The organism is Gordonia sp. CPCC 205333 (assembly GCF_048537885.1).
Lineage (GTDB): Bacteria > Actinomycetota > Actinomycetes > Mycobacteriales > Mycobacteriaceae > Gordonia.
In genome coordinates this window covers 460,088-575,430 of record NZ_JBCLVI010000003.1, presented here as the reverse complement: position 1 = coordinate 575,430, position 115,343 = coordinate 460,088, and the positions used below count along the sequence as shown (strand labels likewise).

104 protein-coding genes and 1 riboswitch (2 of these 105 running past the window's edge) are annotated in these 115,343 nt (G+C 63.2%); of the genes, 28 read left to right on the top strand and 76 right to left on the bottom strand.

What is annotated here, in order from left to right:
- Window positions 1-247 carry the start of an ABC-F family ATP-binding cassette domain-containing protein gene (locus tag AAFP29_RS12920; RefSeq protein ID WP_419217758.1) on the bottom strand. It extends 1,382 nt beyond the left edge of the window, so only the first 247 of its 1,629 coding nucleotides appear in the window; it begins with the start codon at window positions 245-247; its stop codon lies off the left edge, out of view.
- 65 nt (window positions 248-312) lie between these two features.
- On the opposite strand from AAFP29_RS12920, the gene AAFP29_RS12915 reads away from it, so the two are divergent.
- The 4 genes from AAFP29_RS12915 to AAFP29_RS12900 are packed head-to-tail and all read left to right on the top strand — an operon-like array spanning window position 313 to window position 4,242.
- Window positions 313-1,494: a lycopene cyclase family protein gene (locus AAFP29_RS12915; protein WP_419217757.1), complete on the top strand. Its 1,182-nt coding sequence runs from the start codon at window positions 313-315 to the stop codon at window positions 1,492-1,494.
- Window positions 1,495-1,515: 21 nt separating this feature from the next.
- Entirely contained in the window at window positions 1,516-3,033 is a 1,518-nt protein-coding gene (locus AAFP29_RS12910) for a tetratricopeptide repeat protein (RefSeq protein WP_419217756.1), read from the top strand.
- Between the two features lie 39 nt (window positions 3,034-3,072).
- On the top strand, window positions 3,073-3,624 hold the full coding sequence (locus AAFP29_RS12905) for a hypothetical protein (protein ID WP_419217755.1): 552 nt from the start codon (window positions 3,073-3,075) through the stop codon (window positions 3,622-3,624).
- Window positions 3,625-3,684: 60 nt separating this feature from the next.
- A complete protein-coding gene (locus AAFP29_RS12900) occupies window positions 3,685-4,242 on the top strand; it encodes a hypothetical protein (RefSeq protein ID WP_419217754.1) in 558 nt (185 codons plus the stop codon).
- A 16-nt stretch (window positions 4,243-4,258) separates the two neighbouring features.
- Here the strand turns inward: AAFP29_RS12900 and AAFP29_RS12895 are convergent, their stop codons facing one another.
- Window positions 4,259-5,212 carry an NAD(P)/FAD-dependent oxidoreductase gene (locus AAFP29_RS12895; RefSeq protein ID WP_419217753.1) on the bottom strand — a complete coding sequence of 318 codons (954 nt, stop codon included), beginning with the start codon at window positions 5,210-5,212 and terminating at the stop codon, window positions 4,259-4,261.
- Window positions 5,213-5,260: 48 nt separating this feature from the next.
- Between AAFP29_RS12895 and AAFP29_RS12890 the strand changes: the two genes are divergently transcribed.
- Entirely contained in the window at window positions 5,261-5,854 is a 594-nt protein-coding gene (locus AAFP29_RS12890; RefSeq protein WP_419217752.1) for a helix-turn-helix domain-containing protein, read from the top strand.
- Here the strand turns inward: AAFP29_RS12890 and trxA are convergent.
- The 8 genes from trxA to AAFP29_RS12850 all read right to left on the bottom strand — a co-directional run bounded on the left by trxA (window position 5,851) and on the right by AAFP29_RS12850 (window position 12,858).
- The gene (trxA, locus tag AAFP29_RS12885) at window positions 5,851-6,216 is read right to left on the bottom strand and encodes a thioredoxin (protein WP_419217751.1); all 366 of its coding nucleotides are present in this window, start codon (window positions 6,214-6,216) and stop codon (window positions 5,851-5,853) included. The genes AAFP29_RS12890 and trxA overlap by 4 nt on opposite strands.
- 36 nt (window positions 6,217-6,252) lie before the next feature.
- Window positions 6,253-6,696, bottom strand: coding sequence for a metal-sulfur cluster assembly factor (locus AAFP29_RS12880; protein WP_419217750.1), 444 nt, complete (start codon window positions 6,694-6,696; stop codon window positions 6,253-6,255).
- Window positions 6,693-7,163 (bottom strand): Fe-S cluster assembly sulfur transfer protein SufU, encoded by a 471-nt coding sequence (gene sufU, locus AAFP29_RS12875; protein WP_419217749.1) that lies wholly within the window; start codon window positions 7,161-7,163, stop codon window positions 6,693-6,695. The genes AAFP29_RS12880 and sufU overlap by 4 nt, the downstream gene beginning before the upstream one ends.
- Before the next feature lie 3 nt (window positions 7,164-7,166).
- The gene (locus AAFP29_RS12870) at window positions 7,167-8,444 is read right to left on the bottom strand and encodes a SufS family cysteine desulfurase (RefSeq protein WP_419217748.1); all 1,278 of its coding nucleotides are present in this window, start codon (window positions 8,442-8,444) and stop codon (window positions 7,167-7,169) included.
- 25 nt (window positions 8,445-8,469) lie between these two features.
- Window positions 8,470-9,243: a Fe-S cluster assembly ATPase SufC gene (sufC, locus tag AAFP29_RS12865; RefSeq protein WP_419217747.1), complete on the bottom strand. Its 774-nt coding sequence runs from the start codon at window positions 9,241-9,243 to the stop codon at window positions 8,470-8,472.
- A 115-nt stretch (window positions 9,244-9,358) separates the two neighbouring features.
- Window positions 9,359-10,477 carry a Fe-S cluster assembly protein SufD gene (gene sufD / locus AAFP29_RS12860; RefSeq protein ID WP_419218095.1) on the bottom strand — a complete coding sequence of 373 codons (1,119 nt, stop codon included), beginning with the start codon at window positions 10,475-10,477 and terminating at the stop codon, window positions 9,359-9,361.
- 144 nt (window positions 10,478-10,621) lie between these two features.
- On the bottom strand, window positions 10,622-12,079 hold the full coding sequence (gene sufB / locus AAFP29_RS12855; RefSeq protein WP_419217746.1) for a Fe-S cluster assembly protein SufB: 1,458 nt from the start codon (window positions 12,077-12,079) through the stop codon (window positions 10,622-10,624).
- 74 nt (window positions 12,080-12,153) lie between these two features.
- Entirely contained in the window at window positions 12,154-12,858 is a 705-nt protein-coding gene (locus AAFP29_RS12850; RefSeq protein ID WP_419218094.1) for a helix-turn-helix transcriptional regulator, read from the bottom strand.
- A 129-nt stretch (window positions 12,859-12,987) separates the two neighbouring features.
- On the opposite strand from AAFP29_RS12850, the gene mptB reads away from it, so the two are divergent.
- From mptB to AAFP29_RS12835, 3 genes are read left to right on the top strand one after another with little or no spacing between them, the layout of a single operon-like run.
- Window positions 12,988-14,778 (top strand): polyprenol phosphomannose-dependent alpha 1,6 mannosyltransferase MptB, encoded by a 1,791-nt coding sequence (gene mptB, locus AAFP29_RS12845; RefSeq protein WP_419217745.1) that lies wholly within the window; start codon window positions 12,988-12,990, stop codon window positions 14,776-14,778.
- Window positions 14,779-14,832: 54 nt separating this feature from the next.
- Window positions 14,833-15,786, top strand: coding sequence for an ABC transporter ATP-binding protein (locus AAFP29_RS12840; protein WP_419218093.1), 954 nt, complete (start codon window positions 14,833-14,835; stop codon window positions 15,784-15,786).
- Complete coding sequence (locus tag AAFP29_RS12835) at window positions 15,783-16,565, top strand: ABC transporter permease (RefSeq protein WP_419217744.1); 783 nt, start codon at window positions 15,783-15,785, stop codon at window positions 16,563-16,565. The genes AAFP29_RS12840 and AAFP29_RS12835 overlap by 4 nt, the downstream gene beginning before the upstream one ends.
- 12 nt (window positions 16,566-16,577) lie before the next feature.
- On the opposite strand, the gene AAFP29_RS12830 is transcribed toward AAFP29_RS12835, so the two are convergent.
- Both AAFP29_RS12830 and AAFP29_RS12825 read right to left on the bottom strand, forming a co-directional pair.
- Window positions 16,578-17,573 carry a COX15/CtaA family protein gene (locus AAFP29_RS12830; RefSeq protein WP_419217743.1) on the bottom strand — a complete coding sequence of 332 codons (996 nt, stop codon included), beginning with the start codon at window positions 17,571-17,573 and terminating at the stop codon, window positions 16,578-16,580.
- A 32-nt stretch (window positions 17,574-17,605) separates the two neighbouring features.
- Window positions 17,606-17,986, bottom strand: coding sequence for a hypothetical protein (locus AAFP29_RS12825; protein WP_419217742.1), 381 nt, complete (start codon window positions 17,984-17,986; stop codon window positions 17,606-17,608).
- A 70-nt stretch (window positions 17,987-18,056) separates the two neighbouring features.
- Between AAFP29_RS12825 and AAFP29_RS12820 the strand changes: the two genes are divergently transcribed.
- The gene (locus tag AAFP29_RS12820; RefSeq protein WP_419217741.1) at window positions 18,057-19,022 is read left to right on the top strand and encodes a quinone oxidoreductase family protein; all 966 of its coding nucleotides are present in this window, start codon (window positions 18,057-18,059) and stop codon (window positions 19,020-19,022) included.
- Window positions 19,023-19,069: 47 nt separating this feature from the next.
- Here the strand turns inward: AAFP29_RS12820 and AAFP29_RS12815 are convergent, their stop codons facing one another.
- The gene (locus AAFP29_RS12815; protein WP_419217740.1) at window positions 19,070-20,047 is read right to left on the bottom strand and encodes a heme o synthase; all 978 of its coding nucleotides are present in this window, start codon (window positions 20,045-20,047) and stop codon (window positions 19,070-19,072) included.
- A gap of 170 nt (window positions 20,048-20,217) precedes the next feature.
- Here AAFP29_RS12815 and tkt point away from each other — a divergent pair, with 170 nt between their 5' ends.
- Genes tkt through pgl form a run of 5 tightly spaced genes read left to right on the top strand, consistent with a single transcriptional unit; the run spans window position 20,218 to window position 26,660 of the window.
- Window positions 20,218-22,293, top strand: coding sequence for a transketolase (tkt, locus tag AAFP29_RS12810; protein WP_419217739.1), 2,076 nt, complete (start codon window positions 20,218-20,220; stop codon window positions 22,291-22,293).
- A 57-nt stretch (window positions 22,294-22,350) separates the two neighbouring features.
- Complete coding sequence (gene tal / locus AAFP29_RS12805; RefSeq protein ID WP_419217738.1) at window positions 22,351-23,469, top strand: transaldolase; 1,119 nt, start codon at window positions 22,351-22,353, stop codon at window positions 23,467-23,469.
- A gap of 6 nt (window positions 23,470-23,475) precedes the next feature.
- Window positions 23,476-25,017: a glucose-6-phosphate dehydrogenase gene (gene zwf / locus AAFP29_RS12800; RefSeq protein ID WP_419217737.1), complete on the top strand. Its 1,542-nt coding sequence runs from the start codon at window positions 23,476-23,478 to the stop codon at window positions 25,015-25,017.
- Window positions 25,014-25,919 (top strand): glucose-6-phosphate dehydrogenase assembly protein OpcA, encoded by a 906-nt coding sequence (locus AAFP29_RS12795; RefSeq protein ID WP_419217736.1) that lies wholly within the window; start codon window positions 25,014-25,016, stop codon window positions 25,917-25,919. Before zwf ends, AAFP29_RS12795 begins: the two co-directional genes overlap by 4 nt.
- Before the next feature lie 6 nt (window positions 25,920-25,925).
- Window positions 25,926-26,660, top strand: a complete 735-nt coding sequence (gene pgl, locus AAFP29_RS12790; protein ID WP_419217735.1) for a 6-phosphogluconolactonase — start codon at window positions 25,926-25,928, stop codon at window positions 26,658-26,660.
- 14 nt (window positions 26,661-26,674) lie between these two features.
- Here the strand turns inward: pgl and AAFP29_RS12785 are convergent, their stop codons facing one another.
- Together AAFP29_RS12785 and AAFP29_RS12780 are read right to left on the bottom strand one after the other, a co-directional pair.
- The gene (locus AAFP29_RS12785) at window positions 26,675-27,034 is read right to left on the bottom strand and encodes a TIGR03618 family F420-dependent PPOX class oxidoreductase (RefSeq protein WP_419217734.1); all 360 of its coding nucleotides are present in this window, start codon (window positions 27,032-27,034) and stop codon (window positions 26,675-26,677) included.
- Window positions 27,035-27,162: 128 nt separating this feature from the next.
- Window positions 27,163-28,413: a cytochrome P450 gene (locus AAFP29_RS12780; protein WP_419217733.1), complete on the bottom strand. Its 1,251-nt coding sequence runs from the start codon at window positions 28,411-28,413 to the stop codon at window positions 27,163-27,165.
- A gap of 91 nt (window positions 28,414-28,504) precedes the next feature.
- Here AAFP29_RS12780 and AAFP29_RS12775 point away from each other — a divergent pair, with 91 nt between their 5' ends.
- A complete protein-coding gene (locus tag AAFP29_RS12775; protein WP_419217732.1) occupies window positions 28,505-29,131 on the top strand; it encodes a TetR/AcrR family transcriptional regulator in 627 nt (208 codons plus the stop codon).
- A 104-nt stretch (window positions 29,132-29,235) separates the two neighbouring features.
- On the opposite strand, the gene ppc is transcribed toward AAFP29_RS12775, so the two are convergent.
- The 14 genes from ppc to AAFP29_RS12705 all read right to left on the bottom strand — a co-directional run bounded on the left by ppc (window position 29,236) and on the right by AAFP29_RS12705 (window position 45,647).
- Complete coding sequence (gene ppc / locus AAFP29_RS12770) at window positions 29,236-32,079, bottom strand: phosphoenolpyruvate carboxylase (protein ID WP_419217731.1); 2,844 nt, start codon at window positions 32,077-32,079, stop codon at window positions 29,236-29,238.
- A 160-nt stretch (window positions 32,080-32,239) separates the two neighbouring features.
- A complete protein-coding gene (gene secG / locus AAFP29_RS12765; protein ID WP_007317532.1) occupies window positions 32,240-32,473 on the bottom strand; it encodes a preprotein translocase subunit SecG in 234 nt (77 codons plus the stop codon).
- A gap of 87 nt (window positions 32,474-32,560) precedes the next feature.
- Complete coding sequence (gene tpiA, locus AAFP29_RS12760; protein WP_419217730.1) at window positions 32,561-33,346, bottom strand: triose-phosphate isomerase; 786 nt, start codon at window positions 33,344-33,346, stop codon at window positions 32,561-32,563.
- Between the two features lie 2 nt (window positions 33,347-33,348).
- On the bottom strand, window positions 33,349-34,560 hold the full coding sequence (locus AAFP29_RS12755; protein WP_419217729.1) for a phosphoglycerate kinase: 1,212 nt from the start codon (window positions 34,558-34,560) through the stop codon (window positions 33,349-33,351).
- 68 nt (window positions 34,561-34,628) lie between these two features.
- Window positions 34,629-35,648: a type I glyceraldehyde-3-phosphate dehydrogenase gene (gene gap, locus AAFP29_RS12750; protein WP_419217728.1), complete on the bottom strand. Its 1,020-nt coding sequence runs from the start codon at window positions 35,646-35,648 to the stop codon at window positions 34,629-34,631.
- A gap of 194 nt (window positions 35,649-35,842) precedes the next feature.
- Entirely contained in the window at window positions 35,843-36,823 is a 981-nt protein-coding gene (gene whiA / locus AAFP29_RS12745; protein WP_419218092.1) for a DNA-binding protein WhiA, read from the bottom strand.
- Window positions 36,824-37,103: 280 nt separating this feature from the next.
- The gene (locus AAFP29_RS12740) at window positions 37,104-38,096 is read right to left on the bottom strand and encodes a gluconeogenesis factor YvcK family protein (protein WP_419217727.1); all 993 of its coding nucleotides are present in this window, start codon (window positions 38,094-38,096) and stop codon (window positions 37,104-37,106) included.
- The gene (gene rapZ / locus AAFP29_RS12735; protein WP_419217726.1) at window positions 38,093-38,968 is read right to left on the bottom strand and encodes an RNase adapter RapZ; all 876 of its coding nucleotides are present in this window, start codon (window positions 38,966-38,968) and stop codon (window positions 38,093-38,095) included. The genes AAFP29_RS12740 and rapZ overlap by 4 nt, the downstream gene beginning before the upstream one ends.
- A complete protein-coding gene (gene uvrC / locus AAFP29_RS12730) occupies window positions 38,965-40,980 on the bottom strand; it encodes an excinuclease ABC subunit UvrC (protein ID WP_419217725.1) in 2,016 nt (671 codons plus the stop codon). The genes rapZ and uvrC overlap by 4 nt, the downstream gene beginning before the upstream one ends.
- Window positions 40,981-41,000: 20 nt before the next feature.
- Window positions 41,001-41,474, bottom strand: a complete 474-nt coding sequence (locus AAFP29_RS12725; protein ID WP_419217724.1) for a PH domain-containing protein — start codon at window positions 41,472-41,474, stop codon at window positions 41,001-41,003.
- Between the two features lie 14 nt (window positions 41,475-41,488).
- Window positions 41,489-41,965 carry a 6,7-dimethyl-8-ribityllumazine synthase gene (gene ribH, locus AAFP29_RS12720; RefSeq protein ID WP_419217723.1) on the bottom strand — a complete coding sequence of 159 codons (477 nt, stop codon included), beginning with the start codon at window positions 41,963-41,965 and terminating at the stop codon, window positions 41,489-41,491.
- Complete coding sequence (locus AAFP29_RS12715; protein ID WP_419217722.1) at window positions 41,962-43,278, bottom strand: bifunctional 3,4-dihydroxy-2-butanone-4-phosphate synthase/GTP cyclohydrolase II; 1,317 nt, start codon at window positions 43,276-43,278, stop codon at window positions 41,962-41,964. Before AAFP29_RS12715 ends, ribH begins: the two co-directional genes overlap by 4 nt.
- A gap of 5 nt (window positions 43,279-43,283) precedes the next feature.
- A complete protein-coding gene (locus tag AAFP29_RS12710) occupies window positions 43,284-44,042 on the bottom strand; it encodes a riboflavin synthase (RefSeq protein WP_419218091.1) in 759 nt (252 codons plus the stop codon).
- 63 nt (window positions 44,043-44,105) lie between these two features.
- A riboswitch (FMN riboswitch) is annotated at window positions 44,106-44,267 on the bottom strand.
- A gap of 210 nt (window positions 44,268-44,477) precedes the next feature.
- Complete coding sequence (locus AAFP29_RS12705) at window positions 44,478-45,647, bottom strand: thiolase family protein (RefSeq protein ID WP_419217721.1); 1,170 nt, start codon at window positions 45,645-45,647, stop codon at window positions 44,478-44,480.
- Between the two features lie 103 nt (window positions 45,648-45,750).
- Here AAFP29_RS12705 and AAFP29_RS12700 point away from each other — a divergent pair, with 103 nt between their 5' ends.
- On the top strand, window positions 45,751-46,188 hold the full coding sequence (locus AAFP29_RS12700) for a winged helix-turn-helix transcriptional regulator (RefSeq protein WP_419217720.1): 438 nt from the start codon (window positions 45,751-45,753) through the stop codon (window positions 46,186-46,188).
- A 70-nt stretch (window positions 46,189-46,258) separates the two neighbouring features.
- Here AAFP29_RS12700 and ribD read toward each other — a convergent pair whose 3' ends face one another.
- Together ribD and rpe are read right to left on the bottom strand one after the other, a co-directional pair.
- Window positions 46,259-47,293 carry a bifunctional diaminohydroxyphosphoribosylaminopyrimidine deaminase/5-amino-6-(5-phosphoribosylamino)uracil reductase RibD gene (gene ribD, locus AAFP29_RS12695; RefSeq protein ID WP_419217719.1) on the bottom strand — a complete coding sequence of 345 codons (1,035 nt, stop codon included), beginning with the start codon at window positions 47,291-47,293 and terminating at the stop codon, window positions 46,259-46,261.
- Window positions 47,283-47,984 carry a ribulose-phosphate 3-epimerase gene (gene rpe / locus AAFP29_RS12690; protein WP_419217718.1) on the bottom strand — a complete coding sequence of 234 codons (702 nt, stop codon included), beginning with the start codon at window positions 47,982-47,984 and terminating at the stop codon, window positions 47,283-47,285. The genes ribD and rpe overlap by 11 nt, the downstream gene beginning before the upstream one ends.
- A gap of 106 nt (window positions 47,985-48,090) precedes the next feature.
- Between rpe and AAFP29_RS12685 the strand changes: the two genes are divergently transcribed.
- Complete coding sequence (locus AAFP29_RS12685) at window positions 48,091-48,252, top strand: DUF5302 domain-containing protein (protein ID WP_419217717.1); 162 nt, start codon at window positions 48,091-48,093, stop codon at window positions 48,250-48,252.
- Window positions 48,253-48,318: 66 nt separating this feature from the next.
- On the opposite strand, the gene AAFP29_RS12680 is transcribed toward AAFP29_RS12685, so the two are convergent.
- The 9 genes from AAFP29_RS12680 to AAFP29_RS12640 form a co-directional block, all read right to left on the bottom strand.
- Window positions 48,319-49,746, bottom strand: coding sequence for an RsmB/NOP family class I SAM-dependent RNA methyltransferase (locus tag AAFP29_RS12680; RefSeq protein WP_419217716.1), 1,428 nt, complete (start codon window positions 49,744-49,746; stop codon window positions 48,319-48,321).
- A complete protein-coding gene (fmt, locus tag AAFP29_RS12675) occupies window positions 49,743-50,672 on the bottom strand; it encodes a methionyl-tRNA formyltransferase (RefSeq protein WP_419217715.1) in 930 nt (309 codons plus the stop codon). The genes AAFP29_RS12680 and fmt overlap by 4 nt, the downstream gene beginning before the upstream one ends.
- Before the next feature lie 2 nt (window positions 50,673-50,674).
- Entirely contained in the window at window positions 50,675-52,681 is a 2,007-nt protein-coding gene (locus AAFP29_RS12670; RefSeq protein ID WP_419217714.1) for a primosomal protein N', read from the bottom strand.
- A 108-nt stretch (window positions 52,682-52,789) separates the two neighbouring features.
- Window positions 52,790-54,001, bottom strand: a complete 1,212-nt coding sequence (gene metK, locus AAFP29_RS12665) for a methionine adenosyltransferase (protein ID WP_419217713.1) — start codon at window positions 53,999-54,001, stop codon at window positions 52,790-52,792.
- 117 nt (window positions 54,002-54,118) lie between these two features.
- A complete protein-coding gene (coaBC, locus tag AAFP29_RS12660) occupies window positions 54,119-55,396 on the bottom strand; it encodes a bifunctional phosphopantothenoylcysteine decarboxylase/phosphopantothenate--cysteine ligase CoaBC (protein ID WP_419217712.1) in 1,278 nt (425 codons plus the stop codon).
- 48 nt (window positions 55,397-55,444) lie between these two features.
- Window positions 55,445-55,744, bottom strand: coding sequence for a DNA-directed RNA polymerase subunit omega (gene rpoZ, locus AAFP29_RS12655; RefSeq protein WP_170192933.1), 300 nt, complete (start codon window positions 55,742-55,744; stop codon window positions 55,445-55,447).
- Between the two features lie 66 nt (window positions 55,745-55,810).
- Window positions 55,811-56,428 (bottom strand): guanylate kinase, encoded by a 618-nt coding sequence (gene gmk / locus AAFP29_RS12650; protein ID WP_419217711.1) that lies wholly within the window; start codon window positions 56,426-56,428, stop codon window positions 55,811-55,813.
- A 1-nt stretch (window position 56,429) separates the two neighbouring features.
- Complete coding sequence (gene mihF / locus AAFP29_RS12645; protein WP_007317555.1) at window positions 56,430-56,747, bottom strand: integration host factor, actinobacterial type; 318 nt, start codon at window positions 56,745-56,747, stop codon at window positions 56,430-56,432.
- Between the two features lie 326 nt (window positions 56,748-57,073).
- Window positions 57,074-57,991, bottom strand: coding sequence for a DMT family transporter (locus tag AAFP29_RS12640; protein WP_419217710.1), 918 nt, complete (start codon window positions 57,989-57,991; stop codon window positions 57,074-57,076).
- A gap of 112 nt (window positions 57,992-58,103) precedes the next feature.
- On the opposite strand from AAFP29_RS12640, the gene AAFP29_RS12635 reads away from it, so the two are divergent.
- Window positions 58,104-58,991, top strand: a complete 888-nt coding sequence (locus AAFP29_RS12635; protein ID WP_419217709.1) for a LysR family transcriptional regulator — start codon at window positions 58,104-58,106, stop codon at window positions 58,989-58,991.
- A 119-nt stretch (window positions 58,992-59,110) separates the two neighbouring features.
- Here AAFP29_RS12635 and pyrF read toward each other — a convergent pair whose 3' ends face one another.
- From pyrF to AAFP29_RS12585, 10 genes are all read right to left on the bottom strand, one after another.
- Window positions 59,111-59,941, bottom strand: coding sequence for an orotidine-5'-phosphate decarboxylase (pyrF, locus tag AAFP29_RS12630; RefSeq protein WP_419217708.1), 831 nt, complete (start codon window positions 59,939-59,941; stop codon window positions 59,111-59,113).
- A complete protein-coding gene (gene carB, locus AAFP29_RS12625; RefSeq protein ID WP_419217707.1) occupies window positions 59,938-63,279 on the bottom strand; it encodes a carbamoyl-phosphate synthase large subunit in 3,342 nt (1,113 codons plus the stop codon). The genes pyrF and carB overlap by 4 nt, the downstream gene beginning before the upstream one ends.
- Window positions 63,279-64,418 (bottom strand): glutamine-hydrolyzing carbamoyl-phosphate synthase small subunit, encoded by a 1,140-nt coding sequence (gene carA, locus AAFP29_RS12620; protein ID WP_419217706.1) that lies wholly within the window; start codon window positions 64,416-64,418, stop codon window positions 63,279-63,281. The genes carB and carA overlap by 1 nt, the downstream gene beginning before the upstream one ends.
- A complete protein-coding gene (locus tag AAFP29_RS12615; RefSeq protein WP_419217705.1) occupies window positions 64,415-64,993 on the bottom strand; it encodes a transporter in 579 nt (192 codons plus the stop codon). The genes carA and AAFP29_RS12615 overlap by 4 nt, the downstream gene beginning before the upstream one ends.
- Entirely contained in the window at window positions 64,990-66,315 is a 1,326-nt protein-coding gene (locus AAFP29_RS12610; RefSeq protein ID WP_419217704.1) for a dihydroorotase, read from the bottom strand. Before AAFP29_RS12610 ends, AAFP29_RS12615 begins: the two co-directional genes overlap by 4 nt.
- A gap of 25 nt (window positions 66,316-66,340) precedes the next feature.
- Window positions 66,341-67,273, bottom strand: coding sequence for an aspartate carbamoyltransferase catalytic subunit (locus tag AAFP29_RS12605; RefSeq protein WP_419217703.1), 933 nt, complete (start codon window positions 67,271-67,273; stop codon window positions 66,341-66,343).
- Entirely contained in the window at window positions 67,273-67,878 is a 606-nt protein-coding gene (gene pyrR / locus AAFP29_RS12600) for a bifunctional pyr operon transcriptional regulator/uracil phosphoribosyltransferase PyrR (protein WP_419217702.1), read from the bottom strand. Before pyrR ends, AAFP29_RS12605 begins: the two co-directional genes overlap by 1 nt.
- Before the next feature lie 61 nt (window positions 67,879-67,939).
- Window positions 67,940-68,398 carry a transcription antitermination factor NusB gene (gene nusB, locus AAFP29_RS12595; protein WP_419217701.1) on the bottom strand — a complete coding sequence of 153 codons (459 nt, stop codon included), beginning with the start codon at window positions 68,396-68,398 and terminating at the stop codon, window positions 67,940-67,942.
- A 13-nt stretch (window positions 68,399-68,411) separates the two neighbouring features.
- Window positions 68,412-68,975, bottom strand: coding sequence for an elongation factor P (gene efp / locus AAFP29_RS12590; protein WP_419217700.1), 564 nt, complete (start codon window positions 68,973-68,975; stop codon window positions 68,412-68,414).
- 88 nt (window positions 68,976-69,063) lie between these two features.
- Window positions 69,064-70,164, bottom strand: coding sequence for a M24 family metallopeptidase (locus tag AAFP29_RS12585; RefSeq protein ID WP_419217699.1), 1,101 nt, complete (start codon window positions 70,162-70,164; stop codon window positions 69,064-69,066).
- A 100-nt stretch (window positions 70,165-70,264) separates the two neighbouring features.
- On the opposite strand from AAFP29_RS12585, the gene AAFP29_RS12580 reads away from it, so the two are divergent.
- The 4 genes from AAFP29_RS12580 (at window position 70,265) to AAFP29_RS12565 (ending at window position 73,924) form a co-directional block, all read left to right on the top strand.
- Window positions 70,265-70,762 carry a B-4DMT family transporter gene (locus AAFP29_RS12580; protein WP_419217698.1) on the top strand — a complete coding sequence of 166 codons (498 nt, stop codon included), beginning with the start codon at window positions 70,265-70,267 and terminating at the stop codon, window positions 70,760-70,762.
- 192 nt (window positions 70,763-70,954) lie between these two features.
- The gene (locus AAFP29_RS12575; RefSeq protein WP_419217697.1) at window positions 70,955-72,148 is read left to right on the top strand and encodes a thiolase family protein; all 1,194 of its coding nucleotides are present in this window, start codon (window positions 70,955-70,957) and stop codon (window positions 72,146-72,148) included.
- Window positions 72,141-72,767 carry a TetR/AcrR family transcriptional regulator gene (locus AAFP29_RS12570; protein ID WP_419217696.1) on the top strand — a complete coding sequence of 209 codons (627 nt, stop codon included), beginning with the start codon at window positions 72,141-72,143 and terminating at the stop codon, window positions 72,765-72,767. The genes AAFP29_RS12575 and AAFP29_RS12570 overlap by 8 nt, the downstream gene beginning before the upstream one ends.
- 5 nt (window positions 72,768-72,772) lie before the next feature.
- Window positions 72,773-73,924 (top strand): acyl-CoA dehydrogenase family protein, encoded by a 1,152-nt coding sequence (locus AAFP29_RS12565; RefSeq protein WP_419217695.1) that lies wholly within the window; start codon window positions 72,773-72,775, stop codon window positions 73,922-73,924.
- 1 nt (window position 73,925) lies between these two features.
- Here AAFP29_RS12565 and AAFP29_RS12560 read toward each other — a convergent pair whose 3' ends face one another.
- Window positions 73,926-74,813: a LysR substrate-binding domain-containing protein gene (locus AAFP29_RS12560; protein WP_419217694.1), complete on the bottom strand. Its 888-nt coding sequence runs from the start codon at window positions 74,811-74,813 to the stop codon at window positions 73,926-73,928.
- 97 nt (window positions 74,814-74,910) lie between these two features.
- Between AAFP29_RS12560 and AAFP29_RS12555 the strand changes: the two genes are divergently transcribed.
- Genes AAFP29_RS12555 through fabG form a run of 3 tightly spaced genes read left to right on the top strand, consistent with a single transcriptional unit; the run spans window position 74,911 to window position 78,143 of the window.
- On the top strand, window positions 74,911-76,197 hold the full coding sequence (locus AAFP29_RS12555) for an acyl-CoA dehydrogenase family protein (protein WP_419217693.1): 1,287 nt from the start codon (window positions 74,911-74,913) through the stop codon (window positions 76,195-76,197).
- Window positions 76,194-77,408, top strand: a complete 1,215-nt coding sequence (locus AAFP29_RS12550; protein WP_419217692.1) for a CaiB/BaiF CoA transferase family protein — start codon at window positions 76,194-76,196, stop codon at window positions 77,406-77,408. The genes AAFP29_RS12555 and AAFP29_RS12550 overlap by 4 nt, the downstream gene beginning before the upstream one ends.
- A gap of 9 nt (window positions 77,409-77,417) precedes the next feature.
- Window positions 77,418-78,143, top strand: a complete 726-nt coding sequence (gene fabG, locus AAFP29_RS12545; protein WP_419217691.1) for a 3-oxoacyl-ACP reductase FabG — start codon at window positions 77,418-77,420, stop codon at window positions 78,141-78,143.
- A 75-nt stretch (window positions 78,144-78,218) separates the two neighbouring features.
- On the opposite strand, the gene aroB is transcribed toward fabG, so the two are convergent.
- From aroB to aspS, 14 genes are all read right to left on the bottom strand, one after another.
- Window positions 78,219-79,325: a 3-dehydroquinate synthase gene (gene aroB, locus AAFP29_RS12540; RefSeq protein WP_419217690.1), complete on the bottom strand. Its 1,107-nt coding sequence runs from the start codon at window positions 79,323-79,325 to the stop codon at window positions 78,219-78,221.
- A complete protein-coding gene (locus tag AAFP29_RS12535; protein WP_419217689.1) occupies window positions 79,322-79,858 on the bottom strand; it encodes a shikimate kinase in 537 nt (178 codons plus the stop codon). The genes aroB and AAFP29_RS12535 overlap by 4 nt, the downstream gene beginning before the upstream one ends.
- Complete coding sequence (gene aroC / locus AAFP29_RS12530) at window positions 79,855-81,063, bottom strand: chorismate synthase (protein ID WP_419217688.1); 1,209 nt, start codon at window positions 81,061-81,063, stop codon at window positions 79,855-79,857. The genes AAFP29_RS12535 and aroC overlap by 4 nt, the downstream gene beginning before the upstream one ends.
- Before the next feature lie 71 nt (window positions 81,064-81,134).
- Window positions 81,135-81,542 carry a prepilin peptidase gene (locus AAFP29_RS12525; RefSeq protein ID WP_419217687.1) on the bottom strand — a complete coding sequence of 136 codons (408 nt, stop codon included), beginning with the start codon at window positions 81,540-81,542 and terminating at the stop codon, window positions 81,135-81,137.
- An 89-nt stretch (window positions 81,543-81,631) separates the two neighbouring features.
- Window positions 81,632-82,489: a shikimate dehydrogenase gene (locus AAFP29_RS12520; protein ID WP_419217686.1), complete on the bottom strand. Its 858-nt coding sequence runs from the start codon at window positions 82,487-82,489 to the stop codon at window positions 81,632-81,634.
- On the bottom strand, window positions 82,453-84,183 hold the full coding sequence (gene mltG, locus AAFP29_RS12515) for an endolytic transglycosylase MltG (protein WP_419217685.1): 1,731 nt from the start codon (window positions 84,181-84,183) through the stop codon (window positions 82,453-82,455). The genes AAFP29_RS12520 and mltG overlap by 37 nt, the downstream gene beginning before the upstream one ends.
- Window positions 84,184-84,274: 91 nt before the next feature.
- The gene (gene ruvX / locus AAFP29_RS12510) at window positions 84,275-84,712 is read right to left on the bottom strand and encodes a Holliday junction resolvase RuvX (RefSeq protein ID WP_419217684.1); all 438 of its coding nucleotides are present in this window, start codon (window positions 84,710-84,712) and stop codon (window positions 84,275-84,277) included.
- A gap of 5 nt (window positions 84,713-84,717) precedes the next feature.
- Entirely contained in the window at window positions 84,718-87,417 is a 2,700-nt protein-coding gene (alaS, locus tag AAFP29_RS12505; protein ID WP_419217683.1) for an alanine--tRNA ligase, read from the bottom strand.
- Window positions 87,418-87,532: 115 nt separating this feature from the next.
- Window positions 87,533-88,894, bottom strand: a complete 1,362-nt coding sequence (locus AAFP29_RS12500; protein WP_419217682.1) for a replication-associated recombination protein A — start codon at window positions 88,892-88,894, stop codon at window positions 87,533-87,535.
- Window positions 88,895-88,915: 21 nt separating this feature from the next.
- The gene (locus AAFP29_RS12495) at window positions 88,916-90,100 is read right to left on the bottom strand and encodes a hypothetical protein (protein WP_419217681.1); all 1,185 of its coding nucleotides are present in this window, start codon (window positions 90,098-90,100) and stop codon (window positions 88,916-88,918) included.
- 81 nt (window positions 90,101-90,181) lie between these two features.
- Window positions 90,182-91,087, bottom strand: coding sequence for a transglutaminase family protein (locus AAFP29_RS12490; protein ID WP_419217680.1), 906 nt, complete (start codon window positions 91,085-91,087; stop codon window positions 90,182-90,184).
- Window positions 91,084-93,756, bottom strand: coding sequence for a circularly permuted type 2 ATP-grasp protein (locus AAFP29_RS12485; RefSeq protein WP_419218090.1), 2,673 nt, complete (start codon window positions 93,754-93,756; stop codon window positions 91,084-91,086). The genes AAFP29_RS12490 and AAFP29_RS12485 overlap by 4 nt, the downstream gene beginning before the upstream one ends.
- A gap of 2 nt (window positions 93,757-93,758) precedes the next feature.
- A complete protein-coding gene (locus tag AAFP29_RS12480; RefSeq protein WP_419217679.1) occupies window positions 93,759-97,181 on the bottom strand; it encodes a DUF2126 domain-containing protein in 3,423 nt (1,140 codons plus the stop codon).
- Window positions 97,182-97,341: 160 nt separating this feature from the next.
- Complete coding sequence (aspS, locus tag AAFP29_RS12475; RefSeq protein WP_419217678.1) at window positions 97,342-99,117, bottom strand: aspartate--tRNA ligase; 1,776 nt, start codon at window positions 99,115-99,117, stop codon at window positions 97,342-97,344.
- Between the two features lie 129 nt (window positions 99,118-99,246).
- Between aspS and AAFP29_RS12470 the strand changes: the two genes are divergently transcribed.
- A complete protein-coding gene (locus tag AAFP29_RS12470; protein WP_419217677.1) occupies window positions 99,247-100,122 on the top strand; it encodes a neutral zinc metallopeptidase in 876 nt (291 codons plus the stop codon).
- Window positions 100,123-101,757 carry a DUF885 domain-containing protein gene (locus AAFP29_RS12465; protein ID WP_419217676.1) on the top strand — a complete coding sequence of 545 codons (1,635 nt, stop codon included), beginning with the start codon at window positions 100,123-100,125 and terminating at the stop codon, window positions 101,755-101,757.
- A 126-nt stretch (window positions 101,758-101,883) separates the two neighbouring features.
- On the opposite strand, the gene hisS is transcribed toward AAFP29_RS12465, so the two are convergent.
- A complete protein-coding gene (hisS, locus tag AAFP29_RS12460; RefSeq protein WP_419217675.1) occupies window positions 101,884-103,152 on the bottom strand; it encodes a histidine--tRNA ligase in 1,269 nt (422 codons plus the stop codon).
- Window positions 103,149-103,862, bottom strand: a complete 714-nt coding sequence (locus tag AAFP29_RS12455; RefSeq protein WP_419217674.1) for an MBL fold metallo-hydrolase — start codon at window positions 103,860-103,862, stop codon at window positions 103,149-103,151. The genes hisS and AAFP29_RS12455 overlap by 4 nt, the downstream gene beginning before the upstream one ends.
- A gap of 242 nt (window positions 103,863-104,104) precedes the next feature.
- Between AAFP29_RS12455 and AAFP29_RS12450 the strand changes: the two genes are divergently transcribed.
- A complete protein-coding gene (locus tag AAFP29_RS12450; protein WP_419218089.1) occupies window positions 104,105-105,115 on the top strand; it encodes a peptidylprolyl isomerase in 1,011 nt (336 codons plus the stop codon).
- Between the two features lie 118 nt (window positions 105,116-105,233).
- On the opposite strand, the gene AAFP29_RS12445 is transcribed toward AAFP29_RS12450, so the two are convergent.
- The 9 genes from AAFP29_RS12445 to ruvC form a co-directional block, all read right to left on the bottom strand.
- On the bottom strand, window positions 105,234-107,597 hold the full coding sequence (locus AAFP29_RS12445; RefSeq protein ID WP_419217673.1) for a RelA/SpoT family protein: 2,364 nt from the start codon (window positions 107,595-107,597) through the stop codon (window positions 105,234-105,236).
- A 49-nt stretch (window positions 107,598-107,646) separates the two neighbouring features.
- Window positions 107,647-108,210: an adenine phosphoribosyltransferase gene (locus tag AAFP29_RS12440; RefSeq protein WP_419217672.1), complete on the bottom strand. Its 564-nt coding sequence runs from the start codon at window positions 108,208-108,210 to the stop codon at window positions 107,647-107,649.
- Window positions 108,207-109,916, bottom strand: coding sequence for an ABC transporter substrate-binding protein (locus AAFP29_RS12435; protein ID WP_419217671.1), 1,710 nt, complete (start codon window positions 109,914-109,916; stop codon window positions 108,207-108,209). The genes AAFP29_RS12440 and AAFP29_RS12435 overlap by 4 nt, the downstream gene beginning before the upstream one ends.
- An 11-nt stretch (window positions 109,917-109,927) precedes the next feature.
- Window positions 109,928-111,274 (bottom strand): protein translocase subunit SecF, encoded by a 1,347-nt coding sequence (gene secF / locus AAFP29_RS12430; protein ID WP_419217670.1) that lies wholly within the window; start codon window positions 111,272-111,274, stop codon window positions 109,928-109,930.
- Window positions 111,271-112,914, bottom strand: a complete 1,644-nt coding sequence (gene secD, locus AAFP29_RS12425) for a protein translocase subunit SecD (protein ID WP_419217669.1) — start codon at window positions 112,912-112,914, stop codon at window positions 111,271-111,273. The genes secF and secD overlap by 4 nt, the downstream gene beginning before the upstream one ends.
- A 119-nt stretch (window positions 112,915-113,033) precedes the next feature.
- Window positions 113,034-113,486, bottom strand: coding sequence for a preprotein translocase subunit YajC (gene yajC, locus AAFP29_RS12420; RefSeq protein WP_419217668.1), 453 nt, complete (start codon window positions 113,484-113,486; stop codon window positions 113,034-113,036).
- Between the two features lie 124 nt (window positions 113,487-113,610).
- Window positions 113,611-114,705 (bottom strand): Holliday junction branch migration DNA helicase RuvB, encoded by a 1,095-nt coding sequence (ruvB, locus tag AAFP29_RS12415; protein WP_419217667.1) that lies wholly within the window; start codon window positions 114,703-114,705, stop codon window positions 113,611-113,613.
- Complete coding sequence (gene ruvA / locus AAFP29_RS12410; protein WP_419217666.1) at window positions 114,705-115,310, bottom strand: Holliday junction branch migration protein RuvA; 606 nt, start codon at window positions 115,308-115,310, stop codon at window positions 114,705-114,707. Before ruvA ends, ruvB begins: the two co-directional genes overlap by 1 nt.
- A protein-coding gene (gene ruvC, locus AAFP29_RS12405) for a crossover junction endodeoxyribonuclease RuvC (RefSeq protein WP_419217665.1) crosses the window boundary here: on the bottom strand, window positions 115,307-115,343 show its 3' portion. Its footprint extends 542 nt past the window's final position; 37 of the gene's 579 nt are visible here — the last part of the coding sequence; the start codon falls outside the window, past its right edge — the gene reads right to left on this strand; it ends in the stop codon at window positions 115,307-115,309. Before ruvC ends, ruvA begins: the two co-directional genes overlap by 4 nt.

Here is a 115,343-nt window from a genome sequence, read left to right as displayed (position 1 = left end):
TGGCCAGCACCGAGAGGTCGCCCTCCTTCGGATCCTGTGGCAGATAACCCAGTTCGCCGTTGCGCAGAATGGTGCCCGCATAGGGCTCGGTCTCCCCTGCCAGGATGCGCAGGGTGGTTGTCTTTCCCGCGCCATTGCGGCCGACGAGACCGATCCGGTCGCCGGGGGCGATACGTAGCGCGGAACCGGGCGCCGACAGCAAGGTGCGGGCGCCCGCGCGCACTTCGAGGTCGGTCGCGGTAATCACGACGTTTCATCCTACCGGTGAACAGGGCGAATGGCCGATTCGTGCTGGCAGGTAGGCTAACGGCCATGCCTGCCGACCGCGATCTGCTCGTCGTCGGCGCCGGCCCCGCCGGGCGAGCATTGAGTTTCCGCGCTGCACAGGCCGGGCTGCGGGTGACACTCGTCGACCCAGATCCGGTTCGTCCGTGGCGAGCGACCTACGGTGCGTGGACTGACGAATTGCCACTATGGCTCACACCCGACTGTGTTGCGGCGAGCACCACCTCGGCAGTCGTGTACACGCCAGGCCGCCGGGTCATCGAGCGTGGTTACAGCGTTCTCGACACCGAAGCCCTTCAGCGCTTCTTGAGTACCGGCGTCACGGCGGTCGCTGCCGCTGCTGCCTCGGTCGGGCAGCACGCAGTCACGTTGACCACCGGCGAAACTCTCAGTGCGACAACCGTTGTCGACGCTCGGGGTACCACCGGCCAGCCGTCGTCGAATACCCCAAGGCAAACCGCCGTCGGCATTCGGCGGCACAGCCGATCACCTGAAATGGTGGTGATGGATTGGCGCCGACCGCCGGGCATGACCGTCGCCGAGACGTTCAGCTATCGGGTCGGGGTCGGTCCAACCGTCGAACTTGTTGAAGAGACCTGTCTGGCGGGCGCGCCACCGATCGAATTCCGGCGCCTCGGTGAGTTGTGCGCGGCTCGGATCGGCACGACGATACCCGATACCACCGGGTCCGATCTCGACGTCGAATTGGTCGACTTCGCTCTGCTCCCCGTGGCTCAGCCCCCGTGGCGGCAGTGGGGTAAGGATCCGTTGCGATTCGGCGCAGCAGGCGGCCTAATGCATCCAGCGACGGGCTATTCGCTGGCCGCGACACTGTCTGCCACGGACTTTGTCGTTGACGCGTTGCGCGTCGGCCGCGATCCGCGGGCTGCGCTGTGGCCGCGCGCCGCACGCCTGGTCTACGAATTGCGGGTGGCCGGGCTGGCTGCGTTGTTGGCGATGAAACCCGCCGAACTTACTCGGTTCTTCGACATCTTCTTTGGGTTGCCACTCTGCTCCCAACACGCGTATCTGTCCTCGCGCACCGACGTCGGCGGAGTCATCCGAGCGATGTGGCTGATATTCGTCGACCTGCGATGGCGCGAACGTCGGCACCTGGTACTGGGTTTCACCGCTGGGGTCGCCACGCGTACATTCGCACGAATGACCCGGTGCAGGCGTGAACCGCAATCGAGCACTACCACCGACTGACCTGCTGATAGCGTCATGCGCGTGTCGAAGGATCCCACCGAACTCCACGATCTGCTGGCGCATTCCGAACCGAAGCGCACCAACCGCACAACGGTGCGTGCGACCGCGTTCGGACGGTTACGCTACGACATTGTCGGCGACGAGCCGATCCGGGACGCCGGACTCACACCGGAAGCGACTGCGGCTGTCGACAAGGCGCGGCATCTGGCCGACGAAGGTCGGCTGGCCGATGCGATCACGCTACTGAACAAGATCGGTGAGACTGCGCCGGGGAATGTGGAAATCGCCCGCACACTCGGCGTCCTCCACGATATCGCCGGCGACACCCGTAACGCCCGCTATTGGTACCGGCAAGCGATCGCGCTCGACGGCGACTTACTCAGCGTCGTCGCACTCGGCTCATTATTCGGTCGGGCGGGTCAGACGGCGGATGCGCTGGCCCTGCACTCCTACGCCTGGGACTATCGCATCGGCACCGCCCCCGACGTCGACAAGCTGATTTGCGAAAGTTATCTCGCCTCGGTTGCGCGCACCTTTGACGCAGTTGGCCTACGGGACGCGGCCGATCTGTCAATCCTGAGTCACGGGACGGAGCCGGTCTTCTTGTACTACATGGCTTTCGGACATCTCCTGGAATCGCATACCGACGATGCGGGTCGGATCGTCAGTGCGGCTCTGGCCGAACTCGCACCTGATGACCGGCTGGCACAACCTTTTCTCGATCTCCGAGCGCGGATCAACGGATTAAGCACCGCGACGACAGGCGCAGGCGCCGAGGCGGGACCAGCGCCAACGACGCGCGAAGTCCATTTAGATGTCTCTGAGCTCAATGCCCTTGTTGCGCATCACCTTCCACCTCGGGGCGAATACGGGGTCGCGACCGTTCGGGCTGACTTCGGTGAATTGCGTTTCGATCTCTACGGACCGAAGGAGGTCTATGGGACATGGCCGGACCATTTCGACGCCATCTACGCGACAACGCAATCGGCCGAACGCGCCTTTTCCTACCAACTCCACGACGATGCAATCGAAATACTCACCGACTTGCTGCGCAGCTCGCCGGATTTCATGCCGGCACTGCGTCTGCTATCTGACTGCTATGTGGCACAAGGCAATTACGCCGAGGCCGAATACTGGATCAAGCAGTACATCGCCTACGCTCAGCGCCTTGAGGGCGTGTACGCGCTGAGTACGGTCCTTCGGCAGCTCGGCCGCCGCGACGATGCGCTGTGGCTCCTCGACTACCTATGGCATAGTCGCATCGAACTCGACTCCGACGTGGGTATTGGAGTGGCGCGTGATCTGTTGTGGATGCTGTCCGCCGAGCCGGAAAATGGCCGACTGATGGTATCGATCGGTGAACGCGCCGCTACCGAATACGGGCGTGACGCGTGGATCGACTTCTATCGCGGGCTGGGCTATCTATTCGTGCGTCGCATCGTCGAGGGGGTTGACACGCTACGAACGCTGCTCACGTACGTCGGCGCGAATGACGAGTTGCGACGTCGGGCAGAGACCTTGATCGCCGAGCATAGTTGAGACTAAAGGCCGCAGATCGTCGGTCGTAATATCCTTAAGGTGATATTCAACAACAGCGAACCCACGCCAGTCGGTGCACGGCCATTTCCAGTATTGATGCAGCCGGTAGCGGTGGCATTCCATCGCAATGAGCAGATTCGCGTGATGGGTGATGAAGCCGCACAACGGATTTGGCGACCAATGCGTATCGCCGTCGGCATCGCGGTGATTCCCAGTGCCGCACTGTGCGCATTGTGGACCTGGAGCGACGGATGGTCAGGTCTCGTATTCTGCTCGCCGCTCCTGCTCATTCTCACTGGCCTGATAGCGCTGACCCAATTCCGTTCATTCGCCTCCCACGCGTTGACTTGCGGACATAGCGGTCCTGATTTTTCCTTCGCCCTCGCGGTCGGCGACGCATTTATCGACGTGGCGATTCATGACGTCGCACTGGTTCGGCTGCCTTACGCTCAGATCAAGGAAGTCCGTTTACTGAGTTCGGTGATCTTGATACGCCGCACCTCCCAGGCACTCCAGCTCCTCCCCCGAACACTAGTTTCACCCGAGCTAATCAATCATTTACGCACTTCTGGAGTTGTCGTACGCGAATAGGATTCGCCGCAGCGTGCGATCTATCGGGAGGCGTACCCGACGGACTGTAGTATTACCAATATGACATTTAACATGGGGGAAGTGGCTCCGGCCGGCCAGCAGCCGTTTCCGGCGCTGACCGCACCGCAAGCGGTTGTTCATGCCACGCTCGCCGAGACGACCGCGATGGCGAAAGAGGCCGCGCGGCGGCACGCGCGCACGCCGCAGTATCTCATCCTGCCACTGCCGGTGGCGCTTCTGTTCTGGCTCGCCGTCGGACGCGAGGATGGAACAAGCGGCCTGGTCACGACGGTGGTCTTCGTCACGCTATTTTCCGGGTTCTGGTTACTTATCGCACCACGGTCGTTGGTTCCAACCTTTGTGACGGTGCTCGCTGGTGACGCCACTCGACCCGGATATGCATTCGCCGCCTCGTTCGATCAGACCTCGATGGATATCGCGACACACGAGATATCAATTGCCCGGGTGCCCTACCACTCGATCAAACATCTGCATGTCTTGAACAGCGTCGTCCTGGTGCGCGGCGATACCCGCGTGGTCTTTCTGTTTCCCCGTGCCCTGCTATCACCGGCAAGTATCGATTATCTTCGCGCCGCGGGCGTGCGCGTACACGCTTAGCCCACGCCGGGTCGTGTCACCGCACTGCGGCCAACTCCAGCGCAGTCGCCGCGTCTTCGGCAACCAGGTCCGCATTCACCGCGGCTCCGGCCATCACGCCAGCGCCCGACGACACCGACACCATCGCACTCAGATCGGCGATATTGCCCGCAGCCCACACCCCGTCGATCGGCGTTTTGCCCATCAACCCGGTCTCGACGAAATATCCCATCGGATGTTCGGTGACTTCACCTCCGAGCCATTCGTAGACCTGCGCCCTTGCCTCGAATTTCGGCCCGACGACGACTGCGTCAAGCGGATACTCGGCGCCGTCGGCCAGAACTACCGCTCGAACCTCGGTGCCCTCTCGATCAAGCCGCGATACCTCACCCTCAACTACCGGAATACCCAGCGCGGCAAGCTGTTTCAGTGACTCAACATCGGGTGTCGCGGTATGCGCGAACACCGTCACGTCGTCGCTGAGCTGGTTGAACAACAGCGCCTGGTGAGTTGCCATCGGCCCGGTCGCGAGAATGCCGATACACTGCCCCCGCACCTCGTATCCGTGGCAATACGGACAATGCAGCACCGTCTTCCCCCAGCATTGCGCGACGCCGTCGACTTCCGGCAGCACATCAACGAGGCCGGTCGCGAGGATCAGACGACGTGCGACGATTTCCCGACCCGACGCCGTCGCGATCGAGAAGCCGTCGGCTGCCCGTGTCGCCTCGCTCACGGCGTCATCGACGAATCTCACACCGTACGCGATGGCCTCGGCCCGGCCGGCGGCGACGAGTTCAACCGGCGAAATGCCTTCGCGGCCAAGCACATTATGCGCATGATCGGAGGGTGCGTTACGCGGCCTGCCCGCGTCGACCACCACGACCGACCGTAATGAGCGGCCTAGTGCGATAGCCGCACCGAGACCGGCGGATCCACCGCCGATCACCACGACGTCGACGTGATCTTTACTCAAGTTGTTGGAAGTCATATTCATTACCCTAGCGGTGTCATGCCCTAAGCGCATATAGTCTTGCGCATGAAGCAAGAATCACCGTTGGTCGACCTCGACGTCGTGGTGCGGCAACGCATTCGAAGTCTGCGACTAGCGCGGGGCTGGTCGCTCGACACTCTCGCCGCGCGTTGTTTCCTCAGCCCGTCCACACTGTCACGCCTGGAAACGGGCCATCGTCGGATGGCACTTGACCAACTAGTACCCATCGCACGCGCACTGGGCACGTCGATCGATCAACTGGTCGAACCCATTGATGACACTGATGTCGTGATCCGGCCTGAGCCGCAGCAATGGCCCGGACGTACGACGTGGATTCTGTCCCGCGACCGAGCGGTCAACGGAGTTACGGTAGCCAAGATGCGAATCGAACCAACGTTGCCCGATTCTGATCGCATGCGGGTACACCCTGGCCACGACTGGTTCACCGTGTTGTCGGGGACGTTGCGGTTACGACTGGGCGATCGCACCATCTTCGTGGAGAGCGGCGATGCCGCAGAATTCTCCACGATGATTCCGCATTGCCTCGCCGCCAACGACGTTACGACCGAAGTGCTGACCATCTTCGATCGTGAAGGCGAACGCGCACACTTACACACGCCCGCCGACGAGAACGACTAGCTCTCGTTGGCCGCCTCTTGATCGGCGACAGCCTTCTCGATATCCAATTCGACGACCTGCCCCACCAGCGATTCGAGGGCCTGCGGCGGCAACGCGCCAGCCTCGTTGAACACCAGGTAACCCTTCTTGAAAACCATCAAGGTGGGAATGGAGCGAATGTTGGCCGCTGCCGCGAGCTGCTGTTGCGCTTCGGTGTCGACCTTGCCGAAAACCAGATCGGGATACTTCTCCGAGACACGCTCGAAGACGGGACCGAACTGCTTGCACGGACCACACCATTCAGCCCAGAAATCAACGAGCACAATGTCGTTGTCCGCGACGGTCTGATCGAAGGCTTCACCGGTCAGTTCAATAGTTGCCATGGTGGGTCCAACGCATAGCGCACCCAATTTGTTTCGTTAGACCGTGAAGCCCAGAGCCCGGAGCTGTTCGCGGCCGTCGTCGGTGATCTTGTCCGGACCCCACGGTGGCAGCCACACCCAGTTGATCTCCATTTCGGTACACAAACCGCTCGAAACCAACGCCGCACGCGTCTGATCCTCGATCACGTCGGTCAGCGGGCAGGCAGCCGATGTCAGTGTCATGTCGATCTTCGCGACCGCGTCATCAGTCACGTCGATGCCGTACACGAGTCCCAGATCCACGACGTTGATACCCAACTCGGGGTCTACGACGTCGCGCATGGCCTCTTCGACATCATCGACCAGCGGCAACGATGTCGCGACCGGCGCGGGCGGCGTCGGGGCGGGCGCGGGCGCGGGCGCTTGCTCCGTCGGCGTCCCGGTCTGTTCCGTATCGGTCTGTTCGGTGACTGTCTGTTCGGTCAATGTCTCTTCACTCATGCCGATTCCTCATTCGCGTCCCGGTCCAGATGTACTGCTTGACTCAGTGCATCCTTGAATGCCATCCATCCCAGCAGTGCGCATTTCACGCGCGCCGGATACTTGCTCACACCGGCGAAGGCTACGCCGTCCCCGATGATCTCGTCATCACCCTCGTCGGCTCCCCGCGAGGTCAACATCGCATTGAACGAGTCAATGGTCGCCAGTGCCTCGCCAATCGGCAGCCCGACGATCTGATCGAACAGCACCGACGTCGACGCCTGCGATATCGAACACCCCTGCCCGTCATAGGAGATGTCAGCGACTGTCGAACTGTCATCGGACAGGGCAACACGCAGGGTCACCTCGTCGCCACAAGTCGGATTGACGTGGTGTACCTCGGTCGCGAACGGGTCACGTAAGCCCCGGCCATGCGGATGTTTGTAGTGATCGAGGATCACTTCCTGGTACATCTGCTCCATTCGCATGGCCTATGCCACCCCGAAGAATTTCTGCGCCTTGGTGATCGCCGCGGCCAGTGCGTCAACCTCTTCGAGCGTGTTGTACGCGGCGAACGAAGCACGCGCCGTCGCGGCCACACCGAACCGCCGGTGCAGCGGCCACGCGCAATGATGCCCCACCCGGATCGCGACGCCTTCGTCGTCGAGAATCTGCCCGAGATCGTGAGCATGAATACCGTCGACGAGGAAAGACACCGCGCCACCGCGGTTCTCGGCGGTCTCCGGCCCGACGATACGTAGACCGTCGATCATGGCGAGTTTCGACAAGGCGCGCTCAGTCAGCGAATGCTCATGTGCGGCAATCGCTTCCATTCCGTATCCGACCAAGTATTCGACCGCGGCACCCAAGCCGACGACCTGCGACGTCATCGGCACACCCGCCTCGAACCGCTGTGGCGGCGCGGCGTAGGTGGAGACCTCCATCGTCACGGTCTCAATCATCGAACCACCGGTGATGAACGGTGGAAGCTGATCGAGCAGTGTGGCCTTCCCATACAGAACGCCGACACCCGACGGTCCGAACATCTTGTGCCCGGAGAACGCCGCGAAGTCGACATCGAGTGCACCGAAATCTACCGCCATATGCGGCACCGACTGGCACGCGTCGAGCACCACGAGCGCACCGACCGAACGCGCACGTCGCACGAGTTCGGCGACATCGGCAACAGCTCCGGTGACATTCGACTGATGCGTGAACGACACGATTTTCACGGTGTCGTCCAACTCGAGCGAATCGAGATCGATACGCCCGTCGTCGGTAACGGAGTACCACTTGAGAGTTGCGCCCGTACGGCGGCAAAGTTCTTGCCACGGAACGAGATTCGCGTGATGTTCCAGCTCGGTGATGACGACGGTGTCGCCCGCGCCGAGCGCTTTGCCGCCAAAGATCGACGCACTACGCTCGTCGCCAAGCGTGTAGGTAACCAGATTCAGCGACTCCGTGGCGTTCTTGGTGAACGCGAGTTCGTTGGCCGTCGCACCGACGAACGCGGCTATCGCCTCACGTGCGTGTTCGTACGCGTCGGTCGCTTCCTCGGCGAGTTGATGCGCGCCCCGGTGCACCGCGGCGTTATGTGTGACAAGGAAGTCCCGCTCGGCATCGAGGACCTGAAGCGGTCGCTGCGATGTCGCGCCGGAGTCCAGGTACACCAGCGGTTTGTCGTCGCGCACTGTCCGCGACAAGATCGGAAAATCCTGCCGCAGACGTGCGACGTCGAGCGTCTGCGTTGTGTCGGTGGCGATGCTCATTGCGTGCCTCCCAGCGGTGGGTGAACTACTTAGCTGCCGCAGCGCTGGTGAAGCGCACGTAGCCGTTCTCTTCGAGCTCATCAGCCAATTCGGGACCTGCCGACTCGACGATCCGGCCGTTGACGAAGACGTGGACGAAATCGGGTTTGATGTAGCGCAGAATCCGGGTGTAGTGCGTGATCAGCAGCACGCCACCGTTCTCGCGGTCTTTATACCGGTTGACGCCCTCGGACACGACGCGCAGCGCGTCCACGTCGAGGCCGGAGTCCGTCTCGTCGAGAATCGCGATCCTGGGCTTGAGCAAGTCGAGCTGCAGGATCTCGTGGCGCTTCTTCTCACCACCGGAGAAACCCTCGTTCACGCTGCGCTCGGAGAACGACGGATCGATCTCCAGATCGGTCATCGCTTCCTTGGTCTCCTTGACCCAATGTCGAAGCTTCGGCGCTTCGCCACGAATCGCGGTCGCTGCGGTCCGCAAGAAGTTGCTCATCGACACGCCGGGAACCTCGACCGGATACTGCATGGCCAAAAACAGTCCGGCGCGAGCACGTTCATCGACCGACATCTCCAGGACGTCTTCGCCGTCCAGGGTGATGGTGCCACCGGTGACTTCGTATTTGGGGTGACCGGCGATGGCGTAGGACAGAGTGGACTTTCCCGAACCATTCGGTCCCATAATCGCGTGTGTCTCACCGGATTTCACGGTCAGATTCACACCCTTGAGGATATGGATCGGCTCGGCGTCGGCGTCGGTCTGCGCGACGTTGACGTGCAGGTCGCGGATTTCGAGTGTGGTCATGTGGTGGTGTCTTTCCTTGGGCTGTTAGGTTCTGGGATCTCGATACGACCTCGGCTAGCGCCTCGGTCTACACGATCAGCGGGTGGTGGACTCGGTAAGCGGGTGGCCCGACGCCTCAGGCGCCGGCCGACTCCAGTTCGGCTTCGATCGCCGCCGACAGGCGTTCACGCAGGTCGGGTACCGAGATCCGCGCGATGATTTCGGCAAAGAATCCGCGGACCACCAACCGTCGGGCCTGATCCTCCGGAATACCGCGGGCCTGCAGATAGAACAACTGCTCGTCATCGAATCGGCCGGTGGCACTCGCATGTCCGGCACCGACGATCTCACCGGTCTCGATCTCCAGATTCGGCACCGAATCGGCGCGCGCGCCGTCGGTCAACACCAGGTTGCGGTTGAGTTCGAAGGTGTCGGTGCCTTCCGCTTCCGGTCGGATCAGCACATCACCAATCCATACGGTGTGCGCTTCGCGAGCCCGATTGCTCGGATCCCCCTGCAGCGCACCCTTATACGTGACATGCGAACGACAGTTGGGCTGGCTGTGGTCGACCAGCAGACGCTGTTCCAGATGCTGACCGGCGTCGGCGAAGTACAGGCCAAGCAGTTCAGCGTCACCGCCGGGACCGTCGTAGTGGACAACTGGAGCCAAGCGAACCAGGTCGCCGCCCAGACTGACCGCGAAGTGACGGATCACCGCGTCGCGGTTGAGCAGCACATGATGGGCCGCGACGTGGACGGTGTCGTCGGCCCAATCGTGAATATTGACGACGGTCAGGTGCGCGGAATCACCGACGATGAACTCGATATTCTCGCCGTAGGTTCCGCTGCCCTTTTGGTCAATGACCACGACTGCCCGCGCGAATGCCTCCAGTCGAATCTGTAGATGACCGAAGGCCACCTCGTCCACACCCGGACCATCGATGGTGACGGTGATCGGATCGGCGACCTCAACCTCACGTCCGACGGTTATCACAGTCGCCGACGTGAATGACGAATACGACTGTGCGGCAACGCGATCGAACGGTGCACCCCCCTCGCCGAGTCGTTTGTCAGAGCGTTCTACGGTCTCGACGGTGACGCCGACGGAGACACCTTCGACGGTCACAGCGGCGTCGGCGGTGCGGACCGCGGAGCCATCGTGCAGTCCACGCAGGCGGCGAAACGGAGTGAACCTCCACGCCTCTTCGCGGGGACTCGGTACCTCGAACGCATTGACGTCGAAGGAGGTAAACATCTCCCCCTTATTCGTCACAACACCGGGATGGCCGGTTTCATTCGGCCCGCTCGCTACGCTCCCGGCGCCGGTGTCATTCGGCCCGCTCGCTGCGCTCCCGGCGCCGGTCTCAACGGCATTCGCTACATTCTCTGCGGCACTCATTTAGCCGACGGACCCTTCCATCTGGAGTTCGATCAGGCGGTTCAACTCGAGGGCGTACTCCATCGGCAATTCCTTCGCGATGGGTTCGACGAAGCCGCGCACGACCATCGCCATCGCCTCGTCCTCAGTCAATCCACGACTCATCAGATAAAAGAGCTGGTCGTCGGAAACCTTGGAAACCGTGGCCTCGTGACCCATGGTGACGTCGTCCTCGCGGATGTCGACGTACGGGTAGGTGTCACTGCGGCTGATCTGATCGACCAGCAACGCATCACACTTCACCGTCGAGCGACTGCCGTGTGCCCCGTGGTTGATCTTGATCAGACCCCGGTACGACGCACGGCCACCGCCACGGGCAACCGACTTGGAGATGATGTTGCTCGAAGTGTTCGGTGCCAGATGGACCATCTTCGATCCGGTGTCCTGATGCTGCCCCGGCCCGGCGAACGCCACCGAGAGCACCTCACCCTTGGCATGTTCACCGGTGAGCCAGACTGCGGGGTACTTCATCGTGACCTTGGAGCCGATATTGCCGTCAACCCATTCCATCGTCGCGCCGGCTTCTGCCTTGGCACGCTTGGTGACCAGGTTGTAGACGTTATTCGACCAGTTCTGGATGGTCGTGTAACGGCAGCGGCCACCTTTCTTGACGATGATCTCGACAACGGCCGAGTGCAAGGAGTCGGTCTTGTAGATCGGCGCGGTACATCCCTCGACGTAGTGCACGTAAGCACCCTCGTCGACGATGATCAGCGTCCGCTCGAACTGGCCCATGTTCTCGGTGTTGATGCGGAAATACGCCTGCAGCGGAATATCGACGTGGACGCCCGGCGGGACATAGATGAACGACCCGCCTGACCACACCGCGGTATTCAGCGCGGAGAATTTGTTGTCACCCGCCGGGATCACCGTGCCGAAATACTCCTGGAAGAGTTCCGGGTGCTCCTTGAGTGCGGTATCGGTGTCGAGGAAGATGACGCCCTGCTGCTCGAGGTCTTCGCGGATCGAGTGGTAGACGACCTCAGATTCGTACTGTGCCGCAACACCGGACACCAGACGCTGCTTCTCCGCTTCGGGGATGCCGAGTCGGTCATAGGTGTTCTTAATGTCAGCGGGCAGGTCATCCCAGGTGGCGGCCTGCTTTTCGCTCGACCGCACGAAATATTTGATGTTGTCGAAGTCGATGCCATCGAGATCGCCGCCCCAGCTCGGCATTGGCTTGCGATCGAAGATCTTCAATGCCTTGAGGCGCTGCTGCAGCATCCACTCCGGCTCGCTCTTCTTGGCCGAGATGTCCTCGACGACGGCGTCGGACAGGCCGCGCTGAGCGCTGGCACCCGCCTCGTCGGAGTCGGCCCAGCCGTAGCCGTAATTGCCCAGCGACGCGATGGTCTCTTCCTGGGTCAATTGCCCTGCATTGGGTGCCGCAGTGGGCACCGTGGGGTCGGTCACCGTCATGGCAATGCCTTTCTTTCTCGGTTTCGACGCGGGGGCTGTCGCGACGACGGACGAACTACTACTTGCTTTCGTGCTCAATCCACGTGATTCAACGGCACATTCGTTGTGCAGGCGCAGTCGCCGTTGGCGATGGTCGCCAACCGCTGTACATGTGTGCCGAGCAACTCGGTAAACACCGCGGTCTCCGCTTCACAGAGCGCCGGGAATTCCGCGGCGACATGAGCCACCGGACAATGGTGTTGACAGATCTGCACGCCGTTGCCGACGTGCCGGGTGTTGGTCGCGTATCCGGCGCCAGTGAGTGCCGAGGCGATCTTCTCGACGGTCGCCGACACGGCATCGGCCGATGCCGCGGGTTCGATATGTTCGGTGATCCGCTCAACACGATCCCGAGCGAACTTCTCGACGGCCGCTTCACCGGCCGCCTCCCGGAGCGCGCGCAATGCCGCGCCGGCCAGATCGTCGTACGCGTGTCGCAATTTGCCACGTCCGGCAGCTGTGAGTTGAAACCATTTCGCTGGTCGGCCTCGACCACGATGTCCGGCCGCGGCGCCATATTCGGCACTGGACGCTTCGACGTCGCCAGCCGAGGTAAGGGCATCGAGGTGCCGACGTACGCCGGCTGCACTAATACCCAGACGTTCGGCGATATCACTGGCCTTGAGCGGCCCGTCCTGCACCAGCAGTTTGATCACCGCATCGCGTGTCTGACCATCGGCTGAGCCGGGCAGCAGGTCATCGCCCGCTGCCTGAGCACGCTCAGTCGAATAGTCGCTCACGCTTTTCACAACACCAGTGTGACGTAAATACTTCCCCACTGCCAAGCAAGGGTCGCCTAAGGTCTGCTCTGACACCCGGTGGGCCGCGCGACGCACCCGTGGGCGACGCGAGTAGATACAGTCATCGTCGTGCCCAATGCCCTACTGGACTACCTCGGATTGACGTCGGCATCGAGTCGCCGTGTGCCGAAACCGGCCCGCGATGCCGATCAGCCGGGCGATTACGGCGTTGCCATGGCCCGTATGCACGACGATGAGCCCGAGGTCGGACCGCTCAACGCGGCCGAGACCCGACGCCTGCACCGCATCAAACTCTTCGGCGCCACTGGCTCGATTCTGCTGTTGATCGGCTCATTGGGTTCGGGCGCCATCCCGGTCCTCCAGAATCCGGTGGCTGGCATGCGGGTGTTGTCGCTGCCGTCGCGGATGTGGAGCACCGCGCTCACACTGTCGATCGGCGGCACGATCATGCTGGTTGTCGCCTGGCTGCTGCTGGGCCGCTTCGCGGTTGGGCGCTTCAGCGTCGAGGTCTATCAAGGTCGTAGCCCGGCCCGACGGATGACCCGCAGGCAGGCCGACCGGACGCTGATGCTGTGGATCGTCCCGATCGCCATCGCGCCGCCGCTGCTGTCGAAGGATATCTACTCGTACCTCGCGCAATCTGCGATCGCTTACCGGGGGATGGATCCGTATGTGGTTAGCCCGATCCGCGGCCTTGGCGTCGACCACATCCTGACTCGCTCGGTGCCGAATCTGTGGCGCGACACTCCCGCGCCGTACGGGCCGTTCTTCCTCTGGATCGGTGAGCAGATCACCCGGGTCACCGGCGATAACATCACCGCCGCTATCTTCCTGCATCGAATACTGGCGCTTGTCGGTGTGGCGCTCATTGTGTGGGCACTCCCCCGCCTGGCCCGACGCTGCGGGGTATCTTCGGTCGCCGCATTGTGGCTCGGCGCGATGAACCCGCTACTGCTCCTTCACCTCGTTGGCGGCATCCACAACGAGGCTCTGATGCTCGGTCTGATGCTGGTCGGATTGGAGTTCTGTTTCCGCGGCATCGACTCGGCCAGGGATCTACTCCGCCGTGACGATGTCGGCTGGACGCGGTTCACGCCGAGCTCAGCCGGTTGGATCTTCATCCTCGGCGTAGCCGTCATCTCGACGTCCGCGATGGTCAAGGCGACGTCGATCCTCGCGTTGGCCTTCGTGGGCGTAGCGCTCGCAAGACGTTGGGGTGCAACTCTTCCGGCGCTGCGCCATGCTCCACGCTCACAATGGTGGGCACGATCCAAACAGTCGGTCTACGCGCTCGCCGCAGCCGCCGCGGCGACCGGCACCGTCCTGATCGTGGTGGTCGTCGGCATCTGCATGGGCACCGGTCTGGGCTTCGGCTGGACCAAGACGCTCAGTACCGGCGACGTCGTGCGGTCGTGGATGTCGATGCCGACACTGCTGTCGGTGACGTCGGGCCGGTTCGGCATCGGATTGGGCCTCGGCGACCAGACACAGGCAATCCTCGACGTCGTGCGGCCCATCGCTCAGGTCATCGCGGGTCTGTTCGTCATCCGATGGATGCTGGCGACGCTCGCGGGGCGACTGCACCCAGTTGGTGCCCTGGGAATCGCGATGGCGACGGTTGTGCTCCTCTCGCCATTTGCCCAGGCGTGGTACCTGCTGTGGGCTGTCGTGCCACTGGCCGCGTGGGCTACCGGACGTTGGTTCCGCCTCGTCGCCATCGCGATCTCCGCGATCATGGCGATCGCAGTCATGCCGACGAGTTCGAATACCAGTGGCGTGGTGCTCGCCCAGGGCGTCCTGGCCGGCGTGATCATGGTTGCCGTGCTCACCGCCCTGTTCTTCGAGGAACTTCCGTGGCAGCGACGCCGTCGTGAGCGACGGGCCGACGCGTCCGCGTGAGGCAGTTAACATCGACGCCGACCGGCGTACGGCGCGGGCGCGCCACGACATAGGCTGATCGTCGTGCCCGTGGACATCGACGACCCGAAACCAGCGGCAGTACGTGTACGCGGGCTACGGAAAAGCTTCGGGGCGCGGACTGCGGTAGACGGCCTGGATCTGGATCTGCCATCGGGCAGCGTTCTAGCCCTCCTCGGACCGAATGGGGCGGGTAAGACCACCACCGTCGAGATCTGCGAAGGCTTTACCCGGCCAGATGGCGGCCACGTCGAAGTCCTCGGACTCGACCCAACCGATCACAACGACCAATTGCGCAGTCGCATCGGCGTGATGTTGCAGGGCGGCGGCGCTTACCCCGGCTCGCGGGCGGGTGAAATGTTGCGGCTCTGCGCGGCATATTCGGCTGACCCGCTCGACGTCGACTGGCTGCTGTCGGAATTGGGCCTGACCGATGTCGCGCGAACCCCCTATCGACGACTATCCGGAGGGCAGCAGCAACGCCTCGCCCTCGCGTGTGCGATCGTCGGACGCCCCGAACTCGTCTTCCTCGACGAGCCGACTGCGGGACTCGATGCCCACGCCCGAATTCTGGTGTGGGAGTTGATTTCCCGGCTCCGCGACGACGGGGTGTCGGTACTGCTGACCACACATCTGATGGACGAGGCCGAGGAATTGGCCGACCAGATCGTCATCATCGACTCCGGGCGGGTCGTCGCTGCGGGGACACCCGAAGAGTTGACGTCGCGCGGCGCCGACGGTGAATTGCGTTTCTCCGCCACCGGCGACGTCGATGTCGAATCCCTCGCGGCCACGCTGCCCGCCGGATATCGGGTGACTGGATCGAGCCCGGGTGCCTATGTCGTCGTCGGAGATGTGACGCCGTCGGTAATCGCGGCGATCACCGCGTGGTGCGCCGAGCACAATGTTCTGATTTCCGAACTGCGAGTCGACACTCGCAGCCTTGAGGACGTCTTCCTCTCGTTGACCGGCCGAGAGGTTCGCTCATGAATCGTTTTGCGCCAGGAGTTTTCGCTCCTCGCCCGCAGGCCGCGTCGCTGCCGAAGATGCTCGCGGCCCAGTCCCGGCTGGAATTCATCTTGCTGCTGCGCAATGGTGAACAGTTACTCCTGACCATGTTCATCCCGATCACGCTGCTGATCGGGCTATGCCTGCTGCCACTCGACACCAGCCTTGGCTCGGACCAAGCGGCGCGCGCCACTACCTTCGTGCCGGCGATCATGACGGTGGCCGTGATGTCGACGGCATTCACCGGGCAGGCCATCGCGGTTGGCTTCGACCGGCGCTATGGGGCGCTCAAACGACTTGGAGCGACGCCAATTCCGCGGTGGGGCATTATCGCGGGCAAGTCGATCGCGGTGACCGCCGTGGTGATCCTGCAGTCTCTCATCGTCGGTCTGATCGGCGTGGTCTTCGGATGGCGGCCGGAACCAGTAGGGCTCGCCCTTGGCGCGATCGTCATCGCCATCGGCACTGCCGCGTTCGCAGCACTCGGGCTGCTCCTGGGCGGCACGCTCAAGGCCGAGGTCGTGCTGGCGCTGGCGAATCTGATCTGGTTCGTGCTGCTGGGTATTGGAAGTCTTGTGGTGCTGTCGTCGTCGATCCCCGACTGGGTTCACTGGGCGGCGCGCTGCTCACCGTCGGGCGCACTCACCGAGGCGTTGGGGCGGGCGGCAGCCGGATCCTTCGACGTCTTCGGCGTCGTTGTTCTATTGCTGTGGGCCGCTGTCGGTGGCCTGTTCGCGGTCCGCTGGTTCAAATTCCAGTAAGCGCTCCCGGCGCTAGTTCGCCTTCGCGGTCGTCAACTCGACGTCGCTGTCGACTTTCCGGGGCCCCATCACCTGATACAGGATCGCCGTCTCGGCGATGACCGAACACGCACCGGCCACGTGCAAAACGACTAGCAGGGCCGGCACGTTGGTGAAGTACTGAACGATGCCGATCAACGACTGCGCACCCGCAACCGCCAAGACAATCTTCACGCGGCGTCGTACGTTCGCGCTGGCATCGCCCCGCCAGACCTGTGCCGCAACGACGAAGAGCACCGCGAAATAGGTGGCAACCAGCAGCCCGTGGATCAACGACAACGCCGGAATACTCGCATGTAGCCGATCGATGGCCTCGGGGTGTGTTCGATCACCCGCGTGCGGACCGGCACCGGTCACCGTCACACCGGCCGCGAGCACCAACGCCATGACCGCACCGGATAACGCCACCAGTCGTCGAGTCGCGGGAGGTGCCTCGGCTCGCACCTCGCCGTCGTCATCCTCGGCGACCTTCACGTAGAGGGTCGCCGCGATCCAGACCATCGCGCACGAGACGAGCATGTGGGCGCCGACGACCCACCAACTCAATCCGGTGAGTACGGTGATGCCGCCAAGCACCCCTTGGAAGAATGTCGATGCCGGCATGATCCAGGCGTAGACGAGCACTTCTCGCCGTCGACGCGCTCGGGTCACCGCGAGAACGATTGCGGCCGAACAGGTTACGACGATCCACACGGCGATCTGCCGGTTGCCGAATTCAATCGCCTGATGCCACCAGGGCACTTCGTCGGACGCCAATGGAACAAGCGAATCGTCGAAACACTTGGGCCAGGTGGGGCAACCTAGACCGGAAGCTGTCACTCGCACGATCGAGCCGGTGACCGCGATCAGCGCTTGGCTGAGCAGGACAGCGAGCGCGATCCGACGTTGCGTCCGAACGGTCGGAAGCGGAAGGTAGTCGACCAACCGCAGGAAGCCGCGGTACACAACGTTCTGACTCACGCTGCTCATACTACGGCCCGTCGTAGTGTCTGTTTCAGGCCCTACAGGGACGCATGATTGCGGGCTTTGGGAAACCGGCGCTGTCGTGCGACCCAGCCTGCCATCTGCCGGTAGTGCGACGGCTTGACGGTCGTCGCCGACACCAATTCACGATCCCACTCGCCAACGCTCAAGCCATCGACGGCGTTGACGACTGCTTCCGCGGTCGCGACGTCGGGAACGACGCGGTCGCCGAGGATGCCGCCCGCCTTGCCGACGAGAGTGATTCGTACTCCTGCGGCGCCGATCGGCGCGATCACCGCGGTGGCTTCTCCGCCTTCTCGCGAAATGAACCGTCGGATCGTCGAGACAATGTCGCCGGGCGCTTCGACTGCGGTCGCTTCGGTCGCGGTCGCTTCGGTCGTCGTATCGTCATCGCTCATAGTGCAAAAGCATACTTCGTCAGCTTGCCCGCTCAATGAGGCCCGACTCCGAAGTGTAAAAATGTTAGCCATGCGGGCAATTCAGGTGATCGCGCACGGTGGACCAGAGGTACTCGAGTACGGCGAGGTGCCCGATCCCCGCCTCAGATCGACGGATCTGCTGGTTGAGACCACGTCAGTCGGCGTGAATTTCATCGACACGTACTTGCGTCGAGGGCACTACTCGTCGCAGCCGCCGTATATCCCCGGCTCCGAGGGCGCCGGGGTGATCAAGGCGGTTGGCACTGACGTGACGCATTTCTCGGTCGGCGATCGAGTGGCCTGGTGCGATGTCCCTGGCAGTTATGCCGAGTTGGTCGCGGTACCGGAAGCCCGGGCGGCTCGCGTACCAGCCGAAGTGTCTGACGAGATTGCCGGAACACTGTTGCTTCAAGCCCTTACCGCCCACTATCTGCTCGACGGCAGCGCATACCCCCAGGCCGGCGACACGATTCTCGTCCACGCCGGGGCAGGTGGCGTCGGGTTGATCCTGACTCAGCTCGCACATGCGAAACATCTACATGTCATCACGACGGTGTCGACCGACGAGAAGGCCGAGGTGTCAAAGGCTGCGGGTGCGACGCATGTACTGCGCTATGCGCCAGACCTTGGCGCGCACGTACGCAAACTCACCGACGGCAAAGGCGTACGAGTTACCTACGACGGCGTCGGGAAGGACACCTTCGACGCGAGCTTGTCGGCAACCGCGGTCCGCGGCACCGTCGTCGTATTCGGAGCGGCGAGCGGCGCGGTCCCACCCTTCGACTTGCAGCGACTCAACACATCCGGTTCTTTGTCGTTGACCCGCCCGACGCTTGCGCATTTCATCGCCGACCCCGACGAATTCCGTTGGCGTGCAGGCGAAGTATTCGATGCCGTGCGCAAGGGTAAGCTCGCGCCGCGCGTCGGGCAGACCTATCCGCTCGCCGAAGCGGCGCAGGCGCATTCCGACTTGGAGTCGCGGGCTACGACGGGGTCGATCGCGCTGATCCCGTAGGGGTATGTGGCCACGAATGAAATCGTGGCGTGCCGAGGGGCACCGGCTTAGAAGTAGCTGCCCACGGTCGGCAGATTCACGACGGCGTCAATGGCAAGTCCGCAGAACAGAATCGCCAGATATTCGTTGGATTGCAGGAACACCTTGAGTGGCGCGACCTCATGGCCACGTTTGGTGTCGCTGTACAGCTTATGGACTCGGTTGAGGAACCACAGTCCGGCCAATAGCGCGACGGTGCCGTAAATCCAGCTCGCTCCCCACACCAGAATCAGGGACGCGACAACGGTCGCCCAGGTGTAGAACACCATCTGGCGAGTCACCTGGATCTCGGTGGCAACCACTGGCAGCATCGGAACCCCGGCCGCTTTGTAGTCCTCCTTGTACCGCATCGCGAGTGCCCAGGTATGCGGCGGAGTCCAGAAGAAGATCACCGCGAACAGCACAAGTGGTTGCCAGCTGATATTGCCGGTCACCGCGGCCCAGCCGACCAATGTCGGCATACAGCCGGCCGCACCGCCCCACACGACATTCTGAGAGGTACGACGTTTGAGAATCAGTGTGTATACGCCGACATAGAAGGCGATCGTCACCATGACGAGCACTGCCGAGAGCAGATTCGCGGCCCACCACAGCACCGCGAATGACGCTGCAGCCAAAACGACGCCGAAGATCAAGGCGCTACGGGTGCTGACCGCATGCCGCGCGAGCGGCCGACGTTGGGTCCGGCGCATTTTCTGATCGATATCGGCGTCGGCGACCATATTGAGCGTGTTCGCGCTGCCCGCGCCAAGCCATCCGCCGACCAATGTCGCCGCGATCAGACCGATATGAACATGTCCGCGGTCGGCCTGAAGCATGACCGGAATCGTTGCCACCAGAAGCAGTTCGATAACCCGCGGCTTGGTGAGTGCGATGTAGGCGAGAATCGTGCTGCGGATACGCGAAGATCGCGAGCCCGCGGCGGCCGGGTCGGCGTCTGCGGGGACCGAGGAATCCCCGCTGGTTACGCGTTCCCCAAGTCTCACTACTTCTCCTCATCCGACGAACTACTACGAAGCATGGTAGACCGTGGCCCGCGAACAACCGTAATCGCGTGGGCGCGCTCACCGGTACTCCGCCACAGTGCGGTCGAGTACTTCCGACTAGGCTTGAACTTACCGCCAGGCTCACAACTCATCAGGAGAGAAGCACCATCGTGGTCGATTCCGCCGAGATCCGCACCCTCACCCAGTCTGCTCATCCGGCTGATTGGACTGATACCGACACACGCGCTGTCGATACGGCCCGTCTGCTCGCCGCCGACGCCGTCCAGAAATGCGGCAGCGGACACCCCGGCACCGCGATGAGCCTCGCTCCGCTGGCCTACACCCTGTTCCAGCGAACCCTGCGGCACGACCCAGCCGACCCGCACTGGGTTGGCCGCGACCGTTTCGTCTTGTCCTGTGGTCACTCCAGCCTCACTCTGTACGTTCAGCTGTACCTCGGCGGATTCGGTCTGGAACTCGACGACCTCAAAGCCCTGCGCACCTGGAACTCACTTACCCCCGGCCATCCCGAATTCCGACATACCAAAGGCGTTGAGATCACGACCGGGCCCCTTGGCCAGGGTCTTGCCTCGTCAGTAGGTATGGCAATGGCCGCCCGCTACGAGCGCGGACTTTTCGACCCCGATGCCGCACCTGGCTCGAGCCCCTTCGACCACTTCATCTATGTCGTCGCCTCCGACGGTGACATCGAAGAAGGCGTTACCTCCGAAGCGTCGTCGCTCGCGGGTACTCAGCAACTCGGCAACTTGATCGTGTTCTACGACGCCAATCAGATCTCCATCGAAGACAACACCGACATCGCGCTCTCCGAGGATGTCGGCAAGCGTTACGAGGCATACGGCTGGCACGTGCAGCATGTCGACGGCGGCGAGAACGTCACCGGAATCGAAGCCGCGATCGAAGCGGCCAAGGCTGTCACTGATCGCCCGTCGATCATTGTGTTGCGCACCATCATTGGATTCCCAGCGCCGAATAAGATGAACACCGGAGCCGCGCACGGCGCGGCCCTCGGCGACGACGAGGTCGCCGCGACCAAACAGATCCTGGGCTTCGACCCACAGCAGACCTTCGAGGTCGCCGACAATGTCATCGCCCATACCCGTGAGCTCATCGAACGCGGCGAGAAGGCGAAAGCGGCCTGGCAGGGCGACTTCGACGCGTGGGCATCGACGAACCCCGAAGGTAAATCCCTATTCGACCGTCTGCAGGCGCACGAGCTGCCCGACGGCTGGGCCGATGTCCTGCCGTCCTGGGAGCCGGACGAAAAGGGCGTCGCGACGCGCGCCGCGTCGGGCAAGGTGCTCGGTGCGCTCGGTCCGGTTCTGCCCGAATTGTGGGGCGGCTCAGCTGATCTCGCCGGATCGAATAACACCACGATCCCGGGTGCGAAATCCTTCGGACCGACGTCCATCAGTACGTCCACCTGGTCGGCCGAGCCCTACGGCCGCACCCTGCACTTCGGCGTTCGCGAGCATGCGATGGGTTCAATCCTGTCCGGGATCGTGCTGCACGGACCAACGCGGGCCTACGGCGGCACCTTCTTGCAGTTCGCCGACTACATGCGCCCCGCGGTCCGGTTGGCGTCGGTGATGGAGATCGACCCGATCTACGTCTGGACCCACGACTCCATCGGCCTGGGCGAGGACGGCCCGACACATCAGCCGGTCGAACACCTGGCCGCACTGCGCGCCATCCCCCACCTCGACGTTGTGCGTCCGGCCGACGCCAACGAGACCGCGTACGCCTGGCAGACACTGCTCGGTCGTCGACGCAACCCGGTCGGGTTAGCACTCACCCGCCAGAACGTACCTGTCTTGGAGGGCACATCCCTCGAGGGTGTCGCGGCCGGCGGTTATGTGCTGTCCGATGCCACAGGCGAGCCCGAGGTCGTGCTGATTGGCACCGGCTCGGAAGTGCAGCTTGCAGTCGAGGCGCAGAAGACGCTGGCGGACAAGGGAATTGCTGCCCGGGTGGTCTCGATGCCGTCAATCGAGTGGTTCGATGAGCAGACCCAGGACTACCGCGACCAGGTGTTGCCGCCAGCTATTCCGCGCGTTGCCGTCGAAGCGGGCATCGCGATGCCGTGGTACCGCATCGTGGCCGGCGGCGAGATCGTGTCACTTGAGCACTACGGCGCATCGGCCGATTACAAAGTTCTCTACAACGAGTTCGGTATTACCGCCGACGCTGTCGTGGCAGCCGCCACGCGCGCACTCGGCAATTAACTCGACATCGCACCTAAACCCACACAGGCACCACCCAAAGCCGAAGGGACCCCCGCAATGACACAGAATGACAAGCTCGCCGCGCTGTCGCAGGCCGGCGTATCGGTCTGGCTAGATGACCTCTCGCGTGACCTCATCGCCACCGGCCGTCTCGAAGAACTGATCAAAACCCGATCGGTTGTCGGAGTCACCACCAACCCGTCGATCTTCCAGGCCGCACTGTCCAACGGCGCGACCTACGCGGGACCGATCAGCGAACTCGCCCTGCGCGGGGCCGACGTCGACGCCGCCATTCGTGCGGTCACCACCGACGACGTCCGCGATGCCTGTGACGTCTTCACTCCGGTATTCGAAGAGACCGACGGCGTCGACGGTCGAGTGTCGATCGAAGTTGATCCGCGGCTGGCGAATGACACCGACGGCACGGTAGAGCAGGCCATCGAATTGTGGAAGCTCGTCGATCGCCCCAATCTGTTCATCAAGATCCCGGCAACCAAAGCCGGCCTGCCCGCTATCACCCGGGTGCTGGCCGAGGGCATCAGCGTGAACGTGACGCTGATCTTCTCCGTCGAGCGCTACATCGAGGTGATCGAGGCGTACCTGAACGGACTCGACGCCGCCTACCAAGCCGGGCAAGATCTCTCGAAGCTGCATTCGGTCGCGTCATTCTTCATCAGCCGTGTCGACACCGAGATCGACAAGCGACTCGATGCCATCGGTACGCCGGCCGCGTTCGAACTCAAGGGCAAGGCCGGCCTGGCCAATGCCCGCTTGGCATATGCCGCCTATCAGAAGGCGTTCGAGGTGGAGACCCGCTTCCCCGATCTCGCCGCGCACGGCGCACGTCCTCAGCGTCCGCTGTGGGCGTCGACCGGCACCAAGAACGCCGACTATCCCGACACTCTCTACGTGAGCGAACTGGTCGCGCCGCATACGGTTAACACCATGCCCGGCAAGACAATGGAGGCCTTCGCCGACCACGGCTGGGTCAACAATCTGTCGATCATTGGCACCGAGGCCGCATCGCGCGCCGAGTTCGACGCCATCGCTGCCGCCGGCGTCGACCCCGCCGACGTATTCACCGTCCTGGAGACCGAGGGTGTCGACAAGTTCGAACAGGCGTGGAACGAGCTGATCGCGGCTACCGACGAGCAGCTGGCCGCGGCCCGCGCCTGACCACATATGCCCGCGACCCGCAGCAGTACCCGAACCAATCCGCTGCGCGACCCACGCGACAAACGGCTCCCGCGTATCGCCGGACCGTGCAGCATGGTGATCTTCGGTGTCACCGGCGACCTCGCACGTCGCAAGTTGATGCCGGCCATCTATGACCTGGCCAACCGCGGTCTCCTGCCGCCCAGTTTCTCGCTGGTCGGATTCGCCCGGCGCGACTGGGCAACCGAGGATTTCAGCCAGATCGTGCACGACGCCGTAAAAGCTCACTCGCGCACGCCTTTTCGCGAGGAAGCCTGGCGCCAGTTGTCCGAAGGTTTTCGCTTCGTCCAGGGCACCTTTGACGACGACGATGCGTTCGACCGCCTCGCCCAGACTCTTGGTGAACTCGACGCTGAGCGCGGCACCGACGGAAACCACGGTTTTTATCTGTCGGTGCCACCAGACGCATTCCCGGTGGTCTGCGGGCAATTGAAACGGTCCGGCCTCGCCGCGCCCGACAACGGCCGCTGGCGCCGAGTGGTGATCGAGAAACCCTTCGGTCACGATCTGGAGTCGGCGCGTCAGCTCAATGCTGTGGTCAACAGTGTTTTCCCGGAGGAGTCGGTGTTCCGCATCGACCACTACCTGGGCAAAGAGACGGTGCAGAATATCCTGGCGCTGCGATTCGCCAACCAGCTCTTCGATCCGCTGTGGTCAGCGCATTACATTGACCATGTCCAGATCACGATGGCCGAGGATATCGGTCTCGGTGGTCGGGCCGGGTACTACGACGGTATCGGCGCCGCGCGCGACGTTATCCAGAATCACCTGCTGCAACTGCTCGCCCTGGTGGCGATGGAGGAGCCGGTGTCGTTCGAGCCGAGCCAATTGCAGGCCGAGAAGATAAAGGTCCTGTCGGCGACGCGCAATATCCTTCCGCTGGAAGAGAATTCGGCTCGCGGCCAGTACGGACCCGGATGGCAGGGCAGCGAGAAGGTGTGCGGCCTGCTCGACGAGGAAGGCTTCTCCGCCAACTCCACGACGGAGACCTTCGCGGCTATCGCTCTTGAGGTCGATACCCGGCGTTGGGCCGGCGTCCCGTTCTACCTTCGCACTGGAAAACGGTTGGGGCGGCGCGTCACAGAGATCGCGTTGGTGTTCAAACGCGCACCGCATCTCCCCTTCGATCAGACAATGACCGACGAGCTGGGCCAGAATGCGTTGGTGATCCGAGTACAGCCAGACGAAGGTGTCACGCTGCGCTTCGGTTCGAAGGTGCCGGGGTCGTCGATGGAAGTGCGCGACGTCAATATGGACTTCTCGTACGGCCAGGCCTTCACCGAGTCCTCACCCGAGGCGTATGAGCGCCTGATCCTCGACGTGTTACTCGGCGAGCCGTCGCTGTTCCCGGTCAATGACGAGGTCGAATTGTCTTGGGAGATACTGGATCCCGTACTCGACGGATGGGCGGCCGGGGGCCGGCCCGAGGAGTATGAGTCTGGGACGTGGGGCCCACACGGTGCCGACGCGATGATGGACCGCACTGGACGAGTTTGGCGGCGGCCATGATCAAGAAACTTCCCGATACCTCAACTACCGAGGTCTCCAAGACGCTGGTCAAGATGCGTGACACTGGCGGTGCGGTGACATTGGGTCGAGTGCTGACGCTGATCGTTAAGACGGAAAAAGGTGATGACCTCGAGGCCGCGATCGCGGCGGCCAATGACGCCAGCCGCGAACATCCCTGTCGCGTGATCGTCGTCGCCGCCGCCGACCGCAAAGGCGCGGCGCGGCTCGACGGCGAGATCCGAGTAGGTGGTGACGCCGGCGCATCAGAGGTCGTCGTACTGAATCTGTTCGGCGAGTTGGCCAATCACGCGCACGCGGTGGTGATCCCGTTCCTGCTACCTGACACGCCAGTAGTCACCTGGTGGCCGGGCACCGCGCCGGCAAATCCGGCGAAAGACCGCCTCGGCAGACTGAGCCAACGTCGAATCCTGGACGGCACCAATCGATTCGACTCGGCCGCAGTGCTGACCAAGCGAATCAAGTCGTACTCCCCCGGTGACACGGATATCGCCTGGGCTCAGATCACGCCGTGGCGCGCGATATTGGCCGCTGTGTTCGACCGGGAAGGGCTCACCGCGAAAAGTGCGCGCGTCAGTGCACCCGGACCTTCGGTTGGACTCGATCTACTCGGTGGGTGGGTCCAGGCAAGTCTCGACGTGCCCGTCGAGCGGGTTACCGGCGAACTGGTGATTTCGGTGGACTGCGAACAGGGGCCGGTGGCGCTGACCTCTGTCGGCAAGGACACGATTGTGACCACTCCCGGCCGGCCGCCAGGTCGGGTCCCGTGGCAGATCCGCACCGTCGGCGAATGTCTCGCCGAGGAATTGCGTCGACTCGACGCAGACGAGATCTACGAACTTGCCCTGCACGGGACTACCCGACTGATCCGAAACCAGAGGTGATCTGACTTGTCGACGCAACTCATCTACCCATCCAAATCTGAATTGGTCGATGCCGCGGCGGACCAGCTCATCGGCGCGATCAGCGATGCGATTACCGCGCGCGGGGTCGCGTTGATTGTGCTGACCGGCGGTAGCAACGGTGTCGCACTGCTTGAAACGTTGCGCGCGCGTAGCGGCGAGATCGACTGGTCGAAGATCGAGTTGTTCTTCGGCGATGATCGATTCGTGCCGGCTGACGACGCCGAACGCAACGTCGGGCAGGCGGCGTACGCATTGCTCAACCACATCGGCATCGACCCATCCCGTGTTCACGCGATGGCGCCGAGCGACGGGCAATTCGGCGACGACATCGACGCTGCGGCAGCCGCGTATGCGGCGGATATCGCGGGCATTACGCCCGGCGAGCCCTCCCCCCGTTTCGATATCCACTTGCTCGGAATGGGTGGCGAAGGCCATATCAATTCATTGTTCCCACATACTCCGGCAACCGCAGAGGACAGTAAAGCTGTTGTAGCGGTTAGTGATTCACCCAAGCCGCCGGCGCGTCGGATTACCCTGACGCTACCGGCCATCAACCGCTCACGACAGGTGTGGTTCCTGGTCGCCGGCGCTGACAAGGCGGACGCGGTCGCCGCGGGTGTCGGTGGTGCCAATCCTGCGGATTGGCCGTGCGCCGGTGCCCACGGGACCGAACAAACCGTGTGGTTCCTTGACGAGGACTCTGCGTCGAAGCTCGGTTAGCTAACTGAACCCGATCAGGTGTGCCGCACCCGAATCGGATTGAGGCTGACCACAACTCGATCCTCCGCTGCTTGGCTGGCCATAGACCCCAACGTCTGGCCGTAGGTAGCGATCAGCCTGCTCATGAAACTGCGCTCGGCGTCGTCGTCGACGATAGCGACGGTGGCGCGGACCTCGAGGGTGTGAAATGGATCGTCCGCCGCGATGGCGAAGAGCGTGGCCGTAGGTCGAGCGAGTAGGTTGTTGTACTTGACTCGGCCTTTCGCGAGTGACGTGCGCAGAACGCCGTCGTCGTCAAGCAGGACCCAGACGGCGGTCGTCTGAATGGTGCCGTCCTCGTTGAGCGTGCTCAACGCGACCGTTGACGAAGTCACGAGGTCATGATGGCTTTCCGGAATGGTTGTGTTGGCCATGTTCTGCTTTCGTCTGGTGCCCGGTAGGCATCGCTGAGGGTGTCGCTAGCAGAACGCCACAGTCGGTAGGACAAATTCCGGCGCGTCGGTCAGTCGTCCGACCCGCTCGCAATCAGGGTCAGATCGAGTGTTTCGAGGCGACGGATGAAAAGGCTCGGCACGTAGCTAGCCTGGTTGATCGTGGCGAACTCAGTCGTCGCATCGAGAAGCGCGGAAACCGCGCACTGCGCCTCCAGGCGCGCGAGGTGGGCACCGATACAGAAGTGAATACCACTACCGAAGCTATTGTGTGCCTTAGCATTCGGTCGATCCAGACTAAGTATGTCCGGTTGATCGAAAACGGTTGTGTCTCGGTTGGCCGATCCCCACAGGAGCATAAGCCGTGCCTGATCGGGCAGGTCAAACCCGGCGAGCTGAACTGGCTCGGTGGTTACCCGGAAATGTCCACGAAAGGGACTCTCCAACCGTAGGGCCTCCTCCACGAGCGCAGACACGCGCGTCGGGTCGGCGCGGACATCGCGCTGCAGATCCGCGTCGAGCCCGAGTATCCGAACCGCATTGCCGATCAGGCTTGTCGTCGATTCGGATCCGGCTGTCACCAACTGGATCAGAAATAGCACGCCCTGGTCTTCGGTGAGTTCATCGCGCGTGACCGCGGCTGCCACTGAGTCGATTATTGAAATACCGCCGCTACATCTGCTAAACCGTGCGATCAACTGGCCGCGCAGGTAGCCAGCGAACTCTACGATCCCGGCGGTGACTTCGCCCATCCGAGCGTCGTGCGTGGTCCCGGCTAGCAATTCGACGGCGTTGTCTGACCACGCCGCCAACCGATCGGAGTCTTCGGGCGGCAGTCCGAGTACTCCCGCGATCACGCGCACCGGAAGATGGGCCGCGACCGATTTCATCCAGTCCCCGCCGCCCGAAGAGACAAGGGCGGCCACTCTCGGCTCGATGAGCGAGTCGATCTCCGCTTTCATCTGGACGACGTTCCGTCGGTCAAAACGTTTGCGCACGAGGCCGCGGTGGGCGGCGTGCACCGGGGCGTCGGCGGTGGCGAGCACATCCGACCCGGCTGATCTCGCGGCGGCAAAACTCACACCAGTATCGCCACGCTGCAGGACACCGACAATGTTGCTGGAGAAGACTTCCGGCATGCCGACGGCGGCACGCACCGCCTGGTGGTCGACCACCAGATAGAGATCCTGTTCGAGCAGGTGATGTACCGGCGACTGCGCGCGCAACTCGGCCAGAACCGGGTACGGGTCATCCAGCGCGGTCGGCGAGAACAGTCGATCAGCCGAGACAACGGGCGGACATCGCAGCGCTGAAGCATTCATCCTGACTTCCTCTATCTCCGGTATAACGTGTTATACCTCGTAATGTAACACGTTCTAGCTCTGACGCTCAAAGCTGCTAGGGTCAAGCATCGTGAGCGATACGGCCACCAACCCCACTGCGACCAACTCCACTGCGACCAACCCCACTGCGGCAGACGCCGCGCGGCGTCGCGCCGATATCGTCGCCGCCGCCCGACGTCTGGCAATAGTCGGCGGATACGAAGGCGTGACGATCCGGTCGGTAGCCAACGAAGCGCGAACCACACCGGTGACCATCTACAGATACTTCGGATCCAAATCCGGCCTGCTCAGCGTATTGATGGTGGAGTGGGCCGACGCTACCGTTGCCCGATTGTCCGCCTCGGCGCAGTCCTCACCCACAATTGACGCGGCGTCAGCGGTCGCTGTCGGTTTCGCCAATATCGTCGAGTGGGCGGCGCTCGATCGAAATCTGCTTTCTGCCGGCTTGCGCGCACTCAATCCGATTACTTCTGCCGACTCCGCTGCCGGTCCCGATTCAGGAGTCAACGGATGGCTGCCGCTGTTCACGAAGCTCATCCAGGGCTGCCTCAACGATCCGGACTGGCGCGACGACCCGCGGGCGCTGACGATGGGCCACGTGCTCATCGCCTGCGTCAGCGATTTGGTGATGACCGGTGACACGCCGCGCGTTGCCGGGAATATCGCGTCGGCTGCGCTTCAGATATTCGGGGACTGAACGGCGAAACTGTCGCTGCAACAACTGGTTTCTGCGCTGACGGTCCTGTCGAGGGGAATACTCCCTCGCCGTCGCCCACACCGCAGACTCCAGCCCGTCGATCCCTACCCGCTGTTGCGCAACGCCGTCGCCAGGCCGTTCATCGTCAGCAGAATTCCTCGACGGACCTCACGTGACTCGTCGCCGTTGCGGTACCGCTTAAGCAACTCCACCTGCAGCAGATTCAGTGGCTCGAGATACGGGAATCGGTTATATACCGACCGCTTGAGAGCAGCGTTGTCTGAGAGCAGGTCATCACTGCCGGTGATTGCCGCGAGCATCCGCAAACTGCGCTCATGCTCTTCGACGATCTTGCCGAAGACCCGTTCACGCAGATCATCATCGGAGACCAATTGCGAATACCGTTGCGCTACACCAAGATCCGACTTGGCCATCACCTGCGCCATATTGGAGAGCACACTCGTGAAGAACGGCCAGGTGCGGTAATACCGCTGCAGTGTCGCCAGCCGTTCAGCATCGTCACCTATCCACGACTCGAACGCCGTTCCGGTGCCATACCAACCGGGCAACATTACCCGCGATTGGCTCCACGACAGTACCCACGGGATCGCACGCAGATCGGAAATTGCCTTCGTCTGTTTGCGCGACGCTGGCCGGCTGCCGATATTCAGCTCGCCGATCTCCGACAGCGGCGTCGACGACGTGAAGTACTCGACGAAACCCGGTGTGCGATGGACCAATTCGCTATAGGCCTCGCGCGCCCCTTCGGCCAGATCGTCGAGAATCGCATATGCGTCAGCGGATTCGTCGCCGAGACCTTCGGTGTCGAGCAACGACGACTCGATGGTGGCTGCCAGTAGCGTCTCCAGATTGCGGTGTGCGGTAACGGGTTCGGCATACTTCGCGGCGATGATTTCGCCCTGTTCGGTGATCCGCAGGGAACCTTGAACCGCTCCGGGCGGTTGGGCGAGGATCGCGTCGTAGCTGGGGCCACCACCACGCCCGACGGTGCCGCCGCGGCCGTGGAACAGTCGCAACCTGATCTGCGCCTTGCGCGCCGCTTCCACCAAATCCAGTTCTGCCCGGTACAGCGCCCAGTTGGCAGCGAGGTACCCACCGTCCTTGTTCGAGTCGGAGTAGCCGAGCATGACCTCTTGCAACCCACCTTGCGCATCGACCAGCGCTCGGTAGATCGGAATATCGAGCACGTTGAGTAGGGTCTGCGCCCCTTGCTGCAAGTCTTCGATGGTCTCGAACAGCGGAACCACGCGCACAGTACTGCGCGGGCTGCCGTCGTTGGGGTCGAAAATCCCGGCTTCCTTCAGCAGGATCAGAGCCTCGAGCATATCGCTCACCGATGTACACATGCTGATGATGTAGTTCGGGATCGCCTCTGCACCAAAGGTTTTGATCGCTTTCGCACCGGCCCGCACGATGTCCACTTCTTTGGCCGCCAGTTCGGACAATGTGGCGTCGGCGCTCAATAGTGGGCGGCGCGCCGAAAGCTCCGTCGACAGGATCGCGACTCGATCGGATTCGTCGAGCGAGGCGTAACCATCGTGGACCCCGGCCCACGCCAGCAATTCGGCCACGACTTCCTCGTGGACATCCGAATTCTGCCGCATATCGAGACCGGACAGGTTAAAACCGAAGGTGCGCACGCCTTCTCGAAGGCGCAGCAGCCTATCGTCAGCGATCGCATCGTCATTGTTGGCCCGCAACGCGCGGTCGATTACGTCAAGGTCCGAGCGCAGTTGCGATGCCTCACTGTAGGCGTCCTCCGACGACGCGGGCGCGTCGTCGGTGGTAAGAAATTCGCTCCCGAACATTGCCTCACCGGTCGCGGCCAGGCGTCCGCGGATTTTCGCGATCGCCGCACGGAACGGTTCGTCGCCGCCACCACCGCCCCCTGGCAGCGTCCATGACGACAAGACGGCGAGATCGTCGGTGACCGTTATCAGTCGCGCCGACATGCTCAATTCCTGTGCGAGCGAGAACAATTCGTCGAGGTGATGTCGGATCGCTGTCTGTGCCGCGCTCGTCGTCGCGAGTGTGACGATATCCGCGGTGACATACGGGTTGCCGTCGCGGTCACCGCCGATCCACGATCCCATACGCACCATCGGAGCGTCGGCGACACCTGAATTCGGATACTGCGCCAGCAAAGCGCGACGCACTTCGGTGTTGATCACCGGCACGACGTCGAAGAACGAGGCGTCGTAGTAACGAAGTCCCGACGCCACTTCATCGCTGATGGTCAGGCGTTCGAGACGTACCAGCGCGGTCTGCCACAGCGTGAGTATCTGCCGGCCGATCGCCTCGATCGCGGTGCGCTCTTCTGCCGGAGTCAACTCGGTGCGCCGACGCAGGCGCATGAGTTCGGTGATCCGGTTCTGCGCCTCGAAGACTGTGCGACGTCGGGTCTCGGTGGGGTGCGCGGTAATCACCGGCACCACCGTGGCGTGCGCGAGCTCCGAGCCGACTTGCTCGTCGGTAAGCCCGGCAGCCGCGAGCTTCGCGTAGGTTGCGGCAAGACTACTGGGCTGCGGATCGTCGTTTCCCCGTTCGTGGATGGCCCGTCGTCGCTCGCGGTGCTGATCCTCGCCCAGATTCGCCAACAGCGCGAACAAACTGAACGCGCGCGCTACCGGGAGTAGTTCAGTTGCCGGGCGGTCGTCGAACATCGCCGCGAGATCATCGCGATCGATCTCGGAACGTCGGATCGCGAAGGCCGCTTTGCGAGCCCCCTCGATGAGGTCGAAGATCGCGGCGCCTGAATGCTCTCGGACGACGTCGCCGAGCATTCCGCCAAGTAATCGAATGTCGTCGCGTAAGGGTTCGGTGAGGGCCCGGCCCGCGTCGTCGACGACGATGTGGTCGACGATCGACGTGGCGGGCCGCCACTGGTGAGATCCGGGTGTGGGAGCAGAAGTTCCGGGATCAGTCATCCCACCATTATCGCGTGCATCGGGAGTATCGGCATCCCGAGACAACCGGGAAAATCGTCTGATAAACCACTCGCCGAGGGCATATTGCCCTCGGCGAGTAACTATTCGGACGATTTTCTCGGCGGCGGGCGGCGCCTCGGCCGGGCCGGGCCGGACCGGGTCAGCTCAGGCGGATGTTCACGCCAACTGCGACGATGAGGATGAACCAGACCAGGCCGACGAAGATGGTCAGCCGATCCAAGTTGCGCTCGACGACACTCGAACCGGACAGACTGGACTGAACGCCACCACCGAAGAGTGACGACAGGCCACCACCCTTACCGCGGTGAAGCAGCACCAGGACCACCAATATCACGCTGGATACGATGATTGCGATGTTCAGGGCGAGGGTCACGGGTTCTCAGATCCTTCAGGTGGGTTCGGTTCACGGGCGTGCGGCCAGGCCGCACAACCTGACACAGTCTACGCGAGCGTGCCGCGATCAGGGCAGCGGCCCGCCAGCGGCGATTGCCGAAAGCGTCGCGAATTCGTCGGGCTTCAGCGAAGCACCGCCGACGAGTGCACCGTCGACGTCGGTCTGACCGACGAGTTCGCCGACATTCTTGGCGCTGACCGAGCCACCGTAGAGAACGCGCACCGACGCCGCGGTCGCATCGTCGGCGATCTCGGCAAGCGCTACACGGATCGCGGCGCACACTTCCTGCGCGTCGGCCGCACTCGCGACTCGACCAGTGCCGATGGCCCACACCGGCTCGTAGGCGATGACCGTCTTGGCGATCTCGTCAGCACTCAGGCCGGCAAGCGAACCCTTGAGTTGCGCGACGTTATAGGCGACATGGTCACCGGCCTCACGGATGTCGAGTCCCTCGCCGATGCAGACGATCGGAGTGAGCTCATGCTTGAGTGCGGCCTTGGTCTTGGCGAGGACAACTTCGTCGGTCTCGTTGTGGTACGTACGACGCTCAGAATGTCCGACGACGGCGAATGTGACACCCAACTTGGCGAGGAAGGCGCCGCTGATCTCACCGGTGTACGCACCGGAATCATGCGCGGATACATCTTGGGCACCGTAAGTGAGCAGCAGCTTGTCGCCGTCGATGACGGTCTGCACGCTGCGGATGTCGGTGAACGGCGGGATGACGGTGACGTCGACCTTGTCGAAGTATTTGGCCGGCAGTGACGCGGCCAACTTCTGAACCAGCGCGATGGCCTCGAGATGATTCAGATTCATCTTCCAGTTGCCGGCGATGAGGGGTTTACGGCTCACGGTTACGCCTCCAGCACTTTCAGTCCGGGCAGTTCCTTGCCCTCGAGGTATTCCAGGGAAGCCCCGCCGCCGGTAGAGATATGCGAGAAATCAGAGTCGGGCAGGCCGAGCACGCGTACGGCAGCTGCTGAGTCGCCGCCGCCGACGACGGTGAACGCACCCCGTCCGGTGGTCGCGGCGATCGCCTCTGCGACACCCTTGGTACCGGCCGCGAACTTCGCGAATTCGAATACGCCCGACGGGCCGTTCCAGAAGATGGTCTCCGCTCCACCGAGCACTGCGGCGAACCGCTTCACCGACTCCGGGCCGATGTCCAGTCCCATCCAGCCCTCTGGAATCGCATCTGCGGCAACAGTTTTCGCCTCGGCATCGGCTGCGAACTTATCCGCGATGACGATGTCGACAGGTAGGTGAATAACGTCGCCGAATCGTTCCAACAGATCTTTGCAGACATCGATCTGATCTTCCTGCAGCAACGACGTGCCCACCGAATGTCCTTGTGCGGCAAGGAAAGTAAATGCCATGCCGCCGCCGATGACCAGGGTGTCAACCTTTGGCGCAAGCGCCTCGATGACGGCAAGTTTGTCGGACACCTTCGAGCCGCCGAGAACCACCGCGTACGGGCGTCGAACGTCGTCGGTCAACTTGGACAGAACGTCGACCTCGGTGGCAACCAGTTCACCGGCATAATGCGGCAGCAATTTGGCGACGTCATAGACCGATGCCTGCTCGCGGTGCACAACGCCGAAACCGTCCGAAACGAACGCGCCATCGTCGCCGACAAGTTCCACGAGCGCTTCCGCGAGTTTCGCCCGCTGCGCCTCGTCCTTGGACGTCTCCCGCGGATCGAAGCGGATATTTTCCAGCAACAGCACGTCGCCGTCAGTCAATCCTTCGGCACGTGCCAGCGCGTCGGAACCGACGACATCACCGGCCAGCTGCACATTGCGACCAAGCTCTTCACTCAGTCGCGCGGCAACCGGCGCCAGCGAGAACTGCGGGTCAGGCTCCCCCTTCGGCCGTCCAAGGTGCGCGGTGATGATCACCTTGGCACCCGCATCGATCAACGCATTAAGCGTCGGCAGCGAAGCGAGGATACGACCGGGGTCGGTGATGGTGCCATTGTCGAGCGGAACATTGAAGTCCGAGCGAACGAGCACGCCCCGACCCGAAACACCTTCGGCGAGAAGGTCTTTCAAAGTTGGTACAGCCATGTTTTGCAGGTTCTCCTAGCGAATCCCGGCCGGGCAGGCCGGTGATGACGGTCTCCGGACGTAATACGTTAGAGCGACTTACCGACCAGGCCGATGAGGTCGACGAGGCGGTTGGAGTAACCCCACTCGTTGTCGTACCAAGACACGACCTTGGCCTGGTCGTCGATGACCTTAGTCAGGCCGGCGTCGAACAGCGAGCTATGCGGGTCGGTGACAATGTCGGAGGAGACGATCGGAGCATCGTAGTACTTCAGAATGCCCTTGAGTGGTCCGTCAGCAGCAGCCTTCAGCGCTGCGTTGATCTCCTCGGCGGTGGCCTGCTTGGCCAACTGCGCGGTGAGGTCGGTAACCGAACCGGTTGGGATCGGCACACGCAATGCGTAACCGTCGAGCTTGCCCTTCAGTTCTGGCAGCACCAGGCCGATTGCCTTGGCAGCACCTGTCGAGGTCGGCACGATGTTGATCGCGGCGGCACGGGCCCGACGCAGATCCTTGTGCGGACCATCCTGCAGGTTCTGATCCTGGGTGTAGGCGTGAATGGTGGTCATCAAGCCCTTGACGATGCCGAACTCGTCGTTGAGGACCTTAGCCAGCGGGCCGAGGCAGTTAGTGGTGCACGAGGCGTTGGAGATGATGTTCTGGCTGCCGTCGTACTTGTCGTCGTTGACGCCCATCACGATGGTGATGTCCTCGTCCGACGCGGGAGCCGAGATGATGACCTTCTTGGCGCCGGCGTCGAGGTGACCCTGAGCCTTTGCGCGCGCGGTGAAGATACCCGTCGACTCGACGACGACGTCGACACCCAGATCGCCCCACGGAATCGCGGCGGGACCTTCCTTGACCTCGAGAGCCTTGATCTTCTGATCGCCGACGACGATGGTGTCTTCGCCCTCCAGCGAGACATCCTGCGGAAGGCGACCGAGGATCGAGTCGAACTTCAGCAGGTGAGCCAACGACGCGTTGTCGGTCAGATCGTTGACCGCGACGATCTCAATATCGGTGGTGCCCAACGCTTTTTGCGCTTCGATTGCGCGGAAGAAGTTGCGGCCGATCCGGCCGAATCCGTTTACGCCAACGCGAACTGTCACTGCATGTTCTCCTTGTGTGGTGCCCGCCGCTGGTGGTGGCGGATTTGACCGACGTAACCATCTGGCCCGCTCCTGCGCATAGACGCCGGTTACGGTTAGCCTCCAGCTTAGTGGTAGGAGTTTTCCGGTACGTGACGGGGCCGTAAGGCCCGATCGCCATTACCGGCGGGCTATTGCGGCAGAGGTTTGGCCCGCTACTCCTCGTCGTCCATCAACTCCGCGGTCACCGCTGACTCGGTATCGGGCAGACCTTCGGTACGGGCCTTTTTGTCGGCCATTGACAACAGTCGGCGGATCCGGCCCGCGACAGCATCTTTCGTCATCGGCGGATCAGCCAGTTGGCCCAACTCTTCCAATGAGGCCTGCCGATGTGTGACGCGCAGATGTCCCGCTGCCACCAAATGGTCGGGCACCTCGTCGCCGAGAATTTCCAATGCCCGCTCCACCCGTGCCGCGGCGGCAACCGCGGCACGCGCCGACCGACGCAGATTCGCGTCATCGAAGTTCGCGAGCCGATTGGCGGTCGCACGCACTTCGCGGCGCATACGACGTTCTTCCCAGACCAGCCGGGTGTCCTGCGCACCCATCCGGGTAAGCAACGCACCGATAGCGTCGCCATCGCGGATGACCACGCGGTCGGCCCCACGAACTTCACGTGCCTTCGCCGAAACACCGAGGCGTCGAGCAGCACCGACGAGCGCCAACGCTGCCTCCGGGCCCGGACAACTAACCTCCAACGCCGACGAACGGCCTGGCTCGGTCAACGAACCGTGAGCGAGAAACGCACCACGCCACGCCGCTTCCGAATCGACGACAGTGCCGCCGACGACGTGAGCCGGCAACCCCCGCACCGGACGACCACGCATGTCGAGCAGACCCGTCTGCCGGGCCAATGCCTCACCATCTTTAGTGACTCGCACGATGTAACGCGCGGTCTTGCGCAGTCCCCCGCTGCGCAGCACGTGAACGTCGGAGTTGTAGCCGTAAAGATCAAGGATCTCCCGACGCAGTCGCCGCGCCACATTACCCATATCGACCTCGGCCTCGATCACGACGCGACCGGCCACGATATGCAACCCACCGGCGAATCGCAGCAAAGCGGACACCTCAGCCTTGCGAGCACTCGTCGTCGTTACCGTCAGACGACTCAGTTCGTCTTTGGCCGCCGCTGTCATCGCCACTGGTGGCATACCTCCTGTTGCTCTTGCTGCTGTAGTCACATGCCCTCCAGTAATTATTGGGCCCGCTCGCTGCGCTCCCGGCGCCCGGGTAATTATTGGGCCCGCTCGCTGCGCTCCCGGCGCCCGGGTAATTATTGGGCCCGCTCGCTGCGCTCCCGGCGCCCGGGTAATTATTGGGCCCGCTCGCTGCGCTCCCGGCGCCCGGGTAATTATTGGGCCCGCTCGCTGCGCTCCCGGCGCCCGGGTAATTATTGGGCCCGCTCGCTGCGCCTGCTCACCGCGGCCGCTCCGCCAGTCCTTCGACCAACCGCGCGACCTTGCGGGGATCATGCACATGCGCGCCGGAAACCGCGAGGTCTCCGATCCGAAGTTGCGCGCCGAACAACGCGGCAGCCCGTTCGACGTGTTCTCTTTCCCGGCCCAATGGCACCGAACTCTCGTCGACGATCACATCGTCGATGCGCAAGGTATCCGCATGCGCATGCAGCACATGCAGGTGCCGCTCCAGGGAAAACCCTGTAGTTTCGCCAAGTTCAGGCTCGAGATTAACAATCAACATGCGGCGTGCTTTCGACCGGGTGAGCGCGTTGACCTGTTCGGGCACAAGAACATGCGGAATCACGCTGGAGAACCACGAACCTGGACCCAAGGTAATGATGTCAGCGTCTGCGATCGCAGTCAGCGCATCGGCACAAGCGGGTGGCTCAGCCGGTAGGAGTCGGACCCGACGTACCTTGCCCGGGGTGGTGGCAACGGCGACCTGCCCTTGGATAACCCGACTCATCCGTGGGTCAGATTCCAATCCCGACACGTCGGCCTCGATCATCAGCGGCACGCGCGCCATCGGCAGAACCCGGCCTTCGGCGCCGAATAGACGAAGCAACTCGTCCAAGGCGGCTATCGGATCGCCCAACACATCCGCGAGTCCGGCGAGCAGCAAATTGCCGACCGGGTGTCCGGCCAATGCCCCATGACCGCTGAACCGATGCTGCAAGGTTTGCGCCCAAGTGGTGACGCGCGAGCTCTGCTCCTCGTCCAGTTCGGCCAGCGCCGCCGGCGCCGAGACCAATGCGGTCAACGCCATCCGAAGATCCCCTGGCGGAATCGCTCCCAACTCGGCGCGAATCCGTCCCGACGATCCGCCGTCGTCGGCAACGGTGACTACCGCAGTCACCTCCGACGACAGATAACGCATCGCGGTCAACGTCGCGTAGAGCCCGTGACCACCGCCCAGCGAGACGATCTTGCGTGAGTCGGCCCCTGTCATTCGCGCCCCAGATCGCGATGACTCACCTGAACGTCGACGTCGTCGATACCGGCCTGCGCCAAGCGATTTCCCAGTTCGGTTGCCATCGCGACACTGCGATGCTTGCCACCGGTACAGCCGACACTGACCGCCATATATCGCTTGCCTTCCCGCAGGTAGCCGTCGACCACCAACGAGATCAGGTCGACATAGAGATCGATGAAGCGGGATGCGCCATCTTGTCCCAGAACATAATCGCGGACCGGCGCATCGAGCCCATTGTCCGCCCGCAATTCCGGAATCCAATACGGATTCGGCAAGAATCTGACATCGGCGACCAGGTCCGAGTCGATCGGCAATCCGTATTTGAACCCGAACGACTTGATCGCGACAGACAGCCCGGTTCGTCCGATCGACGGATAGGTGTCCTCGATAATGCCGCGGAACTTGGCGACCGGCAGTGTCGACGTATCGACCACGAGGTCGGCCCGGAGTTTGACCCCCGCCAGGAAGTCGCGTTCGCGATCAATACCGTCGACGAGCGTTTCCTCGGCTTGCAGCGGATGCCGGCGTCGAACCTGCTCGAATCTGCGCACCAGTACGTCGTCGCTCGCGTCGAGGAAGATCATCGACGTCTGCGCGCCGCTCGAATCGAGCCGGGCCCGCAGATCAACCAGATCGTCGCTGACTTGAGCATCGGTGCCGCGTACCACCATCGCCAGCCGGGATGTCTTCGGTTGCCCGGCGCGGGCCAGGTCGACCATCGTCCCGATCAACCCGACCGGCACATTGTCGGCGACGTACCAACCGGCGTCTTCGAAGATATCCGCGGCGGTCGTCATACCCGCGCCGGACATACCCGCGATGAAGACCACCGACATTTCTTCGGTCATGCGCCCTTTACCTGACTCTCTTCGCTTTCCAATGCTGACTTGACCGCTTGTGCGGTCGCCAGACCGATACCGGGCACTTCGGCGATCGCTTCTACCGACGCTTCCCGCAGTCGCGCGACCGACCCGAAATGTGTCACCAGCGCCGACCGGCGGCTGGCTCCCAGACCACGTACGCCGTCGAGCACCGACGCGGTCATTCGTTTGCTGCGTTTACTGCGATGGAACGTGATGGCGAATCGATGCGCTTCGTCGCGCACCCGCTGCAACAAAAACAGCCCTTCACTACTTCTCGGCAAGATTACCGGCTCATCATCGTCTGGAACCCAGATCTCCTCGAGCCGCTTCGCCATTCCGACGACCGCGACGTCGGTGATACCGAGTTCGTCCAACACCGCGGCGGCCGCACGCACCTGAGGCTCGCCGCCATCGACGACGTAGAGGTTCGGGGGATAAGCGAACCGCCGTGGACGCCCGGTCTTCGGATCGATCGCGGCCTCGGGTGCGAGATCTCCACCATTGGAAAGGTCATCGGCCCCACCCTCGTCGCCGTCGCTGGTGCCGTGCACGTCGGCCCGGTGGCGCAGGAATCGTCGCCGGGTGACTTCGGAGATTGACGCCACATCGTCAGAATGGCCGTCACCCGCGGCCTCACGAATCGAATAATGCCGGTAGTCGGATTTACGCGGCAGCCCGTCCTCGAAGACCACCAGTGATGCCACCACGTCGGTGCCTTGAACGTGGGAGATATCGACGCATTCGATGCGTAGCGGAGCCTGATCGAGCCCCAGCGCCTCTTGAATCTCGGTAAGCGCCGCCGATCGTGTAGTGAGATCACCGGCCCGTTTGAGCTTGTGTTGCGCCAGCGCCTCTCCAGCGTTGCGTTCCACAGTCTCCGCGAGAGCCTTCTTATCGCCTCGCTGCGGCACTCGCAGATCCACCCTGCTGCCACGCAGATCCGACAACCAGCGCGCCATATCGTCGGCTTGCGGCGGCAGTTCAGGTACCAATACTTCACGCGGAATCGCTTGACTGCCAACATGTCCGGCGTCGACTTTCACCGTTGCGTCAAGGTCGACCTGGGCCCCGTAGAACTGGGTGAGGAACTGCCCGACCTCTTCGCTGAGCGAGTTGTCGTCGGGGCGTTCGACGACCCAGCCACGTTGACCGCGCACTCGGCCAGCACGAACGTGGAAGATCTGCACCGAAGTCTCGAGCTGATCGCCCGCGAATGCGATGACATCGGCGTCGGTGCCGTCGCCGAGAACCACGGCCTGTTTCTCGAGCGCTCGTTGCAATGCGGTGACGTCGTCCCGGAGCCGGGCAGCCTTTTCGAAATCCAGTCCTTCCGCGGCCGAATGCATTTCGCGTTCCAGCCTGCGGATGAGCTGGTCGGTCCGCCCAGCTAAGAAGTCGCAGAAATCGTCGACGATGTCGCGGTGTTCTTCCTCGGTAACCCGGCCGACGCACGGAGCGGCGCATTTGTCGATATACCCGAGCAGACACGGACGCCCGATCTGGTTGTGCCGCTTGAAGACTCCGGCCGAACACGTCCTCGCCGGAAAGACCCGGGTTAGCAAGTCAAGCGTTTCGCGGATCGCCCAGGCGTGCGAGTACGGCCCGAAGTAACGTACACCTCGCCGTCGCGGCCCTCGATAGACAAATAGCCGCGGGAACCGTTCGTTCAGGGTGACCGCGAGCATCGGATAGCTCTTGTCGTCGCGATAGCGCACATTGAAGCGCGGGTCGAATTCTTTGATCCAGTTGTATTCGAGTTGCAGCGCCTCGACTTCGGTGCCGACGACAGTCCACTCCACCGACGCGGCGGTAGTCACCATTTGCCGGGTCCGCGGATGCAGGGAGACGATATCGGCGAAATACGACGTCAGTCGAGACCGAAGATTTTTGGCCTTGCCGACGTAGATAACCCGCGAATGCTGATCCCGGAACTTGTACACACCCGGATCAGTCGGAATCGTCCCCGGTGCGGGACGGTACGTCGTCGGGTCTGCCACTCATACGACCCTACGCGAGACTACCGACAGTCCCCGGAGAAGTCGGTCTCCGAGTCCCGGAAACGCTCCATCGCTGCCACGGCACGGTCATGGTCGCGAGCCTGAACCGCGAGAACGGGGATATGTTCATCGGACGGCAGCAGCAACCGGGCACAGAAATTGCCTTCCGGATACACCAGCCCTTCGATGGCATCCCACCGAAAGAACTGCTCCGACAGCACATTCCGCACCCCGATCCCGTTCGGGCCGAGACGCAACCTGGCACGGGTCAACAACAAGATCGCACAAGCCTCGACGACACCGACCAACCCGATACCGATCTGATCGGACAGCCCGACATCAGGCCCGGTGTTCTCAATAGTCAGCAACGCGGCGAAGATCACGTGGACGATCACCACCACCACTGCCACCACAACAGCCACCCTGGGCATCAACCGTGGGGTGTACACGTAGGTCCACTCGGACGTATCGGAGGCCGACTGCCGCTTTGCCATCAGAGGTCGCACGCTCATCGGCGTGCGAGCGAGCGGAGCGTCAGCGCCGATGCCAGCGCCGCCGTCGTCGCCTGCGCGCCTTTATCCTCGGACGAGCCCGGTAGTCCGGCACGTGCCAGCGCCTGCTCTTCGGTCAATGTGGTCAACACGCCATTGCCCACCGGCGTCGACTCATCGAGCGATACCCGCGTCAGCCCAGCGGTAACCGCGTCGCACACATACTCGAAATGCGGTGTCTCGCCGCGGATCACGACACCCAATGCCACGACCGCGTCGTGCGTACGAGCGAGCGCCTGCACGACGACCGGAAGTTCGATCGCACCAGCGACATTGACGACGGTCGGCTCGATCACCCCGTTGGCTTTCGCCGCCCGCACCGCGCCGTCGAGTAACGCCTGGCAGATCGTCTCATGCCATTGGGAGGCGACGATGGCGAGTCTGATCTCGCCCGCATCCGCCAGGTCCAGTACCGGTTCGCCGCTGCCACTCATGCGCCGGCTCCCTGGGTGTCGGTGGTCGCGGCCGCCTGCGCTGCTAGATGGTCGTCGAGTCCTACCAAGTCGTGTCCCATGCGATCCCGCTTGGTCTGGAGATATCGCAGATTCTCCGCGTTGGCGCGCAACGGCATCGGTACGCGGTCGACGATGTGAAGACCGTACCCGTCCAGACCAACCCGCTTGGCTGGATTGTTCGTCAGCAGGCGCATCGACTTCACGCCGAGATCGACCAATATCTGTGCACCGAGGCCGTAGTCCCGCGAGTCGGCCGGCAGACCGAGTTGGAGATTCGCATCGACGGTGTCAGAACCGTTGTCCTGCAACTGGTATGCCTGCAGTTTATGTAAGAGGCCGATCCCCCGGCCTTCGTGACCGCGCATATAGAGCACAATCCCCCGGCCTTCGGCCGCGACCATTTCCATCGCGGCGTCGAGCTGCGGACCGCAGTCGCAGCGCAACGAACCGAAGACATCGCCGGTCAAACACTCGGAGTGAACCCGCACCAGGACGTCATTACCTTGACCGTCCTCGCCCGCGATGTCGCCCATCACCAACGCGACATGCTCGACGTCGTCGTAGATACTGGAGTACCCCACGGCCCGGAAAGTGCCATGACTGGTGGGAATACGCGCGTCGGCGACGCGAACCACGTGCTTCTCATGCCGACGGCGCCACGCGATGAGATCCGCGATCGAGATCAGGGCGAGGTCGTGTTCGTCGGCGAAGATGCGCAGTTCGTCGGTCTGCGCCATCGCGCCCGGATCTTTTTGACTGACGATCTCGCAGATGACGCCGGCCGGGGTCAGGTCGGCGAGCCGAGCCAAGTCGACCGCGGCCTCGGTATGCCCCGGACGACGCAGCACACCACCTTCCTTGGCGCGCAAGGGAACAACGTGCCCCGGTCGAGTGAAATCGTTAGCGGTGGTGTCAGGATCGGCCAAGAGCCTCATCGTGGTGGCGCGGTCGGCGGCCGAGATCCCGGTACCAATGCCTTCCCGTGCATCGACGGTGACGGTATAGGCGGTGCCGTGTTTGTCCTGGTTGGTGGAATACATCGGCGGAAGGCCGAGGCGGTCGCAATCCGGTCCGGCGAGTGGAACGCAGAGATAGCCCGAGGTGTAGCGAACCATGAACGCGACGAGTTCCGGCGTCGCCTTCTCGGCGGCGAAGATCAGGTCGCCCTCGTTCTCGCGGTCCTCGTCGTCGACGACGACGACGGCCTTACCCGCCGCGATATCCGCGATCGCCCTTTCAACGGTATCCAATTGAACTGCGCCAGTTCCGATTTCACTGTTGAGATCAGTCATCGTGTTCACTTACCTTCTGCGCTGATGGTGGTATGTGGACCAGCAAGCCGCTCGACATACTTCGCAATCACGTCGGTCTCCAGGTTGACGATGTCGCCGACGCTGAGCGTACCCAGCGTGGTCTCAGACAGCGTCGTCGGGATCAGCGAGATCTCGAACCAGTCGGTGCCAGCAACATTCGGCCCGCTCGCTTCGCTCCCGGCGCCAGCAACATTCGGCCCGCTCGCTTCGCTCCCGGCGCCAACAACATTCGGCCCGCTCGCTTCGCTCCCGGCGCCAACAACATTCGGCCCGCTCGCTTCGCTCCCGGCGCCAACCGCCGAAACGGTCAGCGACACCCCGTCGACCGTGATCGATCCTTTTTCCACGACGTAGACGCGTAGGGCGTCGGGTAGACCGATCCGTACCACTGTCCAATTCTCTGACGGGGAGATCGACACGATGGTCCCGACGCCGTCGACATGCCCCTGGACGATGTGACCACCGAATCGACCGGTCGCGGGCATCGCCCGCTCGAGATTGACGGTGACGCCTGATTGCGCGTCCGACAGTGAACTGCGGCGCAGCGTCTCAGCCATCACATCGACCGTAAACGCCTCGTCGGCGAGTTCGACAACGGTCAGGCAGACACCATTTACAGCGATCGAATCGCCGAATTTCGCGTCGCTGGTGACCAGCGGTCCACGCACGGTGAATCGTGCGGCTTCGGCAAGATCTTCGCGCGCCACGATCGTGCCGCGCTCTTCGACTATCCCGGTAAACACCCTCATGCTCCTCTGCTGCCGGTCCCGTGGGGAAACGAGGACAGGCACCTCAGGTAGAGGTGTACCGGTTCTCTCGCATCCGGACTATGACCGTCGGCTCCGGAATCACACCGGATCTGCTTGTCCCCACCCAGTTGGGTAGGCGCTCGCGGGCTGTATTGCCGCTGAACATCAGCTACAACAATCACCGCCGGTGGGGAATTTCACCCCGCCCCGAGAACTACGTCTTCGACGCTAGCACGATCATCGCGGGAGGCGGCAGCGGAGTTCCCGCACTGTGGAATGTCGGCGGTGTGACGTGCACTGTCAACCGCAGCCGCGATTGCACCCAGGCTGGCGGAATGTCTCTGCAATCGCCACTTCCCGCACGCTCACTCCCGACAACCGAGAGATTCGCATGCGGGAAGCAGCGCACTCGACAACCAGCCGCAGGCGCTAGTCCAGCCGCTCCACGATCATCGCGTTCGCCTGCCCGCCTGCCTCACACATGGTTTGCAGGCCGTAACGGCCACCGGTCTGCTCGAGAACCGACAGCATCGTGGTGGCAATACGCGCGCCGCTTCCCCCGAGTGGATGCCCAATTGCTGTCGCGCCGCCGTTGATGTTGACCTTCGCCGGATCAGCACCGGTCTCCGCCAACCACGCGAGTACAACGCTGGTGAACGCTTCGTTGACTTCGAAGACGTCAATGTCGGTGATGGACAGACCCGCACGTGACAGGACCTTGTCGGTAACCGGAATGATGCCGGTCAACATGAAGATCGGGTCGTCGCCTGCGACGGCGATCGAGTGAATACGTGCTCGCGGACGCAGCCCGAGGCGCCTAGCCGTCTCCGACGACGTCACCAGTGTCGCGGCAGCGCCATCATTAATCGGCGATGAATTGCCCGCCGTGATGTGCCAGCCGAGATCTGGAAACCGCTTCTGCCATTCCGGTGTCCGAAACGCCGGCGGTAGGCCCGCCAGTACTTCGACGGTGGTGCCGGGTCGGATCGTCTCATCGGTACGCAGATCTGCCAGCGGCGCCACCTCGTCGTCGAATTTTCCGTCCTGCCACGCTTGCGCCGCGCGCCGGTGACTCTCCGCCGCGAAGGCATCTAGTTGCTGGCGCGACAGCCCCCATTTCGCCGCGATGAGTTCGGCACTAATCCCCTGGGGCACAAGTCCTTCCGGGTAGCGCCGAGCAATGCCCGGCCCGAATGGGTCGCGCCCGGCGGTTTGGCTGCCGATCGGCACGGTGCTCATCGACTCGACACCCGATGCGATGACCACGTCGTTGATGCCGCTGATGACGTTCGCAGCAGCGAACGCTATCGCCTGCTGACTGCTGCCACATTGCCTGTCCACGGTGACCGCGGGCACCGACTCGGGCAGCCCGGCGGCCAGCGCCGCCCACCGCGTCGTATCGGCGCTCTGCTCCCCTATCTGTCCCACCGCGCCACCGATGACATCGTCGATCAGGTCCGGCTCGATTCCCGTTCGGGTTACAAGCTCTCTAATCGCATGGGCGTGCAGGTCAACCGGATGTATCCCGGCCAATCCGCCGCCGACCTTCCCCTTACCCACCGGCGTCCGTACGGCGTCGACGATAACTGCATCTCGCATGACTTCCTCCTTGAAGTGCGAAACAGTAGGTTGGAATTCCCAACTAACCCAACCATAGGCCTAGTAAGTTTGATTTGCCAACAGACTCGGGCATACTGGAACTGTGATACCGGTCCCACCCCCGCAGACTCCCCGCCTATGCACCATCGCCGACGCCCTAGAAGTGGTCGGTGATCGATGGAGCCTGCTGATCGTGCGCGAATTGTTCTACGAGCAACGGAGATTCACCGAGATCGCGCGCAATACCGGCGCACCCCGCGACATCTTGTCGACTCGGCTGCGAAAGCTCGAAGAGCATGGACTAATCACCCGAACGCAATATTCGGAGCGACCACCCCGCTTTGAATACGGTCTGACGCAAGCCGGTCGCGCGCTATCGCCAGTACTACTGACGCTCAAGGAATGGGGCCAGCGCTTCCTCAACGACGGTCCCGATCCGGTGGAATTCACGCACACCTGCGGACACACCTTCAAGGCCCAAGTCTGCTGCGCGGCCTGCACCGAGCCATTGCGGGGCGACGCGCTGCGGATCAACAACTGAAACTGTCCCGTGGAGGACGCAGGCGCCATATCGCCATCTGTGTCGTAGACGGGGACAGTTCCAGTAAAGATCAGCGACGCAGAGTGATCAGCAGATCGTCGCCCAGCATGCGCTGCTCGCCGAATGTGAACCGCCGAAGGTCCGAAATGGTTGTGGCCGAACCGATCTCGACAGCTGAACGGCCGGCCCCCAATATTGCCGGAGCCAAATAGAGATCTATCTCGTCGACGACGTCGGCGGCAAGGAACGCTCCGATGACCTGCGGTCCACCCTCGACCAGCACCCAGAGGGCATCCGGCACCGCGGCTAATACGTCGAGCGGATTGTGGGTGCGGAGCCTGCGCGTCGGCGCGGATTCGTCGAGAATCCGAGAACCCGCCGCAATCTCGCTGCTCCCCAACACAATCCGCGTCGGCTGATGCTCACGAAGAACACCGTCGGGGTACCGAGCGGTGAGTGACGGATTGTCGATCCGTACCGTCCCCGTGCCGACGACGATGGCATCGATCTGACCACGCCGCTCATGCGCGAAAGCGCGCGCCTGCTCCCCGGTGATCCACTGGCTGGTCCCGTCGGGGGCGGCAATCCGGCCGTCGACGGTTGCCGCGATCTTGGCGGTGACCAATGGGAGTCCGGTGCGCTGACGATGCAGCCATGCTCGCAGTGGACCAGTCCGGACGAGTTCGACCAGCTCGGGATCGAGGTCGGCGCCGCCCAGCACCCTAACTCCCGCTGCGGCGAGCGTCGTCGCGCCACCCGCTGCGGTCGGATTTGGATCTGCCACACCGTAATAGACGGCGCTCACTCCCGCGTCGAGCAGTGCCTGACTACACGGTCCCGTGCGTCCGGTGTGATTACACGGTTCCAGTGTGACGACTGCGGTACCGCCCTGCGCGCGTTCGCCCGCGGCACGCAATGCCATCACCTCGGCATGTGGACCGCCGGCCCGGGCGGTTCGGCCGATACCGACCACGCCGCCAGCGGCGTCGAGAATGATAGCGCCGACCGGCGGATTCGGTGAGCTGATACCCAATGCGCCAACGGATTCGGCGACGGCCTGTGTCATCGCCGCCGTCAGGCGGTCAATGCCCAGCTCAGTGGACATGGGGCCTGGCCGAGGCGGCCTGCGCGCGCAGGCCGGCAATCGCCTGCGCTGGATCGGCGGCACCATAGACAGCGGAACCAGCGACGAAGCAGTCGACACCGGCCTCGGCAGCCTGCTCGATCGTTTCGGTGTTGATGCCACCGTCGATCTCGACGATCAGGTTGAGCGCTCCGGAATCGACGACCTTTCGAATGGTCCGGACCTTTGTGAGTACCTCGGCGATGAATGACTGTCCGCCGAACCCCGGCTCGACACTCATCACTAATAGCGTGTCGAAGTCGCGCAGAATCTCCAGGTACGGCTCGAGCGGAGTGTTCGGCTTAACGCTCAATCCGGCTTTGGCCCCTGCTGCGCGGATGTCGCGGGCGACGGCGGACGGATCGTCGGCGGCTTCAGCGTGAAAAGTCACATTGTAGGCACCGGCTTCAGCATACGGCGGGGCCCAGATAGCCGGGTCCTCGATCATCAGATGACAGTCGAGGGGAATGTCGGTCGCCTTGAGGAGTGACTCGACGACCGGCAGACCGAGCGTCAGATTCGGGACGAAATGTGCGTCCATCACATCGACATGTAACCAATCCGCACCGTGATCGCCGCTGATTCGTCCTGGTCCGACCGCGGCCGATTCCGCCGCGAGATTCGCGAAGTCGGCGGACAGGATGGACGGCGCGATCATCGGTGCGGCAGACATGCGCCTCAGTCTATTCGAGGTGGCGGTGCACCAATAACCACCTGACATCGGCACGCGTCACCGGCTAACCTCGGTTATTACCCATTAGCCCGTAGAGGAAACTCCAATGCCTGCCGATGACGATGCAAAACGCAAATTCCGAGACGCGTTGGACCGCAAGAACAAGCAGAACCACCACGCTGAAGATCATCTGAGCGGGCGATCGAAGGCGCGCGGACCACACGGATCGGCGAGCCACCAGCAACAATTCCGACGTAAGAGCGGCTAAATCCTGCTCGACGAGCGCCGGCAAGGGGCCTGTGCCCCTGCAGCGCGCCACAACGCAGAAGCCAGCCTAGTTCTTGGTCAATACCGCCAGGAACATCGCGTCGGTGCCATGCAGGTGCGGCCACAACTGCACATGCGGGCCATCGCTCAGACCGGGCATCTGCCGACCGTCGACACTCACCAGTTCTCGCGCATCGAGTTCAGTCGCACCGGTTTCGGCTACCACCGCTGCCACGACCTCGGTGGTCTCGGCCGGATGCGGCGAACAAGTCGAATAGACAACTACACCGCCAGGACGCACAAGGCGCAGCGCTTCGGAGAGCAGTTCACGTTGCAGCACAACGAGTTCATCGACGTCGGCGGGGGTTCGACGCCATCGAGCCTCGGGCCGTCGACGCAGTGATCCCAATCCGCTGCATGGCGCGTCGAGCAGTACCCGGTCGTAGCCGGGTTCCAATCCGCTATCCCGGCCGTCGACGACGTGCACAGTCACTGGCAACTCGGCGGTGACCTTACGAATCAATTCGGCTCGGTGCGATGAGATTTCGACGGCATCAAGCCGCGCTCCGGCAATGTCGGCCAACGCGCCGAGCAACGCTGCTTTCCCGCCAGGCCCAGCACATAGGTCGAGCCACCGCCCGCCGTCGGCACCGGCGACCGACGCGATGTCCGCGGCGCGTGCGACCAGCTGACTTCCCTCATCCTGTACGCCGGCCATGCCCTCGCGGACCGGCTCCAGTTCTCCCGGGTCGCCACCGGGTAGGTAGACGCAATACGGTGACCAACGGCCTTCGTCACCGCCGCTGATCAGGGCCAGCTCCTCCGCCGAGATCAGTCCCGGCCGGGCGACCAGGTGCACCGGTGGCCGAGAATCGTCAGCGGCGAGAGCCGCCTGCAACTGCCCGGCCGAACCGCTCAACGAGTCGAAGAAGACCTGCGCGATCCAGCGCGGGTGGGCGTAGCGGAACGCCATATTCCCGATCAGATCATCAGCCATCGACGGCGCCAGCTCTTCGATCCACAGTTCTTCATCACGTTGAGAAACCTTGCGTAACACCGCATTACCGAAACCGGCGGCTCCCTGTCCAGCCTCGGATCGAATCAGGTCGACCGACGTCGACACCGCTGCATGCGACCCGATGCGCGTCCTGAGCAGTTGGTACGCGCCCAACCGCAGCACATCAAGTACTTGGCCGTCGATCTCGGCGATCTCGCGGCCGGCGGCCGACGCGATGATCGCGTCAAGCAAGCCCTGTGCGCGTGCCGTTCCGTAAGTAAGTTCGGTGGCCAAAGCCGCGTCGCGGCCGGTGATTCGCCGTTCACGTAATAGCCTGGGCAGCAACAGGTTCGCGTATGCGTCACGCTCGCGTACAGCTCGCAGGACGTCACGGGCGGTGGCCCGCACCACGTCAACCTTCTTGTCGCGGACCGCCGTCGTGCCACGACGTTCGGCCCGGCCAGGGCGGGCCGACCGGCCCCGTCCGTAGTCGCTCATACAAGTACCTGCCCATCGGTCAACCGTGCTCCGCGCGCCCAGTCCGCCGCGGCCATCTGCTTCTTCCCGGGCGGGCCAACCCAACTCAGCCGCACCGGATTGGTCGAAGTCCCCACGAATACCGCCTTTTTAGTGACCCGCAGTGTGCCGGCCGGAATCCCCGCTTCCTCGACCACTGGAGCGACCGGTCCAATCTTGATCCGCGCGTCATCGAATTCGGTCCAGGAACCGGGCGCGGGGGTATAAGCGCGAATGCGACGGTCGATGATATGCGCGGGCAGGTCCCAGCGAATGCGCGCCTGCTCGACGGTGATCTTCGGGGCCAGCGAGACCCCCTCGTCCGGTTGCGGAACCGCGGACAACTGTTGCGACGCAAGACCTTCGAGCGTTTGAACGAGCAACTGCGCACCGGTTTGCGCGAGCCGGCCCAGCAGGTCGCCGCTGGTGTCGGTGTCGTTGATCACCTCGGTGACGTGACCGAAAACCGGACCGGTGTCGAGCCCTTCCTCGATGCGGAAAGTGCTTGCGCCAGTTGAGGTATCACCCGCGGCGATGGCCGCCTGGACCGGCGCGGCGCCACGCCACGCGGGCAGCAGCGAGAAGTGTAGGTTGATCCAGCCGTGCGGCGGGAGGTCTAAGAGCGCGCGCGGTACAAGTGCCCCGTAGGCCACCACGGCCACGACTTCGGGCGCCCACCGCTCAAGGACATCGCGCACCCCGTCATCGGTCAGTCGGCGTGGTGTGAAGACCTCGATGCCATGTTCGTCGGCGATCGTCGCGATCGGTGAGCGGGTGACCTTCTTGCCGCGTCCTGATACCGCATCGGGACGCGACAGGACACCGACTACCTCGTGGTTCGGTGAATCGAGTAGAGCTTGCAGACTGGGGACAGCGGGCGCGGGGGTACCGGCAAAGATGACTCGCATGATCATCCGATAGTAGGCGGGTCGATCTGAACGCGGATCGGCCCGGTCTCGTGATGCGCGTTGCGAAGAACCTGGGCGGCCGCTAGTGCCCGCGTAAGTTCTCGACCGTGCCCACGGTCGACGCGCAGCAGCATGCGCATCATCGGTCCGGCGTCCCGTGCGGCATCGGCGGATCCGGCGGGGGCGCGGACGCCCTGCGGCAGTGGCACCGGACCAAGGGCCGTTCCCGACGACGGAAGTTTGACCGAGTCGACGAACGCCGCGACGGTGCGCTCGCCGCCATCGACCGAGGCCATTGTGACTGCGGGCGGAAAACCCAACAACGCGCGCTGCTCGAGTTCGGCGGAAGCGAAACCGGCCGGATCCCACCGAATGACCGCCTGTACGGCAGGAATTGCCGCATCGGCGACGATGATCACACTGCCGCCCGATGACGCCGGGCGTACCAGCGCGGCGATAGCCAGCCAGCGTCGGACGGTGGTTTCCGTCGCGCGCAGGTCCTCGCGGTCGAGATATGCCCACGTATCGAGGATGATCGCAGCGCCGTAGCCATCGGGTGCGGCTGGCTCCGCTCCGGGCGTCGCAACGACGACCCGCGCTCCAGGTTTTACGTCGTCAATAATGTTCGGGCCACCCGACGTCGTGACCGGGATACCGGAAAATGCACGACCAAGTTCCTCGGCGGTGCGTCCGGCGCCGGTGGACAACGCTCGAATGCGAGTACCCCCGCAAGCCACACAGTTGAAATTGCGCTCGGCACGGCCACACCACCGGCACGTCAACGAACCGTTGGCTTCGAGTTGTAACGGGCCGTGGCAGGCGCGGCAGCGAGCATGGGTCCGGCAGCGTTCGCATGCCACCGAAGGGATATAGCCGCGTCGCGGCACGCTGAACAACACCGGACGGTCGTCGTCGAGCGCGCCCCGCGCAGCCTTGAACGCGACCGCCGGAATGCGCGCCGATCGCGCCATCGGATCATGTACGACGCTCGCGTCCTCACCGGACAGGGCCATCACCCGCGGCGCGCGCTCGCGGATCGTCGCGCGGGGTGCAATGAGATCATGTGCCCAGCCCGCATCGACAAGCACCTGAGCCTCCGCCGAACGCGCGAATCCGCCGATGACAAGTGCTGCCTTCTCGCCATGCGAGCGCAACGCGGCCACCTCGCGCGGATGCGGATAAGGCGAGCGAGGTTCGTCCAAACTGTCGTCGCCGTCATCCCACACGACAATCAGTCCCAAATTGCCGACAGGTGCGAAACTCGCACTGCGCGTTCCCAATACGACGTCGGCACGTCCTCGTAGCACCGCCAGCCAGCGGCGGTAACGGGCGGTCGGGCCCAGGCCAGCGGCCAGTGTCACGGCGCGCTCCCCGAGTAACGGCTCACACGCCGCTTCCAGTCTGTCTAAGTCGCGCTGGTCTGGCACCACGACGATCACGCCACGACCCGAGGCGACGGTCGCGGCAGCCAATTCGGCGAGTCGAGCCGGCCAATCCTCGCCGGGCGTCGCCTGCCATACCGCCCGTGGCGCAGCATCCGAGGTCAGTGCGCCACGGAAACCATCGAAACCCGAATAGTGTTGCCAGGCAGCGAGTTCTGGTTCCTGGACAGGCTGCAGTGGCACAATCGATACCGCCTCGGCCTCGGTGCGCGCGTGTCGCGGCGGCACTGCAAGGCGGATGACATCGGACATGGTTCCGGCGTATCGGTCGGCTACTGCCCGGCACAACGACGCCAGCGCGGGCGGAAATACCTGTTCGGGTGATACGACTCGGTCCAGCCAGCCGAGTTTGCCGGGATGTTCACTTACCGAAATACGTTCCAGCACAAAACCATCGATGAGTCGGCCGGCAAAACGAACTCGGACTCGCACGCCAGGCTGCGCGTCAGCGTCCTGCTCGGCGTCGACCAGGTAGTCGAAGGGACGATCCAGATGGGTGAGCCCCAGCATCGGCAGGACGCGCGCAACCGGGTTGACCGCCGCGCGTTCGCGAGCACCCTTCACCATCGCGGTTCACGATCGGTCGTCACAGGCCTACCTTTGCGGACATGGCGGAAATCCACCCGCCTTCCGGGGAAAGCGAGTGGATTTCTGATCGTACCTACGGCGAATACCTCAGACGCCGAGTGCTGCCTTCAGCTTCCCCGCGCGGTCGGTGTTCTCCCACGGCAGGTCGATGTCAGTGCGGCCGAAGTGACCGTATGCGGCAGTCGGTCCGTAGATCGGGCGCAGCAGATCCAGATCGCGGATGATCGCGAGCGGGCGAAGGTCGAAGACCTCACCGATCGCCTTCTGAATCGACGCCGGATCCACGGTCTCGGTGCCGAAGGTCTCGACGAACAGCCCGACCGGCGCGGCCTTGCCGATCGCGTAAGCGACCTGAACCTCGACCCGCGTCGCCAGACCGGCGGCAACGATATTCTTGGCGACCCAGCGCATCGCGTATGCGGCGGACCGGTCAACCTTGGACGGGTCTTTGCCGGAGAACGCGCCACCGCCGTGGCGAGCCATACCGCCATAGGTATCGACGATGATCTTGCGTCCGGTGAGTCCCGCGTCGCCCATTGGGCCGCCCAGGATGAAGCTGCCGCTGGGGTTCACCAGCAGACGGAAGTTGGAAACGTCAAGCGGGTGAGGCAATTCGAGGTCCGCGAGCACGGCTTCGACGACATGCTTGCGCAGGTCTGGTTCGAGCTGCGAATCAAGATCGATTCCTTCGCCGTGCTGAGTGGAAATAACGACGGTGTCCAGGCGTACCGGCTGGTCATCGGCATATTCGATGGTGACCTGCGTCTTGCCGTCTGGCCGCAGGTAGGGCAACGTGCCATCCTTGCGAACCTCGGTCAGGCGGCGCGAGAGCCGGTGTGCGAGCGCGATCGGAACGGGCATCAGTTCGGGTGTCTCGGCAGTCGCGTAACCGAACATGAGTCCCTGGTCGCCGGCACCCTGAGCGTTGAGCTCATCTTCGATGTCGCCGCTGCGCGCCTCATGCGAGTTGTTGACACCGCCCGCGATTTCCGGCGACTGGGCACCGATTGCGACGTTGACACCACAGGAGGCGCCGTCGAAACCCTTGGTTGACGAGTCGTAACCGATTTCCAGAATCTTTTCCCGCACGATGGTGGGGATATCGGCGTAGGCGGTGGTGTTCACTTCGCCTGCGACATGAACTTGGCCGGTCGTGACCAGGGTCTCGACCGCGACGCGAGCCCCCGGATCTTTGGTAAGCAGGGCATCGAGGATCGAGTCGCTGATGGCGTCACAGATCTTATCCGGGTGGCCTTCGGTTACTGATTCGCTGGTGAACAGGCGTGACGAGATGGTCATCGGGTCCTCTCCGGGGAAGAACAGCTCAGTAGTACGGGTACGGGGTGCGCGGCGCGTCTCCCCCATTTATGTCATCCAACCTACACACGTCATCGGTGTGACGCGCGGGCGACCGTGTCAGTCGGTGCGTCCGCCACAATCTGGTACCAAAGTTGCGATTTCGTCAAGGATTTGGCTCGCCATAAGTGTTTTTGACGCGAGCGGCAGCGCCGTTTCAGTCCCAGCCGAACTCAGCAGCCAACCGGTGTTGTCGGCGGTGCCGAATGCTTTACCATCGCCGACCGCATTCACGACCAGGAGGTCAGTTCCCTTGCGGCGCAACTTCTCTCGACCGTGATCAAGCACACCGCCGCGTTCATCGCCGGTCTCGGCGGCGAAGCCGACGATAACTGTCGACGCCGGAATGTCGCCGGCCGCGCGGCTCTGCACCAATCCGCGCAGGATATCGGGATTGGTGTCGAGCTCGATGGGCGCCGGGCCGTCGGCGCCCTTCTTGATCTTGGCGTCGGCAACCGACAGTGGGCGGAAGTCTGCCACCGCGGCGGCCATGATCACCACATCGGCGTCGGCCGCACGTTTGGTCATCTCAGTGGATAACTGATCCGCCGTCTCTATTCGCACGATGTCGACCCCCGCGGGATCGCCGGGTTCGTCGGTGGCGCCAGCGACCAAGGTCACTTGCGCACCTCGTTGCGCCGCGGCTCTCGCCAACGCATACCCCTGTTTACCCGACGATCGGTTTCCCAGGTAGCGGACCGGGTCGAGCGGTTCGCGGGTGCCGCCCGCACTCACCAGAACTCGTATTCCGTGCAAGTCGTATGGGAGAGCATCGGCGCGATCGAGTAGCAATTCGCCGATTAGTGAGATTTCCTGCGGATCAGGCAGCCGACCCGCCCCGCTGTCAGTACCAGTGAGTCGACCCGACGCCGGAGTCATCACCGTTGCGCCGTGACTGCGCAACGTCGCGACATTTGCCTGAGTGGCCGGATGCTCCCACATTTCGGTATGCATCGCGGGCACAAAGAGCACTGGAGCACGAACCGTGAGGAGCGATGCGGTGAGCAGATCATCGGCCCGGCCCGAGGCGGCCCGCGCCATCAGGTCGGCCGTCGCGGGAGCGACGATCACCAGATCAGCCTGTTGCCCGAGGCGGACGTGTGCCACTTCGTCGACATCGTCGAAGACGGTAGTGCTGACCGGGTGGCCAGATAACGCCTCGAAGGTCGCCGCTCCGACGAAGTTCAAAGCCGAATCCGTCGGGATGACGCGGACGTCGGCCCCGGCTTCTTTAAAATGCCGGATCACCGAACACACTTTGTAGGCGGCAATCCCGCCGCCCACTCCGACCAGGACACGCGGCCGGTTACCTTCGCCGCCAGCCTGCGAATTGCTCATCTGAGGTGACTCCCCTGCATGCGGATCCGGCGGAACACGACCTCGGGACTATTCGCCTTCGGTGTGCTCGAGCAGGTCCGCGTGGATCTCGCGCATCGCGATGGACAGCGGCTTCTCCTGCAAACCCGGCTCGACCAGCGGGCCGACGAATTCCAGGATGCCGTCACCAAGCTGGTTGTAGTAGTCGTTGATCTGACGCGCGCGCTTGGCCGCGTAGATAACGAGTGCGTACTTCGACGATGCGCGATCGAGCAGGTCGTCGATCGGCGGGTTGGTGATACCCAGCGGGGTGTCATATGCCGGCGCGTCGGCGATCTCAGTCACGTCAAAGTCGGTCGGGTTGCTCACGGAGCTCCTCAGTTCTTACTGCGTTTGATGAAGGTTTTGGGGCGTCGTGCGGGCGGCCAAATGGTCTCAGCGCGCCTCGTCGGCAGGTCCAACCAGCAAGGATACCAACTCGGCAGCCACCTGGTCGACTTCACGGTTCACCAACACCTGGTCGAAGTTGTCTTTCGACGCCATTTCGACCCGGGCGGTCTCTAGTCGACGGGCCACTTTCTCCGGCGATTCGGTACCCCGGCCGGTAAGCCGTTGCACGAGATCTTCCCAGGTCGGCGGCGATAAGAAGACGGTATACGCCTCGGGCAACTTGGCGACGACGTTGGCCGATCCCTCGAGGTCGACTTCCACCAGTACCGGCTTTCCAGCTTCGAGCGCGTCGAGAACCGGTTGACGCGGTGTGCCCGATCGTTGCAGTCCGCCATGGATCTCAGCCCATTCCAGAAGCTTGTCGTCGGCGATCAGCGCGTCGAAGTCGGCGTCGGACACGAAGTGGTAGTCGCGACCGTCGACTTCGCCCGGTCGCGGCGCGCGGGTGGTGACCGACACGCTGAAAAACAGCTCCGGCAACAACGCACGAACGCGATTGACAACAGTCGACTTGCCGACAGCCGAGGGGCCGACCAAAACGATCAGTCGGCCCCTCGGTGAACTGGCAGTCCGCGGACGGACCGTCGAATTCTGCTCGCTCAAATCAGGCGAGGTCGAACTTTTCCAGCAATGCCTTGCGCTGACGGTCGCCCAGTCCGCGCAGACGGCGGGTAGGAGCGATCTCCAGCTCGGTCATGATCTCGCCGGCCTTGACCTTGCCGACCTTCGGCAGGGCTTCGAGGAGGGCCGAGACCTTCATCTTGCCGAGGATCTCGTCGGTCTCGGCGTCCTTGAGGACCTGCTTGAGGTCGGTGCCGCCACGCTTCAGGCGCTCCTTGAGCTCCGCACGGACACGGCGAGCAGCAGCTGCCTTCTCCAACGCTGCGGCGCGCTGCTCTGGTGTCAACTGGGGAAGTGCCACGGGTTCCTCCGTAAATCGTGTCTTCTGTCTGGGCGGCGCGCACGGTAGTGCTCGCCTGGCCGCGATTGAATGCGGCGCGTGATCGACCGTACCCAACGTGAGCAGGCATTTCGAGGCCCACCCCACTAAAACGACCAGATGAGGGTGTTGTAGCGTACCCGCCGTTTGCCCAGGAGCGCCATCGCGTCGACATGCAACCGGACACGACGTATGCGCAGGTGAGAGTATGAAAAGCAGGCTGCGGTCGGTAGCTGATGCTGCGACTCGTGTGACCAATGGTGTGTACCAAAGCTCTCCGGCAGATTGTTCGGACGAATTGCGTCACATCAGCGTGTCGCGCCGACGGACTCGCCTTCGACGTCGCGGACGGCCCTCGATTCGTCCGCCTTAACGCCAGTATCGTTGCCGATCGCACATGCCGCGGCGCCGAGCGCCAGGCCGACGATCACACCGAGGTCAGGGCGTTCGTGCAAGATCCCCCAGGTCAGTAGGGCGGCTATCGACGGGATCACCCCGAAGAGCAGTGACACCGCCGACGCACCAGCTCGTTTGATCGCTGCCAGGTACAAGCTGGCGGCGATAACCGAGTTGGCGACAATGAGGATTGCGACCGATCCGACGGCGGCGGCGGCATTGGCGATGTGTTGCGGTGTGAGGGCCGCGAAGAGGCCTGCGGGGACCAGCGCAGCGGCGGCACCTATCGCGTTCACTGCCATTGGGTGGCCGTCGGTCAAGAACCGCTGTTGATATACGCCGCCGAATGCGAGTCCGAGCACCGCGATGATGACCCACAGCACCGCCAGGTCGACGTGGCCGACATCGGCCACCCGCCCAGCGAACGCCGCACACACCGCCACGAACGCCGCCATCACGGCGACGATCCGACGTCGGGATAGCCGTTCACGCAGCAACAGACTCGCCAAGGCGGTGGTGATCACCGGGTTCATCGCGATCACCAGAGCGACCAGTACGGGCGAGACGCCGGCGTACATCGCCTCGTAGCAACCGACGAATTGCATTCCCTGCGTTGTCAATCCGATGACGACCGCATGCCAGGCCTGTCGCCCCCGCGGCCAGCCGAACCGGCGAATGCAGACTATCGCGGCGAGTATCAGGCCGCCAAGGAGGAACCGGGCAATCAGGACCAGGCCCGGCGTCGCGTAGCGCACCGACAGCGCGCCGACCGGGTAGCCGAGTGCATAGAAGATCGCGGTGGACGCAGCCAATGTCGGAGAGAGCTTCATGACTTCATCTCACCGCTAATCGTTCACGTCGTCTAATCAAAAATTAGATCGTAATTGATAAGCAAACGTGAACTGACTAGCACGCAGGACACGAGCCACCTAACCTGATGTGGTGGCACGTACCTTCGACATCACTCCCCTGCGCTCACTGGCAGCGGTGGCATCGACCGGCGGTGTCCACCGCGCCGCACAGTCGCTGATGCTGACCCAATCCGCGGTTAGCCAGCATCTACGCAAACTTGAACGGGAAGCGGGCACCCCACTCGTCACCCGCGACGGCCGACGTCTCGCGTTCACTCCCGACGGCGAGGAACTGCTTGCGCACGCCCGCGCGATCCTCAGCGCCCACGATGCCGCCGTTCATCGTTTCGATAAGCATTCAAATACGGTCATGTCGGTCGGCACCGCCCAGAACAGCGCCGGGGTGGTACTGCCCACACTGATGTCGGAGTTGCGACTCTTGTTGCCGGACAACGAGATTCGCTTTCATCTCGATCGCAATGTGACAGTCCGGCAAATGCTCGTCGACGACGACGTCAGCATCGCGGTCACCTCGCGCGTGGCGCCGGAGTTGCGGCCGCGGCCCGACGGATTGCGCTTGCAATGGCTGTGGTCGTCGAATACACAACCGCCCGACGTCGACGAAGAGATTCCACTGACGGTCTTCACGCCCCCGTGTACGCTGCGCCAACCCAGCTTCGACTCGTGGAGCGGTTCTGGACGCACGTGGCGGGTGCATGCCGAGGTCAACGACTTGGCAACAGGCCTCGACGCGGTACGCGCCGGAGCCGGCGCAATGTTGGTGCCGGTGCTCGACCGACTCCCCGACGGATTGCGGCCACTACCGGGAGCCCCGGTCGCCCCGGCGCTGCAACTGGCAGTGGTCTACACCGAACGGACGCCGCAGCGGCTCCGCGACGCAGTACACGACACGCTCATCGACCTCATCGGGGCCGACCGCGTCGAACTTCTGTCCAACGACGCCCTCGCCATGCCCTGACGCTTTCTCCGCCTTCTCGTCGCCCCCCGCCGTCGTGAAAATCGTCCGAATAGCGCTCCGGCTGGGGCAATATGCCCTCGGTGAGCAACTATTCGGACGATTTTCACGGCAGGCGGAGGCTAGGCCAGGGCGGCTTCGACCTCGTCGCGGGTTTGCTCGTAGGCGGCCCGCAGCGCGCCGACGTCGGGTCCCTGCGCCAACAACCCTCGCGAACTGGCTGGTAGCACCCACGACGGATCCGCTCCCGCGAAGACTTCGGGCAGATCGCCCGGTGTCGCGCCCTGTGCGCCGAGTCCCGGCGCCAGGATCGACCCCTGCAGCGCGGACAGATCCAGCCCGTGTGCGCGCGTCGCGCCGACGACCAGCCCGACCGTTCCGCGACCGTCGGCGTTGAGGGCGGCAGCGGCGTCGACGATGCCCTGGGCGACCGTAGTGCCATCCGCGCGCTTTGCCAGCTGAAGATCGGCACCCTCGGGATTCGACGTCCGGGCAAGCACATGTACCGCGCGACCAGTCGCCGCCGCTTGCTCGACGGCGGGCTTCAACGATCCGAAGCCCAGGTACGGTGACACCGTGACGGCGTCGGCGCACAGTGGCGAGGCGTCGTCGAGCCACGCCGTTGTGTAGGCAGCCATCGTCGAGCCGATATCGCCTCGTTTGGCATCGGCCAATACCAAGGCACCGGCTGCCCGACATGCCGCGATCACCGATTCGAGTGCGGCCAGACCGGCCGAACCGAACGCTTCGAAGAACGCGACTTGCGGCTTAATTACCGACGCCGTCGGGCCGAACGCCTCGGCACAGATTTCACCGAATTCGACGACACCCGCCGCCGACACCGGCAAGCCCCACTGCTCCAGCAGTGGCGGATGCGGGTCGATACCAGCGCACAGTCGCCCGCGAGCGCCGACTACCGCGCGATACCGAGCCGCATACCCGGACTCGGTCATCGACTCTGCACCAGCGCGGCGTGGCGACTCTGCAGGGACCGGACGCCGATGTCGCCGTCCAACGCCGCCTCGATACCCTGCACCGCAGCCCCGGCCCCTTGCACCGTGGTGATGCACGGAATGTTGACCGAGACTGCCGCAGAACGGATCTCGTAACCATCTACGCGCGGACCAGACTGACCGAACGGTGTGTTGATCACCATCGCCACCTCACCGGCGCGGATGGTGTCGACAATCGTCTTCTCCCCCTCCGCAAGGTCGACGTCGGAGTGTTTGCGCACCCGAATGCACTGAATCCCGTTGCGCGCCAACATATCCGCGGTTCCCTCAGTGGCCAGGATGGAAAATCCCAAGTCCGCCAAACGCTTAACCGGGAACAACAGCGCGCGCTTATCTTTATTGGCGACCGAGACGAATATCGCACCGTTCAGCGGTAGCGACCCGTAGGCCGCAGTCTGCGACTTCGCGAACGCCCGACCGAAGTCAGCGTCGATACCCATCACCTCGCCGGTCGACTTCATTTCCGGGCTCAGCAACGAGTCGACGCCCGTTCCGTCGTGACGACGGAAGCGGTTGAACGGCAGCACAGCCTCTTTCACCGAAATCGGCGTCTGGACCGGCGCCTCGCCGCCGTCGCCATGCGCGGGCAAGATACCCTGGCCACGCAATTCGGCGATCGACGTGCCCAGCATCACCCGCGCGCACGCCTTTGCCAGCGGCACCGCCGTCGCCTTCGAGACGAACGGGACAGTCCGACTGGCACGTGGATTCGCTTCCAGCACATAGAGAATGTCGTCCTTGAGCGCGTATTGCACATTCAACAGTCCGCGCACGCCGATCCCCTTGGCCAGCGCTTCGGTAGATTTGCGGACTGCCTCGAGATCGGCGCGGCCGAGAGTGACCGGCGGCAGCGCACACGCGGAGTCACCGGAGTGGATACCGGCTTCCTCGATATGTTCCATCACGCCACCGATGTACACGTCGGTGCCGTCGCATAGCGCATCGACGTCGATCTCCACCGCATCTTCAAGGAAGCGGTCGACCAGCACCGGGTGATCGGGTGTCAATTCCGTTGCACGCGAAATGTAATCGCTCAGCGATGCCTCGTCGTACACGATTTCCATGCCACGACCGCCGAGCACATACGACGGCCGGACCAGTACGGGGTAGCCGATCCGGTCGGCGGTGGCCCGTGCCTCATCGAAGGTCGTCGCTGTGCCGAAAGCCGGTGCGGGTAGGCCTGCGGCGGTCAGTACCTTACCGAATTCACCGCGATCCTCGGCGAGGTCGATGGCCTCCGGGCTGGTGCCGACGATCGGCACCCCGGCCTCGGCGAGCCGATGCGCGAGGCCGAGCGGCGTTTGCCCGCCGAGCTGGACGATCACACCGGCCACGGTCCCCGACCTCGACTCCGAGTGGTAAACCTCCAACACGTCTTCGAAGGTCAGCGGCTCGAAATAGAGACGATCGGCGGTGTCGTAATCGGTCGACACGGTCTCCGGGTTGCAGTTGACCATCACCGTCTCGTAGCCGGCCTCGGTCAGCGTCATCGCCGCGTGCACACAGGAGTAATCGAATTCGATCCCCTGCCCGATGCGGTTGGGTCCCGAACCGAGAATCAGAACCTTTGGCCGATCCGGTTGCGGCGCAACCTCACTCGTCGCGGCCGGGTCGAGTTCATAGGTGCTGTAGTGATATGGCGTGCGGGCCTCAAACTCCGCGGCGCAGGTGTCGACGGTCTTGTAGACCGGACGCACGTCGAGTTCCAATCGATGTGCCCGCACTGCGGCCTCATCGGCGAAATCGCTTCGCAGCGCGGCGATTTGGCGGTCGGAGAACCCCGTCGACTTAGCCAGCCGCAGCAACTGTCCGTCGAGGATGTCAGCGTCGCGAATATCGTTGCCGAGTGCACCGATAGCAGCGATCTCGGCCAAGAACCAGGGGTCGATCTTGGTAGCCTCGAACACGTCCTCAATGCTGGCACCGGCGTCGAACGCCAGCATCAGTCCGTACAGCCGACCGTCCTTGGGCACTGACAGCTCGGACAAGAGCGCCGGAAGGTCGACCGTGGCCGGATCGGGACGGTCCGCCTCGGTCCAGAAGCCCGCGGCCTTGGTCTCCAGCGACCGCATCACCTTGCCGAGGGCTTCGGCGAAGCTACGGCCCAAACTCATTGCCTCACCAACCGACTTCATCGTGGTGGTCAGCGTGTCGTCCGCGCCCGGGAACTTCTCGAAAGCGAACCGCGGCGCCTTAACCACGACGTAGTCCAGCGTCGGCTCGAAACAGGCCGGCGTTTCCTTCGTGATGTCGTTGACGATCTCGTCAAGGCTATAGCCGATAGCCAACTTCGCGGCGATCTTCGCGATCGGGAAACCGGTCGCCTTGGATGCCAGCGCCGAGGAACGCGACACACGCGGATTCATCTCGATGACGACGAGCCGTCCATCGGCCGGGTCCTGAGCAAACTGAATATTGCAGCCGCCGGTGTCGACCCCCACCTCACGCAGGATATCGATGGAGAGGTCGCGCATCTTCTGGTATTCGCGGTCGGTGAGCGTCATCGCTGGTGCGACGGTCACCGAGTCGCCAGTGTGCACACCAACCGGGTCGACGTTCTCGATAGAGCAGACCACCACGACGTTGTCGCGGTTATCCCGCATCAACTCGAGTTCGTATTCTTTCCAGCCCAGGATCGACTCTTCGATCAAGACATTCGCGGTCGGCGACGCGGCGAGACCGCCACCGGCGATTCGCTCGAGATCGACGTCGTCGTAGGCCATACCCGAACCGAGGCCACCCATCGTGAACGATGGCCGAACCACCACCGGGTAACCGAGATCCTCAACGGTCGCCCGGACCTCGTCCATCGTGTGACACACAGCCGAGCGGGCCGACTCGCCGCCGACCTTCGCCACGATGTCCTTGAACATCTGCCGGTCCTCGCCGCGTTGAATGGCATCGAAATCGGCGCCGATCAGCTCGATACCGTACTTCTCCAGCGAGCCGCGGTCATGCAGTGCAACAGCGGTATTCAGGGCCGTCTGCCCGCCGAGGGTAGCGAGCACGGCATCGATTGGATGGCCTGCGTCACGCTCGGCCTCGATGACCTTCTCGACGTATTCCGCGGTGATGGGCTCGACATAGGTCGCGTCGGCGAATTCCGGATCGGTCATGATGGTCGCCGGGTTGGAGTTGACCAGGCTGACGCGCAGACCTTCGCTGCGCAAGACGCGGCAGGCCTGGGTTCCGGAGTAGTCGAATTCACAAGCCTGACCGATGACGATCGGGCCGGACCCGATCACCAGGATGTGATTGAGATCGCTGCGGCGTGGCATCAGGCGTTGCCTCCGTTCTTGGAGTGGCGGGCGTCGAGCAAGTCTACGAATCGATCGAATAGATACGCCGCATCGTGTGGACCGGCGGCGGCTTCGGGATGGTATTGCACCGAGAAGGCTTGGCCGTCAACCAGTTCCACGCCTTCGACGACGCCGTCATTGGCGCAGACATGACTTACTCGCCCGCGTCCGAAGTCGGTGTCGAATTCCTCGCCGGCTTCACCTTCGAGCGCGAAGCCGTGGTTTTGCGCCGTAATGGAGATCTTGCCGGTGGCACCGTCGATCACCGGGATATTGATGCCGCGGTGGCCGAATTTCATCTTGTAGGTTCCGCGACCAAGGGCCCGGCCCAGAATCTGGTTACCGAAGCAGATACCGAATAGCGGTAACCCGTCGCCGAGGACGTCTCGGGTCAAATTCACGGCGGCATCGGCGGTCGCCGGATCGCCGGGGCCGTTCGACAGGAACACCCCGTCTACGCCGAGGGCGGTGATGTCGGCGAAAGTCGATGACGACGGTAGGACATGCACCCGCAGGCCGCGCTGCGCGAACATCCGCGGGGTATTGGTCTTGATGCCGAGGTCAATGGCGGCGACGGTGTACTTCGGAGCGTCGTCCGGTTCCACCAGGTAGGTGTCGTCGGTGCTGACTTCACCGGCCAGGTCTGCTCCGGCCATCGCTGGTTGATTGCGCACGCGGGCGAGCAATTCGTCGTGAGTCGCCAAGGCAGATCCGGAGAACACGCCAGCTCGCATCGAGCCATGCTCACGCAAAACCCGCACGACGGTGCGAGTATCGATCCCCGCGATGCCGACTATCCCCTGGCTGTCCAGTTCGTCTTGCAGCGACGTGGTTGCGCGCCAGTTGGATACGCGGCGGGTGGGATTGCGGACGGCGTAGCCGGCGACCCAGATTTTATCTCCGCGTGACTCGTCATCCTCGTCATTCCAACCGGTGTTGCCGATCTGCGGCGCGGTGGCCACGACGATCTGCCGGTGGTAACTCGGATCGGTAAGCGTCTCTTGATACCCGGTCATCGCAGTGCAGAACACCGCTTCACCCAACGTCTCCCCCACGGCACCGAATTCGGTTCCGGTGAAGACCTGTCCATTCTCAAGCACCAACAGTGCTGTACTCATTCTTCCGTTCCCTGCGTTGTGCTTGCGTTGATGTCGGTAGCTGTCGGTTCAGTCGAGCCCTCAGCCGCGCCGTCGGTGCTCGGCCTGTACTGCTCGATCCAGGATTCGTAGATCTCTTTGTCGTCCGCGCGCAATCCGGAGTCGATTTCGGTGCCCGATGGCAGCACCCAACGGATCGCGAGCAGGCCGTCGGCGGTCATCACCTTGCCAGCCAATCCGCGTTCGGTCCGAATCGCGGTCACCGACTCGCGCGGAACCCAAATTTCGGTCGCTCCCCTGCGGCGGAACAGAATTCCCGCTTCGTAGCCGACGAGGTCGGTCGTCGCCCGATCACCGTAGTCACCGACGGCGACGCGATTCTGCCAACTCGGAGCCAGCGTCGAGCCGACATAGAGTCCGCTATGCGGGCCGATAACCGCATCGCCGAGATCGTCTGGAGCAACCGGAAATTGACCGATACTCACCTCTTGACGGCGTCCGCGATTACGCCACCCGCGCAGCACGAGGATGATCAGCAGCAGCCACAATGCCAGTACAGCGATCACGATGACGATGTTGTAGAAGACCTCGTTCATGACCGCTCACCCGTCTCGACTACACCGTCGCGTGCGGTTACCTTGCCGCGCAACAGGGTTGCGGTAACGGTGACCGGCATCGTCATCGTTTCGAATGGGGTATTGGTCGACAAGCTCGCCAATTCGGCACCGTCAACCACCCACTCGCGGTCGGGATCGACGAGCGTCAGATTCGCGGGCTCGTTCACCGCGATCGGACGCCCCTGATCGGCCAGCCGCACAATCTCGGCCGGCCGTTCACTCATGACGCGGGCCACACCGCGCCAATCCAAGAGTCCCGTCTTGACCATCGTTTCGACAATCACACCGAGCGCGGTTTCCAAACCCAACATGCCCGGACGCGCCTGAGAAAACTCGCAACACTTGTCCTGGCTAGCGTGTGGCGCGTGATCGGTTGCGACGCAGTCGATCACGCCGTCGGCGAGAGCTTGCCGCAACGCGATGTTGTCACTTTCCTCACGTAGCGGCGGATTGACCTTATTGATCGGGTCGTACGTTTCCAGCCTCGAGTCATTGAGCAGCAAGTGATGGGGAGTCACCTCGGCGGTGATCGAAATACCCTGTGCACGAGCCCATTTGAGCAACTCGACCGTCCCCGCGGTAGACGCGTGGCAAATATGCACGCGCGTGCCCGCGTCCCGTGCCAGCAGCGCGTCGCGAATCACGATCGACTCTTCAGCGGCACGCGGCCACCCGGCCAGGCCCAATCGCGACGCCGTCGGCCCCTCGTGAGCCACCGCGCCGACAGTCAGTCGCGGCTCCTCGGCGTGCTGCGCGATCAGGACATCGAGTCCCTTTGCGTACTCCAGTGCACGACGCATCAGCAACGGGTCGTCGACACATTTGCCGTCATCGGAGAACATCCGCACACCGGCCGCGCCAGCGTTCATCATGCCCATCTCGGAGAGCTGTGTGCCCCTCAGCCCGACGGTAACGGCACCAACGGGATGCACATCGACCAGCCCGACGTCGCGCCCCGCGCGATACACGTTGTCGGTAACGGTCGAATTGTCCGCAACCGGATCGGTGTTGGCCATCGCGAATACCGCGGTGTAGCCGCCGAGCGCCGCTGCCGCCGAACCGCTGGCGACGGTCTCGGTGTCTTCACGGCCCGGTTCACGCAGGTGGGTATGCAGATCAACGAACCCCGGCAAGATAATCGCGCCGTCACCATCGAGTTGCTCGACATCGTCGGGTGCGTTGAGATCCGTACCGATCTCGGCGATCGCGCCGTCGAGCACGAGAATGTCGACCACATCATCCTGGCCGTAGGGTCGCACCGAAGTGATCAGGATGGACTGACCCTGCTGCGCCGCGCTCACGAAATTCCTCCTCTATGGTTCACAGCTAAATCCCCGTCGCTTCGCTCGCCCCGGCCAGCAGTCGGAACAGCACCGCCATCCGCACATGCACGCCATTGCGCACCTGTTCGAGGACTGCGGCCTGCGGTGAATCGGCAACCGAATAGCCGATCTCCATACCGCGCAACATCGGTCCCGGATGCAATATCACCGCATCGTCGGACAGCGCTGCCATTCGCTTCTCGCTCAATCCGTATCGCACCGCGTATTCGCGCGAGGACGGGAAGAAGCCGCCATTCATCCGTTCGGCCTGTACGCGCAGCATCATTACCGCGTCGGCCGCGGGCAGTTCGGCATCGAGCGAAGTGCTGACAGTCACCGGCCACTGTTCGACGCCGGTCGGCAGCAGCGTCGGCGGCGCAACCAGGGTGACATCGGCGCCGAGTGTCGACAGGAGGAATGCATTGGACCGCGCGACGCGTGAATGCAGCACGTCGCCGACGATTACCACGCGTCGTCCATCGAGCGACCCGAGACGCTGACGAAGAGTCAGCGCGTCGAGCAACGCCTGCGTCGGGTGTTCATGGGTGCCGTCGCCCGCATTAATTACGGCCGGACCGTCGGTCCATGCGGCTATCTGGTGCGCGGCACCGGACGCCGGGTGACGCACGATCAGCGCATCGGCACCGGCCGCATGCAGGGTTTTGACGGTGTCGCGCAGCGATTCGCCCTTGCTCGCCGATGAACTCGACGCACTCACATTGATGACGTCGGCGCTCATCCACTTGCCCGCCACCTCGAACGAAACCCTTGTGCGAGTGGAATTCTCGTAGAAGACCGTCATAACGGTGCGACCACGCAAGGTCGGCAGTTTACGAACCTCGCGACCGGCCAATGCCTGTTCGAAACGCTCGGCGTCATCGAGGAGTTCAGTCGCATCGTCGCGCGACAGATCCGCCGTGGAAAGGAGATGTCGCATCAGCGCTCGCCCTCCCCGGCACGGGTTCCGCTCGGTGAGGTCAACACCACTTCGTCGACGCCGTCATGCTCGACGAAGTGTACGGCCACGTCCTCGTCGCGGGCGGTCGGAATATTCTTGCCGACATAGTCAGCCCGCAGCGGAAGTTCGCGATGGCCGCGGTCGACGAGCACCGCGAGCTGGACGCTTGCCGGCCGACCAAGGTCGCGTAGTGCGTCGAGGGCGGCCCGGACGGTACGCCCGGAGAACAGCACGTCGTCAACGAGGATGACTCGCGCGTGGTCGACACCACCGCGCGGCACCATCGTGCGTTCGAGGGCGCGATGTGGCTTATCCCGCAGGTCATCGCGGTAAAGGGTGATGTCCAGATAGCCGGTTGGGACATCGACTCCGGAGAATTCGGCGATGCGCTCAGCCAGTCGGCGACCGAGGAATGAGCCGCGAGTCGGAATGCCGACTATGACGACCGGCTGTCCGTCAGGTGCGTCAAGCGCGGTCTTCTCGATGATCTGATGGGCCATCCGTGCGATGGTCCGCCCGACATCAGATGCGTCGAGCAGGACTCGGGTCGGCCCGGTGGCCACCCCTTCGCTGCGATTGGACAATCTGACCTCCTTCTCCGCCTCACAGGACGGTCCGTTAAAGGATGTCTACCGGTCGACAACTCTACACGTCGTCGCCTGCCCGTGCGGCTGCCCGCACTTGCGGTGCGAGTTCGGCGATCTTGCCGAGTACACCGTTGACGAATGCCGGCGAGTCGTCGGTCGACAGTTCCTTAGCCAATTCCACCGCTTCGTCAACGATGACGACCGGGTCGACATCGTCGGCGTTGAACAACTCCCACGTTGCCAGCCGCAGGATCGCACGATCGACCGCCGGTAGGCGTTCGAGCGTCCACTCCTTCAGATGCGACGACACAACCGCGTCAATCTGCGGATAGTCGCCGGCAATACCTTCGATCACCGTGGCGGTGTAGTCATGGACGGTGCCGACGCTCTCGTCGTCGCGCACCAACTCCCGGCGTTCGATGATCAGCGTAGACGGCGACACGTTCTTCGCCTCCGCCTCAAATAGCAGATCGACGGCGCGCTTACGTGCCTTATGCCGGGTTCCCGAATGCTTCACGTGTTGCTTCGACCTAGCTGTTGACGCGACCGAGGTAGCTGCCGTCGCGCGAGTCGACCTTCAGCTTGTCACCGGTATTGATGAACAGCGGCACGGCGATCTCGGCGCCGGTTTCCAAGGTGGCCGGCTTGGTGCCGCCGGTGGAACGGTCACCCTGCAGACCTGGATCGGTCTGCGACACGATCAGTTCGATGGTGACCGGGAGTTCGATGAACAGCGGGTTGTCCTCGTTCAACGACACCTGGACGGTCATATTCTCCAGCAGGAAACGCGAACCGTCGCCGACGATCTGCGGCGAGAGCGCCAACTGCTCGAACGTCTGGGAGTCCATGAAGACGAAGTCGGTGCCGTCGTTGTACAGGTAGGTCATGTCACGACGATCAACCGTCGCGGTCTCCACCTTCACACCGGCGTTAAAGGTTTTGTCGACGATCTTGCCCGACAGCACATTCTTGATCTTGGTACGCACGAATGCGGGGCCTTTACCCGGCTTGACATGCTGGAACTCCTGGATCTGCCATAGCTGGTTATCCATCCGCAGCACGAGGCCGTTCTTGAAATCTGAGGTATTCGCCATTGGCGTCGCCTTCCTCTTTGCTCGTCCCGGCGGCCTCCCGTCGGCTGCGGCACCCGAGATCGTCGGGCGGCACATGCCGAAGAAGCCGTCACAGGACGGTAAACGTCTTGTCGGTAGTGGTCAGCAGTAGCGGGTCGCCGTCGGTGACGACAAGTGTGTCCTCAATGCGGACGCCACCTGCGCCGGGCAGATAAACACCAGGCTCCACGGTCACTGCTGCGCCGAAGGGCAGTGTACCGGTCGCGGCGGTTCCGATTCCCGGTGCTTCGTGTATCTGCAGGCCGACGCCGTGTCCGAGGCCGTGCACATAATGCTCGCCATGCCCGTCTGCCGCGATCACATCACGCGCCGCGGCATCGATGCCGCGCAGGTCAGCACCAGGTTTCAGGGCGGCGCGACCAGCGGCCTGAGCAGTGGCGACGAGGTCGTAGATGTCGCGCTGCCAATCCGCCGCGTGATCAAGGACATACGTACGTGTCATATCCGAGTGATAGCCGCCGACGACGGCGCCGAAATCCAGTTTTACGAAGTCACCGGAAGCAAGTACCGCTTCGGTCGGGCGGTGATGCGGGATCGCCGAGTTCACGCCGGTCGCGACAATCGTCTCGAAGGCGATTGCTTCGGCTCCCTGCGCATACATCTCCCACTCCAGAGTGCGGGCCACTTCTCGTTCGGTGCGGCCGGGGGCGATGATCCCCTGCTCGATGATGATTGCGAGGGCGCGATCAGCGACGGCGCATGCCTGCGTCAGGAGGTCGACTTCGTCGGCGTCCTTCACGCTACGAAGCTCTTCGACGACCCCCGACGTCGGGACGAGTTCGACCTTCCCGTCGAATCGTTGAACAAGCCGATTGAAGGACGCGACCGATAGAGCACCGGCTTCGAAGGCGATTCGCCGCAGGCCGTTGTCCACCGCGTGGCTCAGCAGCGCGCCGACCACGTCACGCTCAATCGTCGCGGGCACGTCGGGACTCTGTTGAGAGACTTGCGTCCTATAGCGGCCGTCGGTAGCAATCTGGTCGGCGTCGTCAATCGCATCAAGACGGCACAGTAGTGCGGCATTAGATCCGGTGAAACCGGTCAGGTAGGTGACATTGATCAGGTCGGAGACCAGGAAGGCCTCGGCTTCGAAGGCCGCGCGCAGTCGGTCGCGACGAGCCCGATGACCTGTGGATATCGAAGCAGTCATGAATCACAACGTACTCGGTCGATTCCCCCCGAGCTTTGCGTCGGACCCGAATCTGCGGGTTGTGATTCCGTTCACGATTCCCGTTGATAGGCTGACCGTCATGAATTCGTGGTTGCTCCGTGGTGTCGTCATGTCTGCGGTACATATCGTCGCGCGGGTGCTGCTAGGCGTCCTCATCGTCAATGTTCCGCTGCACGGCACGTTGTGGAAGACGCTCGCCGTCGCCGCGGTGGTGCTCATCGCAATCATCGCCGGCGGCATCGACGGACTCCGTGACGCCCACGCTCACGACGATCCTGACGATTACGACGATCTCACTATCCGCTGGCTCAAGGCCGGACTCCTTGCGGGTTGGGTCGCCGGGTTCGTCTGCTGGCTTTTGGGCAAGTTCGTTTTCGCCGGCATCGGCGAAGCGAGTTTCTGGATCGAGATGACAGCGGGCGCGTTCTTCACCGCTCTGATCATCTTTGTCCCGGCGTTTATCGGCGCGAGCCTCGGCCGCCTGCTCGTACGTCGCCAACAGCGCAAAAATGCGCCTCGATCCGACGATGCCGACGAGTCCAACGCGCAATTCGCCGACGCAGCCGTCGCCCAGTAAATATCCTTCGTCGATGCCCCCGCCGTCGTGGTCGGGGGCATCGTCGTTTCTGGGGTTCTAGCGCTTCTTGCCGATGAAGTCTTGCCTCGACTTGTTTTCGCATGCTAAACCAATAGAACGAGCGTTAGATCGGCCGCGCGCGTTAGCCGCGTCCGACGCACTCTCATCACAGTCTTGAGAAGGGACACCCAGATGCCCGAAGCCGTCATCGTCGACGTCACCCGCCTTGCCTCCGGCAAAGGAAAACCCGGCGGAGCGCTGTCGGGAACCAAGCCCGTCGAACTCCTCGCACATGTCCTGCGCACCCTCGTCGACCGCAACGACCTCGATCCCGCGCTCGTCGATGACGTCATCGGCGGATGCGTTGGCCAGGCCGGCGAGCAGGCACTAAACATCTCGCGCACCGCGCTGCTCTCCGCCGGTTTCCCCGAATCGGTTCCGGCGACCACGGTCGATCGTCAGTGCGGCTCGAGTCAGCAGGCAGCCCACTTCGCCGCGCAGGGCGTTATGGCCGGCGCATACGACATCGTGATCGCCGCGGGTGTCGAGTCGATGAGTCGCGTGCCAATGGGCTTCACTTTGGCAGGCCAGAGTCCCTACGGACCGTCCATAGCGAGTCGCTACCCGGAAGGTCTTGTCGGACAGGGAATTTCAGCCGAACTAGTCGCCGCGAAATGGAAGTTCGATCGCGAAGCACTCGACACCTTCTCCGCCGAATCACATCGACGCGCCGCGACGGCTATCGCCGACGGCTACTTTGACCGCGAGATCACACCGATCGACGTCACCGCCGAGGACGGGGCAACCCGCACCCACCGCGTCGATGAGACGGTGCGGGCATCGACCAAGGCCGATGGCCTCGGCGGCCTCAAATCGTCGTTCTACTCCGAGGGGTATGCGGCCCGATTCCCCGAACTCGGCTGGCATATCACTCCGGGCAATTCGTCGCCGCTGACCGACGGCGCGTCAGCCGCACTGATCATGAGCGACACCATGGCGTCAAAACTCAATCTGACCCCGCGCGCACGGTTCGTTTCGTTCTCGGTCGCGGGCGACGATCCAATCTTCATGCTCACCGCCCCGATCCCGGCGACGCACAAGGTACTGGCCCGCTCGGGACTGTCGATCGACGACATCGATGCCTACGAGGTCAATGAAGCATTCGCGCCGGTTCCGCTGGCCTGGGCACATGAGTTCGGAGCTGATCCAGCCAAACTCAACCCGCGCGGCGGCGCGATCGCACTCGGTCACGCGCTCGGTTCATCGGGCACCCGCCTCCTGTCGACTCTGGTCAACCACCTCGAAGCTACCGGCGGGCGCTACGGATTGCAGACCATGTGTGAGGGCGCGGGTATGGCCAACGCGACAATCATCGAACGTGTCTGACTGGCGCACAACCGATCCGGTGAGTTTGACGCCGATTCTGTCGGCGGCGAAGACGGCGTTTCACGCCCGCGGATTCCACGGCACCTCGACGCGCGATATCGCATCGCGCGCCGGGGTGTCATTGCCGACGCTCTATTACCACCACGACAATAAGGAAGGCATTCTCCTCGCCGTACTGATCAACGCGATGGAATCGGCGTTGGCCAGAGTCAGCGCGGCCATCGAGGATGGCACCGACCCCCGCGAGCAGTTCGCCAACGGCATCGAAGCAGTCATGTTGCATATGACAACCGATCTCGAACTCGCCACCAGCGAGGACGAGATACGCTACGTCTCGGCCGATAACCCGTTGCGCCGCAAGTACATCGACATGCGAACCAGCCTCGAAGGGCAACTTGAAGACGTAGTGCGACGCGGAATCGCCGACGGTGAGTTCCACTTCGACGGCGACGTGAAGAATATGTTGCGCTATCTGCTCGGTGCGTGCCGCTCGACGGTCGACTGGTACCGACCCGACGGCCCACTATCGGCCGCCGATGTCGCGGCATCGTATGTGCATATCTCCCTGCGCGCCGTAGGCGCACACCTCGACCACACGCCAATAACCAGGAGTCCCTAGAAGCTATGAAACGCAACGTCTTCGAACCCGAGCATGAGCAGCTACGCGATACGGTCCGGTCGTTCCTCGAGCGCGAGGTCGCCCCGCACACCACCGAGTGGGAGCGCAACGGACAAGTCGACCGCGAGGTCTACCGCAAAGCGGGAGAAGCCGGTCTGCTCGGCTTCAACGTGCCTGAGGAATTCGGCGGCGGCGGTATCAGCGACGACTTCCGGTTCAACGCCGTGATCGCCGAGGAGCTCGGCCGATTCGGCGGCAGCGCACCGGCTTTCACCCTCCAGAATGATGTCATCGTTCCCTATTTCCTCCATCTGGCCAACGACGAACAACGGGCCCGCTGGATGCCGGGAATGGCGACCGGCGAAACCATTCTGGCCATCGCGATGACCGAGCCCGGCGCGGGCAGCGATCTGGCCGGTATCAAGACTTCGGCCAAACCAGATGGCGACGACTACATCGTCAACGGATCTAAAACGTTCATCTCGGCGGGTATCAACTCCGACCTTGTGGTGGTCGTCGCGCGTACCAATCCCGATCCGTCGGCCGGACACAAGGCGTTCTCCCTCATCGTCGTCGAGCGCGGTATGGCTGGTTTCGAGCGTGGCCGCAAACTCGACAAGATGGGCCAAAAGGCCCAGGACACAGCCGAATTGCACTTCGACAATGTACGCGTACCCAGGGCCAATCTCTTAGGCGAGGAAAACAAGGGCTTCTACCACCTGATGCACAACCTCCCGACCGAGCGCCTGTCGATCGGTATCGCGGCAATCGGTGGAGCGAGGTCGATCTTCGAGGAGACGCTTCAATATGTGAAGGACCGCAAGGCATTCGGACAGCCAATCGGCGCGTTCCAAGCGAATCGATTCACGATGGCCGAGTTGTCCACCGAACTCGACATTGCCGAGCAGTACATCGATCGGTGTTTGCAGGCGGCACTGGATGGCGAACTGTCGGCAGTCGACGCGTCGAAGAACAAGTGGTGGTGCACCGAATTGGCTAAGAAGGTCATCGACCGTTGCCTGCAACTACATGGTGGCTACGGCTATATGAACGAGTACCGCGTGGCCAAGGCGTACACCGACGCCCGCATTCAGACGATTTTCGGCGGCACCACCGAAATCATGAAGGACATCATCGGTCGAGATCTGGGGTTGTAGGTCACGCCCGCAACGCGAACATCGCATCGAGTACCGCACGCAATGCCGGATTGGAGTCGTCACGCCGCCACGCCGCGCGCAGGTCGACGTCGGGGGCTTCGTCGGCGAGCGGAACGAAGGACACGTGTGGTTCGCGCACATTGCGGGCAACCGACGCAAGGGTGAGGTGGCAACCAACCTCGGCACTCACCAGTGCCAACGCGGTCTGCGTGTCGGGCGCGACCTGAATGATGTTGGCTACGAAGCCATTTGCCTGGCTGATTCGACGCAGGCGATCGGGCATGATGGCGCCCTCGTGCAGCGGCAACGACACGAAGCCGTCCTCTGCGAGCTGGGCGATGGAGATGTGCGGCAACGCTGCCAGCCGATGCGTATCGGGCAGTGCGACGACGAGCGAGTCGTTCATCACCACCTCGGTCGTCACCTCTGCGGGCACAATATCCCACCGCCCGAGGGCGACGTCGGTGTCGCCGGTTACCACCCTCTTCATCGCCGGCTGTGCAAAGTTCTGACTCGACAATTCCAGGTGCACGCCCGGATGACCCGAGCGGACCGCGCGTGCGACTTCGGCGACCAACAGATGGGTGGATAGTCCGGCGAATGCGATTCGTACTTCGCCAACCTCGCCGTCGACCGCCGACCGCACTGCCGCCTCGGCACGACGCAAGGCATCCACGACCTCGCGCGCCGGACCGATCAGCGCCGCGCCAGATGCGGTGAGTTGCACTGATCGGGTGTTGCGATCGAATAGCGCGGCTCCGAGTTGGCGTTCGAGTCGTTTAATCGTCCGGCTCAGCGGTGGCTGCGCGATATGTAGTCGGGCAGCCGCGCGACCGAAATGCAATTCTTCGGCGACGGCCAAGAAGGCCCGGATGTCAGCAAGATCCACAACTGCACCTCGACCCTCGCATTAATACCTTCTGAGTATCACAGAACGATCAATTCAATATTGGACTGTTCATAATAGCGACCGGCATAGTATGACCATGGTCACTCACACTCCCGAAGTCGACGACGACGTATTCGCCGAAATCCTCAACCAGATCAACCAATTCGTGCGGACGCGAGTGATCCCCCGCGAAAACGAGATCATGGCCACCGACGCCGTTCCATCCGACCTGCGGACCCAGGCCGCCGAAATGGGACTGTTCGGCTACGCGATTCCGCAGGAATGGGGTGGCCTCGGTTTAGATCTGCGTCAGGACGTGGAAGTCGCGATGGAACTGGGCTACACCTCGCTGAGCGTTCGCTCCATGTTCGGCACCAACAACGGCATCGCCGGACAGGTATTGGTCGGTTTCGGCACCGACGAACAACGCGCGCGGTGGCTGCCCGGCATCGCTTCCGGTGACGTCGTGGCGTCCTTTGCCCTCACCGAACCTGGCGCCGGTTCTGATCCCGCGGGCCTGCGCACCACTGCCCGAGCCGATGGCGATGGCTGGATCATCAACGGCGGCAAGCGGTTTATCACCAATGCCCCCGACGCCAACTTATTGGTGGTCTTCGCACGAATTGAACCGGCACCGCAACCTGGCGCCGGGAGCGAAGCGAGCGGGCCCAGAACAACCGGCGCCGGGAGCGAAGCGAGCGGGCCGAGAGCAACTGGCGCCGGGAGCGAAGCGAGCGGGCCCAGAACAACCGGCGCCGGCATCGCGGTGTTTTTGGTTCCGACTGACACCGACGGTGTCGACGTCGGCCCGAAGGACGTCAAAATGGGCCAAGAGGGATCCCGTACCGCTGACATCACTTTCACCGACGCGAGAGTCGGACCGGACGCGCTCGTCGGCGGCGATGCTGCCGTCGGATATCGGGCGGCGATGACGATCCTGGCGCGCGGGCGTGTGCACATCGCCGCTGTCGCCGTCGGCCAGGCGCAACGAGCGCTCGACGAGTCGGTCGCCTATGCGGCCACCGCCACCCAGGGCGGCACGGCGATTGGCGACTTTCAGCTCGTGCAGGCAATGATCGCCGATATGCAGACCGGCGTGATGGCCGGTCGAGCCCTGGTCCGGGAAGCGGCGACGGCGTGGGTCGACGAAACCGATCGTCGTATCGCCCCGTCGGTCGCGAAACTGTTCTGTACCGAAATGGTCGGTAAGGTCGCCGACCTCGCCGTACAGGTGCATGGCGGCACCGGATACATGCGCGATGTACCGGTCGAGCGAATCTACCGCGACGTACGCCTGTTGCGGCTCTACGAGGGCACCAGCGAGATCCAACGGCTCATCATCGGCGGCGGCCTCGTCCGGGCCGAAAAGAAGAAGGCACTGTGACCCTTCCGCTCGACGGATACACCGTCGTCGCGATCGAGCAGGCGGTTGCGGCGCCGTTGGCCACCCGCAATCTCGCCGACCTCGGTGCCACGGTGATCAAAATCGAACGGGTGGATGGCGGCGATCTGGCCCGCGGCTATGACCATGTGGTTGAAGGCACGGGCGCCCATTTCGTGTGGCTCAATCGCGGCAAGCAATCGCTCGCCGTCGATCTGAAATCAGCTCGCGGACAACAGATCGTCCGGCAATTGGTCGATCGCGCCGACGTTTTTCTCCAGAACCTCGCACCTGGCGCGGCACAACGGTTGGGCTTCGACGCCGACACCCTTCGAGCGGAACACCCGGAGCTGGTGGTGGTGAATCTGTCCGGCTATGGGTCGGGCGGTTCACATTCACAACGCAAGTCATACGACATGCTGATCCAGGCCGAGGCCGGACTGATCTCACTGACCGGCACACCGGATGAGCCGGTGAAGACCGGGATCCCCACGGCCGATATCGCATCCGGGATGTACTGTGCCCAAGCAGTTCTCGCCGCCCTCCTCCGTCGGTCACGCACCGGCGAAGGCGCCGAGATCGAGGTGTCGATGCTCGAGTCGACCGTCGAATGGATGGGTCACTCGATGTACACCCAGCTACACACCGGCGCGCAGCCGCCACGAATGGGTGTGAGCCACAGCGCGATCGCACCCTACGGCTCCTTTCCCACCGCCGACGGCGATATTCTGATCGGCGTCCAGAGCGACAACGGCTGGCAGAGTTTGGTCAACGAGGTTCTCGACGCTCCCGAGTTGGCCTCCGACACAAGGTTCCTCACCAACGTCGGTCGCGTCCAACACCGCTCCGAGTGCGACGCGGCCGTCGCAGCACTAACTGGCAAGCGGTCCACCGCGGACCTCGATACGGCGTTGGCCGCCGCCGGCGTCCCGGCAGCACAGATCAAACAGGTCGACGACATGATCGGTCACGAGCAGCTGCGTGCGCGAGACAGGTGGCGCACCGTACGCACCGAGCACGCGGACGTCCGTGCGCTACTGCCACCAGCGACCTTCGCCGACTATGAAGCACCGATGGGTGCGGTACCCGCACTCGGCGAGCACAGCGTCGACGTACTCACGGCGGCTGGACTCGACGACGCGGAGGTCACCGACCTGGTGGCATCCGGGATCGTCGGCGTACCACCGAAAAGCATTACCACACAGACAATCTAGGAGATCGAAATGTTGCAGAACAAAACCGCCGTTATCACCGGCGGCGCGCAGGGCATCGGCCTCGCGATCGCACAGACCTTCGCCGGGCACGGCGCACGTATCGTGATCGGCGATCTCAACGAGGAACTTGCCACGAAGGCGGCCGCGACCCTCCCTGACGCGGTCGGCGTCGGTTGCGACGTGTCCGACGCCGCCGCGATCGATACACTTCTAGCCGCCGCTGTCGAGAAATACGGTTCGCTAGATGTGATGGTGAACAACGCCGGTATCACCCGAGACGCGACGATGCGCAAAATGACCGAGGAGGATTTCGACGCGGTGATCTCAGTTCACCTGCGCGGCTGTTGGAATGGCACTCGGCAGGCGGCAGGGATTATGCGAGTCAACGGTGGTGGCTCGATCATCAATATGTCGTCGATTTCCGGCAAGGTCGGCATGATCGGCCAGACCAACTATTCGGCCGCAAAGGCCGGTATCGTCGGGCTAACCAAAGCGGCAGCGAAAGAGGTTGCGCACCTTGGTGTTCGGATCAATGCGATTCAACCGGGTCTGATCCGTACCGCGATGACCGAGGCCATGCCGCAGAAAGCTTGGGACTCCAAGATGACCGAGATCCCAATGCAGCGTGCGGGCGAACCGTCTGAAATCGCATCGGTGGCGCTGTTCTACGCATCGGGCCTGTCGTCGTATATGACGGGTACGGTCGCGGAGGTCACCGGTGGGCGGCATTTGTAGAGATCTGTCCCCTGAGCGCCGCCGGCGTCTATATGCCATCTCACTCACCTACGGGACATATCTACGCAAGGCAACCTACAGCAGCACCCCGCCCGACGACGGCCCACCACGCGCGATCGCCGAATACGCCGCCGCGATCAGGCTCGGGTCCGGACCTTCCAGTCGCGCCGGCTTCGCCAGACCATCGAGCACGACAAAACGCAGTACGCCCGAACGATTCTTCTTGTCGCCGGCCATCGTCTCCAGGAGTTCGGGCAGCGCATCCGCGTCATAGCTGACTGGCAACCCCACCAACTCCAGGACACTGCGATGGCGGTCGGCGGTGGCATCATCGAGTCGTCCGGCTAGCCTTGCGAGTTCGGCGGCGAAGACCAGACCGACCGACACGGCCGCACCGTGGCGCCACTTGTACCGCTCACGACGTTCGATCGCGTGGCCGAGCGTGTGCCCATAGTTGAGGATCTCACGCAGCGAGGACTCTTTGAGGTCAGCCGACACGACATCGGCTTTGACCTGAACCGAGCGACGGATCAGTTCGGGTAGCACACTGCCACCGGTATCCAGAGCCGCGGCCGGGTCCGCCTCGATCAGATCGAGTATCACCGGATCGGCGATGAAGCCGGTCTTGATCACCTCGGCGAGTCCGGCCACAACTTCGTTGTGCGGCACTGTTTCGAGCGTCGCGATGTCGATCAATACGGCATCGGGCTCGTGGAATGAGCCGACGAGATTTTTGCCGGCGTCGGTATTGATTCCGGTCTTGCCGCCAACCGCGGCGTCGACCATCGCGAGCAGCGTCGTCGGGATATGGATCACGCCGATTCCGCGCATCCAGGTGGCGGCGACGAATCCGGCCAGGTCGGTCGCCGCGCCGCCACCGAGTGAGATCACCTTGTCGTTGCGTTTGAGGCCGATCCGCCCGAAAACCTCCCAGCAGAAGGCGGCAACAGTCAGGTCTTTACCTGCCTCGGCATCGGGAATCTCGATGCGGTGGGCGTCAAATCCCTTACCCACCAGAAATTCCCGAACAGCTTCGGCAGTCTGCAGCAGCGGGGGCTGATACAAAATAGCGATCGAATCGGCACCGGCCGCCGCCTCCGCGACGTCGTCGAGCAAACCGCGGCCGATCAAGACGTTGTACGGCGCCCCGGCATTGACAGTGATGGATACGGGCTCGGTCATGCCTGCTCTCCTGTAGTTGCGGCATACCCACCAGAATCGGGCAGCGCGTCGATGATGGTCGCGACCAAACGTTCCACGGCGTCGGTCGCGTCGACGGTATGGGTGGCGACCGCGCGGTAAATGTCCCGCCGGGCGTCGAGCAATTCGGCGTACCTCTTCGCCGGATCGGCGGCGGCGAGCAGTGGACGGTCAGTGCCGGCAACCCTGGCGAAACCGTCGTCCGCCGAAATCTCCAGATACACCACGTGATGGCCGACGAGCGCGTCGCGGATAGCCGGAACCGTCACCGATCCGCCACCGAGGGAGACGATTCCACCGGAGTCAGCCAGGACATCGCGGACCGTCTCCAATTCCAGTGTGCGGAACTGCTTTTCACCGTCGTCGGCGAAGATCTCCGCGATCGTGCGACCGGCCCGGTGCTCCAACTCGAGGTCGGTATCGACAAACTCGACACCCAGCGAACGCGAAAGCTCCTGGCCGACAGTCGATTTACCGGATCCCATGAATCCGGTCAATACGACAACCGGCGTCATGCGCGGGGCGGTCGGGTGGCGATGTGCTCGCGGTAGCGCTTCGCATTGTCCGCAGTCTCCCCCGCCGAGTCGCCGCCGAATTTCTCCAGCGCCGCTTGTGCGATAACCAGGGCAACCATTGCTTCGGCTACGACGCCGGCAGCGGGCACCGCGCACACATCCGAACGTTGATGAATAGCCGCAGCAGTCTCGCCGGTCGACATATCGATCGTCGCCAGCGCCCGCGGGACCGTCGAGATAGGTTTCATGGCAATGCGCACGCGCACCGATTCACCATTGGTCATACCGCCTTCGAGCCCGCCGGCACGATTCGTCGACCGCAACACGCCGTCCGGACCGGGCACCATTTCATCGTGGGCTTCACTACCGCGACGACGGGCAGTGGTGAATCCGTCACCGACCTCAACGCCCTTGATCGCCTGGATACCCATCAACGCGCCGGCCAGCCGCGCATCCAATCGCGTCTCGCCGCTCACATGTGAGCCGAGCCCAACCGGCACGCCAGTCGCAACCACTTCGACGACACCGCCGAGCGTGTCGCCGTCCTTCTTCGCCGCCTCGATCTGGGCGATCATGTCAGCTTCGGCGGTGGCGTCGAAGGCCCGGACCGGACTCTCGTCGATAGCCGGCAGGTCGTCGATGGTCGGCGGCAGACCGTCGTACGGTTCGCTCGCGCCGATCGAAATAACATGGGAGACAATCTCGATGCCCAAGACCTGCCGCAAGAAGTTGCGTGCGACGGTACCTGCCGCGACGCGCGCGGCGGTCTCGCGCGCGCTGGCACGTTCAAGCACCGGTCGGGCGTCGTCGAAGCCGTATTTCAGCATGCCGGAATAGTCAGCGTGACCGGGTCGGGGGCGCGTGAGCGGTGCATTACGTGCGCTGCCAGCCAACACGTCCTCGTCGACCGGGTCGGCCGACATGACCTGTTCCCACTTGGGCCACTCGGTGTTACCGATCTCGATGGCAACCGGTCCGCCCTGGGTCAGTCCGTGGCGCAGACCACCGATCACGGTGACCTTATCCGCCTCGAACTTCATCCGGGCGCCACGACCGTAACCGAGGCGACGTCGAGCTAATTGTTCGGCGATATCGGTCGAGGTGACCCGCACCCCGGCGACCATCCCCTCGACCATCGCCATCAGGGCGGGGCCATGCGATTCTCCGGCAGTTATCCAGCGCAACACAGTGCTCAATTCTTCCATGCCGAGCACCGGACAGCCGCAGCCGCCCTGTCACTGACGATTGGTCGACGTCTACGAACGCAGCTCACCGCTTAACCACCAAGCACAATCACGGCCGCGCACGTCATCATCGGACCGTGTGGCAGTCGATGTGGGATACGCGATCTCGTCTGCCAGATGATTACGTTCAACTGCGCCAACACCACCACGGCAAGCCCGGTGACGAGATCACCCGACAGTCCACCGAGCACATAGGCACACTTCACATCGCCAGCGCCGCATTGCCCGGCCACAAAGGCAAGTAGATACGGCATGGCTGTAACAGTCGCCGCCACCACCACTGCCGGGTCACCACACACCAACCCGCCAAGCCCCGACATCAACACCGCGACCAGGGCCGGAACTGTCCATCGATTGGGCAGCTGCGCCGTCCGGGCATCGACTCCGGCGAGCGCGAGCAACCACACTCCGACAGCGATCCCGGCAACCGATTCCCCCACGGCATCGATCATGCCGCGCGATGCAGCGATTTCCCGACACGAACAGGCGCCGGGCCGTTTCTGGGGACCGGTATCGCTGCTGTGGATAGTTAGCGAGATTGACCGAGTACGGCGGCCATCGCTTCGGTAGGCGCGGCTAGTCCGGTGAAAAGTTCCACCTGTCGGTAGGCCTGGTTGAGCAACATCACCAAACCGCCGACCACCGTTCCGCCATGCGAGGTGACCGCCTCGGCCAACGGCGTCGGCCACGGGGCATAGATCACGTCGACGAGGCGTGGGGCCGGCGCCAACGCCGCGGCCAGGGTCGTCGAGGCATCCGCAGGCACCGTCGACACGGTAACCGCAGCGTCAACTACGACGTCGGTCAGTTCTGACGACGCCTCGAACGGCAGGTAGGTCGTCGACATACCCAGTTCATCGGCCACTTCAAAGGTCCGGCGGGCGCGATCACGGTCGCGGGCGACGATGGTCAACTGCCGGGTACCCGCTGCCGCCAGCGCCGCGATGGTTGGCAGGGCCGTTCCGCCCGCACCTATCACCACCGCACGCGGATGCGACGCCAAGTCCGCACCGACCTCAACCAATGCGCCGGACATACCGTCGATATCGGTGCAGTCCGCGTACCAACCGCGTTCGGTACGCACCAGCGTGTTGGCCGATCCGACCAGAGCCGCACGTTCGGATACATCTGTCGCATATCGCAGCGCGGCGAACTTACCCGGCATTGTCACCGACAATCCGACATAGGACTCATCGAGACTATCGACCAGGCCCGGCAGTTCGACGGCATCACATTCGAGCCGCTCGTAGGTCCAGTCGTCCAGACCGAGCGCGGCATATGCGGCCAGATGAAGATCCGGTGAGCGCGAATGTCCGATCGGCTTACCGAGTACCGCTGCCTTCATCGCGGCTAACCACACCCGACCGATAGGAGTTGATTGGCGCATGCTTTCTCACGATTCTTCTTATGCTCGTCGAAATCGTCAGCGAATAGCGTCGTGCCCTTTTTGTCAACGGTGATGAAGTATTTCCATTTTCCGGTGGCTGGGTGTTCGAGGGCTTGCAGGGCTTTCACCCCGACAGTCGCGATCGGCGTCGGCGGCAGACCTTTCTCGCGATAAGTATTCCACTTATTATCGGCACTGTAGGCATCGCCGTGTACGTCGATATTAGTCACTTCCGCCGTGTAGTTGGCGGTCGAATCCATTTCCAACCGCTGTCCGTCGGCGAGTCGATTCAGGATAACTCTGGCCACTTTGGCGAAATCGTCGGCTTTGCTCACTTCACGTTCGACCACCGAAGCTGCGATAAGCGTCTCATACGGGCTTAGTCCCGAATTATTGGACGTGAGCAGTCCCCATCCTTCGTAACGGGCGGCACTGTCGGTAATCAAATCGTGCAGAATATCGACGGCTGATGCGGACGGATCGATGGATTCCCACGTTCCAGGGGCGATGAGCCCTTCGATACGGCGGTGATCGCCATTCAATGCGGTGACCTCGGTTCTCGCCCATTGCGGGATACCCAGTTGCTCGAGTGTCGAATCGGAGGCTGCTTTCGACAGCTGGTCGACGGTCACACCTACTGCCGAGCCGTTAACGGTCGTCGACGTCGCATCGGAGATCAGCTGGAAGACGCCGGGAGTGATCTTGCCGTCGATCCCCTTCTTGGAATCGAGCTGCATCCCCTCCGGGATCAGGACCCGTCCGACCCGGTATGTCATCCCGCCGTCGGCAATCATCGCCACGGCCTTCGACGCTGGGATCTCGGTGCGCATCTTGTAGATTCCTGCGGATAACATCTTGCCGTCGGCGGCACGAGTAAAAGCCTTCACACTGCCAACAACATCTTTATCGGTCAGGATCTGTCCGAAGTCGCGGAGCGTCGAATTGTCCGGAATAGTTACCAACACGTCGCCGGTACCTTCGGCATTCGAATAGTCATTCGCGCCTACCACCCCGAAGAACTTCAGGCCGAAGTATCCGACACCGCCGACCATAACCAGCAGGCAGACAATCACCACCGCGAGCACAGCGGTACGGCGTCGGCCGCGGTCACGATTGTCGCGTCCAGTGGTATCGGGCTCGTCGAATGGATAAGCCGGCTCGTCCGAGCCGAGCAGATCGGTGTCGACGGTGTCATCGACCTGCGAGTAGGCGTGGTGCGTCACCGGCGCCAAATCGATGGGTTCAATGTCGTCTACGACGTTGGCGTCGTCGGCACGCGTTTCACGATGGCTGTCGGCGACATGATCCTCGGCGACGACTTCGTCACCGAGCAGCGGCGGTGTCACCAACTCCTCGGGAGTTGGCTGGTGCCTGCGGATGTTGGGCTCACCCGTCGGCTGCTGACGGGTGGGCTGCACCGACGGCGCTGGCGGCGCCGACTCAATGCGCTGACCCGGCTCAATGCGCTGCGGAAGTACCCGGCCGGTGCCGGCATCAACGACGTCATCAACCCGGGGAACCTGGCCGGTCTGCCAGATGGGCACCGAAGTGTCCCCGTCGAGGCGTCTGCGGCGATGCCGGGTGTTGGGACGTGAGGCCGGATCGAGCTCGGTGAAGTACCGGCGTCGGTCAGCGTCGTCAGCACTGCCGCGATGGCGACTGTGCGGTCGATCCGACTCGCTATCTGAATTCACCGGGCTATCACCGACAAGAAAATTCCCACGCTTTCACAATTGACCATCACAATTTTAGGCTTGTCGATACCGATCGCATTGCCTAACCCGGTCATCGGGCGAAGTCCAACCACCCCTGAAGAATAGCGACTGCCGCCGCTTGATCAATCACCGAGCGTGCTGATTTCGCACTTACTCCAGCAGAACGCAACGCGCGCGATGCACTTGCGGTGGTCATCCGCTCGTCGAAATACTCCAGCGGAACTGGGGATATCCGAGCGGCGATCTGATCGCCGAAGGCTCGCACCGCCTCTGCGGCGAATGATTCCTCGCCCGCAAGGTTTCGCGGCAATCCGACGATGACGCCGATCGCTTCGTACTCATCGATCAGTTGCGCGATCCGATCCAAATCATCGCCGCGGGCCTTGCCTTTCGAGCGCGAAACCGTCTCCACCGGCGTCGCCAGGATCCCATCGGGATCGCATACCGCGATGCCGATTCGAACCGTGCCGACGTCGATGCCGATTCGCCGGCCCCGGATCCAGGTCACCTCGGTTATCCGACCTGCCCGGCCAACTGCGCAACGCGCGCCAGAGCGTCGTCGATACCCGATGCGTCGTTACCCGACCCCTGTGCGAGGTCGGGCTTGCCGCCTCCGCGACCGCCGACCAGTGGCGCGATCTCCTTTACTACATCACCGGCCTTCAGTCCGGTCTTGCGTGCGGCGTCAGTGGTCGCGACCGCGAAGGGCACCTTAACGCTTCCCGTCGCACCGCCGTCGCCGATCACCGAGAACAACGCTACGACGGCCGGCCGGTCCCCGACCTTGGCCCGCAACTCCGTTGCCAACCCGCGAAGTCCATTGCCGTCGAGGCCGTCGGCGACTCGACCCGAGACGACGAGGGTGTCGCCGACGGTGACCGCCGAATCGATCAGGCCCGACGCCGCAGCGCCGGCCGCTTCCGCTTTGAGCTTCTCGAGCTGCTTCTCGGCTTCGCGCAGCTTGGTGACCAACAATTCGACGCGGTCGGGCACCTCGGCCGACGGCACCTTCAGTGACGAGGCCAGACCGGCCATCAACGCGCGTTCTCTGGACAGGTAACGGAACGAATCCATGCCGACATATGCCTCGACACGACGCACTCCCGACCCGACCGACGATTCGCCGACGACGGTCACCGGCCCGATTTGCGCCGACGCCGCCACGTGGGTGCCACCACATAGTTCCATTGAGAATGGCCCGCCGATGTCGACCACGCGCACCACGTCACCGTAGTTCTCGCCGAACAGTGCCATCGCGCCCATCGCCTTGGCCTCGGCCAGTCCGGTCTCGAAGGTTCGCACCGGGTAGTTGGCCTCAACGGCTGAGTTGGCGATCTCCTCGATCTCTGATCGTTGCGAGTCCGAAAGCGGCTTGGCCGAATGGAAGTCGAAGCGTAGATAGCCGGGCCGGTTCAGTGAGCCGGCCTGAGTTGCCGATGGCCCAAGCACTTGCCTCAGCGCGGCGTGCACCATATGAGTGCCGGAATGCCCTTGGGTGGCACCGTGCCGCCAAGAGGTATCGACTGCGGCGATCACCTCGTCACCTTCGACGATCTCGCCTTCATCGACGACAACCTTGTGCAGCCAGACAGACTTGGCGACCTTCTGTACATCCGTGACACGGAGTCGTACACCGGCCCCGGTCGTGATCGACCCGACGTCAGCCAGCTGGCCGCCCGACTCGGCGTACAGCGGTGACCGGTCGAGGATCACGTCCAGTTCCTGCCCGACGCCTGCCTGGGCGATCCGCCGCCCGCCCGACACGAGCCCGAGTACCCGCGCCTCGGAAACGAGTTCGTCGAATCCGGTGAACTCGGTGGGACCACGATCGACGAAGTCGCGGTAGACCGACAGATCCGCGTGACCCGACTTGCGTGCGGTGGCATCGGCCTTGGCGCGCCTGCGTTGCTGTGCCATGAGTTCGGCGAACCCGTCACGGTCGACGGTCAGACCGGCCTCCGACGCCATTTCCAAGGTCAGATCGATAGGGAAACCGAAGGTGTCGTGGAGCGCGAACGCGTCCGAGCCACTGATCTGCGTAAGCGATGCCTTCTTTGTCGCATCCGCCGCGTCGGTGAACAGTTTGGAACCGGCGACGAGGGTCGTGGAAAACGCGGTCTCCTCGCCAACCGCGACCGTGATGATGTGATCACGTTGTTCGGCAACCTGCGGGTATGCGGGCGACATCAGATCAACGCCGACCGAGACGAACTCACGCATCGTGGGCGCGGTGGCCCCCAGCAGGCGAACCGAGCGAACTATCCGCCGTAGGAGACGACGCAGCACATAGCCGCGGCCGTCGTTGGAAGGCAGGACACCGTCGCCGATCAGCATGACCGCGGTACGAGTGTGATCGGCGATGACGCGGAACCGTACGTCGTCCTCGTGGTTCGCTGCGCTCCCGGCGCCGTACGGCTTTCCGGTCAATGCCGAAGCGACGTCGATGATCGGCTTGAGCAGGTCCGTCTCGTAGACGTTGTCGACGCCCTGGAGTATGCAGGCAACGCGTTCGATCCCCATACCGGTATCGATATTCTTCTTGGGCAACGGACCGAGGATCTCGTAGTTGTCCTTCGTGGTCCCCTCGCCGCGCTCATTCTGCATGAACACGAGATTCCAGATCTCGATATATCGATCCTCGTCGGCCTCTGGGCCGCCTTCGACGCCGTAGGCCGGACCGCGATCGTAGAAGATCTCCGAACATGGGCCGCACGGGCCGGGTACGCCCATCGACCAGTAGTTGTCGGCCATCCCTCGGCGCTGGATCCGCTCAGCCGGCACGCCGATCTCGTCACGCCAGATACCGAATGCTTCGTCGTCGTCGAGAAAGACTGTGGGCCAAAGCTTTTGCGGGTCGATCCCGTAGCCGCCATCGTCAACGCTGTCGGTCAGCAAACTCCAGGCGAAGCCAATCGCCTCACGTTTGAAGTAGTCACCGAAGGCGAAGTTGCCCGCCATCTGGAAGAAGGTGTTATGCCGCGTGGTGATGCCGACTTCTTCGATGTCGAGGGTGCGCACGCATTTCTGCACACTTGTCGCTCGGTCATACGGCGGGTTTTGAGCTCCCAGGAAATACGGCTTGAACGGCACCATTCCCGCGTTGACGAACAGCAGGTTGGGATCGTCGAGGATCAGCGATGCGCTGGGCACCTCGGTGTGTCCGGCGCGGATGAAATGATCCAGAAATCGCTTACGGATTTCATGCGTTTGCACTCTGGGGGTCCTTTTAGGGGTTTAACGACAAGTCAAGACCTCTAGCTTACCGCCAGTGATATCCGCACCTTCGGTCGCCGACGGCGTCGGCGCGGCTCACCGGATCGGCGCGTGCCTACCGCCGCCGCCGCACTATCGCGCGCAGTCGCGGCAGCCGGGTGACGAGGTCGCGTTCAAAACCGCGTTCGGTTGGCTCGTAGTAGTCGGCACCGACCAGCTCGTCAGGTGGATACTGTTGCGGCAGAACACCATCAGGATCATTGTGGGGAAATTTGTATCCGATGGCATTGCCGAGCTTCTCGGCTCCCGCATAGTGTCCGTCCCGGAGATGACCGGGTACCGCACCCGACTTTCCGGCCGCGACATCGGCCATCGCCGCTGCAAGCGCGGACGTCACCGCACCTGACTTCGGCGCGGTCGCGAGATGGATCGTCGCCTGGGCAAGTGCCAGTTTGGCCTCGGGCATACCCACCAGCGACACCACCTGCGCCGCCGCGACCGCGGTTTGCAGGGCCGTCGGGTCGGCCATCCCGATGTCCTCGGAGGCGTGGATCATCAGCCGACGCGAGATGAACCGCGGATCCTCCCCCGCGGTGATCATGCGCGCGAGATAGTGCAATGCGGCATCGACGTCGGAGCCCCGGATCGATTTGATGAACGCACTGATGATGTCGTAGTGCTGGTCGCCATCGCGGTCGTAGCGCACTGCCGCTCGATCGATGGCTTGCTCGACGTCGGCGATGCCAACCGTCGGCACCGTGTCAGCATCGGAGGACAGATCGTCGAGATACGGCGCGGTACTCGCTTCCAGCGCGGTCAGTGCCCGACGCGCGTCGCCGCCGGCTACCGCGACCAGATGATCGAGCGCCTCGTCGGATACTGCCACCGCGTCGTTCAGGCCGCGTGGACTCGCGATCGCGCGGGCAAGTACTTCACGAATGTCGTTCTCCGACAACGTCTGTAACCGCAATACCAACGAACGCGAGAGCAGCGGCGCGACCACCGAGAACGACGGGTTCTCCGTCGTCGCCGCTACCAGCAGCACGATTCGGTTTTCTACCGCGTCGAGCAGCGCGTCCTGCTGGGTTTTGGAAAAGCGGTGTACTTCGTCGATGAACAGCACGGTCTGCTGGCCGGCGACGAGTCGCCGACGCGCGACGTCGATCACCGCGCGCACTTCCTTCACCCCGGCCGACAACGCCGACAACGCCTCGAACCGGCCGCCGGTTGCCCGCGAGATAAGCGAGGCCATCGTGGTTTTGCCGGTCCCGGGCGGGCCGTAGAGCAGAACCGACGCCGCTCCCGAGCCGGCGATCAGTCGTCGCAGCGGGGAGCCGTCGGTCAACAGATGTTCTTGCCCGATCAGATCGTCGAGCGCCTGCGGCCGCATTCGCACGGCGAGCGGCGCGGCAGCACCCTCGGGCGGACCGAGCGGAGTTGTCGCAGCGGTCGGGACCGGGTCGAAAAGACTATCCATCGCTGGTCGTCGGCCAGACGGTCAGCTCAACCAGGCGCGCTGCAGTGCGAGCCCAACCGACGAGGCGAACTCGGCCACTTGCGTCGCACCCGAACGCGATGCGGCGTCGGCGAGATCGGTCCAACGCGCGACGATCACTCGCGGGTCATTGCTGTGCAGCGCCCAGTCGTGCGAGAGCACCGCGGCCGGGTCTTCAACCAGACCGTCGTCCGCTAGGGGCGCCGGGTCGGTCTCGAAGGTGCCCTCGGGCAACATCCACACGGTCGACAACCACGACCACAGCAGCCAGGCCGTCAGCAGGCCGGTATTGAGCTCGTCGTCGTTGCGTAGCCGGGGCCAGATGCCTTCGACCTCTGAACGCCAGGCGTCTACCAGTGCGGATTCCAATTCGGCGCGACGACCGAGATTGATCGTCGATAGATGCTGACCGAAAGTGGCGACCGCGTAGGCGATATCCAATGTGGCGTCTCGGAAGCCGCCCCATTCGTAGTCCATGAACTGCACGCCGTCGTCGTTTAGCATGATGTTCTCCGGACCGACGTCGGAGGGACTGAAAGCCCGGTGTTCACCTCCGGCGAACAGTTCACAGCCGGCAGCGAGCATCTGCGCGACCGCCTCGGGCAAGTCTACGTCGAGTAAAGCTGCTGCCGACGCCGCCGAATCCGTCGCGAGGCGGGCCCAACGCTCGCCGACGTCCTCGCTCACGCCGATCTTCCCGTTACCGCGTCGCAACAGCGCGGCGAAATCTTCTTCACCGCCGAGTGTTGCGGCATGCATCCGCCCCAGTGCCTGCCCCCATGCCGAGACCGCCCGCGACGTGGCGACGATGTCATTTCCCGACAGCAGATCCTTCATCGACTGACCACTACCGAGATCCGATAACACCAACAACCTGTGGTCATAGTCGGATGCGATCAACTGCGGGCCGGGCCGGGATTCGTTCGGCAGCGCGGTCACGTACTGATAGGACACCACCTCACGCTGGAAGGAGCGCGGATCTTCGTGTGCGGGTAGCGATTTGATTACCAGCGTGCGATCCATCGACACCGGGTTCTGCGCTACCCGAGCGCGTACCACCGTGGTCCGTCCGCTACCGCCGAGATCCTCGGCGTCGGCCAATGACACCGGTGCCCCCGCGCGAGTAGTAAGCAGCCGTTCGGCCGCGTCAACCGCGCCGGACAGGTGATTGTCAGCAAGAACAGTCATTACCTCCAACCTACCCAACTTCGGGACATAAGGGGTAACGGTCGAGCGATCGGCAGACCGGATACTCGGCGGGCACCGCGTTCAGGACGGCACCGGGACCGGTGCCACGTCAACCGAAACGTTGATCGCACTCTTCTTGGACTCGGTATAGATCACACCACGCAGCGGTGGTACATCGTCGTAGTCGCGACCCCACGCCACGGTCACATGTCGTTCGCCGACGAGCACGTCATTTGTGGGGTCGAAAGCGATCCATCGATCACCCGGCAGCCATACCGCCGCCCACGCATGCGAGGCATCAGCACCGAAGATGCGTTCAGCACCCGGCGGCGGGTCGGTCGCGAGGTACCCGGACACATACCGGGCGGCCAGGCCCTGCGACCGAAGACATGCGATAGCGACACGCGCGAAGTCCTGACACACGCCTTCGCGGCGTTCCATCACGCGCTCGACCTTTGTGCTGATTTCAGTCGACCCCGACTTGTAGGTGAAATCCGCGAAGATCCGGCTGTTCAATTCGACGACGGCTTCGATCAGGGGACGCTGTGGCACAAAGACTTTCGCGGCGTACTCGTGTACCGACGCGGTGATCTCCGGTGGATAGAGGTCGAGCTGATATTCGACGGCTCGAGACCCGCTACGACCCGACGGCCGCGCGAACTCCCACTGCGCGGTAGCCGCCGAGGACGTCAGCAACTGCTGGTCGACCGGATCCACCTCGACCGTCGAAGTACCGGTCACCTCCAGCCGCCGATGCGGGGTCCGCACGTGAAAGTAGTTGTCGGTATTGCCATAGATATCGATCCCCGACGAGAAGTCGTCCGGATCGGGGTCGATCACCACCGCGGTCTCGATGACCCGCTGGCCGGGCAGATCGCGTGGTTGCAGATGGCAACGACCATAGGAACTCGTCACGACGTCGTCATAGTCGTAGCGAGTTCGATGGATCACGCGATAACGTCGCATGTCGGCAGCCGATTCGGTCATGGCCGAACCTCCGATCCCGCTCCCCACAGCGGCTGCATCTCCACCGGATAGGCGAAGCGAGTGCGGCCGAGAATATTGGTGATCTCTCTCACCCCGACGTCGAGCGTAGTTATCAACTCGCTCAGTTCAGCGCGCCTGCCCGCGTCGTCGACCCCGGCCAGATCGACCGGGTCCACCCGACGCAAAGCGCCGATCAAGTCCTCGACGACGCGCTCGGCTGCGGCGGAACGGAGGGCGTCGGGCAGCGTCGTCAGGTTGGTGCGCAGTGTCGCGAGTTGATAGATCATCGATCGTGGATTGGCTTCGTCGAACAGCATCACCGCGACGACGGCGGCGAGTCTGAACACCCCGCGATTGCGTCGGCGGTAGATGATGGCCGATTCGTTTGCGACGAGATAGGTCTCCATCAACCCCTGTTCGGTGTCGGGATCATGTCGTTCGGCCAATACCGCGGCGGTGAGCGTCGCCAATACCTGCGCACGTTCGATCCGGCGGCCGATATCCATGTACTGCCAGCCGGGATCGCGCACCATCGACTCGGCCTGCAGACCCGACAATGCGAGCAGTCCATGCAGGATGTTGTCGTGGGTGCGGCCAAGATCGGCTGCTTCCGGATCGCTCATCGACGACGCCGTGAGTTCGTCCAGGGTGCGCTCGATCGCCCCGAGCACCATCCAGGTACTCGTCGACAACTGGTCGCGCACCGCGCGAGCCACCTGCGACAAATGATCAACGGCAAATGCCACCGATCCAGCCGCATCACGATCCACAGTGAGCGCATGCAGGATCGCGACCGCATCGCTCACCTCGTCGGGGGCCGGTGCCCGCTGCGTCTGTCCGGTTGCTTCCAAGGCTGACCCGCTCGCCGTGATCACCGCGCCGAGGAATAGCGGGATCGATGCGGTACCCGTCATCCAGGGGCGGTACCGGAAGTCTTCATACCGTTCGCGCGCCACTTTGACCATCCGCGTCGTCAGTTCAGCGCGCTCCCCATACCTGCCGAACCAGAACAGATCCGACAGCACGCGCGGCGACGAGGCGAAGACAGTGTCGGATACGAAGACGGTATCGGGATCCTGTGTGGGCGAAACAGTCTCGAGCACCCGACGGCCGGCGCTCTCGTCACCCGACGCCACCGCTTGTTCAGCGGCGACCCAAACATCTTTCGCGGCAATCGAATTCATCGCCCCACCAGCCGGACCGTCGAGGAGGACGTAGCCAAGCCCACCGGGCATTACGGCGTATCCGGCGCCCTGGGCAATGCTGAAGGCACGGATACCGACCGGGGCCGCCCGCAGCATCGACCCACCACCGCGAACGGTAGGTCCCGGTGTCGTCGAGGGAGCAACCGAGAAATCCTCCAGCGTCCGGCCAACCCATTGCCATGCGGTAGCCGCGATCCGGTCCCGCAGCGCAGCGTGCTCAGTGACCGTCAGCCCAGGTCCGTTGAATTCCTCACCGGTCCGGAAATTGGTGATCGTCATCGACCGAAGGCCACCGAGTAGGCCGCTGAGTTCATGTGCGGCACCACCCCACAGCGTTGGCACCGACTCCAACAGCAGTTCCTCGTCGAGCAAGGCCCGGCACAGGGCGGGAAGGTAAACCGCCAGCGCCGGATTCTCCAGCACGCCGCTGCCCAACGCATTCACCACGGTAACGGTGCCGCGGGCAACAGCTTCGACGAGTCCGGTAACTCCCAACCTGGAATCAGCCCGCAGATCAAGGGGGTCTGCGTACTCCGCATCGACGCGACGAAGTATCACGTCCAATCGCTTGAATTTGCCGAGTGACCGCATGTACACGGCACCGTCACGGACCACCAGGTCAGCTGCCTCGACAAGCGGAAAGCCCAGTGCGGCAGCAAGATATGCTTGATCGAAGGCCGTCTCGGACAATGAGCCCGGCGCCAATACAGCGACCGTCGGATCCTCGATCCCCGGCGGCGCGTGTTCGAATAGCGCCAACCGCAACGCCGCGACGAATGCCGTCAGCGGTCGGGGCACGCACGCCTGCACGAGTCGCGGCAGAGCCCGAGCCATCAGTCTACGGTCGGCAACCGCATACCCGATACCCGACGGCGCCTGCACTCGATCGGCGTATACGGCCAGGGTTCCCGTACGAGTTCGGCCAAGATCACATGCGTGCATGAACAGCGCGTGCGGATGGGTGCGCGGCTGCCGCGCCGCGCGCCGTAGATATCCCGGATGCCCGTAGATCAGCTCGGGGGGCAACACGCCGGCCGCTATCATCGTCTGGCCGCCATAGACATCGGCGAGCAGCGCGTCGAGTACCCGGGCCCGCTGTTCGACGCCGCGCTCGATTTCCGACCATTGCTCGCCGTCGACCAGCAGCGGAACGCAGTCCAGCTCCCAACGCCGCCGCAACGTCGTTTCACCTTCGAGGACGTTGTAGGTGATGCCGTCGTCGTCGATGAGGGTGCGGACTCGTTGATCCACTTGCCGCAATCCCGCGTCACCGAGTCGCGCATACCGCTCGACCAGCGGCGCCCACGGTGCCCGGATTCCTCCATCGACATCGATCAACTCGTCGTATCTGGAGGTCGCCCTGCCAACGGCAGGCTGTTCCTCGGCGACTCGCGCGAGGTCGAAAAGACCCTGTCGGTCGGATCGGTATCGATCCAGCACCGGCGAGGAATCCATTCGTGGCATGGTCACCGAAGAACCGTACGTGCCCGCCGCAGATCAAGGATCATCGGTACGCCCAAATCGCTCGCCATCCGTGACTGGTATTCACGCAGCCGTGCGATGTCGATCGGCCCCAATTGATGTCCGGCGGCCTCGAATCGGCCGTTTCGGCGCGACTCGGCTTCCACCGCGTTGATCGGCGGAATGTCATACGCCCGGCCGCCGGGATGCACGACGTGATACGTCGCGCCGCCTACCGACCGACCGCTATGGGTGTCGACGAGATCGAAACGCAGCGGTGAGTCCACCGTGATAGTGGGATGCAGGGCACTCGGCGGCTGCCACGCTCGGAATCGTATTCCGGCGACCGCCTCCCCGGCACGGCCCGTACTGACCAGCGGAACCGGAATTCCATTGCAGGTCAACACGAAACGCTCTCGACCACCGCCGAGGACGCGTACCTGAACGCGCTCGACCGACGAGTCGACGTAGCGCGCGGTACCTCCGGAGGATGATTCCTCGCCGAGGACATTCCACGGCTCGATCGCCCCGCGCAATTCGATCTCGGTGTCTCGGATCGCCACCGTGCCCAGGCGCGGGAATCGAAATTCGGTGAACGGCGCGAGCCAGGCGGTGTCGAAGTCGTAGCCCGCGTCCCGTAGATCTTCGGCGACGTAGCCGATGTCTTCGATCACATAGTGCGGCAACAGATGTCGCCCGTGTAGGTCGGCACCGTGCCGGTGTAACCGCTGACGGTATGGCTTGTCCCAGAACCACGACACCAGACTCCGCACCAACAGAGATTGCACCATCGCCATCTGATGATGCGGAGGCATCTCGAATCCACGGAGCTCAAGCAAACCGAGACGACCGCGCGTGGAGTCTGGACTGTAGAGCTTGTCGATGCAGAATTCGGCGCGGTGAGTATTGCCGGTGATGTCGGTGAGTAGGTGCCGTAGCGCTCGATCGGTGATCCACGGCAGGTGATAGTCGTTGTTGCCGGCGGCGACTTCGGCGCTGACACGGTCGATTTCGGCGAATGCGACTTCCAGTTCGTATAATGCGCTCTCGCGGCCCTCGTCGACGCGCGGCGCCTGCGAGGTGGTGCCGATGAAGCGACCGGAGAACAGATACGACAACGATGGGTGTCGTTGCCAGTAACTCAGCATCGACACCAGCAGATCAGGGCGGCGCAGCATCGGCGAATCACTGGGTCGCGCACCGCCGAGCGTTATGTGATTGCCACCCCCGGTGCCGCCGTGGCTACCGTCGAGGTCGAAGGATTCGGTGCCCAGGCCGACGCGGCGGGCTTGGTCATACAGTGTTGCCAGCAACGCCGACTGCTCCGCGAACGACGACGTCGGCGGAATATTCACCTCGATGACGCCGGGGTCGGGAGTGATCGTCAAGGTCGTCAGCCGCGAGTCCGCCGGTGGGCCATACCCTTCGATGACGACGGGCCTGCTCAGCGCCGAAGCGGTGTGCTCGATGAGATTGACCAATGCGACAAAGTCGTCGGCCTGGTCGGTCGGCGGCAGGAAGATGTATAGGACACCGGCGCGCTCCTCGGCGACCAGAGCGGTGATGTCATTGCTGTTGGAATCGTCTGATCCCTCATCCGGCACCGCCCCGTCGGACTTCGCTGTCTCGTCGGCAACATCAGCCAACGGCTCGATCGCCACGGCGCTCGGGTCAGCGGGGTATCGCGCGGTGTCGGGTTCCCAGAACAGTGAATTCAGCGGAAGCCGCAGGCCCGCAGGAGAATTGCCCGGGCTGAGCACTAACCGCCCGCGTCGGGTAGTCCAGCGCGTACTCCGCCATCCGTCGACTCCGCGACTAATCGGCAGGACATACGCGGTGGGGGTAGTGACCGATGAATCCAGTTCGGCGAGAAGAGCTTTGCGCCGGTCAGCGGTATCAGCGTCGGGCGTGAGATCATTTTCAGTAGCTTCGATCGCCAGCGCCGACCGCTCGGCGGGAGCGCCGGCCGGAAGCGAAACCAACTCGGCTAGCCGCAGCAACGGATCTTCATAGGCACCAAGCACCTGCGTGGCGGGCAACGAGAGCCGTTGTGCCAGTGTCGTGATGAAATCGTGCGCCGCGATGGCGGTAGCCGGATCATCGGGGCCGAGCCCGCCCGGACCTTGCCGTTCGATGGTCGCCTGCGCCTTCGCGCGGGTGGTCCACGGATCGTCGAGGAGGTCTGGGTTGGTCCATAGCGGTTTGCCATCGACACGCCACAGCAAATCAATCTGCCAGCGCGGTAACGGCTCACCCGGATACCACTTACCTTGTCCGCGCTGCACGAGACCGCTCGGCGCGTAGATCTCCTTCAACCGGGTAGTCAGCTGCGATGCGAGTTCACGCTTATGCGGACCGTCGGCGTCGGTGAGCCACTCCGGATCAGTCTGGTTGTACAGCGAGATGAAGGTCGGCTCCCCGCCGACGGTGAGCCGAACGTCATTGGCGCGCATGCGATCGTCCAGCTCGGCCCCAAGCACAGTGATCTTCGACCATTGATCGTCGGTATACGGCAGGGTTACCCGTGGGTCCTCGTGGAATCGAGTGACCTCATTCGAGAAGTCAAGGACCGCATGGCATTTCCCAGTCGATCCGGAAATGGGCGCTGCCGCGCCGGGATACGGCGTAGCAGCCAGCGGAATATGACCTTCACCCGCGAACAGACCCGACGTCGGATCCATTCCAACCCAGCCCGCGCCGGGCAGATACACCTCGGTCCAGGCGTGTAGGTCGGTGAAATCGGCGGCTGGGCCCGACGGACCGTCGATCGCTTTCACGTCGGAGGTCAGCTGCACGAGGTAGCCGGAGACAAAACGAGCGGCGAAGCCCAACTTCCGCAGGATCGACACCAATAGCCACGCCGAATCGCGGCACGACCCGATCGCGGTCTCCAGTGTGTAATTCGGTTCCTGCACACCGGCTTCCATCCGCACCGTGTACCCGACGTCGTCGCGCAGCGCTCCGATCAAGTTCATCAGATAGTCGATGATGCGAACTTTGCCCGGTCCGCTCACGCGGTGCGCGTTGACCCACGCTTGGACCAGCGGATCGGATCGGTCGTCGTCGACCGGGCGAAGGTAGACCTCCAGGTCCCGTCGCAACTCGGCCGGATAGTCGAAGCCGACGTATTCGGCCCACTCTTCGATGAAGAAGTCGAACGGATTGATCGCGGTGAGGTCGGCAACCAGTCCGACCGTGAAACTCAACTCCGACGTCGGCTCCGGAAAGACAAGGCGCCCAAGATAATTGCTGAAGGCGTCCTGCTGCCAATTCAGGAAATGATCATCCGGCGTGACCTTGAGTGAATACGCCTCGATCGGCGTCCGCGAATGTGGAGCGGGCCGCAGCCGAAGCACATGCGGATATACCTTGGTGACCCGATCGAAGTGATACGTCGTTCGATGCTCGAGAGCCACTTTGATGGTCAACGCCCACATCCTCCTGCATCCGCACAAATCCAGAAATGCAATCTCAACACATTCCACGCATTCGCGCTGGATAGAGGAGGTCGGTCAAGCGCAAACCCTGCGGTTCATGCCATCCCCGGCTGTCAGCGGGGAACGATATGAACCGCGGGGTTCGCCGAGGTTATGGCTCTTTCTTGACCTCAGGCTTGAAATCGATCCCCGACTCTTTGCGCTGTGCTGCGGTAATAGCCGCGGGAGCAGCGGTGAGCGGATCGACACCACCACCGGACTTCGGAAATGCGATGACCTCGCGGATCGAATTCTGTCCGGCGAGCAGCGCGGTGATGCGATCCCAACCGAACGCGATTCCGCCGTGCGGCGGTGCGCCGAAGGCAAAGGCGTCCAGGAGGAAGCCGAACTTCTCCTGCGCCTCGTCATGGCCGATGCCCATGATTTCGAAGACGCGCTCCTGGATGTCACGCCGGTGGATACGAATCGAGCCGCCGCCGATCTCGTTGCCGTTGCAGACGATGTCGTAGGCGTAGGCAAGGGCCGCACCGGGATCGGACTCGAGGAGGTCGAGCGATTCGGGCTTGGGCGAGGTGAACGCGTGATGCACCGCAGTCCAGGCGCCGGACCCGACGGCCACGTCGCCGCCAGCCTGGGCGTCTTCGACCGGCTCGAACAATGGGGCATCGACGACCCAGGTGAATGCCCAGTCGTCCTCGTTGATCAGGCCCAGACGCGCTGCGATCTCTCCCCGAGCCGCGCCGAGCAGCGCACGTTGCGCCTTGGCCGGTCCGGCGGCGAAGAATACGCAGTCACCGGGCTTCGCGCCGACGTGCGCGGCCAGCCCGGCCCGCTCCTCGTCGGACAGGTTCTTGGCGACCGGCCCACCGAGCGAACCGTCTTCTTGCACAAGCACATACGCGAGGCCCTTGGCTCCGCGCTGCTTGGCCCACTCCTGCCACGCGTCGAGCTGGCGTCGTGGCTGCGACGCGCCGCCAGTCATAACCACCGCACCGACATACGGTGCCTGGAACACGCGAAACGGCGTGTTGGCGAAGAACTCGGCGCATTCGACTAGTTCGATGTCAAAGCGCAGGTCGGGTTTGTCGCTGCCATAGCGGCGCATGGCGTCGGCATAGGTCATCCGCGGGATGGGGGTGGAGACTTCGACGCCGATCAATTTCCACAGGGCGACCAGAATGTCTTCGGCTAGCGCGATGACATCGTCCTGGTCGACGAAGCTCATCTCGATGTCGAGCTGAGTGAACTCCGGCTGACGGTCGGCGCGGAAGTCTTCGTCGCGGTAGCACCGTGCGATCTGGTAGTAACGTTCCATTCCCGCAACCATCAGCAGTTGTTTGAACAGCTGCGGGCTTTGCGGCAACGCATAGAACGTTCCGGGTTGCAGACGTGCGGGAACCAGGAAGTCGCGGGCGCCCTCCGGCGTCGAACGAGTCAGTGTCGGTGTCTCGATCTCGGTGAATTCGTGCTCTGCCAGCACCGTGCGCGCGGCGGCATTTGCCTTGGAGCGCAACTGCAGCGCCTTATGCGGTCCTTCGCGACGCAGGTCGAGATAGCGGTAGCGCAGACGTGCTTCCTCGCCAGGCGATTCGTCGAGCTGGAACGGCAGCGGCGCCGACTCATTGAGAACTTCCAGGTTCACCGCGTTGATCTCGATAGATCCCGATTCCAGGTTCGGGTTCTCGCTGCCGTCCGGGCGAGGTTCGACGACGCCGGTCACCGCGACGCAGTATTCGGCTCGCAGTCGATGGGCGGCCTCGGCGACCGCCTCGTCGCGGAACACGACCTGAACCAGGCCCGAATTGTCTCGCAGGTCGATGAAGACGACACCGCCGTGGTCCCGGCGATGAGCGACCCAGCCGGCAACGGTCACGGTCTGTGACGCGTTCTCCCGGCGTAACGAACCTGCGAGATGGGTGCGGAGCACTGATTGTCCTTTCCGAACATGATGAAGTTTGCGCTGCTCATCCTATTCGACAGCGATCGACCGCTTCCCACCGCGGCCGACCCACCAGCACTATGCTTACAACCGCCGATCCTTCTCGACAGGAGCACCATGACTTTTCAGGGCAGTGGACCGCTGGATTCCAGCACCGTTTCCGGCGGTGGTGGTGGCGGTGGCGGCGGCACCCGCATCGCGCTGGGCGGTGGCGCCGGCTTGATCATCACGATTGTCGCGTTGTTATTCGGCATCAATCCCGGCGACATCACCGGCGGCAACAACACGGGTATCGGCGATCCCGCTGGCAACAATTCGTCGCAGTCGGCGATCGACCAGCACCTGGCGTCGTGCACCATCGAGAAGGCCAACACCGACGACATTTGTCGTATCAAGGCGACGACGATCAGTGTTGACCGCGTCTGGGCCGAGCAGATGCAGGGCTACACCCCGCCGAAGACGGTGATCTTCAGCAATTCGGTCAATACCGGATGTGGTGCGGCATCGTCGTCGACCGGCCCGTTCTACTGCCCGGCCGATCAGACCGCCTATTTCGATCCGTCGTTCTTCGCGACGCTCAAGCAGATGGGTGGCAGCGACGGTCCACTCGCGCAGGAGTACGTCGTCGCGCACGAGTACGGACATCACGTGCAAAATCTCACCGGCGCTCTGCGCAAGGGGCAACGCTTGGGTTCACAAGGCCCCAAGTCGGGTTCGGTACGCGTCGAACTGCAAGCCGACTGCCTCGCCGGGGTCTGGGCCTATCATGCGGATAAGGGTTCGGACGCGATGCTCGAGCCATTGACAGAAGACCAAATCGCATCGGTTATCCAGACCGCTAAGGCAATCGGCGACGACACCATCCAGGGTGCCAATTCCAATCCAGAGGGCTGGACGCACGGTTCGGCGACGCAGCGTCAACGGTGGTTCACGATCGGTTACAGCCGCGGCGACGCATCCCGCTGCGATACCTTCGCCACCAACGACCTGTAGATGGCACATCAGCGCAGCGCGATCGACGAGATCGCCGACGAGTACCTCGCGACGGCGGCGCGGCTCGATCCGCTGTTCGCCACCGAAGCCGGCATCGCCGGATATGACCATCTGCTCACCGATTTCGGTCCACAGGCCAGCGCCGAACGGGCCGACGCGGCCCGCGCGGCCATCACCGACCTGGCGGCCACCACGGTCATCGACGATGTCGATCGGGTAACGGTAGCCACGATGATTTCCACCCTGCGCCGCCAGATCGATCTATACGATGCCGGGGAATCGATCGGCGATCTCAATGTCATCGCCTCTCCCCTGCAGTCCGTGCGTGATTCATTCGATCTGCTTCCGGTGGACACCATCGAACAGCGCGACTCATTCGTCCAGCGGCTCAGAGCGATTCCCGCTTGCGTCGACAGCATCATTGCCGGCCTCGACCACCGGTTCGCGACTGGCCCGCCGCTAGCCCGACGTCAAATCGGATTGGTTGCCGCACAGACTAATTCAGCAGTCGAAGGCATTGCGGTGGCGGCAGCGCCGATCATCGCGCACGGCGTATTGTCCGATGCCGCGTCGACCGCATTGGCATCAGCGAACATGGCATTCGGCCGACTCGGCGCACGACTGCGTGACGGCATGGAATCCGGCGTCGACGCCGATGCTGTCGGCACCGATCGCTACCTCCTGCATCTGCCAGCATTTCTGGGCGCCGACGTCGATCCCGTACAGGCCTACCAGTTCGGGCTGGACCGCCTGACGCAGATCATCACCGAACAACATGCAGTGGCCGATCAGCTTGGCGCAGAAGGTAATATCGCCGCAGCTATCGCGATCCTCAATACGGACAAGCGGTATCAGATCGATTCGGGCGAAGAATTCGTCTCCTGGATGCAGGGTCTATCCGATCGAGTTGTCGCCGAACTGTCCGGGGTTCATTTCGACCTGCCAGAACGGTTGAGCCGGTTGGAATGTCGCATCGCACCGTCATCGACCGGGGCGATCTACTACACCCAACCATCGTCGGACCTGAGCCGGCCGGGCCGGATGTGGTGGTCGATTCCCGCCGGGCAGAAGGTCTTTCACACCTGGCTGGAGTCGACGACGGTATTCCACGAAGGCGTACCCGGACATCACCTACAACTTGGTTCAGCGGTGATCAACGAGGAACTCAACGACTGGCGCAAACTGGCGTCGTTCACCTCCGGACACGGCGAGGGCTGGGCCCTCTACGCGGAGCGGTTGATGGGCGATCTGGGCTGGCTCGAGGATCCGGGTGATCGGATGGGAATGCTTGATTCCCAACGACTGCGGGCCGCTCGCGTCGTGGTCGACATCGGCGTGCATTGCGCCCTGGCTGCCCCCGAGTCCGTTGGCGGCGGGATCTGGACTGCCGAAAAGGCGTGGGCGTTTCTCACCGATGCGGTGGCGATGGACCGCGACGTACTGCGTTTCGAACTTGATCGCTACCTCGGCTGGCCGGGGCAGGCACCGTCGTATGCGTTGGGGCAGCGCGTCTGGGAGGACACTCGTGACGCCGCTCTGGCGGCGCATCCCGACTGGACCCTGCGCGAATTCCACACGCGCGCATTGCGGCTGGGCGGCGTCACGCTCGATGTATTGCGCAGCGAATTGGGCTAACCAGCCGGTCCCCTGCCCTACGCGTCCCCACGCCATCCGCAAACCCGACCCTCCCGGACATTTCCGACCTGCTTTCGGGGTCGCGTATGTCCGGGCGGGTAGGGTTTGCGAGGCGGGTCGGGTTTGCTACCGGCCCAACAACTCGCGAACTGACGCGACGACACCGTCGAGCGAAACTTGCTGCTGCTCACCGGTTTTCAGGTTCTTCACCTCAACCCGACGATCAGCCAGTTCCCGATCACCGAGCACCAAAGCCAACTGTGCACCTGAACGGTCCGCGGCTTTCATCGCACCCTTGAGGCCACGGTCACCGTATGCCAGGTCGACGCTGATCCCCGCCGCGCGCAGTTTTGCCGCCACATCGACCAACTCGGCCTTGGCGTCGGCGCCCATCGGCACTCCGAAAACCGCACAGCGCGGCGGCGATGCCTGCTCGATGCCCTCGGCTTGCAATGCGAGCACGGTTCGATCCACACCGAGTCCAAACCCGATACCCGACAAGTCCTGTTTGCCACCGATCTGACGCATCAAACCGTCGTAGCGCCCGCCGCCGCCGATCCCGGACTGCGCACCGAGACCGTCGTGAACGAATTCGAATGTCGTCTTGGTGTAGTAGTCGAGTCCGCGCACTAGCCGAGGATTCAGCTCGTAGGCCACCCCGACGTTGTCGAGGAGCTTGCGTACCGTCTCGAAATGCTCACGCGCGGAGTCGCTGAGGTAGTCGATCATCAGCGGCGCGTCGGTGGTCGCTTCCTTGATCTCCGGACGCTTGTCGTCGAGGACCCGCAGCGGGTTGATCTCCGCGCGCTTACGTGTCGCCTCGTCAAGATCGAGGCGGAACAGGAACTGCTGCAACGCTTCTCGATAGCGAGGGCGGGACTCGTCGTCGCCCAGCGACGCGAGCTCCAGTCGGTACCCCGTCAGTCCGAGGCGGCGGTAGCCCTCGTCGGCGATCGCGATGACCTCGGCGTCGAGCGCCGGATCATCAACGCCGATTGCCTCAACACCCACCTGCTGCAACTGACGGTACCGCCCGGCCTGCGGACGCTCATAGCGGAAGAATGGGCCTGAGTAGACGAGTTTGACCGGCAATTGGCCTCGATCGAGTCCGTGCTGGATCACCGCGCGCATCACACCGGCGGTGCCCTCGGGCCGCAGGGTGACCGAGCGATCACCGCGGTCGGCAAAGGTGTACATCTCCTTGGACACGACGTCGGTGGATTCGCCGACACCTCGCGCGAATAGGCCGGTGTCTTCGAAGATCGGCAGTTCGATATGTCCGTAGCCGGCGAGGGTGGCCGCTTCGGTCAATGTATTGCGTACCCGGACAAAATCCGCCGATGCCGGCGGGTAGTAGTCGGGAATTCCCTTCGGCGCCTGAAACTCTGCGCTCACAGTCCGTTACGTCCCTTCCTGGGGGTTTCCGAGAGGTCTTGCAGAAATGGATTGCCGACTCGCTCGGCACCGATCGACGTCTGCGGCCCGTGACCGGGCAGTATGACGACGTCGTCGGGTAGCGGCAACAGTTTGGCCGCGATGGAATCCAGGAGTTGCTGATGGCTGCCACCGGGCAGATCCGTGCGACCGATGGATCCGGCGAATAGGACATCTCCGGAGAAGCACACCCGCGCCGCGGCCGGATCAGCCCCGTCCTCGGATGGCACGTCGAGGCCGAGGAGCACCGAACCCTGGGTGTGGCCGGGTGCCAAATCGACGCTCAATCGCAGGCCCGCGACGTCGATGTCCTCACCGTCGGCGAACTCGATGACCTTTTCCGGTTCGCGGAACACCAGGTCACCAATCAACGGTGCCAACGCGTGCCCCAATCCGATTCCCGGATTCGCCAGCATCGGTCGATCATCGGGATGGATGTAGGCCGGAATCGAATATTTGTCGCAGATGTCGGCAGCGTTCCAGGTGTGATCGAGGTGCCCATGTGTCAACAACACGGCGACCGGTGTGAGGGAGTGTTCGGCCAACACGGCGTCGACCTGCGGCGCGGCATCCTGCCCCGGATCGACAATGATGGCGTCACCGCCGGGAGCGTCGGCGACGAGATAGCAATTGGTCGAGAACATGCCGGCGGCGAATCCGGTGATCAGCACAGCGTCGCTCCATTTCTTATCCCACCCGGGGCTATTCGGTTAGTTCTATTGTCGCAGGCTGCGCGAACGATAATCGACACGCCCCACCGCCGCTGCGGCGCCGATGCCAACCCGCTGTGAGTGGTTCACAGGTTCAACTGGCAGACTGGCTTCTCGACGTAGCACGGTTTTCAACTCATAGCTTTTCAGGAGGGTCCGCCAGCGTGTCCACGAATGACGACGGCCAGGAAGACAAGATCGACCTGGGCAAGCCACAGGATGCGTCCGAGCCCACCTCGGCAGCGCTCTCCAACGAACAACGCAGGCAGGCCGCCAAGGCCAAGCTGGAGCAGCGCCTCGAACATGAGCATCAGCAGAGCCGCAAGCGCAAAATCATCATCGCGTCGGTATCGACCGCAGTTGTCGTAGCCGTCGTCGCGACGGTTACCACCATCGTCGTCAAAAATATCCTCGACGACCGCGAAGCGGCGCGCTGGACGACCTGCGCGTACACCAAGGCCGAGGACCCATTCGCGAATATCCCGACGTCGGTTCCCGCATCGGTGCCCGCCGCGCAGCGCGACGCCTATCAGAAGCAGATCGACGAGGCGCAAAAGCAAGCGGCGCAGGCGCGTCCGCTCGAACGTGTCTCACCACAACCCGACAGCAAGCAGCTGAAGTCGGGGACGGTCGGCTGGAAACTCGACACCAACCAAGGCGTCATCCCGATCAGTCTGGATCGCAGCGGTGCGCCCTGTAATGCCGACGCGTTGATCGCCCTGACTCAGAACAAGGCGACCCTCAAGACCAATCCGAAGGTCAGTTTCAACTCGTTCTTCGACCAGACCTCGTGCCACCGTCTGACGACGTCGAAGACTCTCAATGTCCTGCAGTGCGGCGACCCGACCAAGGTCGGAGCGGGAAGTCCCGGCTGGTCGAGTCCAGACGAGTTGCCGACCGACCTGAAGCCTGGGCCAACGCAGGACCCGTCGGGCACCCAGCAGATCGTGGTCTACCCACGCGGAACCGTGGCCATCGCCAATCGCAACAACGCCCAGATGGGTACCGCCAATACCGGTAGCAGCCAATTCTTCCTGGTCATCAGCGACAGCCAGCTCCCGGCGAACTACTCGGTGGTCGGCAAGGTCGACGAGGCTGGCCTGGCCATTCTGGACAAGGTCGCCAAGGGCGGTGTCACCCCCACATCGGCGGAACAGCCCGAAGACGGCACTCCGAAGGTGCCGGTCGACATCAAGACCGCCACTATCAGCTAGTACCTACCGCGGCGACGCCGTTGAAATTGTCCCCCTGGCGGGAGCAGGCGCTATGGGCGTCTGCCCTCGCCAGGGGACGATTTCAGCAAGGGGCGAACAGGGAAAACCGCCAACGCGACTATGCCGCCGACGTGACTCGATACACGTCGTAGACGCCTTCGACGTTGCGCACCACATTGAGCACGTGCCCCAGGTGTTTCGGGTCGCCCATTTCAAAGGTGAATTTGCTGACCGCGACACGGTCGCGGCTGGTGGTCACCGACGCCGAGAGGATATTGACCCGCTCGTCGGCTAGCACCTTTGTCACATCCGACAGCAGCCGGTGCCGATCAAGTGCCTCCACTTGAATCGCCACCAGGAACACCGAAGACGGCGACGGCGCCCAGGCGACGTCGATCAGCCGCTCCGACTGTCCTTGCAGCGACCCGGCATTCGTGCAATCGGTTCGGTGCACGCTCACTCCGCCACCGCGGGTGATGAAGCCGAGAATCTCGTCACCTGGCACTGGAGTGCAACATTTCGCGAGTTTGATAAGCACATTGTCGACACCTTCGACGACGACACCCGCGTCGCCACCCTGCCGTGGTCGCGACGGCATATTCGACGGTGTGGACCGTTCGGCGATCTCGTCGGCGGCTTCGTCGATGCCGCCAAGCAGCGCCACCAATCGTGACACCACATGTTTGGCCGACACCTGATTTTCGCCGATCGCGGAATAAAGCGCGCTCACATCGACGTAGCGCAACTCATTGGCGACGGTGGCCATCGAATCGGCACTCATCAAGCGCTGCAACGGAAGTCCGCCCCGACGTACTTCTTTCGCGATGGCGTCTTTGCCGGTTTCGAGCGCTTCTTCACGGCGCTCCTTGGCGAACCACTGGCGGATCTTGGCTTTCGCGCGCGGCGACACCACAAAGCCCTGCCAGTCCTTCGAGGGTCCGGCATTGGGTGCCTTGGAGGTGAAGACCTCGACCACTTCCCCATTGTCGAGGGTGCGTTCCAAGGCCACCAGTCGACCGTTGACGCGCGCGCCGATACAACGGTGGCCGACCTCGGTGTGCACCGCGTAGGCGAAGTCCACCGGCGTCGAACCCGCTGGCAGGGTGATCACATCACCCTTGGGCGTGAACACGAATATCTCTTTGACGGCAAGGTCATAACGCAAGGACTCGAGGAATTCGCCTGGGTCGGCGGCCTCTCGCTGCCAGTCGAGCAGCTGACGCATCCACGCCATATCGTCGATCTCGGCGGACTCGGCCCGCTTGGCGCCCTTGCCTTTCGACTTGTAGCCGCTCTCCTTGTAACGCCAGTGCGCCGCGATCCCGAACTCCGCGGTGCGGTGCATATCGCGAGTGCGGATCTGCACCTCCAGTGGTTTGCCCTCCGGGCCGATCACGGTGGTATGCAGAGACTGATAGACGCCGTAGCGCGGCTGCGCGATGTAGTCCTTGAACCGGCCCGCCATCGGCTGCCAGAGCGAGTGCACCACGCCAACCGCGGCGTAACAATCACGAACCTCGTCGCACAGAATGCGCATCCCCACCAGGTCGTGGATATCATCGAACTCACGACCTTTGACGATCATCTTCTGATAGATCGACCAGTAGTGCTTCGGCCGTCCCTCGACGGTCGCGGTGATGCGAGATCCGCTGAGCGCGTTGTTGATATCGGCGCGCACCCGGGCGAGATACGTGTCGCGTGACGGCGCCCGGTCGGCGACCAGACGTACGATCTCCTCGTACCGCTTGGGGTGCAGAATGGCGAACGCCAGGTCTTCGAGTTCCCATTTGACCGTGGCCATACCAAGCCGATGAGCAAGGGGCGCAATAACTTCCAGGGTTTCGCGGGCTTTGCGCGCCTGCTTCTCCGGCGGCAGGAACCGCATCGTGCGCATATTGTGCAGACGGTCGGCGACCTTGATGACCAACACCCGCGGATCACGCGCCATCGCGATGACCATCTTGCGGATCGTCTCAGCCTCGGCGGCAGTGCCCAGCGCGACCTTGTCGAGTTTGGTCACACCGTCGACCAGGTGCGCCACCTCGGGGCCGAAGTCTGATTCGAGTTCGTCGAGTCCGTATCCGGTGTCCTCGACGGTGTCGTGCAGCAATGCGGCGACCAACGTCGTGGTGTCCATGCCGAGGTCGGCGAGAATCGTCGCAACCGCGAGCGGGTGGGTGATGTAGGGGTCACCGGACTTGCGGAACTGACCCTGATGACGCTCGTCGGCGACGTCGTAGGCCTGCTCTAGCAATGCGGTATTGGCCTTCGGGTAGATCTCTCGATGCAGCGTGACGAGCGGTTCGAGCACTGGACGCACGGTCGAGCGGGTGGCCGTCATGCGGCGAGCCAGTCGGGCGCGCACTCGACGCGACGTCGAGGTGGTCGCGGCGATCTGTGCACCCCCAGTGGTCGCGGGCTCGACCGGGAGTGGTGTGGGGCTGTCTGCGGGTGCGGAGGAAACGTCCGATGTGTCAGTCACAATGAACCTCCTCTTTGGTAGCGAACCATCGAGTTTAGTCTCGCACAGTTCAGTCAGTGGTAAGGGTGTGGACTACTGTCGCTTCGCCCAGTTCACGTCCGACCGCGGCCCGCCCGCCAAGGCCAGCCAATTCCATGATCACGGCAATCGACGAGACAGTCGCGCCGGCTGTGCGGAGAAGTTGCGCGGCGGCCACCACTGTCCCGCCGGTGGCCAGTACGTCGTCGACGAGCAGTACCCGACGTCCGTGCAACGCGATCGCCCCAGCTGGAATTTCCAGTGTCGCGGTGCCGTATTCCAGGTCATAGGTCCGTGCGTGGACCGGCGGCGGCAACTTGCCCGCCTTACGGACGGCCAGCACCCCGACCCCGAGTTCACGGGCGACGGCTCCGCCGAGCAGAAAACCACGCGCGTCGATGCCTGCGACCAGGTCGATGTCACCGCAGTCGTGAGTCAATGCGGTGACCACCGCCGCTAGTCCGTCGGGATCGGCCAGCACCGGCGTCAAATCCTTGAAGTCGACACCCGGCTTCGGAAAATCCGGCACCAGCCTGGTATGGATGTCGATGGCAGCGCGCGCCGCCGCCAGCGAATCCACCGTCGCGTCGGTCATCGTTTGCTCACCTTCCAGCGATCCATATTCCATCCGGTTCCGCTGCGCGCCGCACTGGGCACGACGCTGCCGACCGTCGAGGCAAAGCCCTGTTGGCGCGGCGTCGCGAACAACGGAATCGACGCGACGTCACGCCAGGCCACGTTCTCGACGGTGCGAGCGAGCCGCAACCGGTCTTCGGCGTTGACAGTCGCCGCGAGTTGATCGATCGCTGCGCTCGTGGGCGGATCGCGGAAGTCTCCGATATTCAGCGGATCGCCGCCACGCAGTTGATAGCTGGTGCGCGCCGGGTCATTCGCACCGGCCGCCGCGAAACTGACACCGCTGGTCAGCAACAGGGCATCGACAGTCCTGCCCAGATCGCCAACTGTAGTCGTCGGCGATGCGGTGTCGGTGACGGTAATGCCAGCTTGTTTGCATGAGTCGGCAATGGCGGCGACCATCGCCTTGTTCCGGGCGTCGCGTCCGCGGTACGCGAGTCGGACCTTCAGCGGTCGCTGCGCGGCGAGTTGCCTGGCCCGTGGCAGGTCGGCACGCTGGTATCTCTTGCCGAATTCCCCGTTGATCGCCGAACCGAGTGTGTCGGCGGGCGACAGAAATCGCAGATTCCATAGTTGTGCGCCGGAACCGAAGCGACGGGTGAGATCGTCCCGCGGGACGCATGACGCGAACGCCTGCCGCTTGACCGGATCGCTGAATGCGCCGGCGGTACTCAGCACAATCTCGTCGATCCCCAGCGCACGTCGCGGATCGGCGACCTTGGCGTTTGCCGAGCCGAGCTGGTCGGCGGCCGATTTGCCGTCGCGCTCACCGAGGGTGCCGTCGGCGATGTCCACGACGTCGAATCCTGCGGGCAGATTCTCCGGCGCGGCGGTACTCCACACCACGACTCGATCAGTGGTCGCCGGGTCACCCCACCATTTCTCGTTGCGGGTAAGAACCAGTCCGCCCTCGGTTGTGAACGATTCGATCTTGTACGGCCCGGACGAGACCAGTCGTGCCGGATCGACGGAGCCGGGCCGCAAGGCGAAGCCGGAATTCCACGACTTCGCGATTCGCGCCATCACGTCCCGATTATTGGCCCGGATCGGATCGACGACACCGGCCACCCCGGCGTCCCGCGCGACGACGTGGCTGGGCAGCAACGTCCCCGCGCCGAACAGGCCGAGCCAATCTCGATAGTCATGCCCCTTGGCAAAAGTGACCGTCGCGGTACGCGCACCCGCGCTGCAGTCGACTTTGGTGATATCGCGATATCCGGCTGTGGTGGCCGGGGCAAAATCTCCGAAGCGACCACTCTGCGCCGCCCACGATAAGAGCAGGTCGTCGCAGGTAATCGCGTTACCGTCGGAGAAGACCGCCTTCGGGTTGAAGTCGTAGCGGACAGTGAGCGACGGTCCCGGCACGACGGTCGCGGTACCGATGTCGTGGTCGGGAATGACCTGTCCGGAAGCGCCGAGAAAGCTGAATCCCGGCAGCACCCGCGAAAACGCCATCAACACACCGTCGGCGTTGCCGGAAACCGTATTCGGGTTATACGTACTGATCCGGGCGTCAACCAAATAGTTGACAGTCGGCGGGGTGTCGTCGCCACACGCGGTGAGCAGACCGAGCCCGGCGACCATACTCACCGTGGCCGCCGCGGCACGCAGGGTACGACGACGGCGACCTGGTGAATTGCGGCGACCCAGTGAAAAGCTGTGCACAGTCAGTGAGGTTAACGTGCGCGCCGGCGTTTTCCGGCCGGACTCGCGGTGCTGCCCGACTTGCGACCGGTTGACCGCCCGCCTGACACTCCGCCACCTACGGCTACCGGCTCGCCAGCGTCGACGCGCGCTCGCCGGTCGAGCACTCGTTTGGTATGCCGGGCCACGTCCTCGCGACGCTCCTTAAGTGTCACCAGCAGCGGTGCCGCTAGGAAGATCGACGAGTAAGCGCCAACGACGACACCGACCAGCTGGATCAGGGCCAGATCCTTCAAGGTTCCGACGCCGAGCATCCACACCGCGATCACCATTAGCGCGATGATCGGCAACACCGAGATGACCGTGGTGTTGATCGATCGCATCAGCGTCTGATTGACAGCAAGGTTCGCCTGTTCGCCGTACGTGCGCCTGGTGGTCGACAACACCGACCGCGTATTCTCGGCGACCTTGTCGAATACGACGACGGTGTCATACAGCGAGAAGCCCAGGATCGTCAGCAGTCCGATGACGGTCGCCGGCGTGACCTCCCAACCGACAAGCGAGTACACACCAGCGGTGCAGATGATGTCGAAGAACAGTGACACCAGCGCCGCGATGGACATCTCCCGGTCGAATCGCACGGCAATATAGACAGTGACCACGAGGAGGAAGACCGCCAGGGCGATCAACATCTTCTCGGTGATCTCGCTACCCCAGGTAGAACTGACATCCGACACCGAAATGTCGGCGCGCTTGAGTTCCGGACTGAATTTCGCGGCCAGGGCGTCTTCGACCTTGCGGTTCTGATCGAGCGAGAGCGCTTCGGTGCGTACGACAATCGTCTGGCTCGCGCCAGTGCCAGCAGTCTGCACCGACTCCGGCCCTTCACCGAGCGCCTTGGTGAATACGTCGGACACCGACTCGGTGGTCACCGCTGACGACGCCGGCACCGAAATCTGCGTACCGCCCTCGAATTCAATACCGAAGGTGAACTGCCGCGTCGCGATGGACAGGATCGAAATCGCGATGATGACAGCGGTGATGATGTACCACATCTTCCGCTTGCCGACGACCTCGAACGCACCGGTACCGGTGTACAACCGCGACAGGAATGACCGCTCCTCGTCGGCGACGTAGTCGGCATCGGGTGCCGACGTCGCGGGCGAAAGCTCCGCATCGGATGATTCCGATGTCCCGTCCACCGTCGGATTCTCGACCGGCAATGTCTCGGTTCCCGCTTCGCCACCGGATGCCTCGAGCGGCGCACGACGACGACCGGTCTTCTGGATCGGGACCCGCGGCGGCGGATTCTTACCCTTACCACCCGCGCGACCGGACAGACTGTCGTTGGATTCAAAACCCTTGCTGGAGAAGCTCATCGCTGCGCCCCCTCATTCTGCGCCGCAGCATTCTGGGCGGCGGCGTGGCGGGCGACAGCTGTACGACGCGCCTCGCGCCGGGAGCGGGCGACCTCGCTGACCGCGCCCAGACCATTGACACTCGGACGTGACAGGAACTCCGACCGGGTCGCGAGGACCACGAGCGGATGGGTGACCAAGAAGACGATCACGACGTCGAGGATGGTGGTCAATCCGAGAGTGAACGCGAAACCACGGACCTCCCCGACGGCCAGGATGTAAATGACGACCGCGGCGATCAAGCTGACCGCGTTGCCGGTCCACACTGTTCGACGCGCGCTGACCCAGCCGCGCGGTACGGCAGATCTGAATGTGCGGCCGTCACGTATCTCGTCCTTAATGCGTTCGAAGTAGACGACGAACGAGTCGGCGGTCATACCGATACCGATGATGAGACCGGCGATTCCGGCGAGGTCGAGGGTGAACCCGATCCATCGACCGAGCAGCACGATGATGCCGTACACCATCGCACCTGCGAGGATCAGCGACGCGATACTCAGGAAGCCGAGCATGCGGTAGTAAGCCAATGCGTAGATCGCGACCGCGATCAAGCCGACCAGACCGGCGATCAGGCCGGCCTTGAGGGATGCCAATCCCAGTGTCGCGGAAACACTTTCGGAATCAGAAGACTTGAAAGACAGCGGCAGCGAACCATATTTCAGAACATTTGCCAGGTCATCTGCCTCACTCTGGGTGAAGCTGCCCGAGATCTCAGTGCTCGGCGTGGTGATCGCGCCGTTGATCGACGGCGCCGAAACGACTCGCGAGTCCAGGGTGAAGGCGGTCTGTTTTCCGGTGTTCTGCGCGGTGTACTTGGGCCAGAAGTCGCGGGCGGCACCCTTGAATTCGACATTAACCACCCAGCCGCCGGACTGCTGAGACATATTCGACGACGCCGTCTTCACATCTCGACCGTCGATGATCTGCGGTCCGAGCAGGTAGACCTCTTTGCCGTCCGTAGAACACGAAACCAGATACTGATCGGACTTGTCGTTACCCAGGAGCGGATCGCCGGAATCCGGCTTACAGTCGACCTTCGCCATCTGAGCCTGCAATTCGCCCAGCCGGGTCTGATCGGCATTAGCCGGTGCCTGACGCAACTTTTGCTGTTCGTCAATCTGACGTGCCGACTCTTGGCTGGTCGACTCGTCGTTGTTGTCGGGCACGGGCGGCTTGGACTTCTGCGGCGTCGCCGGCACAACCGTAACCACCGGTCGGACGTACAACCGCGCGGTCTGTCCGAGCGTCCGCGCTTGTCTGCCATCGTCACCGGGCACGGTGATGATCAGGTTGTCGCCGTTGATGACGACCTCGGACCCTGCGACACCACGTGCGTTGACACGAGTTTCGATGATCTGTTTTGCCTGATCAAGCTGCTCTTTGGTTGGCTTCTGGCCGTCCTCGGTACGCGCGGTCAAAGTGACTCGCGTACCGCCCTGCAGGTCGATGCCTAGTTTCGGCTCGAATGATCCGCCGCCGGTGAACGCGATCAAGCCATACACCACCGCCAGCAGAACGAAGAAGGCGAGTAGTGGCTGCCACGGTGGAACTTCACGGCCCGGCGCGGACCGTTTTGCCGTTGCCCGGCGGGGGGTAGTCACGGTTGTTCAGATCTCCTCGGTGCGGACAGCATCGCGATGGCGTCCGAAATCTCTGCGGCGGCGCGGTCAGCGACCAGCCGGTGACGCCCCGACGGCGTCACTAGGTCAAAACCGATAGGTCACTTCTCGTCGGCCGGCTTGTCGGTGGCGTCGGACTCGAGTGACGGCACCTCCGGCGTCGAATCGTCGGTGACGTTTTTGGTAAGGCTCGGGCCGGCCGGCGTCTGGTCATCGGCATCGTCGTCATGCAGTGCGCCCGAGTAGGTCGCGTCTTCTTCATCGTTGACCAGCGCACCCGGGTAGGTGGCCGCAGCATCCTCGGTGAGCACGACTTCGCGGATCGCGAGCTTATTCCACCGAGTCACGACGCCGGGAGCGATTTCTACATCAACGCTGTCGTCGTTGGTGTCGATGACGGTGCCGTACAGACCCGAGGTCAGCTGTACGCGAGCACCGGTGGTTGCCGAACTCTGCATCTCCTGGACTTCGGCCATGCGCTTCTTCTGCTTCCGAATGCTGAAGTACATGAAACCGCCGAGCAGCACGAGCAGAATCGGGAATAGGAAGTCCATGGTGTTCTAATCAGTCCTCAAGCAATTGGAGTCAGGGCATACGACAACGCCGTGCGCGACGCACTGCCTACCAGTGTGCCATGACTAGCACCGACGGTGTTGCATCCGCCCTGGCGAGCGGTGCTCAATCGGCGTCGAACAGTGCGGTGGTCTGATCTTCCCGGCTCCGTACGCCCCAACTCGCGTTCAATGCACCCGCCGGCGGCGTCAATCCGAGGTGATGCCAGGCCGCCGCTGTCGCGACCCGGCCGCGCGGTGTGCGCGCCATCATGCCCGCCCGAACGAGAAATGGTTCACATACTTCTTCGACGGTGGCCGGTTCTTCACCGACTGCCACCGCCAGCGTCGATACGCCGACCGGTCCCCCGCCGAATCCACGCACGAGTGAGCCGAGTACCGCGCGGTCGAGGCGGTCGAGGCCGAGTTCGTCGACGTCGTAAACCTGCAATGCGGCCTGTGCGATCGCGACGGTGATGGTGCCGTCGGCGCGGACCTCGGCGAAGTCGCGGACCCGACGCAGCAACCGGTTGGCGATACGTGGCGTTCCACGGGAGCGGCTGGCGATCTCCGACGCCGACGCCGCGTCGATCTCGATACCGAGAATCCGCGCCGACCGGGTAAGCACCTGAACCAACTCGGCGGTCTCGTAGAACTCCATATGCGCGGTGAAACCGAACCGGTCGCGCAGCGGCCCGGTGAGCGAGCCAGACCGGGTTGTAGCTCCCACCAGCGTAAATGGTGCGACGTCGAGCGGAATTGAGGTGGCTCCGGGCCCCTTGCCGACGACGACGTCAACCCGGAAATCCTCCATCGCCAGATAAAGCATCTCCTCGGCGGGCCGGGCGATCCGGTGAATTTCGTCGATGAACAGCACGTCACCTTCGACCAGATTCGAGAGCATCGCGGCCAGGTCACCCGCGCGTTCGAGTGCCGGGCCGGAGGTGACTCGGATGGCCGAACCCATTTCGCTGGCGATAATCATCGCCAGCGACGTCTTGCCAAGTCCGGGCGGACCGGACAACAGGATGTGATCGGGTGTGCCGCCGCGTCCCTTGGCCCCGTGCAGCACCAGCTCCAGCTGTTCGCGGACCTTGGGCTGGCCGATGAAGTCGGACAGTGATCGCGGTCGGAGATTGGCATCCAGATCGCCGTCTGAGCTGACCCGACCGGCGTTCACCGTGCGGTCGGACCAGGCGTCATCTTCAAGTTCAGCGTCCATTACCGACTACTCCCCTTGCCGAGTATCGACAGTCCCGCCCGCAGCGCGTGAGCCGAATCGGCGTCTGGCGTCTCGGCAAGGACCGCAGCCACCGCCTTCTCTGCCGAGGCAAGTGGAAAGCCAAGTCCCACAAGCGCTTCAGTGACCTGCTCGGCCACCGAACCGGTCGGCGCGACAATCGATCCGGATACCCCCGCGGCTGCCACCGCAGTCACCTTGTCCCGCAATTCGACGACCAGCCGCTCCGCTACGCGCTTGCCGATACCCGGCACCGTAGTCAGCGCTTTGACGTCGGATTCCGACAGTGCCCGACGCAAAGCCTCCGGTTCCAGAACCGCAAGGGTGGCCATCGCGAGCCTTGGCCCAACGCCGGTCACCGTCTGCAACAATCCGAACAGGTCACGCGATTCCGGGTCGGTGAACCCGTAGAGGGTCATCGAGTCCTCACGCACAATCATGGCCGTGAGTAACGTCACCTCCGCGCCGCGATGCACCGACGACAACGTCGGGGGCGTCACCAGGACGCGATATCCAACCCCCGCGCAGTCCACGACGACGTGATCGAGCGCGACGTCCATCACCGGACCTCTCACTGCCGCAATCACTTTCGTACCTCCTGGGCAGCAGCGCGCGCCTGC

Bases quoted from the DNA above. Each gene is read 5' to 3' on its own strand.
- AAFP29_RS12915 (WP_419217757.1), top strand. From the start codon at position 313: ATGCCTGCCGACCGCGATCTGCTCGTCGTCGGCGCCGGCCCCGCCGGG.
- AAFP29_RS12900 (WP_419217754.1), top strand. From the start codon at position 3,685: ATGACATTTAACATGGGGGAAGTGGCTCCGGCCGGCCAGCAGCCGTTT.
- AAFP29_RS12895 (WP_419217753.1), bottom strand. From the start codon at position 5,212: ATGACTTCCAACAACTTGAGTAAAGATCACGTCGACGTCGTGGTGATC.
- AAFP29_RS12890 (WP_419217752.1), top strand. From the start codon at position 5,261: ATGAAGCAAGAATCACCGTTGGTCGACCTCGACGTCGTGGTGCGGCAA.
- trxA (WP_419217751.1), bottom strand. From the start codon at position 6,216: ATGGCAACTATTGAACTGACCGGTGAAGCCTTCGATCAGACCGTCGCG.
- AAFP29_RS12880 (WP_419217750.1), bottom strand. From the start codon at position 6,696: ATGAGTGAAGAGACATTGACCGAACAGACAGTCACCGAACAGACCGAT.
- sufU (WP_419217749.1), bottom strand. From the start codon at position 7,163: ATGCGAATGGAGCAGATGTACCAGGAAGTGATCCTCGATCACTACAAA.
- AAFP29_RS12870 (WP_419217748.1), bottom strand. From the start codon at position 8,444: ATGAGCATCGCCACCGACACAACGCAGACGCTCGACGTCGCACGTCTG.
- sufC (WP_419217747.1), bottom strand. From the start codon at position 9,243: ATGACCACACTCGAAATCCGCGACCTGCACGTCAACGTCGCGCAGACC.
- sufD (WP_419218095.1), bottom strand. From the start codon at position 10,477: ATGTTTACCTCCTTCGACGTCAATGCGTTCGAGGTACCGAGTCCCCGC.
- sufB (WP_419217746.1), bottom strand. From the start codon at position 12,079: ATGACGGTGACCGACCCCACGGTGCCCACTGCGGCACCCAATGCAGGG.
- AAFP29_RS12835 (WP_419217744.1), top strand. From the start codon at position 15,783: ATGAATCGTTTTGCGCCAGGAGTTTTCGCTCCTCGCCCGCAGGCCGCG.
- AAFP29_RS12830 (WP_419217743.1), bottom strand. From the start codon at position 17,573: ATGAGCAGCGTGAGTCAGAACGTTGTGTACCGCGGCTTCCTGCGGTTG.
- AAFP29_RS12825 (WP_419217742.1), bottom strand. From the start codon at position 17,986: ATGAGCGATGACGATACGACGACCGAAGCGACCGCGACCGAAGCGACC.
- AAFP29_RS12820 (WP_419217741.1), top strand. From the start codon at position 18,057: ATGCGGGCAATTCAGGTGATCGCGCACGGTGGACCAGAGGTACTCGAG.
- tal (WP_419217738.1), top strand. From the start codon at position 22,351: ATGACACAGAATGACAAGCTCGCCGCGCTGTCGCAGGCCGGCGTATCG.
- zwf (WP_419217737.1), top strand. From the start codon at position 23,476: ATGCCCGCGACCCGCAGCAGTACCCGAACCAATCCGCTGCGCGACCCA.
- AAFP29_RS12795 (WP_419217736.1), top strand. From the start codon at position 25,014: ATGATCAAGAAACTTCCCGATACCTCAACTACCGAGGTCTCCAAGACG.
- AAFP29_RS12780 (WP_419217733.1), bottom strand. From the start codon at position 28,413: ATGAATGCTTCAGCGCTGCGATGTCCGCCCGTTGTCTCGGCTGATCGA.
- ppc (WP_419217731.1), bottom strand. From the start codon at position 32,079: ATGACTGATCCCGGAACTTCTGCTCCCACACCCGGATCTCACCAGTGG.
- AAFP29_RS12755 (WP_419217729.1), bottom strand. From the start codon at position 34,560: ATGGCTGTACCAACTTTGAAAGACCTTCTCGCCGAAGGTGTTTCGGGT.
- whiA (WP_419218092.1), bottom strand. From the start codon at position 36,823: ATGACAGCGGCGGCCAAAGACGAACTGAGTCGTCTGACGGTAACGACG.
- AAFP29_RS12740 (WP_419217727.1), bottom strand. From the start codon at position 38,096: ATGACAGGGGCCGACTCACGCAAGATCGTCTCGCTGGGCGGTGGTCAC.
- rapZ (WP_419217726.1), bottom strand. From the start codon at position 38,968: ATGACCGAAGAAATGTCGGTGGTCTTCATCGCGGGTATGTCCGGCGCG.
- AAFP29_RS12725 (WP_419217724.1), bottom strand. From the start codon at position 41,474: ATGGCAAAGCGGCAGTCGGCCTCCGATACGTCCGAGTGGACCTACGTG.
- ribH (WP_419217723.1), bottom strand. From the start codon at position 41,965: ATGAGTGGCAGCGGCGAACCGGTACTGGACCTGGCGGATGCGGGCGAG.
- AAFP29_RS12715 (WP_419217722.1), bottom strand. From the start codon at position 43,278: ATGACTGATCTCAACAGTGAAATCGGAACTGGCGCAGTTCAATTGGAT.
- AAFP29_RS12705 (WP_419217721.1), bottom strand. From the start codon at position 45,647: ATGCGAGATGCAGTTATCGTCGACGCCGTACGGACGCCGGTGGGTAAG.
- ribD (WP_419217719.1), bottom strand. From the start codon at position 47,293: ATGTCCACTGAGCTGGGCATTGACCGCCTGACGGCGGCGATGACACAG.
- rpe (WP_419217718.1), bottom strand. From the start codon at position 47,984: ATGTCTGCCGCACCGATGATCGCGCCGTCCATCCTGTCCGCCGACTTC.
- AAFP29_RS12685 (WP_419217717.1), top strand. From the start codon at position 48,091: ATGCCTGCCGATGACGATGCAAAACGCAAATTCCGAGACGCGTTGGAC.
- AAFP29_RS12680 (WP_419217716.1), bottom strand. From the start codon at position 49,746: ATGAGCGACTACGGACGGGGCCGGTCGGCCCGCCCTGGCCGGGCCGAA.
- fmt (WP_419217715.1), bottom strand. From the start codon at position 50,672: ATGCGAGTCATCTTTGCCGGTACCCCCGCGCCCGCTGTCCCCAGTCTG.
- AAFP29_RS12670 (WP_419217714.1), bottom strand. From the start codon at position 52,681: ATGGTGAAGGGTGCTCGCGAACGCGCGGCGGTCAACCCGGTTGCGCGC.
- metK (WP_419217713.1), bottom strand. From the start codon at position 54,001: ATGACCATCTCGTCACGCCTGTTCACCAGCGAATCAGTAACCGAAGGC.
- coaBC (WP_419217712.1), bottom strand. From the start codon at position 55,396: ATGAGCAATTCGCAGGCTGGCGGCGAAGGTAACCGGCCGCGTGTCCTG.
- AAFP29_RS12640 (WP_419217710.1), bottom strand. From the start codon at position 57,991: ATGAAGCTCTCTCCGACATTGGCTGCGTCCACCGCGATCTTCTATGCA.
- pyrF (WP_419217708.1), bottom strand. From the start codon at position 59,941: ATGACCGAGTCCGGGTATGCGGCTCGGTATCGCGCGGTAGTCGGCGCT.
- carB (WP_419217707.1), bottom strand. From the start codon at position 63,279: ATGCCACGCCGCAGCGATCTCAATCACATCCTGGTGATCGGGTCCGGC.
- carA (WP_419217706.1), bottom strand. From the start codon at position 64,418: ATGAGTACAGCACTGTTGGTGCTTGAGAATGGACAGGTCTTCACCGGA.
- AAFP29_RS12615 (WP_419217705.1), bottom strand. From the start codon at position 64,993: ATGAACGAGGTCTTCTACAACATCGTCATCGTGATCGCTGTACTGGCA.
- AAFP29_RS12605 (WP_419217703.1), bottom strand. From the start codon at position 67,273: ATGCGACATCTCCTTTCCACGGCGGATCTGTCGCGCGACGATGCGACT.
- efp (WP_419217700.1), bottom strand. From the start codon at position 68,975: ATGGCGAATACCTCAGATTTCAAGAACGGCCTCGTGCTGCGGATGGAT.
- AAFP29_RS12585 (WP_419217699.1), bottom strand. From the start codon at position 70,164: ATGACTGCTTCGATATCCACAGGTCATCGGGCTCGTCGCGACCGACTG.
- AAFP29_RS12580 (WP_419217698.1), top strand. From the start codon at position 70,265: ATGAATTCGTGGTTGCTCCGTGGTGTCGTCATGTCTGCGGTACATATC.
- AAFP29_RS12575 (WP_419217697.1), top strand. From the start codon at position 70,955: ATGCCCGAAGCCGTCATCGTCGACGTCACCCGCCTTGCCTCCGGCAAA.
- AAFP29_RS12565 (WP_419217695.1), top strand. From the start codon at position 72,773: ATGAAACGCAACGTCTTCGAACCCGAGCATGAGCAGCTACGCGATACG.
- AAFP29_RS12555 (WP_419217693.1), top strand. From the start codon at position 74,911: ATGGTCACTCACACTCCCGAAGTCGACGACGACGTATTCGCCGAAATC.
- fabG (WP_419217691.1), top strand. From the start codon at position 77,418: ATGTTGCAGAACAAAACCGCCGTTATCACCGGCGGCGCGCAGGGCATC.
- aroB (WP_419217690.1), bottom strand. From the start codon at position 79,325: ATGACCGAGCCCGTATCCATCACTGTCAATGCCGGGGCGCCGTACAAC.
- AAFP29_RS12535 (WP_419217689.1), bottom strand. From the start codon at position 79,858: ATGACGCCGGTTGTCGTATTGACCGGATTCATGGGATCCGGTAAATCG.
- aroC (WP_419217688.1), bottom strand. From the start codon at position 81,063: ATGGAAGAATTGAGCACTGTGTTGCGCTGGATAACTGCCGGAGAATCG.
- AAFP29_RS12520 (WP_419217686.1), bottom strand. From the start codon at position 82,489: ATGCGCCAATCAACTCCTATCGGTCGGGTGTGGTTAGCCGCGATGAAG.
- AAFP29_RS12500 (WP_419217682.1), bottom strand. From the start codon at position 88,894: ATGGATAGTCTTTTCGACCCGGTCCCGACCGCTGCGACAACTCCGCTC.
- AAFP29_RS12495 (WP_419217681.1), bottom strand. From the start codon at position 90,100: ATGACTGTTCTTGCTGACAATCACCTGTCCGGCGCGGTTGACGCGGCC.
- AAFP29_RS12490 (WP_419217680.1), bottom strand. From the start codon at position 91,087: ATGACCGAATCGGCTGCCGACATGCGACGTTATCGCGTGATCCATCGA.
- AAFP29_RS12485 (WP_419218090.1), bottom strand. From the start codon at position 93,756: ATGCCACGAATGGATTCCTCGCCGGTGCTGGATCGATACCGATCCGAC.
- AAFP29_RS12470 (WP_419217677.1), top strand. From the start codon at position 99,247: ATGACTTTTCAGGGCAGTGGACCGCTGGATTCCAGCACCGTTTCCGGC.
- AAFP29_RS12465 (WP_419217676.1), top strand. From the start codon at position 100,123: ATGGCACATCAGCGCAGCGCGATCGACGAGATCGCCGACGAGTACCTC.
- AAFP29_RS12440 (WP_419217672.1), bottom strand. From the start codon at position 108,210: ATGACCGACGCGACGGTGGATTCGCTGGCGGCGGCGCGCGCTGCCATC.
- secF (WP_419217670.1), bottom strand. From the start codon at position 111,274: ATGAGCTTCTCCAGCAAGGGTTTTGAATCCAACGACAGTCTGTCCGGT.
- yajC (WP_419217668.1), bottom strand. From the start codon at position 113,486: ATGGACTTCCTATTCCCGATTCTGCTCGTGCTGCTCGGCGGTTTCATG.
- ruvB (WP_419217667.1), bottom strand. From the start codon at position 114,705: ATGGACGCTGAACTTGAAGATGACGCCTGGTCCGACCGCACGGTGAAC.